This is a genomic window from Pseudarthrobacter sp. SSS035 (genome assembly GCF_023273875.1).
Taxonomy (GTDB): domain Bacteria; phylum Actinomycetota; class Actinomycetes; order Actinomycetales; family Micrococcaceae; genus Arthrobacter.
Genome location: NZ_CP096882.1, coordinates 1,884,293 through 1,999,635, shown reverse-complemented (window position 1 = coordinate 1,999,635; position 115,343 = coordinate 1,884,293). Strand labels below are relative to the sequence as shown.

The following is a 115,343-nucleotide window of genomic DNA, read 5'->3' as shown; positions in this document are numbered from 1 at the left end:
AACCTTGGCGTCACCCAGCGGGGCCGGATCGAAGCCGCGCTGCACGGAGTCCTCCTGAACACTGACGCGATCGACAACTCGGCCGGCGTCGACTGTTCCGACCACGAGGTCAACATCAAGATCTTCGTCGACGCGATGATCGCGGCAGGACTGATGCGCCGGGAGGAGCGGGCCGGGTTCCTGCATTCGCTCACCGATGAGGTGGCCAGGCTCGTCCTGAAGGACAACACCGAGCAAAACGCGCTCCTCGTGGCCGAGAGGCAGCTCGTGCTGAACTGGAGCCCCGGGTTCGAGCGGACCATGGACTGGCTGGAAACCACGGCCGACCTGGACCGGAACCTCGAAGGGCTGCCGAGCACGGCGGCCCTGCACGCCCGCCTGGAGCACGGGGAAGGTCTGACCTCCCCCGAACTGTCCGTGCTGGCCGCCTACGCCAAGATCGAACTGGCCCGGGAACTGAATGCCAGCGACCTCGCCGACGACCCCTGGTTCCACCAGGCCCTGCGCAGCTATTTCCCCCGCCAGATCGTGGAACGCTTCGGCGCCGAACTGGACAGGCATCCGCTGCGCCGTGAGATCGTGGGAACCGTCATGGCCAACGACATCGTCAATATCGGCGGAATTACTTTCGCGTTCCGCGCCATCGAGGAAACCACGGCCAGCGCCGCCGCCGTTGCCAGGGCCTTCGTGGTCCTGCGGGAGGCTTACGATCTGGATTCAATAGTCGCGGCCCTGGCCGCACTTCCCCCGGAATTCCCCAGCAAGGAAAGCGCCGGGGTGGCCCTGCACATGCGCAGGCTTTTGGACCGCGCCACCCGCTGGTATGTGACCCATGACCACAGGGACCAGCCGATCTCCGAAGCCCTGGCCCGCATCAAGCCGACGCTCGACATCCTTCGAACCAAGACCTCGCACTACTTGCGCGGGTCCGATCTTGATCTTGTGGAGGACCGCCTGGCGCACTGGGACAGCGTCGGTCTGCCCGCGGAGCTCGGCAAGCGGGCGTCTGATTTGCTGGAAAGCTTCGGCCTCCTTGACATCTCGCTCATCTCGGAACAAGTCCGGGAGCCCGTCACCGCGATCATCGACGTCCACTACGCAATCTTCGAGCGCATTGGCGTGGTCAGGTTGTTGCTTCGCATAACGGACCTCCCGAGGGCGAACCGCTGGGAAGCCCTTGCCCGGGCGGCCCTGCGTGACGATGCCTATTCGGCCGCCGCCGACATGACCACGTCCGTCATGAAGTCCACTCCGCCACAAGCTGCAGGAGTCGATGCCATGGAACGGATCGTGGCCTGGGAGCGCGGGTACCAGGAGCAGCTGGCCCGGATCAAGGACACGTTTGCTGAAGTGACGAAACCAGGGGACGTGGACATCGCCTCGATCTCCGTCGCCCTGAAGCTGCTGCGAACCCTGGTCCGCCGGTAGCCGGTAGTTCTCCGGACGCTTACGCCAAGGAAACACCACGGTAACCGCGGCTTCGTAGGCTTGATGTGCATAACCCCTCCGGCGAAAGAGGCTCGCGATGCAGACCAACCCACGGCTCAACATCAGGCAGGTCACCTGGGCCAACCCTGTGGGTGCCGATCTGCGCAGGGCCCAGCAGGCGGAACTGGACGCCCGCTTCGGTACCCCTGACCACGAACCGGGGACCCCGCCGTCGGGCGCTGACTGTGCCGTGTTCCTGGTGGCGTACGACAAAGGCTCGGGACAGCCCGTGGGCTGCGGCGGACTCAGGCTGCTGGACCGCGCCACGGCCGAAATCAAGCGGCTCTACGTGCTCCCGTATACGCGCGGCTCCGGCGTGGCCAGCTCCATCCTGGCTGCCCTCGAAGCCGAGGCGCACAAGCAGGGCATCACCCGCATCAAGGCCGAAGCAGGCTCGGCCCAGCCGGACGGCCGGAACTTCTACGAGAACTCCGGCTTCGATTCCGTCCCCAACTTTGGCGCTTACGTGGGCGTGGAGCACTCGTACTGCTACGCCAAGTCGATTGACTCGCACAGCGCCGCCCACACTGCCATGGCCTGAGCCAAATCCGGGCGGCGGTCCGTTACACAACAACTGCCACCACGTAACCTGCGCCGCGGCACGCTAACCTCGCCATATGGAATCCACCGACATCACCTTCCGCACCCGCAAATGGATCCGGCCGGAGGACCTGAACGCCAACGGGACCCTTTTCGGCGGAAGCCTGCTGAAGTGGATCGATGAGGAGGCCGCGATCTACGCCATCCTCCAGCTGGGCAACGGCCGCGCCGTCACCAAGTACATCTCCGAAATCAACTTCGTCAGCTCTGCCGTGCAGGGAGACCTGGTGGAAATGGGCCTGACGGCGACGCGCTTCGGACGGACGTCATTGACTATGCGCGCCGAAGTCCGCAACATGATCACGCGCCAAAGCATCCTCACCATCGAAGAGATCGTCTTTGTGAACCTCAGCCCGGCCGGCAAGCCCGAGCCCCACGGCTACACCGAAATCACTTATGAGCGGGACCGGATTCCCACGCATCACCTGACGGAAACCCTCATTCAGGACTGAGCAGGACGTGTCAGTCATCCGTCACTGACACGTCAGGAGCAGGTCCCTCAACGTTCACGGCCAGTTAATGAACCGTGCGCTGGATGTTCCCTTGACCGGACAAGACTAATCAGCCGGGCTGTTTATCAAATCGATAGCATTTATCGCCCTTATCTGCACAGTCCGCCTATAGGCTTGCCGGAATATGCTCCGGTTCGTTCCAGTGAAGAAATGAGTCCTGATCGTGCGTAAAGTCCAAACCCTGGCCGCCGCCGTCCTCGCCATCACCCTGCTTGCCGGTTGCGGCGGAGGAGCAGCCACCCCTGCAGCCTCTGGTGGTTCCTCGTCCGCGCCGGCCGGTGGTTCCGGCGAAACCCTCGTGATCTATACGAACTCCAATGGGGAAGGCCGTGGTGAATGGCTGACTACGGAGGCCGCGAAAGCGGGTTACAAAGTCGAAGTTGTGGGTGCCGGCGGAGCGGACGCCACCAACAAGCTGATCGCCGAAAAGAACAACCCGATTGCTGACGTGGCCTTTGGACTGAACAACATGTACTTCGCCCAGATCAAGGCCGCGGACGCCCTTGAGGCCTACAAGCCGGCGTGGGCAGGAGAAATTGACCCAGCCCTGGGAGACGGCGAAGCCTATTGGCCGCTGGTGAAGCAGGCCATCCTGCTGGGCTACAACTCGGATAAGGTCACCGCCGACGCCGCTCCCAAAGACTGGACGGACCTCTGGACCAAGGACGAATTCAAGGACCGCTATGAGCGCGTCACCGGCATGGGAACTGCCACGGCACAGCTGGTGTTCGCCGGCATCCTCACCCGTTATAAGGACGACTCCGGTGACCTCGGCATCTCCGACGAAGGCTGGAAGCAGGCTGAGCAGTACTTCCAGCACGGCAGCCCCGCAGTACCCAAGACGGATCTTTTTGCCCGCATAGCCAGCGGCGAAGCGGACATGGGCCAGATGCCGTCCTCGATCATCGCCGAACGCGAGAAGACCTTCAAGGTCAACGTGGAGTCCGTCAAGCCATCGGTCGGCGTTCCCCTCGCTGTGGAGCAGGTGGCCCTCGTTAAGGGGACAGACAAAAAGGAAGAAGCGCAGAAGTTCATCGACTGGTTCGGCAGCGCGGATGTGCAGGGTGCCTGGGCCAAGCAGTTCAATTCGATGCCGGTGAACAAGAGTGCCGCAGCGAAGGCTAACCCTGACGTGGTGGACTTCTTCGCGGACCTCAAGCAGCAGGACATCGACTGGGAATTCGTCCAGGAAAACATGGGCTCGTGGGTGGAGAAAATCGAACTGGAATACATGCAGTAGTCGTCCGTCCCCTTCCAGCCCCACCAGACAGGTTTCACCATGATCCGCTTGGACAACATCGAAGTCACGTTCGGCGATTTCACTGCCATCCCCAACCTTGACCTCCATGTCAGGCCGGGAGAATTCTTCACCCTGCTGGGTCCATCCGGCTGCGGCAAAACAACGGCGCTCCGGACACTGGCGGGCTTCATTGAACCTTCCAAGGGAAGCGTGCATGTGGACGGGAAGAACGTCACGAAGCTGCCCAGCGACAAGCGCCAAGTGGGCATGGTGTTCCAGAACTATGCGCTGTTCCCCAGCATGAGCGTGTGGGAAAACATCGCCTTCGGCCTCCGGGTACGGAAAGAGAAATCAGCCGAAAGCGACAGCCTTGTGCGCGACATCGCGCACCGGGTGGAACTCAGCGATGAACAGCTGCACAAGAACGTGGCCGAGCTTTCGGGCGGCCAGCAGCAACGCGTGGCAGTTGCCCGCGCCCTGGTGCTCAAGCCCAAGATCCTGCTCCTGGACGAGCCGCTGTCCAACCTGGACGCGAAGCTCAGGCACCAGTTGCGCCAGCAACTCAAGGACCTGCAGAGCGAGTTCGGGATCACCACTGTCTACGTGACACACGACCAGGACGAGGCCCTGGCCATGAGCGACCGGGTGGCCGTCTTCAACAGGGGCGTGGTGGAGCAGGTGGGCACACCCCAGAGCATCTACGACCAGGCAGCCACCGAATTTGTCTGCAACTTCATCGGCGACAGTTCCGCCCTCACTGCCGATTTCATGGCCGAAGTGAACCGGATCTCCGGCGCCGGACTCAGCCTCGCAGCGAACTCCTACCTCCGCGTGGAAAAGGCGTCCCTGACCCCGCCCGCGGACGGAGGCGCCGCCGTCGGCCTGTCCGGGAAGGTGGTGTCGCGCACCTACCACGGCCTCCACAGCCGCTACGTTGTACGCAGCCACGGCGCGGAGATCCGGCTGCTGGTCAGGGAAGACGGCGGCGTGCACCCGGAAGCCGGCACCGCGATCACCCTTTACGTCGAGCCCGGACACATCCTGCAGTACCACGCGGACAGCGGCAAGGCGCTGGACAGACTGGACCCGGCAGTGTCCCTGCCATGAGCGCCGCGTCCGCCAAGGGCATGGTGCGCTCCCCGTTCGTCCTGACCGTGGGCGTAATCCTGACCTGGTTTATTGCGGCGTTCCTGGTGTGGCCCAACCTCAACGTCCTCATTGCCACGTTCTTCCCGGACGGCAGCTTCTCCGGCCGCGCCGCCGAAAAGCTGTTCTCCTCGCAGCGGGCCATGAAGTCCCTGGGTAACAGCTTCCTCCTGGCCGTGGCGCTGTCTGTCACGGTCAACGTGGTGGGAATTTTCATTGTCTTGGTCACGCAGTACTTCAGGATCCGCGGATCCAGGATTTTGTTCCTTGGGTATGCCTCTACGTTCATCTATGGCGGCATCGTGCTGGCGGCCGGATACAAGTTCATCTACGGGGACAAGGGCATCGTCACGTCCCTGCTGCTGAAAGTCTTCCCCGGCATGGACTCAGCGTGGTTCTCCGGCTTCTTTGCAGTCCTGGTAGTGATGACGTTCGCCACCACCACCAACCACATGCTGTTTGTGGCCAACGCGCTTAAGGGTGTGGATTTCCAGACCATCGAGGCCGCCAAGAACCTCGGCGCGTCCGACTGGACCATTCTGCGCCGGGTTGTCCTCCCGATGCTCAAGCCCACGCTGTTCGCCGTCACCATTCTGTCCTTCCTCACCGGCCTGGGTGCCCTCAGCGCCCCCCAGGTGCTCGGTGGCAGGGATTTCCAAACCATCACTCCCATGATCCTGACCTTCACCAACAGCCCCACATCGCGGGACCTGGCGGCCCTGCTGGCCGTCATCCTGGGTGTGGCCACCATCCTGATGCTGGCCGTGATGACCCGGATGGAGAAGGGCGGCACCTACTTCTCGGTGTCCAAGGTTTCGTCCGCCCTGCAGAAACAGCAGATCACCGACCCGTTGGCCAACGCCGTCGTCCACACCGTCGCCTACCTGCTGTTCGCTGTGTACACCCTGCCGGTACTGCTGATTGTGCTCTATTCCTTCGCCGACGGGGCGGCCATCCAGACCGGGCAGCTCTCGCTGGGCAGCCTGACACTGGACAACTACGTCCGCGTCCTGACCCAGGAATCCGGCCTGCGGCCCTTCATCGTCAGCGTCATCTACAGCGCCCTCGCCGCCATCATCGCGGTGGGCGGGCTGCTGTTTGTGGCCCGGCTGCTGCAAAAGTACAGGAACTGGGCCACCACGGTTTTCGAGTACTTGCTCCACATCCCGTGGATCCTGCCGTCGGCGCTCCTCGCCCTGGGACTGATCATCAGCTACGACCACCCGAATCCGCTGGTGGGCGGTGCGGTGCTGACGGGCACCACTGTGATCCTGCTGATCGCGTTCGTGACCGTCAAGATCCCGTTTACCCTCCGCATGCTTAAGGCCTCATTCGCCTCGGTGAACTCGTCACTGGAGGAAGCGGCGGCCATTATGGGCGCCAAGACCCTCTACGTGTTCCGCCGCATCCTGCTGCCCCTGGTGCTTCCCGCCGCCGCAGCGATCGCAGCCCTGAACTTCAACAGCCTGCTGGATGACTACGACACCGCGATCTTCCTGGCTCACCCGCTGGTCCAGCCGCTGGGCCTGGTCATCAAGGCCAACACCGATGGCGCTGAAGGCGTGGCCGGCGTGGCCAACACGTTCGTGTACACAGTGCTGCTGATGGTCATCACCGGATTGACGATGTACTTGGTCTACGGCCGAACCAGCAGACGTCAAAAAGCGCAGAAGCGCCCCCGCGGCATCCCGGGGACCGCGCAGATGCCGGGTTCGTCGTCGGTGGACGTTTCTGGCGACAAGGAACCAGCCGCACCCATGCGCTGACCGGCCGACGGAACATGCCCGACGGCGGCGGGCAAGGTCCGCAGGACAGGCTGCAGCCGTGTCCCTGGGGCGTACGGCATAAGATCGATAGCCGGACCCATTGAAAGGACCCCCTTGGCCAAGCTCTACTTCCGCTACGGCGCCATGAACTCGGGAAAGTCCACCGGGCTCCTGCAGGCCGCCTTCAACTACGAGGAGCGGGGCCAGCGTGTCCTTCTCGCCAAGCCCGATGTGGATACCAAAGGCGATACCGACATTGTGTCCCGGCTGGGCATGACCCGGTCCGTGGACTTCCTGATCTCCGCCACCACGCCTGTGCGTGAGCTCTTCGCCGCCCATGCCGCCGGCGATGACCCCGACGCCCTGCTGGAGCACGTGGACCAGAAACCGGTGGCCTGCCTGCTGGTGGACGAGGCCCAGTTCCTCACCCCGGACCAGGTGGATGACCTGTTCCGCGTCGCCGTCCTGGACAACGTGCCCGTCCTCGCCTACGGCATCAGGACAGACTTCCTGACGCATGCCTTCCCGGGATCACGCCGGCTGATGGAGGTCGCCCACACGCTGGAAGAGCTCAAGACCATTTGCCGGTGCGGGCGCAAGGCCATCTTCAACACCCGGCGCGTTGGCAACGAGGTGGTGTTCGACGGCGACCAGGTGGCCATCGACGGCCAGGACGTCTGGTACGAATCCTTGTGCGGCTCCTGCTATCTGGAGGAGTCCGGCGGCCGCCTGGGCTCGTGAGCTGATCCCCGGCGAACCCGCGCCCGCCACACCCGCCGCCAAAGGACAGGCGCCAGCACCACCGCAATGCCGACGGCGGCACCGATCACCGTCTCGACGATCCGGTCGCGGAGCAGGCTGGTAGGCGAGGCCGGCGCCACCAGCAGCGTGGAGATCAGGGCCAGCGGCGTCACGAAGACCTGCGCCAGCAAGTACTGGCGGGCAATGAACAACTCGGCGCCGAACTGGCACAGGGCCATAACCAGCACGGTCTGCCAGGGTTGCAGGCCCAGCAGGAGGATCCCGGCCAGCACCACGAGCCCCAGGACCGTGCCGATGATCCTCTGCACGCCGCGGCGGACCCGGTGCACGGTGGTGTGCCCCACGAGCGGGACCACTGCGGCCACCATGGCCCAGTAGTTATGGCCAAAACCCAGGCTTTGGCCGGCCAGGGTGGCCAACGAACCGGCCAGCCCGGCGGCCACGAAATAGCCCAGGCCTTCCAGCCAGGCCGCCCGCCGCTCATCCGGAGTGCGGCGGAGCGGGCGCGGCCAGACCCAGGGTGTGCGGTGGCTGGGCAGCACCCGCGAAGAGAAGCCGATCAGCAGGCAGAAGGCGGTGGTCAGGACGGCCACCAGCATGCCCTCCCAGAGCGGCGGCTGGTTGGGGATCGAGGCAATGGCCGCGAAAGCAAAGATGTGGAACAGCGACCCGGCAGGCCGCAGCCGAAGCCACGAGATGGCCACGGAGCAGCCGCCGGCCACCAGGGTAGTGGCCAGGACCAGAAGCCACGTGGTGTTGTCCCCGTCCACCCCCCAGACCCCGCCGGCGCGGGCCGCGAGCGCGGCCAGCAGAATGATCAGCAGCATCAGCAGGCCCGCGCGGAGCTGAAGGAAGAAGCGCGATCCGTGCGGCTCGCCACGGCCGTAGATTCCCGTGAATGCGCCGAAAGACGCGAAGATCGCGAGGTCCAGCCGGCCCAGCAGCACCAGGGCAAGGAGCGGAACAAACACCCCCACGGCGCAGCGGAGCGCCGGGTGGTGGTCCTTGTTGGCGGGAGCGATGCTGAACATCTCAGCGAGGATCTTCACGTGCTGATGGCGCCTTCCTGCGGTACAACGGGTACATCACTGGCGGGCGGCCGCGCTGACGTCCCCATCGATCCTACGCCGCAGCCTGTTCCCACAATCGGAACGGCAGGGCAACGCGGCCGAAACACCCCGCTGTGATCCTTGAGGCATGAAGCCCACTGCAAGGAACCCTGCCGCGGCTGATTTGAGCTGTGAAGTCTGCGGCCTGATGCCGGAACCCACCAAAACCCGCCTGACCGTGGCCAACGTGGCCGTTATGCTCCCGATCGAACTGTTGGTCCACGCCCTCGTAGTGGGAACGCACCTGCCGTATCTTGCCAAGGTGCTGGTCCTCACGCTCACGGCCACCGTGCTGGTGATCTGGGTGGCGGAGCCCTCCGCCGCCCGCATGCTCCGCGGCTGGCTGCACGCGCCGGCGCTCCGGCACCACAGGAAGCTGGGCAGCGCACCGGCGTTGTGGCGGGCGCGCACGGTGCTCCAGGACCACCCGGGTTCGCTGCAGAAAATCACCCGGGCGCTGGCCCGCCTGGACACCAACATCCTCAGCATCCACGTCCACCCCGTTGCCGGCGGCGTGCTGGACGAGTTTGTGCTCTCGGCGCCGGGGAACCTCAGTGAACGGCACCTGCTGGAGGCACTGCACGACGCCGGCGGCTCGAGTTCGCGGGTCTGGCCCACCACCGCGCTGGCCATGGCGGACGGCCAGACGAAGGCGCTGAGCCTGGCGGCACGAATCGCCGACGCCCCGGACGAGCTGCCGCTGGCAGTCGCCGAGCTGCTTCGTGCCCGCATCCTCACCCCCGCGGAGGCAATCCTGGAAGCGGACGACGCCGGCACCCGCCTGAAGATCCCCACCGCCTGGCACGGACCCATCACCTTCGCCCGTCCCGGCGAACCGTTCACACCCGCCGAGTCAGCCCGCGCGCACCGGCTCGCCGAGCTCGCCGAAATCCTGGCCCACCGGCCGGAGCCCTCCCAAGTGACTGGCATTTAATGTCGTCATTCCCGCGTTTGACGACGTTAGGTGCGAGCTAGTTGGGGTTACATCCGGATGGTCAGCGCGCCTGGCTCAATGGTCATCAGGACGTGCTTGCCGTCGCCCTCGTGGTCGCCGTCGAGCTGGTAGTCATCGTTGTGCTCGAGGGTGACCTCCACGGATTTCCCCTGGTAGTACTCGACGGACGTGTCTTTACCGCGGCCCTTGCCGATCATGCCGGCCACCACGGAGAACCACCCGAATTTCCCCCTCGGTGCCAGCACGGCCACGTCCAGCAGGCCGTCATCCATCTTGGCGTCCGGGAAGATCTCCAGTCTGCCCTGGACCTTGCCGCAGTTGCCCACCATCACGCTGCGGACCCCGCGGTGTACTACTGTCTTGCCGTCGAGGACGATGGTTGCCTTCACCGGTTTGCCGGGCAGGTTCCGGATGCCGGCGTCCACGTAGGCCAGCCAGCCCACCTTGTCCTTGAGGTCCTCGTTGGTGTCGGCCATGATGGTGGCGTCGTAGCCCACTCCGGCCATGACGAGGAAGACCTGCTCCTTGTCCGGATCATTGCGGGCGGCCCGGACCACGTCGATCTTCCGCTCCGTGCCTGCCAGGGCCCCGGCCATGGCCCCGTCAAAATCGGTGACGTCCATGCCCAGGTTCCGGGCCAGGAGGTTTCCCGTGCCGAACGGAAGCAACCCCATGGGCACGTCCCCGCCGGAAAGGACCTCGGCCACACACCGCACGGTACCGTCGCCGCCGGCGGCAATAACGACGTCGGCCCCTTGCTTGAGTGCCTCCTTCGCCTGGCCGACGCCGGGGTCCTCCTTGGTGGTCTCGAGCCAGATGGGCTCGCCCCAGCCGTTCGCCGAGCAATGCTTCGCCGCCAGGGCACGCACGTCGATGTCCACCGGCTTGGCAGGATTGATGATGATGGCCGGGCGCTTGAGGGACGTGGAGCTGTTGGCTGGCATGGTTTCCTTCGCTGACATGGGAATGGGGCCTTTGGGACAGCGTACTTCGCTACAGCGCCTTCACCGCGCCCAGCACCTTGGCCAGGGAATCCTTGGCGTCGCCGAAGAGCAGCGAGGTCTGCGGCTCGTACAGGAGCTCGTTCTCGATGCCCGCGAATCCTGGCCGCATGGAGCGTTTCAGGAAGATCACCTGGCGGGCGTCGGCCACTTCCAGGATGGGCATGCCGTAGATCGGCGAGCCGGAGGACGTCTTCGCTGCCGGGTTCACCACATCGTTGGCGCCCACCACCAACGCGACGTCGGCCATCCGGAATTCGGAGTTGATTTCGCCCATCTCCTTGAGCGATTCGTACGGCACGTTCGCCTCGGCCAGGAGCACGTTCATGTGCCCCGGCATGCGGCCCGCCACGGGATGGATGGCGAAGTCCACCTCGATCCCGCGCGCCTCAAGGGCCAGGGCCAGCTCGGCCGCTGTGTGCTGGCCCTGCGCCACCGCCAGGCCATAGCCGGGCACGATGATCACGCGCTGCGCGTAGCCCAGGAGCACCGCCACGTCCTCCGCAGTGGAGGACCTGACGGGACGTTCGCTCACGGCGGTGGATCCCGCCGTCGAACCTCCCTTGAAGGCGCCGAACAGGATGCCGGCCACGCTGCGGCCCATCGCGGCGGCCATGGCCCGGGTGAGGATAGTACCGGAGGCGCCCACCAGCGTGCCGGCCACCACCAGCAGCACGTTGCCCAGCACCACACCGGACGCCGCCACGGCCAGGCCGGTGAACGCGTTCAGCAGCGAAATGACGATGGGCACGTCAGCACCGCCCACCGGCAGCACCAGCAGGACGCCGGCGGCCAAACCCAGCACCATCAACAGCACCGCGAGCGCCAGGGAACCGGTCAGGACGACGGCGACGGCGGTACCCACGGCGGCGAGCAGCACCGCTGCCATCACCACGGGGAGGCCCGGAAAAACGATGGGCCGGGTGGTCATCAGCTCCTGGAGTTTGGCGAAGGTGACCCCGGAGCCGGCGAAGGACACGGCCCCCACCAGGAGCGTGAAGACGATGGCCAGCCGGACCCAGGGGTCGGCGGTGTGGCTGAGTTCCAGCAGCGCCACCAGGGCTGCGGCGCCGCCGCCCACCCCGTTGAACAGCGCCACGAGCTGCGGCATCTGGGTCATCTGCACGCGCCGGGCCACCGGTGCGGCCACGGCGGACCCCACCGCGATGGCACCGATGATCCAGGGGATGTTGTCCAGCCGGGCGGAAAGGAAGACCGTGACGACGGCGAGGAGCGCACCGAAGGCGCCGATCAGGTTGCCGCGGCGAGCAGTCCGGGGCGAGCTGAGGCCACGAAGGGCAAGGATGAAGAACACCGCGGCGGCGAGGTAAAGGAGCGAGGTCCAGACCGGGTCGAGGAGGGTCACTTTGCGTCCTCCCTGCCGGTGGCTTCCTTAGCCGGGGCTTCCTGGCGGACCACGTCTTTCCGGGCACGGAACATATGCAGCATCCGGTCCGTCACCACAAAGCCGCCCACCAGGTTGGCGGTGGCCAGCACCACGGCGAGCAGCGCCACGGCCAGGATCCAAGGGTCCGCGGCCTGGCCCGCCACGATGATGGCGCCCACCAGGATGATGCCGTGGATGGCGTTCGCGCCGGACATCAACGGCGTGTGCAGGGTGCTGGAGACCTTGGAAACCACTTCGAAGCCCACAAACACCGCCAGCACGGTGACCGTCAGCAGACTCATGCCGTCCATCAGATTCCCCCCTCGTTCTGGACCTTGTCGTGCTGGAGCCGCTCGATCCGGATCCCGTCGTTCCGGACCAGATCGTCGTGGACCCGGGGCGCATGGTCGGGCAGGGCGGGGTCAAGTGCCGCCAGGGCCTCGGCCGTGGGCAGGTGCCGCACCGCGCCGTCGTGCGTGAGGCACGCGCAGGCGATCACGTCGTCGTCGAAATCGGGGGCAACGGTGCCGTCCCGGACCATCAGGGCGAGCAGGTTGGCCACGTTCTTGGCATACAGTCGGGACGCGTCCTGCGCCATCGCGGACGGTGCGTCCTTCAGCCCCACCAGGGTGACGTAGCCCTGCCCGTCGGCGGTCGGGACCAGGATGTCCTCGCCGGGAACAGCGCCCTCAACGTTGCCGCCGGATTCCGCGGCGAGGTCGACGACGACGGAGCCGGGGCGCATGCCCTGCACCATTTGGCGGCTCACGAGGAGCGGTGCGCGCCTGCCCGGGACGGCCGCCGTCGTAATCAGGACATCCGCCACGGCGACGTGCGGGGCGAGGAGTTCTCGCTGGAGGGCGCCGCGGTCGGCACTGAGTTCGCGGGCGTAGCCACCCGATGCCTCCGCCGTTTCCAGATCCAGCCTGATGAACGTGCCGCCCATCGACGCGACCTCGTCAGCGGAGGCGGGCCGGATGTCGTTGGCGGAGACCCGGGCCCCCAGCCGTTTTGCGGTGCCGATGGCCTGCAGCCCGGCAACCCCGGCGCCCAGCACCAGCACCCGGGCGGGCGGGACAGTGCCGGCGGCAGTCATGTACAGCGGGAAAAAGCGCGGGAGCCGGATGGCGGCTTCGAGCACGCAGCGGTAGCCGGCCACCAGGGCCTGGGAGCTGAGCGCATCCATGGACTGTGCGCGCGAGATGCGGGGCACCAGTTCCAGGGCGAAGGCGGTGACGCCGGCCTCCACGAGCGCCTGTACGGTGGCGAGTTCGGACGACGGCGAGGCCAGGCCAACCGTGACGGCGCCCCTCTTCAGGGCTGCCGCCGTCGGGGGTTCCAGCGGGCGGACGTGGACCAGGACGTTCAGTTCGCCGGGATCCAGGTCCTCGACGATGCGGGCGCCGGCGTCCGCGTAATCGTGGTCCGAGTGGCCGGCGGCGGCCCCTGCTCCTGCCTCGATCAGGATGTCCAGGCCAAGCCCCGCCAGCTGCTTGACCGTTTCCGGCGTGGCGGCCACACGCCGCTCACCCTCATGACGTTCCCGCGGTATGCCCAGTTTCAAACCGCCAACTCCCTTACGGACGTAGTTGGCTCGAGTCTATGACCCCTTGCGCGAACTGGCAGCTAATTCCCTCAGATTCGCGTTTTGGGGGCATTTGCTGCCTTTTCGCGCGACTGCCTGCCGCGGCCAGCACCGGGCGTTCAGCGCCGTGCGGTCAGGTCCGCCGAGACGAGCTTCGCGGTAGCCACGATTTCCCGGGTCACGGCGGCCAGATACGCTTCCGGGTCCGGCTGGGCCGCCACCGATTGGGCCTGGAGGGACACGTTCACCGCGGCCACCACTTTGGTTGGCCCGTCGTACACGGGAGCGGCAACGGACATCAGCCCGATCTCAAGCTCCTGGTCCAGCAGGCACCAGCCTTGGGCCCGGACCGTGTCCAGCACCGCCAACAGCTCGGGGACTGTGCCCAGCGCGTGCGGCGTCAGCGGTTTGATCTCGGCCGCAGCCAGGTAGTCCTTGAGTCCGGCGGGCGGCAGGGCCGCGAGCAGCACCCTGCCCATGGACGTAGCGTAAGCCGGGAAGCGGGTGCCCACGGTGATGCCGACGTTCATGATGCGGCGCGTGGTCACCCTTGCGATGTAGGCGATGTCCGTACCGTCCAGCACCGCCGCCGACGTGGATTCGCCCAGCTTGAGGGACAGTTCCTCCAGGTGGGGCTGGGCCAGCTGCGGCAGGGACAGACCGCTGAGGTAGGCGTAGCCGAGCTGCAGGACCTTGGCCGTCAGCGCAAACGTCTTGCCGTCGGTCCGTACGTAGTCCAGCTCCACGAGGGTGTGCAGGAAGCGCCTGGCTGTGGCTCTTGTCAGGTCCGTCCGTGCCGCCACCTCGGTGAGGGTCATGACCGGGTGGTCGGTATCAAAGGCGCGGATCACGGCCAGCCCGCGCGCCAGCGACTGCACGTAGTGGTCACTCGCATGCGGGGCGGCCCGTGAGTCTGCAGGTGCGTTGGTCATGGTTACCAATCCTATTCGGCGCGAACTGGCAGATAATCCCCTCAAATCACGGGTTTGAGGGGATTATCTGCCTGTTCGCGCCGTGGGTGGGGGGTTAGTTTCGACAGGCTCAACCAACGACGGCGGCGGCTGACTTGAGCGGGACGGCTACCAGGTCCTGGAGTTCCTCGAAGGTACAGCCGAACGTCTCACGGACAGTGACGCCGTCGGGCCCGGTGAGGAAGACGGCCTTGTCCGTGTACACGCGCGTCACGCAGCCGACGCCGGTGAGCGGGTACGTGCACGCCTCCACGATCTTCGACGCACCCTCGCGGGTCAGGAGCGTCATCATCACAAACACGTCCTTGGCGCCGGTGGCGAGGTCCATCGCGCCGCCCACAGCGGGGATGGCGTCAGGGGCGCCGGTGTGCCAGTTGGCGAGGTCGCCGGTTGCCGAGACCTGGAACGCGCCGAGCACGCAGATGTCCAGGTGGCCGCCGCGCATGATCGCGAACGAGTCCGCGTGGTGGAAGTAGGAGGCCCCCGGCAGCTCCGTGACCGGGATCTTGCCGGCGTTGATGAGGTCGCCGTCGATGTCGTCCCCTTCAGCCGCTGGGCCCATGCCCAGCATGCCGTTCTCCGTGTGGAGCGTGATGTTCTGCTCCGGCTTGAGGTAGTTGGAGACCAGGGTGGGCTGGCCGATGCCGAGGTTCACGAACGAGCCGGGCGCGATGTCGCGGGCCACGAGTTCGGCGAGCTGGTCGCGGCCCAGGGGCCTCTCGGACGTCTGAATACTGGCCTGGCTGTTGGTCTGTGCGCTCATGTTCAGGCCACCTTCACGATGCTGTTGACGTAGATGCCGGGGGTCACGACGTTTTCGGGATCGAGCCCGCCGGTGGGGACAATCTCGGACACCTGGACCACCGTGTGCTGCGCGGCAGCAGCCATAATGGGGCCGAAGTTCCGCGCGGTCTTGCGGTAAACAAGGTTCCCCACGCCGTCGGCCTTCAGCGCCTTGATCAGCGCCACGTCTGCGTGGATGGGGGTTTCAAAAACCTGGCCGCGGCCGTCGATGATGCGGGTTTCCTTGCCCTCGGCCAGCATGGTGCCGTAGCCGGTGGGCGTGAAGAAGCCGCCGATGCCGGCACCGGCGGCGCGGATCCGCTCGGCCAGGTTGCCCTGCGGCACGAGCTCCAGCTCGATCTCGCCAGCGTGGTATTTGGCGTCGAAGTGCCAGGAATCGGACTGCCGCGGGAAGGAGCAGATCATCTTCTTCACCCGGCCTTCCTTGATCAGCAGCGCCAGGCCCTGGTCGCCCTGGCCGGCGTTGTTGTTCACCACGGTCAGGTCCTTGGCGCCGCAGTCCATCAGCGCGTCGATGAGTTCGAACGGTTGGCCGGCGTTGCCGAACCCGCCGATCATCACGGTGGAGCCGTCCTTGATGCCGGACACGGCCTCGTTTACGGAATCAACAAATGTCAGCATTTCCTATGCCTTTCCTGTGCTGGTGCCGGTCCCGGCCGTTACGTTTTCGAGCACTACGGCGAGGCCCTGGCCCACTCCGATGCAGATGGCGGCGACGCCCCAGCGCTCACCGGAAGCCTGCAGGGACCGGGCAAGGGTGCCCAGGATCCGGGTGCCGGACGCGCCCAGGGGGTGCCCCATGGCGAGCGCGCCGCCGTGGCGGTTCACGATCGAAGGATCGATGCCCCAGGCGTTGACGCACGCCAGGGACTGTGCGGCGAATGCTTCGTTGAGTTCGACGGCGCCTACCTGGTCCCAGCCGATGCCTGCCTTCGCGAGGGCCTTGTTCGCGGCCTCCACCGGGGCGTAGCCGAAGAACTGCGGATCGTTGCCGTGCGCGCCGCGGCCGGCGATGCGGGCCAGCGGTTCCAGTCCGAGCAGCCCGGCGGCCGCTTCACTGCCGATCCAGGCCGCGGAGGCGCCGTCGGACAGCGGGGACGCGTTCCCGGCGGTGACGGTGCCGTTCTCGGTGCGGAAAACGGTCTTCAGCCCCGCGAGCTTCTGGGCTGAGGAGCCGGCGCGGATGCCTTCGTCACGGACCAGGTCGGTGCCCGGCACCGGGGCCACGAGGTTGTCGTAGAAACCCTCATCCCAGGCAGCGGCGGAGAGGTTGTGGGAGTTCGCGGCGAACTCGTCCTGGGCCTCGCGGGTCACGCCGTACTTCTCGCGGAGCCGCTCGGTGGCCTCGCCCAGGGAGATGGTCCACTCCTGGGGCATGGCCGTGTTCACCAGGCGCCAGCCCAGCGTGGTGGACGCCAGGGTCATGTCCCCGGCGGGGTAGGGCTTCTCGGTTTTGGGCAGGACCCAGGGAGCCCGGGACATGGACTCGGCGCCGCCCACCAGCATGAGCTCGGCGTCGCCGGCGTTGATCTGGCGGGAGGCGATGATCGCGGCGTCGAGGGAAGAGCCGCAGAGCCGGTTCACCGTGGTGCCCGGGATCGACACCGGCAGCCCGGCCAGCAGTGTGCCCATCCGGGCGATGTTGCGGTTCTCCTCGCCGGCGCCGTTGGCGTTGCCGAAGACAACCTCGTCGATCCGCTCGGGATCGAGGCCCGGAGCCCGCTTCACGGACTCGGTGATCACGTGCGCGGCAAGGTCATCCGGGCGGACCGCCGCGAGCCCCGAGCCGAACTTACCGAAAGGCGTGCGAACGGCGTCGTACACAAAAGCCTGGTTCATGAGTTGGTGTCCATTTCCTTAAAAACTTGCTGTGCGGTCTTGAAAGCTGTGTTCGCGGAGGGAACGCCGCAGTAGATCGCGGTCTGCAGCAGGATTTCCTTGATTTCGTCCCTGCTCAGGCCGTTGGTGAGGGCCGCGCGGATATGCATGGCCAGCTCGTCCCAGTGCCCGTGCGCCACCATCGCGGTGATGGTCACGGCCGAGCGCATCTGCCGTGAGATGCCCGGCCGGGTCCAGATGCCACCCCACGCGATCCGCGTGATCATGTCCTGGAAATCCTCGGTGAACCCGTCCTTGTTGGCGTTGGCCCGGTCCACATGCGCGGCGCCCAGCACCTCGCGGCGGACCACCATGCCGCCGTCGTAAATCTCCTGGCTGGTGGCATCGGGCTGGACGACGCCGTTCCGTTCTCCCCCGTTCGGGGCTGCGCCGCTCACTTGGCTGCCCTGCGGGATTCGCTCCAGGTGATGAGGGTCCGCAGCAGTTCGGCGACGTGGGCGGGGGCCTCGGCGGGGGCCAGGTGCGCCACTCCCTCGAGCGTCACAGCATTCGCCGTACCGCCGCCGGCGGTAATCCCGTCAACGGTTTCCTGGGCCATCGACGGCGGCGCAACAGTGTCCGCCGCGCCGGCCACCGCCTGGGTGGGGACGCTGATGCTGCCGAGTTCGGCACGGACGTCGAAGCCTGCCAGGGCTTCGCAGCAGAAGGCGTAGCTGAAGCGGTCGGTGTCGCGAAGGGAGTGCAGGAGCCTGCTGCTCCGCTCGGGCTCACGGTCCATAAATCCCGGCGCGAACCAGCGCTGCGCGGAACCCTGGATCATCACGGGAGTGCCCTGGGTGCGCACGGTTTCGGCGCGTTCCAACCAGGCTTCGGGGGTGCCGATCTTGGCGCCGGTGCACTGGATGGACAGGCTCTTGAGGCGATCGCCGTGCTTGATGCCCAGCTGGAGGCCGGTGGCGCCGCCCAGCGAAACCCCGGCGTAGTGGAAGCCGGCGCCGGGGGCGATGGTGTCCACCAGGTCCACCACGGCGTCCGCGAGGTCGGCCACGTCAAAGCTTTCGGTGGCTGCCGGTGAGACGCCGTGGCCGGGCAGGTCCCAGGCCACCACGTCGTAGTCGGTGCCGAGCAGTGTTGCCGCCTCGGTCCACAGGAGGGTGGACGTGCCCAGGGACGGTCCGGCGACGAGCAGGGGCCTGTCCCCCAGTGGGCGCTGGGGCGAAAGCAGCACTGCCTTCAGGGTCGGTTTAGCCACGGTTGGCTCCGTTCGCGTCGTTGTGTGCTGAATTAGTGACTGCTGAAGAATCCGATGCGACAAGCGCAAAGTCCGGAAACGCGGCGAGGATGCGCCGGGAGATCTCGGCGGCCTGGCCCAGGTAGCCGGCCGGGTCCAGGAGTTCCGCCAGCTGCCCATCGGAAAGCGTCTCCGCCGGGACGGCCTCGCGGAGCAGCCGCCGGTAGGTGGCGCCCTGATCGGCGGTGGGCGTCTGGAGCGTCCCGTCCACCACGGCCTGCAGCTGCTCCTTGCCATTGCGGCCATCCTGTTCGGCCAGCAGCGGGGCCACTGCGGCGCCCACCCCTTCGGCCAGGAGCAGCGGCCCGGCAACGTCCAGGTTGCGGCGCATGGCGTCGGGGAAAACCTGCAGGCCTTCGGCAAGCTCCCGGAGCTGTCCGGCCACGCCGAGTGCCAGGCGGAGAAGCTGGCGCAGGGCCGGCCATTCCGTGTGCCAGGCGGCGTCCGGGCGTTCGTCGTTGAAGTTGGCCGCGGCCAGGTGCAGCTGGGCCACCAGCTGCGGTGACTGGAGGGCGGCGCTGCGGATGAGGACCGACAATACCGGGTTCTGCTTCTGCGGCATGGCCGAGGAGACGCCCCGGCCGGCGGCGCGCGGTTCGGCGAGTTCGGCCACTTCAGGCCGGCTCAGGAACAGGACGTCCGCGGCGATTTTGCCCGCTGCGTCCAGCACCGAGGCCAGCGAATTGCCGAGCGCCGTGACGGCCAACCGGTTGGTGTGCCAGGGTGCCGGTGCTGCGGCCAGGCCCAGTTGCCGGGCCAGTGAGTCGGCCAGGTCAAAGGGGCTGGTGGCCGAGCCTGCGGTCAGCACGGTCCCGGCGGCCAACGTTCCGGCCGCCCCGCCGAACTGCACCGGGAACTGCACGTTGCCCAGCTGCCGGCCTGCGGCGGCCAACCCGTGGAACCACTGCGCTGCCCGCAGCCCAAACGTAAAAGGCAGGGAATGCTGGGTCAGGCTCCTACCCACGCCCAGCGTGTCCGCATGCTGTTCCGCCAACGTGGCGAGCGCCGCCGTCGTGCATTTCAGATCCGCCAGCACCGCCTCAACGGTGTTGCGCGCGAGCAGCATCAGGGCCGTGTCCAGCACGTCCTGGCTGGTCAGCGTGGTGTGGACCGCCTTCAAGGCACCCACACGGCCGGCATCGAGCGCGGTGACATGCTTGCGCAGGTCTGCCAGCAGCGGAATGACGGGGTTGCCGCCGCCCTGGGCCCGGAGCGCGATGTCTGCTGCGTCGAAGCGTCCCGCCTCGGCGGCGGAGGCCACGACGGCGGCGGAACCGGCAGGCGCCAGGCCCGCCTTCTCCAGCACGGCGGCCCAGCCGGACTCAACAGCGAGGATCGCCGCCAGCACGGCGCGGTCACCGGTCAGCGCCGTCACCAGGGGCGACGCCGAGACAGGACTCAGCAGGCCGACGTCACCGTCGGCCGCGCTTCCGAAGTGGCCGGTACCGTCCATGCCGGCAGCGTCCGTCACTGGAAGTCCAGGAAGACTGTTTCGCCCTCGCCCTGCAGGCGGATGTCCCAGGTGAGTCCGCCGTCGGGATCGCGGCGGGCAATGAGCGTCTGGCGGCGCTCCGGGTCCAGGGAGCTCAGCAGCGGGTCCTTGGCGAGGGCTTCCCCGTTCTCCGGCAGGTACACGCGGGTGAAAAGTCGGTTCATCAGGCCGCGGGCAAACACGGCCACTGAAATAAACGGCGCGGCCACTGGTTTTCCGGGGACCTGCTCGGTGGGGCCCGGGTTCACGGTGGTGAAAGTGTAGACGCCGGAGTGGCCCACGGAAGCGCGGCCCCAGCCGGTGAAGGTGTAGCCGTCGCGGACCAGGGAACCGGTCTGCTGCACGATCCTGCCGTCGGCGTCGGGCTGCCAGATCTCCAGGATGGCGTCCGGGATGGTTTCCCCGGCGCCGTCATACACGGTGCCCTGAAGGCGGATGGAGCCGGGCGATCCGGGCGCCAGGAGTTCGTTGTCCTTCACGAACGGCAGGGCGTAGCCATAGAACGGGCCGACGGTCTGGCCGGGGGTGGGAACAAGCTGGGTGGGTGTGTTCACGTTATTCCTCGTCTCCTGCTGCGCCGAGCGCCTCGTTTTCGGTCCAGGTCCGCTTCGAGCCGGTCAGGACAATGTCCCAGTTGTAGCCCAGCGCCCACTCCGGCTCAGTGAGATTGTGGTCGTAGCTGGCCACGAGCCGGTCGCGGGCGTCCTGGTCCACGATGGACTGGTAGATGGGGTCCAGCGGGAACAGTTGGTCGCCGGGGAAGTACATCTGCGTGACGATCCGCTGGGTGAACTCGGTGCCGAACATGGAGAAGTGGATGTGGGCCGGCCGCCAGGCGTTGACGTGGTTCTTCCACGGGTAGGCGCCGGGCTTGATGGTGGTGAACCGGTACGAGCCGTCGGGGCCGGTGATGCAGCGGCCCACGCCGGTGAAGTTGGGGTCCAGCGGCGCCGGGTGCTGGTCACGCTTGTGGATGTAGCGGCCGGACGCGTTGGCCTGCCAGATCTCCACGAGCTGCCCGGCCACCGGGCGGCCGTCGCCGTCCAGGACCTTGCCGGCCACGATGATCCGCTCGCCCTGGGGTTCGCCGTTGTGCTGGATGGTCAGGTCAGCTTCCAGGGCGTGCACGTCCTGGTGGCCGAACGCCGGCGAGTACAGCTCGATGGTTTCCGGGTCCGCGTGGTGCAGGCTTTTGGTGGGGTGCCGCAGGATGCTGCTGCGGTAGGGCGCGTAGTCCAGCCGGGGCTGCGTTTCGGCCGGGGCGCCGTCCTTGAGCGCCCGCGCGTAGGCATCGCCCATGGCGTTGATCTCTGCACTGAGATCCTGCTGTGTCTCCACTGCGGCCTCCTTTTCTCTGGTTGTTGCTGCTAGGTGGTTGTTGCTGCTGAGTGGTTGTCTTACCGGTGCTGCAGGTGGTCGTACTGGACGGCGTGCCGCACAGGGGCGTTGGGGGCGCCGTAGCCGTCGTAGGCGCCGCGGCGTTCCACCATTTCGAAGAACACACTGCCCACGGTGGCCGTGTAGAAGTGGAGGAATTCGCCGTCGGCGTCCCGGTCGTACAGCAGGTTCAGCTCCTGCAGCGTGGCCAGGAAGTCCGGTGCCAGCCCGAAGCGTGCGTCCAGGTCCACGTAGTAGTTCGCCGGGATCTGCAGGAACTCCAGGCCGCGGGCCCTGCAGTCCCTGGCGGTGGCTACCAGGTCATCCACCGCGAAGGCGATGTGTTCCTGGTAGGTCTTGCGCTGCTGGTTCAGCGGCGCCAGGTTCAGCACCAGCCGCACGGCGCGGTCCCCGGTGGCCATGACCTGCGAACGGACCAGGCCGGTGGGGCTGGGCACCTCAGCGAACGGCTGGGGCTCCAACGCCAGGGCGCTCGTGTAGAAGAGGACGGCCTCGTCGAAATGCTGCCACGGCTGCGCCAGGTTGACGTGGTCGATCACAGCGGTGGGGCCGGCGGTGGGATTTTCCAGTCCCTCTCCGAATTCACCGGTCCACGCTGCGGTGCCGTCGGAAGTGCCCTGGCACAGGAAGATCTCGGTGGAGTCCGGGGCGGCGAAGCCCTGGAACACCTCCTCGTTGGCCTGGCTCTTGCGCGGGACCGCGGGGGCCCTCAGCTGCTGGGCGCGGGCGGCGGCAATCACCGGGGAGGCGACGTCGAACCCCAGTGCGGCGATGGCGGGCGACGCATCCCCCGCTGCGCCGTCCCCGTCTGCCGGTGCGGCCTCGTTGATGATCACCCGGGCGTGGCCCATGCTCCAGAGCTGCACGTCCTTGGTGCGGTGTCGGCCGTTGAACTCGAAGCCCAGCTGGCCCAGGACCGTTTCCAGCCCCTGGGTGTCCGCGGCCCTGACCTCGGCGAAGTTGTAGCCCGCCGGTTCGGCCACCTGCGGGAGCGTGGCCAGTTCCATGGGATAACGACGGCGGCCAGGGGCCTGGGTGCCAGCAGCGCCGGTGCCCGTCCCGGCGTCGGAAGCAGCGTCCAGCCATTTGGCGCTCTGTTCCTCCAGCCAGATGAGCGAGCGCATGGCGTCGACGGCGGTGCGTTCCACGTCCGACTGGCGGAAGACGTCGTTGAAGATCTCCAGCGACACCGGACCGCTGTACCCGGCCCGGACCACGTGGCCCATGAACTTGGCGAGCTCGAACTGGCCCTCGCCCGGGAAGACCCGGTAGTGCCGGCTCCAGGAGAGGACATCCATGGAGAGCTTGGGGGCGTCCGCCACCTGGACGAAGAAAATCTTGTCCGGGTTGAAGGCCTCGATGGGGGCGGTGTCCCAGTTGCGGGACAGGATGTGGAAGGAATCCAGGCAGGTGCCCAGGTTGGGGTGGTCCACGGCTTCCACCAGCTTGTGGGCGTGCTCGTAGTCGCTGACGTACTTGCCCCAGGCCAGGGCCTCGTAGGCAACCCTGACGCCGTGGTCCCCCGCCAGGGCGGCCAGCTGGCCGAGCTGTTCCACCCGGAGGTCGTCGCTGTCGATGCTGGCGGTGGCCACGTTGGAGCAGAGCAGGATGGTGTCCATGCCCAGCCGCGCCATGAGTTTGAATTTGGCTTCGGCGCGCCGGAGGTTAGCGGCCAGGAGGTCGTCGGACACGCTGTCGAAGTCGCGGAACGGCTGGTAAAGATCCAGCGTGAGGCCAAGGTCGGCCGCCATCTTACGGACGTCCTCGGGCGTGAGCGGCGACGTGACCAGGTCCGGTTCGAAGATTTCAATGCCGTCAAAGCCCGCGATGGCGCAGGCCTGCATCTTTTCCTTCAGGGTGCCGGAGAGGCATACCGTGGCGATTCCGGTGCGCATCAGGCTGCCACCCCTTCCTTGGCCACGAGCGCCAGGAAATGGCTGCGCATGCGCTCCGCGTTGGCTTCCAGTCCCGTGAAAATCCGGAACGAGTCAGCCGCCTGGCCCACGGCCATGCGGCCGCCATCCAGGACCTCGCAGCCCTTGGCGCGGGCACCCAGGACCAGTTCCGTTTCGATGGGCCGGTAGACGATGTCCGCCACCCAGTGCCGGGATTCCAGCAGGTCCAGGTCCAGCGGGACGCCCGGGTGGGCGGCCATGCCGACGGGCGTGCAGTGCACCAGACCGTCGGCCAGGGGCATCAGCTGCGGCAGCTCCGCCGTCGTACGCGCCGTGACGGTGCTGCCCGGGAAGAAGCCGGCCAGCTCTGCGGCGCGTGCCGCGCAGCGGGCGGGGTCCACGTCCACCAGGTCCAGCGCCTTCACGCCGGCAGTGAGCAGGGCATAGGCGACGGCGGAACCGGCACCTCCTGCACCCAGCTGGACGACGCGGTCCAGCCGGGCACCCGGGAGGCCGGAGGCGAGCGCGGCGGCGAAGCCGGAGAAGTCGGTGTTGTGCCCGATGAAACGGCCGTCCTCGATGACCACCGTGTTGACGGCGCCGAGCCTGAGGGCATCCGGCGAGACCTCGTCCAGGTGCGCCAGGACAAGCTGCTTGCACGGATGGGTGATATTCAGGCCATTGAAGCCCAAGCTGCGGGCGCTCTTGAGCAGGTCCCCCACGGCTTCGCCGGAGAGTCCGAGCTCCAGCAGGTCGATGGGGCGGTAGAGGTAGCGCAGGCCCTGCATATCGCCTTCGCGTTCGTGCATGGGGGGAGTGAGTGACGGCATAACGCCGTCGCCGACCAGTCCCACAAGGTAGGACTCAGTTCGATTGCTCATCCGGGCAGCTCCTTTGATACGGAACCCGGCGGGCGGTGGCGCTCAAGGCGTCCGCGGCGGGTCGGGTGATAGGGATTACAGTACAACACTTGTTCACTTCTCGCACGCTTGTTCTACATACGAACATTTCAAGGCTTTTTACCGTTGTGGCAAGCGCGCAGCCAGTTCTGCCGCGGCTTCCTGCAGCAGGGGCACATGGGCCAGCAGGGCTTCCATGCTGAGGCGGAACACGGGAACGGCGGTGGCCAGGGAGGCGAACGCGTGGCCCTGTGAATTAAGCAGCGGCACAGCCACGGCGCGCATGCCGTTCTCGTTCTCCTCGTCCATCACGGCATATCCCTGCCGGTGGACCTTCTCGATCTCCGCACGGAACGCGGCCCGGTCTGTGATGGTGCGTTCGGTGAGGGGTTCCAGTTCGAGCTCTTCAAGCAGCGCCGCACGCTCCGAATCCTCGGCAAAAGCCACCAGCGCCTTGCCCACGGCCGTCGCGTGCAGGGCGCCCAGATGCCCGGGATCGCTGGTGACCCGGAAGGTCTGCGGGCCGTCCACCTTGTTGACCGTGAGGTGGTGGTGGCCGTCGCGGACACTGAGGATGGTGGCCTCCCCCGTCCGCTCGGTCACGCGGCGCAGGACCGGCAGCGCCGTGCCGGCAAATCCGTGATGGTTGGAGACGCGCTGGCCGAGCTGGAAGATTCGAAGGCCCAGGTGGTAGCGGCGGCCGTCCGGCTCATAGTCCACAAACCCGTCCCGCGTCAGGGATCCCAGCAGGCGGTAGGTGGTGCTGAAGGGGAGGTCGGCGCGCCGCGAGATCTCCGCGGCGCTGGCGCCGCGCGGCTCGTCGCCCAGGAGGACCAGCAGGCCCAGGGCCTTGCCCACCATGTCCGTACGGTCAGCTTTGGGCGCCCTGGGCTCAGCGGCAAGGTCGTCGGGCACTGTGGTTTGATTCACACTCATACGTCGATGTTGCCACATCGTGGGAACTATTTCTAGATGGTGATTATTTTCTTGACAAGTGACTGTGCTCACAGCCATCATTGCTGTATCGCACAAGTAGCTCCCACCATGTGGCTACTAGTCCGGGTCTTTCAACGGACTCCAGCCGCACCGCACCAGGCCTCCACACAGGCAGCTGCGGCTGCGACCCTCCAGATCCATCCGCGACAACGTCGTCACATCTAAGGAACTCCATGAGCCAGACACTTCCGTCCGCGGGGCCGGGCACCGTTGCCCCGGCCGGGACGCCAAAGAAGGCAGCCCTCGCCAGCTTCCTGGGCAGCGCCGTCGAATACTACGACTTCTTCATCTTCGGTTCCGCCGCCGCCCTGATCTTCCCCACGGTGTTCTTCCCGGACGCCGGGGCCAACGCGGCCGTTATGTCCTTCGCCACCTTCGGCTTTGCCTATGTGGCACGGCCGGTGGGCGCCGTCATCCTGGGCCACTTCGGTGACCGGGTTGGCCGACGGAAGGTCCTGATGTTCACGCTGCTGCTGATGGGCGCCTCAACGTTCCTGATCGGCTGCCTCCCGGACTTCAACACCGTGGGCTGGTGGGCTCCGGCCCTGCTGGTGCTGGCGCGGCTTTGCCAGGGCCTCTCCGCCGCAGGCGAGCAGGCCGGCGCCTCATCCATGACGCTTGAGCACGCACCGGACAACCGCCGCTCCTTCTTCACCTCGTGGACCCTCACCGGAACCCAGGGCGGCCAGATCCTCGCCGCCCTCGTCTTCATCCCCGTCCTCGCCCTCCCGGACGAGATCAAGTTCGGCATCGGCTGGCGCATCCCGTTCTGGCTCAGCGCCGTCGTCGTCCTTGTTGCGTTCTTCATCCGGCGCACGCTGCACGAACCGCCCGCCTTCGAGGAAGCCCAGAAAACCGCCCAGATCTCCAAGCTGCCGGTCGCCGATCTCCTCAAGGACCACTGGCGCGACGTGCTCCGCGTAGTCTGCTGTGCCTTCATCGCCGCCGTCTCCACCGTGTTCGGCACCCTTGCCATCAGCTACGCCAAGACCGTCGCCGGCGTTGACGGCACCACCACACTCTGGCTGGTCGTCGGAGCCAACCTGGTCGCTTTGGGCACCCAGCCGCTCTTCGGCATGCTCGCAGACAAGATCGGACGCAAACCCGTCTTCATCTACGGTGCCGTGGCCAGCGCCATCCTGACCCCGGTGTTCCTGCTCAGCCTGGAATCCGGCAGCGTCCCGCTGATGTTCCTCGCGGCCATCGGCTTCTTCTCCTGTGGCTACGCGGCCTCCAACGCGGTCTGGCCGTCCTTCTACGCCGAAATGTTCAGCACCAAGGTCCGTTTCTCCGGCCTGGCGATCGGCACCCAGCTGGGCTTCCTGATGGCAGGGTTCGCCCCGGCCGTTGTGGCAGCGATGGGCGGCATCAAGCCCGGCGGCTGGGTCCAGATCAGCATCTTCACCGCCGTCATCTGCGGCATCTCGGCCATCTCCGCCCTGACGGCCAAGGAGACGTTCAACGTCCCCACCAAGCAGCTCGGCCTGAAGTAACGCACTAGCCCAATTTTGAGACCGGAAAGCCCGCCATCCCCCCAAATGGCGGGCTTTCCCCGTTGAAAAGTGGTCTATTCCGCCAGCAAAAAGTACGACGGCGGGTGGCCGGGGCTGCTAGGGCCGCCCGGTCTCCAGCACCGACGCCAGGTCAAAGTTCACCGGCTCCTCCAGCTGGGCGTAAGTGCAGGATTCGGGGTCCCGGTCCGGCCGCCAGCGGTTGAACTGGGCGGTGTGGCGGAAGCGCTCACCTTCCATGTGGTCGTACCTGACCTCGACCACCAGTTCGGGCCGGAGGGGCACAAAGGACAGGTCCTTGCCGGCGCTCCAGCGGCTGCCTTCCGCGTTGCGCGGGGTCCGTTCGCCGTCCGCCTGCTTGGCCCACGCCCACGGGTGCCCGTCGAAGTCCGTGACCAAAGTCTGGAGTTCCTCGAACAGCTCCTGCCGGCGCTTCATGGGGAAGGCCCCAATCACACCCACGCTGGCCAGGCCGCCGTCGTCCTTGTACAGGCCCAGCAGCAACGAGCCGATCGCGTCCGGTCCGCTCTTGTGCACGCGGTAGCCGGCCACCACACAATCGGCCGTACGTTCGTGTTTGATCTTGAACATCACGCGTTTGTCCGGCTGGTAGCTCCCCTCCAGCGGCTTGGCCACAATCCCGTCCAGGCCTGCACCTTCGAACTGCTGGAACCATTGCTCGGCGGTGGCCTTGTCCTGGGTTGCCGCCGTGAGGTGGACGGGAGCCTTGCTGCCTGCGAGTGCCTTTTCCAGCGCTGCCCGCCGCTCGGCGAAGGGCCGGCCGGTGTAGTCGTCGTCGCCCAGGGCCAGCAGGTCAAAGGCCACAAACATGGCGGGGGTCTGTTCGGCGAGGAGCTTGACGCGGCTGGCGGCGGGATGGATCCGCTGCTGCAGCGCATCGAAATCCAGCCGGTCACCGGATGCCCCCACCAGGACAATCTCGCCGTCCAGCACACAGCGGGGCGGCAGGTTTTCCTTCAGGGCTTCCACGAGCTCAGGAAAATACCTGGTCATGGGCTTTTCGTTGCGGCTGCCGATCTCCAGCTCATCGCCGTCGCGGAAAATGATGGACCGGAACCCGTCCCATTTGGGCTCATAGCTGAGGGCCCCGTCGGGCATTCCGCTGACGGCCTTGGCGAGCATGGGCGGGACGGGAGGCATCACGGGAAGTTGCATAGTGCCCATTCTTGCCCGGGAGGCCCGCCGGCGGTAGGCCTGAGCTGGCACGATGCCCAACTGAAGGCCGCAGCGGGGTTTGACGTGTGGGATTCGCCGAAGCCTGTGGTCCCGGCGGAAACGTACCGATCGCGGAGAACTAACCCGCCCCTAACGTTGAGGAAACCAGGGCGCAACATTGCCCCGCCACACTGGAAGTGCCGGCAAGCGCAGGCACCAGCTCCAGCCAGGAGGCCCCCATGTTGAAGGAAGCCAAAGCCCATGTAACAAGAGTCCGCGCCCTGGACCAGCTCCACCGCGGCGATGAAATCGAGGCCCGCCTCTCCGTAGGCCCCAGCTACGACGACGTGGTCATCCGCCGTGGCCGGGTCCAGGAGACAGCACCGGGAATCGGCGTTGTCTGGATCATGGACCATCACACCGGCTCGCGGAAAGCGATCAATACGGACGAATGCACCGTCTGGCGGATTGCTTGACCGCGTGTTGGGCCGCTGGCGCAGCACCACTTGCGAAATTTTGCACCCTTGAATCTTGTACTCCGGAGTCTTGCACGACGACGACGGCGGGCGCAGTCAGTCAGGACTGCCCGCCGGACCGCCCGAGAGATACTTCGGCCCTAACCTCCGGCCACCGACTGGATAACCAGTACCTCCTGGCCGGGCGACACCTCGGTTTCCAGGCCCTGGAGCCGGCGCACCTCGTCACCGGCAACGTAAATATTCACGTACCGGCGAAGCGCCCCGGTTTCGTCCCGCAGCCGCCTGGCCAGCACCGGGTAATCCCCGGTCACCGAATCCAGCAGGCTTCCCACCGTCACCGTCCCGTCGGCGGGCGCAGTCAGGATGGACTGGCCGCCGGCCAGCGGCTGGAGGATGCTGGGTAGTACCACGCTGATGTCAGGCACCGCGGGCCGCTGCCGTTTCCGGAACCGGCAATCCAGCCGTAGAGACTACGGCGGCGCGGACACACAGGACGTCGGGGAGATGGCTGACAACCTCAGCAAATGTCTCCCCTTCATCCGCGCTGGCGTACACCGTGCCGCCGCGTGTTCCGAAGTAGACGCCGGCCGGCTCGGATGAATCCACGCCCGCGGCGTCGCGGAGGACGCTGTTGTACTCCCCCTTGGGCAGGCCCGTATCCAGGCGCTTCCAGCTGGCCCCGGCATCGTCCGTTCGGTGCACGGCAAGCTTCCCGTCGGGCGGGATCCGCTCGCCGTCGGCCTTGAGCGGCACAACCCAGGCGGTTCCTTCCCGGCGAGGGTGCGTCAGCATCACAAAACCGAAATCGGCCGGAAGTCCCTCGGCGATGGAGTTCCAGTTTTCGCCGTTGTCATCCGTGCGGTAGACGCCGTGATGGTTCTGCGCGTACAGCCGTCCTTCCACGGCGGCATCCGCCGCGATCTTGTGGACGCACTGGCCGAACTCAGGATTGGGGTCCGGCATGAAGTAGGCCGAAATACCCTTGTTGCGGGGCTCCCAGGACTCACCGCCGTCGAGCGAGCGGTACACACCGCCGGTGCTCATGGCGACGTGGACGTTGTCCCCGGCCGGATTCACCACGATGGAGTGGGCGGCGGCGCCGCCGTAGCCCGCACCCCAGTCGCTGCGGTGAGGGTGGTCCCATAGCCCGCGGTTGAGTTCGAAATGCTCGCCGCCATCGGTGGATTTCCAGACCGAAATCGGTTCGGCACCGGCCCAGACCACCCCTGGCCGCGACTCTGCGTCCGGGTAGATCTGCCAGATGCGCTCCACGGCCGCGCCGGTGTCTTCGGGGAACGTGATGGCGCCCTGTTCAGGTTCGGTCCAGGTGGCGCCGAGGTCATCGGAATGGGCCACAGTAGGGCCCCAGTGCTCGGACCTGACGCCCACCATGATCCGGGTACGGCCGTCCCGTGTGTCGATCCCGATGCTGGGGATTTCGCTCATCAGGAAATGCGGGCCGGAGAAGGACCATTGCTTCCGGTCCTGGCTGGTGGCCAGCCAGAGGCCTTTTTTGGTCCCGATCGCTAAGACAAAGTTCTCTGCGGTTGCCATGCACCCATGCAACCACCCCCGGCCGGAGGGCCGCAACGCTTTTCTTCGCTATGTGGACTGGTCCGAGGGGACTGCTCCGGGTGAACTGGTCCGGCGTTGCCGTGCAGGCGGCGCCAGGGGCGTCCGGTCAGTCGACGAATTCGGACTGCGTCTCGATGAAATCCCAGTCGGCTTCGGTGAGGACAGCCACCGGGGTACCCGGATGCGGCCCGCCGGCTTCGGCGATGCCCTGTAGCACCGGCAGCGGCAGTTCCGCCGCACGGAGGTTTTCCCTCAGCCATTCCTTGGTTTGCAGGTCCAGATCCAGCCACCACATGTAGATTTCCATGCCGGTCACGCACCTTTCGTATGCTCCAACGTTAGGCTCCGCCCTGTCCGCGTTCAAGGGGGCAACACTTCAGTAGTGGGCTCCCGTTTCCGCGTAGGGGCAGGTATCGCCGCAGGTCAAAGGCGGAAAAAGACGAGTACCCGCTACTCGCGACCGCACCCGCCCGCCGCCCCTAGCCTGAAGCCACAAGCAAAGCTGATCATGCTGCTGGGGGCATTCAGAACCGCCGCCTCTCCCTCGCCGCCATGGTCCTTTCGGAACAGTCTGGGGAGACGAAAACCATGAAACGAACATTCGCAACTTTGGGAGTAGTGGGGCTGGCAATGCTCAGCGTCACGGCCCCGGCCAGCGCGGCAGACAACTTCACTCTTTGCCACAACGGACACACCATCAGCATCGACCTCAACGGGGTGAACGGCCTGGCGGGACATGGCGGGCACGACGATGACATCATCCCGCCGAACCCTCTTCTGCCTGCCGGATTGAACTGGTGGCCCGTGGGTGGTGACCCTACCCAGGCTTGCGTTGTACCGCCCCCGGTCGACCCACCTGTTGATCCCCCGGTCGACCCACCTGTTGATCCCCCGGTCGACCCACCTGTTGATCCGCCGGTTGACCCGCCGGTCGACCCGCCCGTTGACCCCCCGGTCGACCCGCCCGTTGACCCCCCGGTCGACCCGCCTGTCGATCCCCCCGTGGACCCGCCGGTCGATCCGCCCGTGGACCCGACCACCGAGGTCGCCCTGGCCGCCGGCGCGGTCACACCGGCGACGCAGACGCCCGCACCGAAGGCAGCCGCAGCCAAGGCGCCCGCCGCAGCAGCAGCCGCTGTCAGCCAGGGCACCAACCAGGGCTTCAACGCACAAACCGCCATCGGCGGATCAGATGAAAATACTACCTGGCTGGCCGGGCTGGGCGTCCTGCTAGGTGCGGGCACTGTGGTTGCAGTGCGCCGCAAGTCCCGGACGGAATCGCCGACGGCGGGCTGACGCCCGCCAGAGCCTCCGGGGACTGTTACCGAGGGCGTCCCGCCAAAACCCGGCGGGACGCCCTCGGCGCAGTTTCCAAGCGGGCGCACCCTTCACCTGCTGAACGCAAGGCGTCTGAAAGCAAAGGAACATCATGTCCAAGCACTCCGGCACTCGCGTCGTCCGCCGTGGCGTCCTGCGTGTCCTGGAAGTCCTGCGCGTCCGCGGATGGAACCGTGGAGATCTGGCAATCCTGCTGTGCGGAGTCCTGGGTTTCCTGTCCCTCACCTTCGGTGCACCCCTGCTCAAACACGGGGAAGTCGCCGTCCCCACAGCGGAACTGTCGGCACCATTCCGGGCCACGCCGTCGCCCGCTCCCTGGCCGCTGTCCGGCACGGGCGAAGCTCCGGGGGCAGCTCCAACGACGGCAACAGCCCCGGCCGCAGACGCCACCACCCCCGGCCCGGCCTTGCCGGAAGCCTCCGCACCCGTGCGTATCCTCTATCCCGCTGCGGCAATCGACACGGCAGTCCATCCCCTTGAACCGGACACCTCGGCCGTCGCCACCCGTACTGTGGAGCCGCCCACCACCATGGACGGGTATTGGCTGACACCGTTCGGGACTCCCGGCAACGGGTCGGGCAACACCACGTACATCATCGGACACAGCTGGGAGGGCCGGGACGCCCCGTTCAACCACCTCAGCTCCGCTGCCGTCATCGGCGACACCTTCGACGTCGTCACCGCGACCGGCACCATCCCTTACAGGGTGGACAGCGTCACCACGTACCTCAAGGACACCCTCAAGGACAGCCCCATCTGGGACATGGTGCCCAGCCGTGTGGTCCTGATCAGCTGCTACACGGAAGACCCGTGGGGCAAGAACGTGGTTGTCTCGGCGTCCCCCGCTGCCGCCTGATACGTCCACGCGGCGTCGGCCCTGTTCAAGTGGCTCCGCGCAGGCACAGAATGGTCCTATGAGTCCCGAACGATTCAGTGGTCCGCCTCCGTTGCTGGTGGGCGTGTTGCCCCATCAGCACCCGGAAGTGCTGAAGACCGCCACCTCCCTGGCGGCCAAACTGGCCGTGCCGTTGCTGTGTGCCTATGTTGACGAGGCCAGCTACCTGGTGGAATGGGATCCCACCAGATCCGCACACCGGCTGTCGCTGCACCCGGACAAGGACGACGACGACATCCGCTCGGTCACCACGGAACTCAGGGGGGTGATCGCGGAAGCCGTGGCCGACGCCGCGGCGCCGGCCACCCCTGTGGACTGGACGCTGCGGACCCTGGCGGGGGATCCGGCCCGCGCCCTCGCCCGGCTCGCCGCGGAAAGCAACTCCCCCATGATCATTGTGGGAACGTCGGAGCGCGGCCTGACCCACCGGATCTCCGAGATGCTCAACGGATCAGTGGGACTCTGGCTGACGCACCATCAAAGCCGGCCGGTGCTGGTGGTTCCCTACCGGCGGCCGGCGCATCAGGACGATGCCTGAGCCGTTACCTGAGCCGGCTGCCTCGCCCCACTCGGGCGGTTTTCGGGTGACCGAAATAATAAAGCGAAAGTAGTTATTCGAGGTGGTAGCGGACGGCTGTACTGGCAAGTAAGCTAATTCAAGCAGAAGGATCCGGCCGGAGTGGCCGGGTGAATCTGCCCAAATGCTGCTCCGGAGTGCGTATCCCCCAATAACGCACTCCGGAGCTTTTTTGTGCCCGCCCAGAGCCGCACCCACCCAACCTCGTGGCGCGCCCATCTCCGCATTGGATACCCCCAGGGGGTACTTGCCATATACCCCTGCGGGGTATATGTTTGGCTGCATGGAACCTTCGCAGGAAACTTTGACCACACACGCCGGCGCTGACCCGGCGCCTCCGCATGGCTACACCGCCAACAAGGAGGCATACCTGCGCAGGCTCAAGCGCATCGAGGGCCAGGTCCGCGGGATCGCCCGGATGGTGGATGAGGACAAATACTGCATCGACATCCTGACCCAGGTCGCCGCGGCCACCAAGGCCCTGCACGCCGTGAGCCTGGGACTTGTGGAAGAGCACATCGGCCACTGCGTGGTGGGCGCCGCCGGGGAACCCGATCCGGCCCTGCGCACTGAGGCCATAGACGCCAAAGTCCGGGAAGCCACAGCGGCCATCGGCCGCCTCCTGCGCTGACCAACCACCGCTAACCACCTGCCACCCATTCACGGCCGGCCACCGCCGGACCCTTAAAGGAGCCAGCCATGAGCACCACCTCCACCACCGTCAACGTGTCCGGCATGACCTGCGGCCATTGCGTTTCGTCCGTCAGCGAGGAACTTGAATCGCTCGCCGGGGTTGAAACGGTCGACGTCGAACTCAACGCCGGCGGCATTTCCACCGTCACCATCACCTCAAGCCAGGAACTGTCGCCGTCCGAGATCGGCGAGGCAGTAGCCGAAGCCGGCTATCTGGTTGTTGCCAACGACGCGTAACGCTGTCCGATCGGGGGATCCCACATGAGTACAGACCATCTCCAGCACCAGCCCCAAAGCCGGGTGGTTGAACTGGACATTGAGGGCATGACCTGCGCCTCCTGCGTGAACCGCGTGGAAAAGAAGCTGGGCAAGCTCGACGGCGTCGAAGCCTCCGTCAACCTGCCGCTGGAATCCGCCCACGTCACGGTCCCGGCCGGCATCACGGACCAGCAAATAGTAGACACAGTCAACGCCACCGGCTACAAAGCAACGGTCCGCCCCACGCGCTACCCGAGCCAAAGCACCGGCGACGATCACAACCAGAGTCAGCGCGGCGGTCCGGAAGCCGGGCACAGCGCCGACTCCGGAGACTTGCGGCAGCATGCGTCTAAGCGAGGAACGAGCGAGCATGCCGAGCAAGTCGCCGGTGGCGGCGCGCAAGGTGACCACGCGACCCACGAAGGCGGCGCGCAACATGACCACATACAACACGGCGGAACCTCGGCCCAGCTACGCCCGCGCCTGATCGTGGCCGCGATATTGACCGTCCCGGTCCTCGCGATTTCGATGGTCCCGGCCCTGCAGTTTCCCAACTGGGGCTGGGTGGCAGGGGCTTTGGCACTTCCGGTGGTGAGCTGGGCGGCCTGGCCCTTCCACCGCGCGGCGGCCATCAATGCGCGCCATCTGGCGTCCACCATGGACACCCTGGTGTCGATCGGCGTCGCAGCCGCCTACCTGTTCAGCGTGTGGCAGCTCGCTGTGGACCCCGCCATGACTGAACATCCGGCCATGGCCGGGATGGAGTCCGCGGGCCTCTACTTCGAAGTGGCCGCCGTGGTCACCACTTTCCTGCTCCTGGGCCGGTTCCTCGAGGCCAACGCCAAGCAGAAAGCCGGCGACGCCCTCAAAGCATTGCTGAACCTCGGCGCCAAGGACGCCACCATTCTGCACCACGGATCCGAACATAAAGTCCCCGCTGATCAGCTCCGCGTGGGAGACGTCGTGGTGGTCCGCCCCGGCGAAAAAATCGCCACGGACGGTGAGGTGATCGACGGCGTTTCAGCCGTGGACGCGTCCCTGCTGACCGGCGAATCCGTTCCGGTGGAGGTGGAGCCCGGGAGCAAAGTCACCGGCGCCACCATCAACACTTCCGGCCGGCTGCTGGTCCGGGCCACCCGCGTGGGCGCCGAAACCACGCTGGCCCAGATGGCCCGGCTGGTCTCGCAGGCGCAGACCGGCAAAGCCCCCATCGCCCGCCTCGCCGACCGGATCAGCGCGGTGTTTGTCCCGATTGTGCTGGCCATCGCTGTCGTCACGTTTGGGCTGTGGCTCGCGTTCAGCGGCCCGGTGATTGAACCTGCCGAACTCAGGGCCGCCTTTACCGCCGCGGTCACCGTCCTGGTCATCGCGTGCCCGTGCGCCCTGGGCCTCGCCACTCCGGTGGGACTGCTCACCGGAACCGGCCGGGGCGCCCAGCTGGGCATCCTGATCAAGGGCCCGCAGGTCCTCGAAGACACCCGCACAGTGGACACCATCCTGCTCGACAAGACCGGCACCGTCACCACCGGAAAGCTTGCCGTGGGCAATACTCTCGCATTTGAGGGTTTCCCAGGCACCGACGTGCTGCGGTTCGCCGGCGCCGTGGAGGCGGCATCGGAGCACCCGATCGCCCACGCCATCGCGGCCGCGGCGGTTGAGGCGCAAACCGGGAACGACGACGGCGGGCGGCTTCCCGCCGTCGAACACTTCCGTTCGGCACCCGGCGGCGGAGTGGTGGGAACCGTTGAAGGACGCGTGATCCTGGCGGGCCGGACCGGCTGGCTCACGGAGAACGGCGTCCGCCCTTCCGGCACGCAGCTGGAGGCGCTGGCCGCCGCGGAAGCCACCGGGGCCACGGCCATCTGGGTGACGGTGGACGGCACCCCTGCCGGCATCATCAGCCTCCGTGACACCATCAAGCCGGGATCCGCGGAAGCTGTGGCAAAGCTGAAGAGGCTCGGGCTGCGCCCCATCCTGCTGACAGGGGACAACGCCGCGGTGGCCGCGCAGGTCGCTGCCGCCGTCGGCATTTCCCCTGACGATGTTTATGCAGGTGTCCTGCCTGCCGGCAAGGTGGACGCCGTCCGTCGGCTCCAGGCGGGAGGGGCCATTGTGGCCATGGCCGGCGACGGCGTGAATGACGCCGCCGCGCTGGCGCAGGCTGACCTGGGCATCGCCATGGGATCCGGTACGGATGTGGCCATCGAGGCGGCGGACCTCACCGTCATGGGAAACGATCTGGGACAGGTGGCACAGGCCATCGAATTGTCCCGGCGGACGCTGGCCACCATCAAGACCAACCTGTTCTGGGCATTCTTCTATAACGCCGTCGGCATTCCCGTGGCCGCCCTGGGCCTCTTGAACCCGATGATTGCCGGTGCCGCGATGGCGGCGAGTTCCGTCCTGGTGGTGGCAAACTCGCTCCGGCTGCGCAGCTTCGGCAAGTAGGCAGCGCCCACCGCAACCAGGTCGCGCTAACGCTCAAAACGACTGTTGGCGCTACTTACTTTGAGGGGACGCGCGGCTCAGGCGGTGCCGAAGCGCACGGCCGCGCGGGCCCTGGCTTTGGCGGCCTCTTCGTCCCGGTGTTTGGCGGGAGCGTGGGTGACCAGCGAATCCAGCAGGTGTTGGGTGATGTGGGCGATCTCGTGCACCGCCGCTTCGAAGGCGTCCTCGTTGGCCTTGGACGGCTTGGTGCTGCCGCTGACCTTGCGCACATACTGCAGCGCGGCGGCATGCACTTCCTCAGAGGTGGCATGGGGTTCGAAATTGTGGAGGGTTCGGATGTTCCGGCACATATGCCCATGCTAGGCTCTGGAACGCCTCGGATCGACCCCCAGCCCACCGGTGATCGAGCTTGTCGAGATTCAACCACCGGGCGCTGTGGCCCATGGGGAGCGGTGCATGGGCAGCGGTGCCCATCGACAGTGATTTGGGGCCGGGATAGGTTCTAGGTAATGGATCTTCCGGATGAGCCGGGGGCCGCTGGGGATGCCGATCTGGATCGGATCCAAGACTAACGAGGAGAAAACTGATGGCTATGTGGGGCGCAGATGTAGAACAGCTCAGGACTCTTGGCAGCAAGCTGCAGGCCGGTGCCGGCGAGATCGAGCAGCAGAGGTCCAACCTGACCCGCGTGCTGGACAGCACCAACTGGAAGGGCCCGGACGCCGACCACTTCCGCGGCGAATGGTCCGGCACGCACACGGCGGCGCTGAACCAGGTCATCCAGGCGCTGAAGGACGCGGGCCAGAAGGCCACCAAGAACGCCAGCGAGCAGGACCAGGCTTCACGCTAACCGCAGAAGCCCTATTGCGAGGGCCCGGACACTGCACAGTGTCCGGGCCCCGTGGCATTTAACGGCCGGGACACAAACGAAAACGGAGGCACAACGGCGGGGCGGCGGCGGTGCCCCGAGCTCTGGCACCTGCCCTTTAGGGCAAGTCCTTCAGGGCAAGGCAGCCGGCACTCAGGGCACAGGTTCGACGTCGTTCGCGTGGTCCAACGGGGCTGGCGCACCGACAGTTGCAGCGGCCGTGCCGAAGCGCAGCTCGTCCAGCCGGACCAGAACCACCCCGCCGACAATGAGAGCGCCGCCCAGGAGTTGGATGGCACCGGGCAGCTCACCCAGAAGCAGCCAGGCCCAGGTCACGGCGAACAGCACCTCGGTCAGCGAGACGAAGGATGCAACCTTGGAGCCAAGGGCGCGGGCAGCGACAATGCCGGAAACGTACGCCAGGACTGTTGCCAGGATGACCAGGCCACCGAGGGAAACCCACCAGGGTGTGATCCAGGGCCCGAGCCTGGTATCCGCGGTGCTGAAGGCCATGGGAAGCAGTCCCGTGGCCGCCGCAAGCCACATAACGGCCGCCCCCACCAGCAGCCCGGCGGACGCCAGGACGATGGGCGGCAGGGAATCATTCTCCTTGGCCGTGATGAAGAAGTAGATGGCAAGGCATACGGCAGCGGCCACCCCCCACAGGACCCCGATGATGTCGATCTTGACCGTTCCGGTGAGGTCCAGCACGAGGACCAGGCCGCCGAGCGACAGCATGGTTCCGCCGAACGTCAACGCACGTGGCCGCTTCTTGCTGGTTCCCCAAAGCCAAAGCACGATGAGGACGGGAGCCAGGTATTCAAGCAACAGCGCTACGCCCACGGAAAGGCGGGCTACCGCGTTGAAGTAGAACAGCTGGCACGCGGCCACGCCGATCAGGCCGAATAGACCGATGGTGACCCAGTTGTCGCGCAGCTGGTACCACCGTCCGCGCAAAGCCAGAACGGCAGGAACAGCGAGAATCAGCGCGGCACCGGTCAGGCGGGCCGTTACGGCAGCGCCCGGGGACCATCCGGTTTCCAGGAGCGCTTTGGCGAAGGAGCCGGAGAGCCCGAAGACGGCAGAAGAGAACAACGCGATTCCAAGGCCGGAGCCAAGGAATCCGCCCGCGGCTGCGGGGTTAGGGGCGGCAGTCACCGACGCCTCCTGTCAGGAGTAAAGTGGGGTAATGGTCCTGACATTACGCCCGATCTCAGTAAGGAGTCAAGATGGTCTTTGCCCCTGACACCGAAATAGCCCTGCGCGCCGTCGTCAATCTGATCAACACCGCCGCCAACGGACGCGAATCGCTTGCCACAGTGGCGGACCTGGATCATTTCCTTCAGTCCGAGGGGTTCAGTGGAGCCCGCGCGGGCGATGCGGCGGAGCTGTCGAGTGTCCACGAACTGCGCGGGCGGCTCGCCGCCCTCTGGACTGCAGACGAAGACTCTGCTGTGGCGGGCGTCAACCGCCTGTTGCGCGAGGCCAACGCGCTCCCCCAGCTGATGAAGCACGATGAGTGGGACTGGCATCTGCACGCCACTGCCAGGGACGCGCCGCTGGCAGAGCGCATGGGCACCGAAGCCGCCATGGCCCTGGCGGACGTGATCCGGAGCAAGGAGATGGACCGCATGCTCGTGTGCGAGGCCGAGGACTGCGACGCCGTGGTCCTGGACCTCAGCCGCAACCGGTCAAAACGGTATTGCGATACCGGGAACTGCGCCAACCGCGCGCACGTGGCAGCGTACCGCGCGCGGCAGGCTACCGTTCGCTAGGAGTGGCTGGAGCCGGTACCGTCAGCGTCCGGGGTCTCAGGGGCGCCGCCGGCCTGGCTGGGGCCGTGTCCCCCGAATCCGTGCGACGGTTTCCGGGCTGAACTCAGGTTGACGCCGGATCCCTTGCCCAGGTGTTCGGAGTTCTCCTTGTGGCTCATGGCCAGCATGGCCGCGATCACCAGCGTGACGATGAACGCGATGCCGGCGCCCGTGAAGGCGAGGTCGAACCGCGGGGTCTTCGAGCTGCCGCCGGAGGCGAAGATCAGCACCGTAACGAAGGCGAGGACGGCCCAGAACGCAGAGAACATCAGCGGCCCCTTCACCGAGGTCCGCAGCTTGCGCGGTTTTCCTGGTTTCTGGTCTGCCAAGGTAGTTCCTCTCCTACAGCCATGCCGAAGGGCGTGCTGGTTCGAATGTGTGTGGGGTTGTTCCGGGCGCGTTTTCTACGCCGGGTAGAACCTTTCGCTTCTAGTTTACGGCTTCGCGGAGGCGGGCCGGGAATCGTGCCTTAGAGTCAACCCCGACAGGACCCAGAGCACACCGGAGATGATGGCTCCGCCGCCGGCGACGCCCAGCAGGGCATGGGCTCCGAGGCTGATGAAGAAGGGCAGGATCGCCGCGGTACCGAGCCCGATGATGCCCGAGGCCAGCCAGTCGCGGGCCAGCACGTGCCGGCCGCGATACTTGAGGCCGCAGTACAGCTCCACGGCTCCGGCCAGGCCAAGTCCCACTGCCGCGACGACGCCGAAGACGCGGTCCCCGTGAAGCAACGCCAAGGCAACACCGGCGCCTGCCAGGGCGGCCCCGGCAGCGGAGAGGATTTTGCCGGGCATGCCGTCCCGCGCGTAGCCGGTCTTCGGGATGGCCCAGAGCAGCAGCAGGCCCGTGACCAGCAGATACAGCCCGCCCGCCCAGCCCATGACCTGGACCGATGGTCCGGCCCAGAAAATGGTCACGGCGCCGAACACCAGTGCGGCCACGGCCCGGAGCAGCACCGGCTTCCACAGGTCTGCCTGCTGGGCGGTGCCGGCGGGAGCATCTGTGGGTGTCAGTGGTTGGTTCACCGGTCCAGTTTAGTGGCCGCCGGCCCTATGGCGAACCCAGCACCATCCAGCGGTCCGACCGGGCGCGCAGGCCCAGCGTCAGCGCCCGGGCGGCCATATACCCCAGCGCAAACGCGGCCCACAACCACACGAGGCCTGCAGCGGCGGACATGCCGGAGGCAGCAACGGCCACGAGCATGGGGACGTAGACAGCGAGGTTGACCACGCCCGCCACCGCCAGGTACTTGGCGTCTCCGGCGCCGATCAGCACGCCGTCCAGGACAAAAACATAACCGGCAAGAGGCTGACCGGCGGCGAGGATCCACAGGGCGTAGGTCAGCACGGACTGGACGCCGGCGTCGGAAGTGAACAGAGCCCCTGCCCAGGGCGCCGCGACGGCCAGCAGGGCTCCCGTGACCACGCCGAATCCGATGCCCCAGCGGATCATGGTCCGGGTCAGGTGCCGCGCCCTGACGGCGTTGGAGGCGCCCAGTTCCTTGCCGATCAGGGCCTGGGCGGCGATGGCAAGGGCATCGAGGGCAAAGGCGAGGAACGAGAAGATGGTCATGGCCAGCTGGTGTGCCGCCAGGTTGACGGCACCTTGCCCCGTGACCACAAATACCGTGGCCAGGATGGCGATGCGCAGGCTCAGCGTGCGGAGCATAAGCCACGAACCGACCCGGGTCATTGCGCGGATGCCGCTCCAGTCGGGCCACAGGCTGATGCCGTGCCGGGCGGCATTGCGCTGGACCATCACCAGATAGACGGCCGCCATGGCCCATTGCGCCACACTGGTGCCCGCCGCCGAGCCCGCAACGGACCAGTCCAGCCCGTAGACCAGCCACAGGTTGAGGGCAATATTCAAGGCAAAGCCTGCCGTGGCCACGAGCAGCGGCGTCCTGGTGTCCTGCAATCCGCGCAGGACGCCGGTGCCCGCGAAGATGAGCAGCATGGCCACCAGGCCGGGCATGGACCAGCGGAGATAGTCCACAGCGAACGAACGGACTTCACCTTCCGCCCCCATAGCGGCCACCAGCGGTTCAGCGGCCCAGAAGCCGGCCACGGCCAGGACCACGCCGAGCAGAAGTGCCAGCCAGACGCCGTCGCGCCCTGCGGCGAGTGCCTTGCCCAGCTGGCCGTGTCCCATCGCGCGGGCCACCGCCGGGGTGGTGGAGTAGGCGAGGAAAACCATCAGGCCGACAGCGGTGTGCAGCACAGCGGAGGCGAGCCCCACCCCGGCCAGCTGGGCCACGCCGAGATGGCCCACAATGGCCGAATCCGCGAGCAGGAACAGCGGTTCGGCGATCAGTGCGCCGAACGCCGGCACGGCGAGCCGCAGGATTTCCCGCGCATGGCTGGCAGGACGCTGGACGGCAGCGGGGGCGGACTGGTTGGGCACGGTTTCAGCCTAACGGCCGGCGCCGCCCACCTGGCTGCTCCGCTTCCGTGACGCCGGAAGTCATGACAAAGGACACAATGCCTGACCATTAGTTGACACTTCAACTAATTGTCAGAGAGACTCGACTTATGAATCAGTCACGCCTCACCACCGCTGCCATCACCGTCCTGCGCGTCGCCCTCGGCTTCCTCTTCGCCGCCCACGGCTGGCAGAAGTTCAACGAATGGACCATCGCCGGCACCCAGGCCGCGTTCACCCAGATGGGCGTTCCGGCAGCCAACGTGTCAGCGCCCTTCGTCGCAGGCCTCGAACTGGCTGGCGGCATTGCCCTCATCCTGGGCGTCCTCACCCGCGTGGTGGCCGCACTGCTGGCCGTCAACATGATCGGCGCCTTCTTCCTGGTGCATGCCCCGGCAGGAGTTTTCGCTGACAAGGGCGGGTACGAACTGGTGCTGCTCCTGGGCGCTGCCGCCCTCGCACTTGCGCTCACCGGAGCCGGCCGCGTGTCCGTGGACCGCGCCGTGTTCGGCCGCATGAACAACAAGCTGGCAGTCCTCGCCTAAGCGGACTCCTCTTCAACGAGCAACGCCCGACGGCGGACAGGCACCCAGGTGCCGGTCCGCCGTCGGGCCTTAACGTCTTTGCCGTGGCAGAAACGTCAGCCGGTCACCCCAGTCAGTTCGTTGGGCACGTGGTCCAGGTCCGCGCTTTTGATGATTTTCCCGAATTTGAGATCCACGGCGTGGATCCTGGAAGCCGCGGGCTCGGTGATGAAGGCGGTTGAGCCCTGGACAAACAGGGTCGGGCGGGGATCCTGCCAGGCATCCGGCTCCGTCCAGGCGCCAACCACGGGAATGGCAGCGGTCTCCTCGCCCGTCGTCGGATCAATCACGTGAAGCGCCCCGTCCGTGCCCAGCACCAGAGCCTCCCCGCCCGGACCGCGGCCCAGGGAACGGAAGGAATAGCTGGCGCCCAGGTCCACCAGCTGCAAGGTCCCGGTGTCGGTGTTGACCAGCGAGATCCGGGTAGGCCGCTCCAGGTCGGCGTCCCTGTCCACCTTGTAATCGCCGAGGATCACCGGAGATTCGTGGCTTCCGGCCTGGTTGCCCATGCGGCCGTACGGGTCAGGGCTTGCAACCTTGGTGAAGGCGCCGTTGCGGTAGACCAGCATGCCGTCCTCACAGCCCACCACCACGGTTTCATGGCCCGCCACTGCCTCACCATGCACGCCGGGGCACTCCTCGTTGCGGAGCAGTTCACCGCGTCCCTGCCCGCCGCCATTTCCCGGCGCACTCAGCAGCGCCAGGCCAGTGCGGCCCTCCTCGTTCCCGAGGGTGACCAGCAGCTTCCCATCCTCCAACGCGATGGCGACGCCGTGGTGGGCTTCGGGTGCGGTGTAGGTGCTGGTCTCGGGCAGGCCGGCCTTGAGTGCATCAGTCAGCGCGGCCGGGTCAAAGACCTCCACCTTCCCTGAACCGTCATTGAACAGCACTGTCTTCCCGGCGTGGTTGACCACGTGGCCGGCCTTGCTGGCGCCGAAGGCCCGGTCCGTCAGCCGAGGCGCGGCGGCATAGGAGTGCCCATGGTCGCCGTGCGCCTCGGTCCACACACCGGCATCGAAGACGCGGAAGGAATCTCCGGTGGCCACCAGGACGTGGCGGCCGTCGCCCGCCGGGCTGAGGCGGTTGAAGCCTTCCAGCGGCACTTCCTCCACGGGCTTCAGCGTCTTCGCGTCAAGAACCGTGATGCCAGCGTCGTGGGTCAGGACCAGCCGAGGGGTGGGTGCCTGGCCTTCCTTCGCCTGCCCTGCTGTGGCAGAAGCGGAGGTGCCGGCCGAGTCAGGGCCTGCGGCCTGCGACGGTCCGGAGCCCGCGCCCGGAGCAGCCCCGCACGCAGTGAGGAGCAGTGCCGAAACCGCGAGAACTGCCGGGAGAGCCTGCGGATAAATGCGCATATGGCCGGGATGTAAGTGGGTTTTTATCATATCGCTAACGATAGTCATTATCAATAGTGATGCAAATTGGATGACCTCGGCCGCGTCATGGCGGGACGCTCAAGGCATCGCATTTTCACCCAAAACACCACCTGACATCAAAAACTCCCAGAAACCACCAGGAAACCCTTGACCTAAACAAACGTTGTACTGATAAACGCTGTGAGCGATAGTCCACAGACAGAACTGCCCTGCCCGCCCCCAAAGGGCGGGCGGGGCAGTTCCCGTTGCGGGTATGTGTCGGCCCCGACCCTCCGGTAACACCGCGCCTCAGTAAGATCGCAGCATGACTGAGACCGCGGCCAATTCCGTAACCCTCCGCTTCCTGGCTGCCCCCACGGATGTGGGCCACAGCGGCTCGGTGGATGCGGGGACCGTCCTCGAATGGGTGGACAAGGCTGCGTACGCTGCTGCCGTGGGCTGGGCGAAGTCCTACTGCGTCACCGCCTACGTGGGCAACATCCACTTCGCGGACCCCGTGAACAGCGGCGACATGGTGGAGGTGGAGGCCACCATCGTCTACACGGGACGCTCCTCCATGCACATCCGGACCGTCGTCTCGTCAAGCGACCCCAAGGGCGGGCCTGCCACGATGCGCAGCCAGTGCATGGTGATCTTTGTGGCGGTCGGCGACAACGGCAAGCCGATCCCCGTCAAACAGTTCGAACCGGTCACGGCCGCGGAGATCGAACAGCGGGACCATGCCCTGGCGCGGATCAAGGTCCGTGAACGGATCGTCGAAGCCATGAACGCCCAGGTATATACGGACGCCGGGACCGCCGAACGCGTCACGCTGCGGTTCATGGCCGCCCCCACGGACGTGAACTGGGGCGGGAAAGTGCACGGCGGCATCGTGATGAAGTGGATCGACGAAGCCGCCTACGTCTGCGCGTCCCGCTACTGCGGCATGGACACCGTGGCGGTATTCTCCGGTGGCGTGCGCTTCTACCGGCCCCTGCTGATCGGCCATGTGGTGGAGGTCGAGGCCAGGCTGGTCTACACCGGGACCAAAGGCATGCACATCGCCGTACATGTGCGCTCCGGAGATCCGAGGGGCAAGGAACTGAACCTCACCACGTATTGCCTCACAGTGATGGTGGCACGAGACGCCGACGGCAACTCGGTGCCCGTCCCCGGCTGGGTGCCGGTATCGGCGGAAGATACGCGGCTGCATGCACACGCCCGCGAACTGCTCGAAATCCGTGGGACCGCCCCGGGGAACCCCCTGCCCAACCACCTGCTGGGGCAGGGCTAAGACAAAGGGATCCACCTGCTGGGGCAGGGCTCAGCCAGCCGGTCGAGAACGACCCTAGAAGCCGCTGCCTCCGGCGTCGGCCGCCATGTTGGCGAACCGCGAGTAGTGACCCTGGAATGCCACCACAATGTCCTTGGTGGGGCCGTTACGGTGCTTGGCGATCAGGATGTCCGCCTCGCCCGCGCGCGGGGATTCCTTGTCATAGACGTCCTCACGGTGCAGCAGGATGACCATGTCCGCATCCTGCTCGATGGAGCCGGATTCGCGGAGGTCAGAGACCATGGGCCGCTTGTCCTGGCGCTGCTCGGAGCCACGGTTGAGCTGCGACAGGGCGATGACCGGAACCTGGAGTTCCTTGGCCAGCAGCTTCAGCGCACGGGAGAACTCGGAGACTTCCTGCTGGCGTGACTCCACTTTCTTGCCGGAGCTCATGAGCTGCAGGTAATCCAGGATCACGAGCTTCAGGTCATGCTGCTGCTTGAGGCGGCGGCACTTGGCCCTGATTTCCATCAGCGACATGTTCGGGCTGTCATCGATGAAGAGCGGGGCATCATTCATCCGGCCCATGGTGGTGGCGATCTTGGACCATTGCTCGTCCTTGATGGTGCCCTTGCGAAGGTCCTGCAGGCCGATGGTTGCCTCGGCGGACAACAGGCGCATGGCGATTTCGTTCCGGCCCATTTCGAGAGAGAACATGACCGTGGCGAGGTTGTTCTTGATGGCCGCAGAGCGGGCGAAGTCCAGGGCAAACGTGGACTTACCCACTGCCGGACGGGCGGCAATAACGATCATCTGCCCCGGGTGCAGTCCATGGGTGAGTTCATCGAGTTCGTAGAACCCCGTTGGCACACCGGTCATGCCTTCCCCGCGGTGTCCGGACGCTTCGATCTCGTCCACAGTGGCTTCCATGACGTCCTTGAGGACCACGTAGTCCTCTGCTGTGCGCCGCTCCGCCACGGCGTAAACCTCGGCCTGTGCCTGGTTGACCAGGTCCTCCACCTCACCGTCGGAACCGTATCCCAGCTGGACGATTTTGGTGCCTGCGTTGACGAGCCGGCGCAGAATGGCGCGCTCCGCCACGATTTCGGCGTAGTAGCCGGCATTGGCGGCCGTGGGGACAGTCTGGATGAGCTCGTGCAGGTAGGCGGGTCCGCCGATCCGGTTGATCTCTGCGCGCTTGGTCAGTTCGTCCGAGACGGTAACCGCATCCGCGGGCTCGCCGCGGCCGTAGAGGTCGATGATCGCCTCGTAGATGGTCTCGTGCGCAGGCCGGTAGAAGTCCTGGCCGCGGAGGATTTCCACAACGTCCGCGATGGCGTCCTTGGACAGCATCATGCCGCCGAGGACGGACTGCTCGGCGGGAATGTCCTGTGGTGGCTTACGGCTGCCTTCTGATCCGCGGGTACCCTCGATCGAGTCCAGGTGCGTTACTGACAAAGCTGCCGTCCTCCATAGTGTGCCGCGACTTGATGCGGCGAGTAAGTCATTTACCTGCCGGGGTGCCCTCCTGCGGGACCTCCACGGGACGGCATACGTTCAGGTCTATCAGCGGCCTCCGACAATGAAGCCCGGCGGGCCAGATTGAAGCCTCCGCAACGTTGAGTCTGCGCAACGCGTGTGGGAGTTATCCCCATGTTCCGCAAGTTATCCACAGAAAGCGCCGCAGCGGCCGGACCGAAGTCCTCCACTGCTGCGACAGCACATGTCCGCGACGGCGTCATAGCGCCCCAAAAGCAGGTATCCCGCAACGGTAGCCGCCACCGCCCCAGCGTCCAAGCCCACCAACCCGGAGGGCTGTGGATAACCTGTGCACTAAGGGGCATAGCTTGTGCACAGCCTGTGGGTGAACCTGTGGAAACAAAAAAACTTTTGCCGTATATAGGCCTCTGACCTGCGAAAACGTTCGTCGAGGATGTGGACTAAATTCTTTTTTTCCTAACCTTCATCCACAGCTTGCGGCGCGGCGCTGTTGAAAGATCCGGCTTTCCGGGCGCCTCCACCGGCGATTCATACCCGTTTAGTGATGCATCGCACACCTGCCGGCATCTTTTGACGCCGCAACGAATCGGCTGTATGCAACGGCAGGAATGTGCTGTGGATAACGGGCATCTGGCATAAGCTCTGACTATGGGCGATGTACTGATGGTGTTTCTGCCGGCCGGCGTGTTGGCGGCAATAATCTGGGCATTTACGACGGCCCTCAGACCCCGTAATTCCGGGACCTCCGACGCCGAGAAGTACCAGCAGGACCTGGCGAGGCGCTCTGCGGAGCACTATGCCGAGCAGGTACGCGTGGCAACAGCCGTGCGTGCCCGCCTGGAAGCCAACACCCGGCCCAGCCAGAACGAACAGCAGCAATCGCAGCAGGAAGACCATGCCCGGGCAGCACGGCGCGGGCAGTCAGGAGCGGGTGCCGGCCAGTATGGCTATGCGGCGCTCCCCGGCGGGATTCTGGACCCTCAGCTGGCCATGCAGTTGCAGACAATGGCGCACGACGGGCACAAGATCCAGGCCATCAAACTCCTCCGCCAGGCAACCCAAACGGACCTGGCGACAGCCAAAAAGTATGTAGATCGGCTTTAGAAATGGAATCGCTCGTGATCCCCGTTATCATCCTCGCGGTCGTGGCCGCCGGTGTCGCACTGGCTGCCCGGGCCCTCAGCAGGCGGCAGGCGGCCGTCAAGCAGTCCGGCACGGCCCCTGCGCTGGATCCGATTGAGGCGGCCCGCCGGGCCGCCGCCAAGCTCTCCGAGGACCAGCACCGCAGGTTGTACGCGCTGATTGCCCAGGGACAGGCGATGGCGGCCATCAAGCTGTACTACGAGGCCACAGGAGAAGGACTGCGGGCATCCCGGGACGCGGTGGGGGCGTTGGCCGCCCACCCGCAGGCCTACCGCAGCCCTGCCGCTGAAGCGGCGGAGGCAGAGCCCGACGACGACGACACGCCCCAGCGGTTCCCCTACCGCTACCGCGCCATTGCCAGCAAGGGCGATGTGACGCGTGAGGTCAGCAGCAATATGCTCAACGACGAGATCTACGGCCGCATCCGCACGCTGGCGCGCAGTGGCGACACCGAAGGCGCCGCCACTGCCCTGACCAAGCACTCGGACATCTCCATGAAGCAGGCACGCGAGTTCATCGCGCTCCTGGACGACTAGGGCTCCTGGGCGACTACGCTCCTGGACCCCAGGGCTCTCAGCCGCGGCACAGTGCGCCGTCCGGCTGTCAGAAGTCGAAGATGTCTCCCAGCCAGCCTTCCTTCTTTTTGGGCCGCCGGCGGTCGTGGTCGCGGTCATACCCCGGCTTGTCGTACTTCCGGTCGTCGTAGCGCGGCTGGTCGTAACGGGGCTGCTCGTACCGCGGCTGCTCGCGGCGGGGTTCAAAGTTCGGATACAGCGGGGGCGGAACCGGAGCAGCGACAGAGGCCGCGGCCGCCGGGCGCGCCGGCGTAGGAGCGCGGCCGTTCATAGCGTCGTTGGCGCGGTCGATGATCTTGTCCAGCTCACCGCGGTCCAGCCAGACGCCGCGGCACTGCGGGCAGTAGTCGATCTCGACACCGCTGCGTTCGCTCATGATCAGGTCAATTGAATCCACAGGACATTTCATGTTCCGGTCAACGACCGGGGAGACCGGATAGTTCAGCACCCGGGATCCCGGGGCTGACGGGAGAGCTTTGCCGACGGGCGCGGACTTTGCGGACCCGGCGCGCCTTAGCGTCCGCCGGAAATGCCTGCCAGGAGCTGCGCGAACGGCAGGGACTCCAGTGCCGCCGGCTTGCGGCCGGGCTGATCCTCCGCGAGGAGGGCGGCAAACTCAGCCGCCGCACGGTCGATCCGCGACGAGAGGGGCGAGCCGCCGTCGTCCGTGTTTCCCCAGTCCTGGGGGCCGGCGAAAACAGCCGTAGCGGCCATCCTGGTGCGCAGGTAGCTGAACAGCGGGCGCATCGCGTACTCGAGGACCATCTGGTGGCGGTCCGTGCCGCCCGTGGCACCCAGGAGGACAGCCTTCCCGTCCAGGGACTTGGGATCCAGGACGTCAATGAAGGACTTGAACAGGCCGCTGTAGGAGGCGCTGAACACCGGGCTAACAGCAATGATGCCGTCGGTTGCCTCCACGCCGGCAATGACATCCGCCAGGCGAGGGGCCGCATAGCCGGTGACAAAGTTGTTGGCGATGTCCACCGCGAGATCCCGGAGCTCAACGACCTCAACCTTCACCTCGAAACCCGCATCGGCGAGGCGGTGCTCTGCTGCAGCGGCCAGCTGGTCGGCGAGCAGCCTGCTCGAGGACGGCACGCCCAGGCCGGCGGACAGTACGGTGATGCGGCGGGTTTCCACTTGGACTCCTGAGGTTCGGTACAGCCAATGCTACATGCATTTGCATGTATCGAGATAACCGATGCCTGTCCGCGTTTATTCCAGCGGTGCCAGGTCACCGGCGGTTGCACTCCGGGCGGCATGACGCGAGCATCTCCGTTTTCCGGGATGCGCGGGACGGGCACCCCTGCTACCTAAAGCGCCTACGGGATAAGTCCCCGATGCACCTAACAGATCACTCGGCGTCGCCCCTCCACACCTAGCTCTGGCGGGAGCACGAAATTCCCTATGTAGGACGCGATACAAAAAGCGAGTACTCAGTACTGGTGTTTACCTGGCCGGGCTGGTCATATGCTCAATTTACGGGCAGGGTCACTCGGCCGGGGGTTTCGAATTCCTCTAGAGGCACTGGCTGGATTAGTCGCCGGGGCCGAGACACCATCCGACCGAGACCACCCAGACAGGAGACGACCATGCGCACCTTGCAGAGCAAGGCACTGCACTTCGACATCCACGGCCGCATCACGATCCGCGTCGACGCACAGGCGCCGTCAGCGACCCAGCTCCAGAGCATGTTGGCGTGTTTCGCCACCGACACCGAACGGCCGGCCGACATCGTCGTCGACGCCGGGCCGGAGCCTATGCCGGATGCGGGTCTGCTCGAGCACGAGCTCGCGTACACGGGGAACAGCGTGCGCTTCCAAGCCGATCGGGTCCAGATCGTGAGAGACGCAGAGCAGTGGCGCATCCACGGGCCGGGCGAGCTGTTGACCTCCGTGGTCCCTGTTCTCGATGTCGCCATGGTCGGTCGAGGAGCCGGCATGATCCACGCGGCAACGATGGCGTACCGGGGTCACGCGATTGCTCTTCCCGCCGCCGGAGGGACCGGTAAGACGAGCACCGCCGCCAAGCTGATGCGGCGCGAGGGGTGGTCGTTCATGGGTGACGACTGGGCCTTCCTCGCCGAGGACGCCACGCTGCTCGGCTACGCGAAGCCGATGTTCATCAAGCCGCACCACCGGGACATCTACCCGCACCTGTTCGAAGGTGTCCGGAAGCCCCTCGTCCCGTCACGGCTCTCGGGGAGCGTCGGCCGTCTCACTACGGTGGTGCATCCGTACGTCATCCGTTATCCGCGCCTCGCGGACTTCTCCCGGCGATGGTCACCGGAGCACCGCATGGTCGAAGCGGGGACCGCGTTCCCGGGACGAGAAGTGACGACCTCGGCTCCGCTCGCGGCCGCCATCTACATCGAGCGCTTCGAGGGCGACCGGTCTCGGATCGTCGAGCGGACGACCGAGTGGATGGTCGACCGCATGATCGGCAATTTCCACATCGAGATGGCGGGCTTCTCGCAGCGGGTAGTGACTGGCCTGGCGGCCACGTCTGTCCTCCCGTGGCGCGAGCACTTCGCGGCGAAGGGGGTTGTGCTGAGCAAGGCACTCGACGGACGTCCGTGCCACCTGCTGCAGGTGCCCGCCGCGTACACGGCGGACGAAGCGTCGGACGACATCGTCCGGTATCTCGAGGAGCTGCTACCGTCGGTCCTTGACCAGGAGGCCTGAGGTGCGGGACACAGAGGGTCACAGCCCTGCCGACGTCACCGCGGTCGTTCCGGCCCGCAACGCCGAGCACCTGCTCCCGCGCTGTCTGGGGGCCCTGCGTCAGTCAGGTGTAGCCGAGATCATCGTGGTGGACGGATGCTCCACCGACCGCACCGTCGACCTCGCCCTCGCGGCCGGTGCCCGGGTCCTGAGTGACGAGGGGCGCGGCCTGCCATGGGCTCGAACGCTCGGTGTGCAGAGCAGCAGCACCCGTTGGGTCCTGCTCGTCGACGCCGACGTCGTGTTCGGGCCCACGGGGGTTGCCGACCTGCTCACGGAGCTCGTCGAGGGCGGCTACGACGCCCTCCAGGCCGGTCTGGAGAGTGTTGCTGGACCGGGCTACTGGGGGCAGGCGCTGGCACATCACCATCGCACCGGCCGCAGCCGCAACTGGTTCGGGCTCGTGGCGACGGTCGTGGACCGGGACCTGATGCTCGGCGTGGGTTTCGACGACTCGTTCAAGTCGGGAGAGGACATCGAGCTGCGTTGGCGGATGCGGGAGTCAGGGCTGCGAACGGCAGTGTCACGCCGGGTCGTCGTCGAACATCGTTTCGCCGCAGACGACTTCGACTTCGCGCTCGACCAGTTCCTCATGGACGGAACGGGACTGGGACGGATGGTCCGCAAGCACGGCTGGCGCGGTGCGAGATTGGCGCTGCTGCCCTTCGCCGCGGCAGTCCGGGGCAGCGCTTTGAGCCTCGCCGCGGGCCAGCCTCGGTGGCTGCGCTACTACTTCGCCTTCTGCTGGTACAACTACGCCGGCCTGGCGAAGGGGTTGCGTCGTGAGCGCTGAGCGGGGGACCACTGTTAGGGCAGGCTCGACCGTCCGGCACTCCGCCTTGCGCAGCTCGCTCGGCCTCATCGTGGGCAAGGCCGCCCAGACGGGCGCGGGTTTCGCCTTCTGGGTCGTGGCCGCGCGCGCGACGTCCGACCGTGAGGTCGGGCTCACCATGGCCGCCGTCGCGGCCGTGATGATCTGCACGCAGCTCGCGGTGCTGGGCGCCGGGTCGGCCGTGATCGTCGCGGTGGGGCGAGGGGAGCCGCCCGCGCGGGTGCTGGACGCCGCGTTCGCCATCGTGGGGGTCGCCGGCACCGTGCTGGCCCTCGGCTACCTCGTGCTGCAGTCGGCCGTGACGCCGGACACGGCCTCGCTATCGGTTCTCTTCTGGCTCACGTTCCTCGTGGCTGCCGTCACCGGCACCCTGGTCATCGTGCTGGACCAGGCGCTCGTTGCGTTGGGACGCGGTTCCAGCGCGACCTTGAGGTACGCGTTGGGCGGCGGGGTCTCACTCGGGGCTGCAGCACTCGTGTACTGGGGGGCGCATGGCGCCTCCGCCGACGTGCTGATGGCCTGCTGGACCCTCGGGACGACCGTGGCGTGCGTCGTCGGTGCAGTCCAGCTGCGAAGACTGGTCGGCTACCGGCCGCGATTGTCCTTGCGCCCGGCGCGCGGCCGTCCACTGCTGGCGGTGGGCCTTCCGTACCAGCTCCTCACCCTCACCGAGCGCGCTCCGGGGCTGGTGCTGCCGCTCCTGCTCGCGCACATGGTGGCGCCGGAGGCAGCTGCCTACTGGTATCCCGCATGGATGATGGCCTGGGCCGCCTACTCCGCTCCGATGCTGATGGGCATCGTCCAGTTCTCCGAGGGTGTCCGCGACCCGGCCCGCCTGGTGTCGACCACCTGGGCGAGTCTCCGTTGGTCACTCGTCGTAGGAGGTCTGGCTGCCGCCGTCCTCGTCCTCCTCGCCCACCCGCTGCTCAGCCTGCTGGGGGAGCGGTACGCCGACGCGTCCGCCGGAGCTCTGCGGTGGTTGGCGGCCGGACTGGTGCCGTACGCGGTGCTGCAGGCCTACAACGCCATGTGCCGGGCCCTCGGTCGCTACACGGAGGCCATCGTGGTCGGCGTGATGCTCGGAGTCGCCCTCTGCGCTGCAGCGCTATGGACCGCCGACAGGGGCCCCAGCGCCATGGCCCTTGCGTGGCTGGTGGTGCTCTCCATCGGTGCCGCGGCGGTCGGCCTCCGGCTGGTCGCCCTCCTCCGACGCGTAAGGAAGGACGCACGATGAGACACACGATGACCGGCACGCTCGATGAGACCAGCCGCACGGAGGGACGCTGGAAGCCCCGTGACGTGTGGTGCGCGCTGGCGGGAGTCGTGTCGCTGGCGCTTGCCGTGGGGGCCGCCTCCACGGTGACCGTGCCCGTGAACAGCGATCTGGGGCTCGTCGCCGTGCTGCCCTACCCGTTCTGGGCGGGGGTCCTGCTTCTGAACGTCGCCTTCGTCGTGGCCCTGCGGGGGGATACCGCGGGCCCGGCGCGACGCCCGGTCATGATATGGCTCGTCGTGGTGCTCGTGCTTGTGCTCTTCGGGACCGCAGCCTTCGTGACGGACGTACCGCGGGGTGAGGTCGCGTTCCGTCACCTCGGCGTCGCCGACGCCCTCTCGCGCACCCAGGGGATCGACCCGGACATCGACGGGTACTTCAACTGGCCGGGTTTCTTCGCGCTCCTGGCGACGCTGCTCCGGGCGACCGGTCTTGACCCGGTGGCCGTTGCCCTGTGGGCACCGGTGCTCAACATGGGTCTGTGGCTCGCTGCCCTGGGCGTGCTGACCGGCTACCTGACGCGCGATCCGCGACGGCGCTGGCTCGTGCTCTGGGTCTTCTGCCTCGGCAGCTGGCAGGACCAGGACTACCTGTCTCCCCAGGCGTTCGGCTTCTTCCTGTACCTCGTCGTGGTCGCGCTGCTCGTCGGCCCGTTGGCCGCGCGGGCTCCCGAGATCCGCGGCTACCGACGCGCCGACCTGGTGGCGTGGTGGCAAGGGCGGTCACCCGCCGAGCCCCGGTCGGGGCACCGGGTGAGTGCGCTCGTGGTGACCCTACTGCTCGTCACGGTCATCTGCGCGAGCCATCAGCTGACGCCGTTCATGGTGCTTATCGCCATCACCGCGCTCACCCTGAGCGGACGTGTCTGGCCCAGCCGGCTGCCCCTGATCGCCGTAGTCGTGCTGACGCTGTGGCTCGCCTACCCCGCGAGTGCATACCTCATCGGGAACCCACCCCTGGCGGAAGCAGGACTGCAGGCCGCGACCGAGGCGAACGTCATCGACCGCCTCGACGGGACCGCTGGGCACGTGCTGGTGGTGCAGGTCCGGATCGTTCTCACCCTCGTGCTGTGGGCGCTTGCCGCGGCGGGGGCGGTGCGCGACTGGCGCAGAGGACGTCTCGACATCCGGGTGGTCCTCCTGGCCACCACCCCACTGCTGCTCTTCCCCGCGCAGTTGTACGGCGGGGAGATGCTCATCCGCGTCTCGCTGTTCGCGCTGCCCTTCATCGCCATGCAGGCGTGCTCGGTCCTGCTTCCCACGGAGGGCAGCACACGCCCCTCCTCCCGCGCCGCGGGGGGGCTTGCGCTCACCTGCTTCCTGCTGGCCGTGCTGACCGTGACGGGCCGGTTCGGGAACGCCCAGTATGACGTCTTCACCGATGATGAGATCGCCGCCGTCGCCGCCGTGCAGCGTCTCGCGCCCCCCGGCTCAACGATCATCTCGGCTGCCCACCCGACGCCGTGGCGCAGCGAGGCCTACCTCGAACACCGGGCCCGAACGATCGACGACATGTGCCGGTCCGACTTGTCGACGGCGACGTGCGGCCCACTTGTTTACGACTACGCCCGACACAGCCCTGGCGGTGCCGTCGTGTTGCTCACGCGCTCGTCGGAGGCGAGTCTCGTGGTGCAGGGCGCCAGCAGCGCGGGCGGCTTCGCCGAGCTGGAGAAGTGGCTGAGCGTGCAGGACGGCGTGGAGCTCGCGTTCAGCAACGTCGACGCACGCGTGTACCGGGTGACGCCATGAGCGGCGGGGGCGTCAGCCGGCTCACCGTGGCGCTCGGTCTCGCGGCCGTCGCGCTGTCGGTGGTGACACTCGTCGGGCTGCCGACACCGCTGCAGACGGTCGCCGCGATAGCGGTCCTGGTCCTGCTCCCGGGGCAGGCACTGGCCCGACTCATGCAGGTGACCGACCTCGCGCTCGGCGTGCTGCTCGTCCTGGCGCTCGGCCTCGCCACGCTCACGGCGGTGTCCACGGCGATGTTCTACCTCGCTGTGTGGTCCTGGCAGGCGTGCGTCGTCACGATGGGCGTTATCACCATCCTCGCGTGCATGGCACGCGCACGACAGGAGGCGGCGTCATGATCGACGTCATGATTGACCTGGCGGGACTGCTCGCGGCTGCCGCCCTGCTCATCACCCTCATCGCGCTCGAGGTCCGACGCGCCGCCGGACCAGACACCGGGCAGCCCACACGCCCGGGGCTCCTCGGCCTAACTGTGAGCCACTGGGTCGTCGCCGTCATGTGGACGATGTACCTGCTCCTCTTCCTTCCACGAGTGCTGGGACTACTCGTGTGAGCCACGCTGCGCGGTGGTGGCTCCTTAGCGACCTCCACCTGGGCGTGTCGGACGACGACCCCCGGTGCCCCGGCAGAGTGCTGCCCGAGTTCCTGCACCGCGAAGTGCTGGCAGCCTCAGGTCCGCAGCAGCATGTCGCCTTCGTCGGTGACACGTTCGAGCTGGTCGGGTTCGCCGAGGACGAGAGCCTGGCCCGGCTCGAGTCCATCCTCGCCCGCCACCTCGACACTTTCCGGGCGCTGAAGGCGTGTGCGGCGCGCGGCGTGCAGCTGCACTTCGTGTGCGGCAACCACGACGTGGAGTTGGCCCGGCCCTCGGTTGCCGCCCGCCTGTCGGCGCTGCTGTCACCCGCCGAGCCCACGCGGGTCCGGGTGCACCCGTGGTTCCTGCACGTGCCCCACGTGCTCGTGGCCGAGCACGGGCACCAGCACCACGCGCTGCACCGGATGCCCGAGTTGCTCCGCGCGGCGGTCAACGGCACCGACGAGCTGAACCTACCCCCGCTCGCCGCCTGGAACGCCCAACCGTCGAGGTCGCACCTGAGCCGTGCCGGGGCCGTTGCCCGGGCCTGCCTGGCGTCCGAGCGGGCGGAACGCCGCGTCCGGGAGCTCGCTTACGACGAGCTGTTGCAGACCGAGTCACTGCGGCTCGTGCTCGACGGCGTGGCCGTTCGGGACCTGGCGCGCCTGTCCCGGTTCCGGACGGTGTCGGCGCTCCCGGTCGCCGCGACTCGCATGGTGCTCTCGGCCACCGGGCGCAGAGTCACCGGCGAGAAGGCTCCTGCTGCAGCGGGCCGGTTCGCACGTACCCTCGAGGCGCACGGTTCCGGAGTGGCCTGGTACGTCTCGGGCCACACCCACCGGGCCCTCGAGGCGGCGCTCGAGGCGTGCCCCACCCGGTACGTCAATACCGGCACGTGGTGTTCGGACGTCCGCGGTCGCGGACCTGACCAGTCGGACCGGCGGGCGTTCCCGTACGCCGTGGTCGACGTCGCCCGCGACGGCACCACCAGCGGCGGGCTGCGGTACTGGCGTCCGGACGGTGGCTGAGCCGTACCGGTGTCAGCGCACGAGGGAGTATTCTGGCTCACCGCCGCTGGCTACCACCCGGACCGGCGCGGCTGACAAGTGACCTGGGCTCTGCGAGACTTCCGTCATGGCTGAAAACAAGACCCAGGCAACCGGCGCCTCAGTGGACGAATTCCTGGCCGCAGTCGAGGACCCTGTCAGGCACCGTGATGGCCTGCGGCTGCTGGCGCTCATGAGGGAGATCACCGGCAAAGAGCCCGAGATGTGGGGGGCCGACCATCGTGGGCTTTGGGCGGTATCACTACAAATACGAGAGCGGCAGGGAAGGGGATGCGGCGGCGGTGGGCTTTTCACCCCGGAAGGCAAGCCTCTCGCTCTACGGGCTGATGTACGGGCCCGAGGCTGCGGAACTGCTGCCCCGGCTCGGGAAGCACAAGACCGGCGCGGGGTGCCTGTACGTGAACAGGCTCGAGGACGTGGACCAGGCAGTGTTGGCCGAGCTGATCAAGGCGGGCTACAGGCACGTGACCACGGCCCTTCACAGCCCCTGACTGACGCGCGAGATGGCACGTAACCGCAGTCCCGGGCAGCGACACTGCCGCCAAGTGCCATGTCGGCGCAGCGCAGGGCACAAAAAACCCCGCCGCCGGTGACGGCAACGGGGGTTTTTGTGCAGTTTGAGGCTGCGTAACCGGAAAAGGCTACTTGCCTGCGACTACGTTGAGTTCGATCACAGCGGCAACGTCAGCGTGAAGGCGGACGTTGGCCTGGTAGGAACCAACCGACTTGATGTGTGCCGGCAGTTCAACCTTGCGCTTGTCGATTTTGCCAAGGCCAGCGGCCTCAACAGCGTCGGCTACGTCGGCCTGCTTGACGGTGCCGAACAGGCGTCCGGTCTCGCCAGCCTTGACGACGAGCTTGACCGGCTTGGCGGAGAGTGCAGCGGCCTGCTTCTGAGCGTCTTCCAGGGAAGCGTGCTCGCGGGCGGCGCGGGCAGTCTTGATGGACTCAACCTGCTTCTCGCCACCCTTCGACCAGGTCAGGGCGAAGTTGCGGGGCAGCAGGTAGTTACGTGCGTAACCGTCCTTGACCTCGACAACGTCGCCAGCGGCACCGAGACCGGTTACTTCGTGGGTCAGAATGAGCTTTGCCATGTTAGTCAGTCCCTTCCTTAGCCGCGGCCAGCGCCGGAGTAGGGCAGCAGTGCAACTTCGCGGGCGTTCTTGATTGCCTGGGCGATCTTGCGCTGTTCCTGCACCGTGACGCCAGTGACGCGACGGGCGCGGATCTTTCCGCGGTCGGAGATGAACTTGCGCAGCAATGCTACGTCCTTGTAGTCGATGACAGTGATGTCAGCGGCCTTCAAGGGGTTGGACTTTGGTTTGGGCTTACGGAGTTCAGCCTTAGCCATCGTGGAGCTCCTATTCTATGGAGCCCGTGGATGTTGATCCACGGGATGGTGGTGGTCCGACGGCGGCAGCCACGTCAGGTGCCTTGCGGCACTTTCGGCGGTCCCGGCGTCGGGCCTAAATGATTGGTTTAGAAGGGAGGTTCGGAATCGGGGCCGTTGCCCCAGCCACCACCTGCATTGGAGACACCGGGCGTCGCCCAGGGATCCTCCTGTGCAGCCGGCTGGTTGCCGCCACCGAAGCTTCCACCGGAGTTGCCGCCCTGGTTTCCACCAGTGTTGCCGCCTCCGAAGCCACCGCCGCTGTTGCCGCCGCCGAAGCCGCCCTGACCACCCTGACCGCCTGAGCGCTGGGTGCGGTTGACCTTGGCATTGGCGTAACGCAGGCTCGGGCCGATTTCGTCGACTTCGAGCTCGATAACGGTGCGCTTTTCGCCTTCTTTTGTTTCGTAGGAACGGCTCTTCAAACGGCCGGAAACGATCACGCGCATGCCCTTGGTGAGGGACTCGGCGACGTTCTCGGCTGCTTCACGCCAAACCGCTGCGCGGAGGAACAGGGTTTCCCCGTCCTTCCACTCATTGGACTGGCGGTCAAAGGTGCGCGGGGTGGAAGCGATGGTGAAGTTCGCGACTGCCGAACCTGACGGTGTGAACCGCAATTCCGGGTCACTGGTGAGATTACCGATGACCGTAATAGTGGTTTCGCCTGCCATCTACTGCCTCCTTGTTCGATCCTGGGTGAAGAATTCGATCCTGCGGGGTAAAGAATGAAAATGGGAGCTGAAATTACTCAGCAACAACCTTCTGCTCTTCGGGGCGGGTGATCTTGGTGCGCATGATGGTCTCGTTAAGAGACAGCTGGCGGTCAAGTTCCTTGGCGGTGTCCGGCTTGGCGGTGAAGTTCACCACGGCGTAGATACCTTCGGACTTCTTCTTGATTTCGTAAGCCAGTCGACGACGGCCCCAGATGTCAACCTTTTCGATGGTTCCACCATCGTTGGTGATGACGTTCAGGAACTTCTGAAGCGACGGCTCAACGGTACGCTCTTCGACCTCGGGGTCGATGATTACCATCAATTCGTAAGGACGCATATGTGAACCCACCTCCTTTGGGCTAAGCGGTTACGGCATTTCCGTAACAGGAGGTTCATTTGCGATGCCGTGCGATGCCCGACCAACAGAACGGAGGCAGGGCGCAGCACAGACTTCAATATCTTAGTGCATTTGGACCGGATAGGCGATTCGCGCTTGACTCAAGGCTACGCGCAGCGCGCGCGCCGCCGGAAGCGTCCGGCGGGCTATGTGGATAACCCGGGAAACAGGCTCCGCGCTTGAGGAAAAAGTCTCTCTGGTGCCCGCCGCGGAACAGGGCTATATTTGCAAGAACGGCTGGGTACCGTGCTGGACGCAATGACGCGGCCAGGAAAGCCGGTCCGCGTGTCGCGCAAGCGGCTGGATGGACCCAGGATTTTGCATAGAGCAAGCAGTTCGGTCTCCTTCTTCGATGGATGGGGACCACATGTCGTTAATAGGCAGAAGCAGGGAATTGGACCGGATACTCTCCGTAATCCGGGGTCCTAAAGATTCAGCACTCAAGGTGGTGGGCCGGCGTGGGATGGGCAAATCCGCCCTCCTGTCCGAGATTCCCCGCCTTTCCGACTTTCGGACCGTTTTTCTCACCGCGAGCGTGTCCGAGTCCGACTGGCCGCTCTCCGGCCTTACCGCGCTCCTCACCGGCATCGACGACCCCGTCCTTAATCGTTTCGCCGATGAACTGCTGCGCGATTCCAGCGGCGCCATGAACGTCCCCACTGTCTCCACCATGCTGCTCAACGGGCTGCACCAGCGCTCGTCATCCCGGACGGTCATCGTCATCGATGATGCCGACCAGCTGGACCCCAGCAGCCAGGCCGTGATCGGCTACCTGGCACGCCGGCTGACCGGGACGGACATGGCACTGTTTATGAGCGTGCGGGAAGAGACTGCCGAAAGTCCCTTCGCCTCCCTGCCCGCCCTCCAGCTGGCGCCGCTGAGCTACAACGACACGGTCCGCATGTTGGAGTCCATTCCGGCTCGGCAGACCGCGACAGCGGCGGTCCACGCAGTTGCCGCGGCCACCCAGGGGAACCCGCTCGCCGCCGTCGAGCTTTTTGGGCTGCTGCTGGAACGCCAGGCCGAGGGAAAATACGCACTCCCCGTCCCGCTCCCCGGCAAAGGCAGCTTCGAGGCCGAGTTCGCCGCCACCGTGGGCGGGCTCTCGCCAGGTGCGAGGCAGGTCCTGGACCTCCTCTCGCTGTCCTGCCGCAGCGATATCGCCACCTTGGAACGGGCATACGACCAACTGTGGGGCGGGATCGACGAACTGCTGGCAAATGGCATGGTCAACAGGTCCGGACCACACCTGAGGATCCAGGACCAGCTGCTCCGGGGCTATGTTTATGCTGCCATGACACCGGCAACGCGGACCGCCAGCCACCGTGCCATGGCGGCCGCGGCGGAGCCCGCGGATCCCTATGCCCACCGCTGGCATCTGAGTTTTACCGCTTTGGAGCGGCAGACTCCGTTTGGCCTGCTCCGGTTTGCCGTTGACCTGATCCGAAGCGGCGAGGTGCCCTTCGCCGTCGAGTACATTGAACGGGCCCTGACCATCAACCCCTGGGAAGCGGAGACCACCGCCAGGCTCACCACGGTGGCCGAACTGCTGTTGAACAGGGGTGAGTTCGTCTACGCCAAGCGCTACCTGGACTGGGCCCAGCGGGTGACGCGGAACCCTGCCTTGGTCCTTCGACTGACGGGCCTCGCCTTCGAGATCCAGTTCATCCAGGGCGGCGCCGTGCGCTCCAGCATGGTGCTCCGGCTGGTGAAGGAACTCGGACAGCATGATCCGGCATTTGCAGCCCGCCTGCTCGTGGCCGGTGCGCTGTACTACGCGGACCGTTGGGAGCTTGAGGATGCCACCGGCCTGGTGCAGTACGCCGAGAAGTACCTGGACCATGCCTCCCCCGACTGCCTGGCGCTGGCGGAGAGCGCCCGGCGACTCATCGAGGTGATCAGCGGGAAGTCCGGACAGTTCAGCCGCAAGCCCGACGGCGGGAACGAAACGGTGGCGGCTCTTCTGGTACAGGGCCGCGCGCTGGCCTATGCCGAACACCATGCTGCCGCCCAGGAGGCCTTTGCCCGGGTGCGGAACGTTCTGGAGGCCAATACGGTCAATTGGCGGGAAACCGCCAATTTCTTTGCTGTGGACAACGAAATCCGTGCCGGCAACGTCCGGAAAGCCGTGAAACTGATCGAGGACCTTGAACTGGCTGAACCGGAAACCAAATACCACCGTGGAATGCGGCACGTCTTCCGGGTCTGGCGGGCCAATGCGCTCGGAAACGAGGAACTCGCCCACGCCTACGCAACAGACGCACAGCACTTCTCCGGGGCGGAAAGCCACCCGGCCATCACGGCGCAACTGGCCGCGTGCCAGGGGCATTTTGCCCTCATGCGCGGAAATCTCGCCGAGTCCTTCGCGCAGCTGTCCCGGGCAGCGGAGATCGGCCAGGCCTTCAGCAACCCGACTCTGCTGCGCTGTGAGGCCGATCTGGTGGAAGTCCTGGTCAGGCTGGGCAGGCACAGGGAAGCCGCCCAGGCGCTGTGGCACTTGGAAAGCCGGGCGGTGGGCCTGCGTTCGCCCTGGCTCATGATGGCGGTTGCCCGGAGCCGGGCGATGCTGGCTGACGGCGAGCAGTCCCTCCAGATGTTCAATGATGCACTTGCAAACAGGAACGCCCAAGAGTCCCTGCTGGAACGCGCCAGGACACTGCTCTGCTACTCCGAACGCCTCAACGCCTTCGGCCGCATTCGGAGCGCCCGGGACGGTCTGCTTCGTGCCAAGGTGATGTTCGACGAAGCGGGTGCCCATGCCTGGGCCCAGCACGTGGACTCGCTGCTGCTCGACGAGCGGGTGGAACCAGCCGGCACGTCCGACAATCCGGCGATGCTGATGCTTGCAGACCACGAACGCGTGCTGGCCCGAATGGTGGCCCGCGGGATGCGGAACAAGGAAATCGCGGCCACCCTCTATGTGTCCGTCCGTACCGTGGAGGTGCGCCTGACTGCGATTTACAGGAAGCTCGGAGTCGAATCACGAGCCCAGCTGACGGCCCTTGCGGCCGGCAAGGAAGCCGCCCTGGCTAAGGAGCCGTTCGTCCTTCCTGCCGTCTAGGACAGTAGCCGGGCGGCGCGCTTCCGGCTGGGGTGCGCCCCGCCGCCGGGCCCCGGCTCAGGCGCTGGCGTTGCAGGTACCCGCAGTTCCCGCACTGTTCCCGGTCGGCGCCCGCAGTACCGCCTCCGTTCCGCACCGGAACGGGACGGAACGGACTAATTTTGCAATAGGCAATGCACATCCCGGAGCTACACGTGGGAAAGGACTCGGACATGAGAACGGCCACCAGGAAGGCCGGTGCACGGTGACTGCGGAAACCGTCCTTGCCCGCATCAACGTCATGGAACCCTGGCTCGGCGACAAAGAAGCCCGAGCCGTGGCGGACGTCCTGGCCTCCGGTCTGCTCTCGCAAGGGCCCAAGGTCAGGGAGTTCGAGGCGAGGTTCAGCGCCTCTCAAGAAGTGCGCCACGCCGTCGCAACCTCCAGCAGTACCACCGCACTGCACTTGGCGCTGATAGTGGCCGGCATCGGTCCCGGCGATGACGTGGTGGTGCCGTCGCTGGCCTTCATCGCCACGGCGAATGCAGTGACGTATATCGGGGCACGGCCGGTTTTCTGCGACGTGGACCCCGCCACCGGGACTGTGACTGCGGCAACGGTCCGGGCGGCATTGACCCTGGACACGCGAGCGGTGATCGTGGTGGACCAGTCCGGCGTCCCCGTTGACCTGGACCCCGTCCGCGAACTGTGCGACCGTCACGAAATCACTGTGATCGAAGACGCCGGCTGCGCCGTTGGCTCGGAATACAAGGGCAGGCCCGTGGGCACGGGGGCCGACATTTCCGTGTGGTCGTTCCACCAGGACAATGTGCTGACCACTGGTGAGGGCGGGATGCTGACAACCCACCGGGCCGACTGGGCGGCACGGGCTCGGAGCCTCCGCGGCCACTCCCTGAACGTGCCGGCGGCGGACCGTCGCGGACCCCGCATTGCCGCGCCGGAGGTGTACGTCGAGGTCGGCTTCGACTACCAGATGACGGATCTGCAGGCCACCGTCGGCATCGTGCAGCTGGGCCGGCTGGGCGAGATAGTGGCTCGCCGCCGGGAGATCGCCGCGAAGTATGAGGCAGGGCTTTCCGGCCTGGCCGGTCTGCGGTTTGTGGCCGACCCACCATACGGGACGGCCAACTTCCAGTCCTTTTGGGTCGAAGTCCTCCCGAATTTCGCCATTGACCGCGAAGGGCTCCTGGCCCGCCTGGCCGATGCCGGAATTTCGGCGCACCGCGGCGCCATGGCGGCTCACCGGCAGCCTGCCTACCGGTGGCGCCAAACTGGCAACGTAGGGCTCCAGAACACCGAACGGCTAACGGACCGGACCCTGGTTCTCCCGATTTTCCACGGTCTAGATAACGTGGGCCTGAACCGGGTCATGAACAGCGTACGGGCGGCCGCCGGTGTACGCCGGTGAGCGAACTCGTGCTGATCGCAGCAAGCGGGCTGGCCCGGGAGGTCCTGACCATGGTCCGCGCCAGCGGGCAGTACGACGTCGTCGGGATGCTCGACGACGACAAGGAAATGGCAGGCGTCACCGTGGACGGCGCGCCGGTGCTGGGGACCATTGACGACGCCTCCAAGTTCACGCACGCACTGGTGCTGGTATGCCTGGCCTCGGGAAAATCCCGGGAAGCCGTGGTGGAACGGCTGGCGGCCCAGGGCGTGCGCGATGCCCGGTACGCCACTGCGATCGACCCCTCCGTGGAGTGCCCCGAGGGTTGCCGGATCGGCCGGGGCAGCATCATGCTGCGGAATGTGACGCTGACGGCTTCGGTCACGCTTGGGGCGCATGTTGTGGCCATGCCGTCCGTGACTTTCACGCACGACGACGACGTGGCGGACTTCGCGACGTTCGCGGCCGGTGTGTCGCTGGGCGGCGGAGTCCGGATCGGCCGGGCGGCCTACCTGGGACTGAATTCCAGCGTACGTGCACGGACTTCAGTGGGGTCCTACGCGACCGTTGGAAATGGGGCGGCAGTGTTGAGCAACGTACCCGACGGCGAAACTTGGGTCGGCGTCCCAGCCCACCCTATCGATCAGGAATGAGGCAGGGAGTTCGTCGACGCGTTCGCTCACTGGACCTCCCTCCATGGTGTGCCTACGAGCGCTGTCCCGGCCGATGCGCGGCCCTCGATATGCGCGATCCGGCGCCCTCGCAGATAGCCAGCGGCAGTGCACGCCAGAACGGCCATCACCGCACCCGCGCGACCCAAGCCCTGGGGGTCTGATCCCCGGCCCCAATCACGAATCCCGGAAAAAACGGCCCGTGGCAGTACGCTGCGCACGTATCGCCGCTCAGGGCCGAGTGCCCGCTTGTGGCCAACCATCTGGCTGACCTGGGCTTTGGAGATACCTTCGGACCAGGAACGCGACAACATGTAGGGGATGGTTCCCCTGTCGGCAGGGACGTGGTGACGAACCAGAGCGGCCGGCTCGTAGACGATCCGTGACCCAGGCGCGCCCATCTTGGAGCGGATGCAAATTTCGGTCTCCTCGCACCCGAGCGGTTTCGTGCCCTGCCGGCCGAGGGAGACGTTGAAGCCGCCAACCTGCCGCAGGACTTCGAGCCTGAAGGACATGTTTGCGCCGATGACGTTCCGGACCTCGGAGGCCACCTTGGGCATTCCGCGGTGGCTGCATCCTACGATCCAGTCGAGCTCTTCACCGAAGTAGCCCGGACGGCCCGTTTCCCACACCGGTTCCACGCGGCCGCCGACGGCCAGGACATCAGGATCGTCATAAAGGGCAAGCAGCCGCTCCAGCCAGTCCGGCGCGGCTTCGGCGTCGTCGTCCAAGAAAGCCACGACGTCGGAATCTGCCAGGCCCACCCCGGTATTTCGTGCGCCTGAGAGCCCCGGGGGGCCGGAGCTCTCCACTACCGTCACGTTGTCCACGATCTCGATGAGCCGCTCATACAGAGCCTCGTTGTGGTCAATGACCACCAGGACCTCCTGGGGCGCGACCGTTTGGGCCCGGACGGACTCGATGACATCCAGTAGCAGGTCCCAACGCTTCGCGGTGAAGGTACAAATGACAATAGAGGCCGTCGGCGGCGGGTTAAGGCTAAACATGCTGGCCACCCCGAGCCGCGGAGAGGACCGTTTGGGGGTCCATAGGCGTCCGCGGGACGCTGACATTTGCGTAGGTATATTTCACCCGGCGGAGGGCTTCAGGTCTGGCCCCTGCGGTGGGCGCCTCCCACATGGTGCATTCGCGCGCCAGCGTTCCCAGTACCCGCCAGCCGTCACGGAACGTCTGCAGGTTCGACGCGCCGGAGATCCGGTCCAGCTCCAGGCTGGGAACTTCGGCAATGCGCAGACCGGCCTTTGCCGCCCGGACAATCAGCTCGGTCTCAATTTCGAAGCCGTCCGATTCCAGCTGAAGGATCTCCAGGCATTCCCTCCGAAACGCAATATATCCATAGCAAAGGTCAGAGTAGTTGCTATGCAGGACCGCATTGGCCAATCCGGTCAGGGCGCGGTTGCCGGCCTTCCTCAGCCGGGTCAGGTCTTCGGATCCTCCGCCCGTGACATGGCGCGAGCCCTTAACGAAGTCGAAATCGTGCTGAAGCGGGGCAACGAACCAGCCGATCTCCTGCGGATCCATGCTGCCATCCGCATCCAGCATGACAATGATGTCCCCTGAGGCTGCGGCAAAACCCGAACGGAGGGCCACGCCCTTACCCTTGCGCTGCTCATCGACGATGACAAGGTTGTCACGGATAGCGCGGGCTACTCCCACCGTGTTGTCCGTGGAACGGCCGTCCACGATGACAACCTCGTCCACATACGAGGGAATCCGGCGAAGAACCCACGGGATATTCCTCGCCTCGTTCAGGGTGGGAATGACGACACTGACTGACGCCCTCGGAGCTTCGAAGGCCAGCATCGGGAATGTTATTGGGAGCTGGGTTGAAATAGACAAATGCCTCACCACTTCATGACGCTTGCGGATTTAGTCAACTCCGCGCTCGGCTCGGAAGTCGGGCGCGGCACTAGCGCTTCATCCGGTCATGGGTCTGGTCTCTGGCCCAGCTCTCATTCATTGCCATTGACTCTGGCCGTGAAAAGAGCCTACGTTGCGCTCCAGGAGCTATCACGAGTAGTCAGTACTCGCTTTTAAGAGCGCTCCCGCTGACTGTTCGTAAGTACAGGGATTTACCATGGGGTGAATTCTTTAGGTATGGGGTATTGAGAACACAGTAATTATTAGGTACAGGGCTGTCATTGTGCGGCCTCATTGGGCGCTCCTACGCTTGGTGCCTAGGGCTTCTGCCGTCGTTTCTGTCGACGCATATACGGAGCTCAGGCGTGACATCCAAGAACCCAGGAGATCAGCCATGAAGATAAATAGGCCCGTCAAGTGGCTAAGCCAGGCACTCGCCCTTAGCACCCTAGGCGTAAGGCGGGGAGGTGGTCGCTCGGCTGGTCTTCGTCCACGCGGGTCGCGGAATCTGCGGCTCCATGCACTGCTGACAGCGCTGCTGCTTGCGCTGGGTGGTGTTCTGGTGGTGCCGGTTGCAGCGTCGGCTGCTGAGGGTGATGTTGGGTTTGAGGGTCCGTCGCATTCGGGGACGGGGACGCCGACGGGCTCGAAGCGGGCGACGAGTGCGTTGTGGTTCAACGACGGGCTCTGGTGGGGGAACCTGTGGGACACTGCCAGCTCGGATTTTCATATCTTCCGGTTCAATGCCGCGTCGAAGTCGTGGGTCGATACGGGTGTGGCGACGGACCCGCGGGCGAACACCCATCATGACGTGTTGTGGGACGGGACGACGTTGTATGTGGCGAGTTATCGGTTCGTCGCCGACGGTGTGCCGGCTGAGGTGAACTTCCCGACGACGATGCGGCGTTACAGTTACAGCTCGAGTACGAAGACGTACTCGCTGCTGGCGCAAAGTCCTACAAACATCAACAACTACCGCGTTGAGGCCCTGACCATCGATAAGGACTCGACGGGTCGGGTGTGGGCCACGTGGCAGCAGGCGAACCGGATTTATCTGAACGCCACCGGCACGGATGGCAAGACCTGGGGGACGCCGTTCCAGCATCCTGCGTCATTGAGCAACGTGTCTTTGGACGACACGTCGGCTCTGATCGCGTTTGGACAACCCGGGAAGATGGGTGTGATGTGGAGCCGGCAGGTCGGTGGCTCCACCGACGGCATGTACTGGAGCTACCGTGCCGACAGTGTCGGCGGAGCCCCGAACACCGGATGGAGCACTCCTGTGGCGGCGGTGTCGGGGCAGGGCAGCAGCGATGACCATATGAACTTGAAGTGGCTGGACTCCTCAGGTGATCGGGTTTTCGCCGCCGTCAAGACGTCGTTCACGTCGGCGCCGCAGCCGCTGATCCAGCTGTTGGCATTGAATGGCACGACCTGGTCGGCGCACACGATCGCGCCTGTGTCGGAGTGCCCGAACCGGGTGATCGTCTTGATTGATGAGAGCAGCCCGAAGAGGCTGCGTACCTTCGCCACCTATCCGAAGCCGAGTGGCACGACGAACGCCGGTGTCTGCACTACCTCGGGGGGGGCGATCTACGAGAAGTCCGCGCCGCTGGACGACCCCGGCAAGCTCGCCACCGCGACGAAGACGGCTAGCATCGTGGACGCCGACCAGTATGTCCACAACGTGACGTCAACGAAGCAGAACCTCAACAGTGGGGCGTGGGGCACGGCCAACAGCGGTCTGCTGTTGCTCGCCGATGTGAACGCCACAAGCCGGTACTGGCACTCCTACGACCCCAGCGGTGGTGGTGATACGACGGCTCCGACCGTGACGGCTACGTCTCCGACTGCTAATGAGACTGGTGTGGCGGTGACGGCGGATGTGACGGGGACGTTCTCGGAGGCGATCGATGCCTCGACCGTCACCGCGACCACGTTCACGTTGACGGGGCCGACGGGGACGGTGCAGGCAGCGTACAGCAGCACGGGCAACGTTGCGACGTTGAACCCGACTGCCAATCTGGCGGCGGGTACGACGGGTACGCCGTACACGGCGACGATCAAGGGCGGCCCCGCTGGGGTAAGGGATCTTGCCGGCAACCCGCTGGCGACGGACAGGACCTGGACCTTCACCACGGCTCCCGCGGGCGGCGGTGATACGACGGCTCCGACCGTGACGGCTACGTCTCCGACTGCTAATGAGACTGGTGTGGCGGTGACGGCGGATGTGACGGGGACGTTCTCGGAGGCGATCGATGCCTCGACCGTCACCGCGACCACGTTCACGTTGACGGGGCCGACGGGGACGGTGCAGGCAGCGTACAGCAGCACGGGCAACGTTGCGACGTTGAACCCGACTGCCAATCTGGCGGCGGGTACGACGGGTACGCCGTACACGGCGACGATCAAGGGCGGCCCCGCTGGGGTAAGGGATCTTGCCGGCAACCCGCTGGCGACGGACAGGACCTGGACCTTCACCACGGCTCCCGCGGGCGGCGGCACGCCGGAAACGGTCACGCTCACGGCCACCGCTGACAGCTATGTCTCAAGCGCGGCGCCGGGGACGAACAATGGCACAAGTACCTTGCTGGGCGTGGACAACAGCCCGGCGGAGGTCACGTACCTGAAGTTCGACCTGTCCGCGTATGCGGGCAGGACCATCCAGAGTGCGACGTTGCAGCTGCGCAGCGCCGGCAGCGGGTCAACGGGCACGCAGAACATCAAGCTCGTCGCCGATGACAACTGGACCGAGACTGGGATCACCTACAGCGGCACCCCCATCCGCCCGACGCTCGGCACCAGCATCGGCACCCTCGGCCCGACAACCACCAACACCACCTACAACATTCCGCTCACGGTCAGCGGACTGACCGGTGAGCTCGGCCAACAGCTCTCCCTGGGAATGGACACCAGCAGCGGTGACGGCCTGGACCTCAACTCCAAGGAGGCCGGCAGCACGCTCGCACCCAAGCTCGTCCTCACCCTGAGCGGCGGTGGTGGTGGTGATACGACGGCTCCGACCGTGACGGCTACGTCTCCGACTGCTAATGAGACTGGTGTGGCGGTGACGGCGGATGTGACGGGGACGTTCTCGGAGGCGATCGATGCCTCGACCGTCACCGCGACCACGTTCACGTTGACGGGGCCGACGGGGACGGTGCAGGCAGCGTACAGCAGCACGGGCAACGTTGCGACGTTGAACCCGACTGCCAATCTGGCGGCGGGTACGACGGGTACGCCGTACACGGCGACGATCAAGGGCGGCCCCGCTGGGGTAAGGGATCTTGCCGGCAACCCGCTGGCGACGGACAGGACCTGGACCTTCACCACGGCTCCCGCGGGCGGCGGTGATACGACGGCTCCGACCGTGACGGCTACGTCTCCGACTGCTAATGAGACTGGTGTGGCGGTGACGGCGGATGTGACGGGGACGTTCTCGGAGGCGATCGATGCCTCGACCGTCACCGCGACCACGTTCACGTTGACGGGGCCGACGGGGACGGTGCAGGCAGCGTACAGCAGCACGGGCAACGTTGCGACGTTGAACCCGACTGCCAATCTGGCGGCGGGTACGACGGGTACGCCGTACACGGCGACGATCAAGGGCGGCCCCGCTGGGGTAAGGGATCTTGCCGGCAACCCGCTGGCGACGGACAGGACCTGGACCTTCACCACGGCTCCCGCGGGCGGCGGCACGCCGGAAACGGTCACGCTCACGGCCACCGCTGACAGCTATGTCTCAAGCGCGGCGCCGGGGACGAACAATGGCACAAGTACCTTGCTGGGCGTGGACAACAGCCCGGCGGAGGTCACGTACCTGAAGTTCGACCTGTCCGCGTATGCGGGCAGGACCATCCAGAGTGCGACGTTGCAGCTGCGCAGCGCCGGCAGCGGGTCAACGGGCACGCAGAACATCAAGCTCGTCGCCGATGACAACTGGACCGAGACTGGGATCACCTACAGCGGCACCCCCATCCGCCCGACGCTCGGCACCAGCATCGGCACCCTCGGCCCGACAACCACCAACACCACCTACAACATTCCGCTCACGGTCAGCGGACTGACCGGTGAGCTCGGCCAACAGCTCTCCCTGGGAATGGACACCAGCAGCGGTGACGGCCTGGACCTCAACTCCAAGGAGGCCGGCAGCACGCTCGCACCCAAGCTCGTCCTCACCCTGAGCTAGGTCAGGCAGGAAGAGGACTAAACATGGCCGGGACCCCATCCTTAAGGATGGGGTCCCGGCCATGTTTAGCCAAGGCGCAGGACGTGAGTTTAACTCCGCGGGTGACCGCAGATTCATTCGTCACCCGTTGAACGTCATTGCGCACATCCGCATGCACATCTCCCTTTTTCAAGCCCGGTTATGCCGATAATTCCAGGCTCCCCACCCCATCTGATACCGACAATGGTGGTCCCACGACAACGCCCACGTGGAGCAGAAAACGGCGACGTAGTCCGCCGGCACGCCTTCCGCTACCGCTACGACACCGCCGCGGAGCTGAAGCTGATCAACGCGCTCTACGCCCTCGTGCGTGTACGGCTGAACCTCTTGATCCTGACCGGGGCCAAAGCCGCCAAACTCGCCGAGCTCATGGAGATCACAGCATCACCAAGATCCAGACTCAGCTGATCGCACTCGCCGCGGCGAGAACACGGGCACTGGAAGCATCATCCTCTTCCTGCCTGACCTAGGAAGCTGCTGAACAACGGGGTTGTGGGGCGGGCGGAACGCCACCAAGTGGCCGTCGGCGTGTTCTGGTCAGCACCCTTGGATGCGACAACGGGGTCGTTCCGCCCGCTTGGATTCATTCTGCCCCAGATCGGGGGCGTCATCCAGTGGTTTTGTTGATGGGCCGGGGTCCGGGCGGTGGATTATCCCAGCGCCCATGATCCCTCGTTCGTGGTCAGTCCGAGCGCGAGCATTCGTCGCAGGTTCAGTCCCGCGATCCGCAGTTGCAGCCAGGCGTTGTTCCGTTGGATGCCGCGGTGCGGAACGCGGCGGTTGCCGCGGGTGAGCCAGGCGATGGACCGCTCGACCATGGGCCGGTGCGTGCGGTAGTCATTTTGGAAGGCCTGGTCCGTGGCGCGGTGGCGGTGTTCGCCCAGCAAGGCGTTGTGTTCGTGGGCGTGTGGGCGGTGCGGGCGAGGGTGGCGAGCATTTCCCCGGAACCGTAGGCCGAGTCGGCCAGGACGTCCACGCTGGTGCCGGCGATCGTGGGATCCATGCCGATCAGCCGGGCACCGACGGCTCCGTCACTGTTTCCCGGTCCAGAGGCCTTGGTCAGCTCCGCGGCGGTGATCAGCCCGGTATCGGGCTCGATCACAATGTGGGCCTTGAATCCGTCCTGCTGCCGGGACCGGGTCTTATGCGCGTGCCGGGTGTCCGGATCCACGGTGGAGATCATCCGGTCCGCGGCGACCTTCCGGGCGATACGCCACCGCCCGTCGGTCACGTCAGAATCCTCGGCCGGTTCCACGTCCTGCCCGGGCGACGAGTACAAGCAGCGAGTACGCATCGGCCGCCTTGCCGTCCAAGGTCTCGGGATTCGACCGCCGCCAGCAGGGGCGCCAGCGCGTCGGTGACGAGCGCCGAAACCAGCCCACCTTGGCATCCTGGTCGTCCCAGGCGATGTCCGGTCTGCCGGTGCGCGTGTAGTCATACCCCGTAGCGTAGGTGCTCACCAGCTCCTGGGCGCCCGGGACATCACGGCCGAAGCGGCGGATCCCCGCGATCAGCTGCGTGATCGAGTCCTGCCTCGCGACCGCGTCATCCAGGACCGTCGAATCCACAGCTCGCCGGCGCTTGCCCTTCAGGATTCCGGTCTCAGCCACGACCTCGGCGATGGCCTCCATGATCCGGCGCGGGTTTCCCGACCCGGCAAGACGCCGTCGCCAATACGTCAGCGTGCTCGGATGGAACGCGGTATCAGTCAACCCGTACCCGCACGCGGCCTTCCAGCGCAGATCGAAGGTCAAAGCCTCGGCGGTTTCCCGGTCAAAGAGGCCCCGCAATGCCTGCAACACCAGCACCGCACCGATCACCGGCGCCGGAACCGACGGCCGGCCCCGCTGCGACGGAAAGAGGTCCTCCATCATTGAATCCGGAAACAGGCGCCCCCGATGTTTGGCCAGAAAAGCGAAGACACTGCCCGGAGCCAACAACTCACCGGCCAGCGCCTCCACATCCAAATGCCCGCGTTGCGCGTCCTCGCGCGTCCCTGCATAAGCCAGTCTTAACCACCAGGCCCACGAGTCCAGCCGACGCGGACACCCTCGACTAATTCAGCAGTCTCCTAGCTCAGGGTGAGGATGAGCTTGGGTGCGAGCGTGCTGCCGGCCTCCCTGGAGTTGAGGTCCAGGCCGTCACCGCTGCTGGTGTCCATTCCCAGTGAGAGCTGTTGGCCGAGCTCACCGGTCAGTCCGCTGATCGTCAGCGGAACGTTGTAGCTGGTGTTTTTCGTTGTCGGGCCGAGGGTGCCGATGCTGGTGCCGAGCGCCGGACGGCTGCTGTACGGGATCGCAACACTCTCGGTCCAGTTGTCATTAGTGACCAGCTTGATGTTCTGCGTGCCCGTTGACCCGCTGCCGGCGCTGCGCAGCTGCAACGTCGCACTCTGGATGGTCCTGCCCGCATACGCGGACAGGTCGAACTTCAGGTACGTGACCTCCGCCGGGCTGTTGTCCACGCCCAGCAAGGTACTTGTGCCATTGTTCGTCCCCGGCGCCGCGCTTGAGACATAGCTGTCAGCGGTGGCCGTGAGCGTGACCGTTTCCGGCGTGCCGCCGCCCGCGGGAGCCGTGGTGAAGGTCCAGGTCCTGTCCGTCGCCAGCGGGTTGCCGGCAAGATCCCTTACCCCAGCGGGGCCGCCCTTGATCGTCGCCGTGTACTTCGTGTTTGCCGTCAGTTCAGCATCCGGGTTCAATGTCGCAACCCTGTCGCTGGTGTAGTTCACGGCGGCCAGCACCGCCGTCGCCGTGGGCTCCGTAGGCGTAGGCTCCGTAGTCAATGTGAACGTGGCCGACGTGACCGTCAACTCATCCATCGCCTCCGAGAACGACCCCGTCACATTCGCCGACACCGCCACACCAGTCGCAACGTCATCCGGAGACGTACCCGTCACCGTCGGAGCCGTCGTATCACCGCCGCCACCGCCACCGCCACCGCCGAGGGTGAGGATGAGCTTGGGTGCGAGCGTGTTGCCGGCTTCCTTGGAGTTGAGGTCCAGGCCGTCACCGCTGCTGGTGTCCATTCCCAGGGAGAGCTGTTGGCCGAGCTCACCGGTCAGTCCGCTGACCGTGAGCGGAATGTTGTAGGTGGTGTTGGTGGTTGTCGGGCCGAGGGTGCCGATGCTGGTGCCGAGCGCCGGACGGCTGCTGTACGGGATCGCAACACTCTCGGTCCAGTTGTCATTAGTGACCAGCTTGATGTTCTGCGTGCCCGTTGACCCGCTGCCGGCGCTGCGCAGCTGCAACGTTGCACTCTGGATGGTCCTGCCCGCATACGCGGACAGGTCGAACTTCAGGTACGTGACCTCCGCCGGGCTGTTGTCCACGCCCAGCAAGGTACTTGTGCCATTGTTCGTCCCCGGCGCCGCGCTTGAGACATAGCTGTCAGCGGTGGCCGTGAGCGTGACCGTTTCCGGCGTGCCGCCGCCCGCGGGAGCCGTGGTGAAGGTCCAGGTCCTGTCCGTCGCCAGCGGGTTGCCGGCAAGATCCCTTACCCCAGCGGGGCCGCCCTTGATCGTCGCCGTGTACGGCGTACCCGTCGTACCCGCCGCCAGATTGGCAGTCGGGTTCAACGTCGCAACGTTGCCCGTGCTGCTGTACGCTGCCTGCACCGTCCCCGTCGGCCCCGTCAACGTGAACGTGGTCGCGGTGACGGTCGAGGCATCGATCGCCTCCGAGAACGACCCCGTCACATCCGCCGACACCGCCACACCAGTCGCAACATCAGCCGGAGACGTACCCGTCACCGTCGGAGCCGTCGTATCGCTAGGGCCGACGCTCCAGGTATGCGTCGCTGCTGTCGCGTCGGTGTTGCCGGCTACGTCGGTGGCCCAGACACCGAAGGTGTGGGATCCGATCGACAACCCGGTGTAGGTCTGGGGAGACGTGCATGCGACGCGCGGCGCACCATCCAGGCTGCACTGGAATGTCGAATTGGCTTCACTCGAGGTGAATGCGAAGGAGGCGGTGGTCGACGTCGATGTCGCAGGTGGTCCCGACGTGATGGTCGTCTCCGGTGGTGTGGTGTCCGCCGGCGGAGGCGCAGTGTCCACGGTCCAGGTATAGCTGGCGGGGGTAGGGTCAACGCCGTTCTGGTCAGAGGCATGAACCCGGAAGGTATGCGCGCCAACGGACAGTCCAGGGTACGACACCGGACTGGTGCAGCTGGCGAACGCCGCAGAGTCGAGCGAGCAGGCGAAGGTCGCGCCGGTCGACGTTGAGGTGAAGCTGAACTGAGCCGATGTGGAGCTCGTCGGATTGGCCGGTTTGCTCGTGATCGTGGTGTCAGGCGGTTCGGGAGTGGGGGTCCCAGCCCCGATTTTGCGCGGGTCGTAGGCCGCATCGACGAGCAAAGCCGGCGTGTAGGCGGCAGCGATGGACTGCCATGGCACCACCTTGAAGTTCTGGTGCCCGTTGTCGTTGCCGTGGTCTTGTGTGACGAAGAAGCCCTGGGGGAAGGGCCCCCCGACGCCGAAGTTGGTGACGTCTATCCCGTCCATGCCGGTGACAGCATCGATCCCGTTCCCGGCCGGGATGGCGAAGGCTCCCAGCGGCCGGTTGTCGTCGCGGGCATAGGCGTGGAATCGGTTGGAGCCCTGGCTCGCGGCCAGCAGGTAACCGGCGCCACCGCTACCGTAGTAGATGCTGATGCCCTTGATGTCCTGGACGATGTCGCCGCCATTCTCGGTCGTGCTGACAACTTTCGTCCCGACGGTCGAGTCCCCGGGCTCGGCGCCGTAGCGCCAGATTCCGCCGATGTCCTCCTGCGCAATGTAGAGCCGCTTCATCTCATCATCGGCCACGAGGCCCTCGGTGTGGGCCGGGCCGCTCACCGTCCAGCTGCGCACGAGCCGGCCGGTAACTGAACCTGTGGAGCCGTCAAGTTCCCACTGCTCGACCTTGCCAATATCGGTGACATAAGCGAAGTACTTACCGGTCTCCGGGGAGTGGTAGAAGGAGAACCCGCGGGGCGTGCCGATGTTGGCAGTGGGCGCGAAGCTGCCGACTTTCGTCAGCGAGCGATCCGACTCGTTGACCTTATAGAAGTCAAGACTCCGTGCTCGGTTCGAGACACCGACCAAGCCGACGCGGCTGCTGCCGAGGGGGAAGTTGTAGCGGACATCAACATTGTTCATCAGCCCGTCGGGGTAGTAGAACAACTCCCGTCCAGACAGGTCGTAGACGACAAGACCGCGCCCATCGGTGCTCTTGTCCGTACCGATGATGGTGCTCTTCGACGGGTCGGTGGGATGTATCCAGATGGCTGGGTCGTCCGCGGCATCCCCTGATCCGTGCACTGGGGCCGTTTCGACCGTTGCGCTCACCTGCACCACGGCCGCACTCGCGACCGGAGCGGCGAGCCCCACAAGTAGTCCAGCCACCGTCAAGGGGGTGAGGATTCTGATGACCATACGCATGGTGACCTCTCTGTCAGCTGCTGCTTACGTGTTGCGGGCAAGCCGTTTCCTAAACAGGCAGGCACCAAGTGGCGACCTGGCCGGTTTGTGTGCCAGGGACGTTTGCTTCCTGGACGGCCTGAGCGAGAGGGATCTCTCGGGGGCGGCCCTTTCCATCACGGGGCGCCGGCGCTCACCCTTGGCAAGCGGGATCAGCGTCGATGTCGCCCGGAAGCTCCTGGGCTCGTGTGACCGACGAAGCAGCGAGGGGCGACGCGACTATGCCATCATGCTCACCCTGCTGCGTCTGGGCCTGCGGGCCGGCACGCTCGCCTCCTGGGGGGAGTTCGTCGACGCGTTCGCTCACTGGACCTCGCTCCACGGTGCGCGCGCAATGACGGTCCCGGACAGCGGGCGGCCCTCCACGTGCGCTATCCGGCGTCCGCGTACGTACCCGGCGGCCGTCCAAGCCAGGACTGCGATGACGGCTCCCGCCCGGCCCAGCCCCTGCGGGTTGTCGCCCCGGCCCCAATCGCGCACTCCCGCAAAAACGGCCCGCGGCAGTACGCTGCGCACGTAGCGCCGTTCCGGGCCGAGTGCCCGTTTTTGGCCTACCACCCGGCTGACCTGGGCTTTGGAGATACCCTCGGACCAGGAACGCGACAGCATGTAGCGCAATGTCCCCCTGTCCGCCGGCACATGGTGACGGACCAAAGCCGCGGGTTCGTAGACGATCCGCGATCCGGGTGAGCCTATCTTCGAACGGATGCAGATCTCGGTCTCCTCGCAGCCAAGGGGCAAAGTGCCCTGGCGCCCCAGCGAAAGGTTGAAGCCGCCAACCTGGCGGAGGACTTCGAGCCTGAAGGACATGTTTGCGCCGATGACGTTCCGGACCTCGGAGGCCACCTTGGGCATTCCGCGGTGGCTGCATCCTACGATCCAGTCGAGCTCTTCACCGAAGTAGCCCGGACGGCCCGTTTCCCACACCGGTTCCACGCGGCCGCCGACGGCCAGGACATCAGGATCGTCATAGAGGGCAAGCAGCCGTTGAAGCCAGTCCGGGGCTGCCTCGGCGTCGTCGTCGAGGAAGGCCACAATGTCCGAATCGGCAAGTTCGACGCCGGTGTTCCGCGCTCCGGACAACCCGCGTGGACCGCTGCTCTCCACCACCGTCACGTCATCCACAATTTCGGTGAGCCGCTCATACAGAGCCTCGTTGTGGTCAATGACCACCAGGACCTCTTGGGGTGCAACTGATTGGGCCCGGACGGACTCTATGACGTCCAGCAACCGGTCCCAACGCCTTTCGGTATAAGCACAAATGACGATCGTTACGCTCGGACGTGCACCACGATCCAGCATGCTACGCTCCCCGAACGAGGGAGAGGACCGTTTGGGGGTCCATAGGCGTCCGCGGGACGCTGACATTTGCGTAGGTATATTTCACCCGGCGGAGGGCTTCAGGTCTGGCCCCTGCGGTGGGCGCCTCCCACATGGTGCATTCGCGCGCCAGCGTTCCCAGTACCCGCCAGCCGTCACGGAACGTCTGCAGGTTCGACGCGCCGGAGATCCGGTCCAGCTCCAGGCTGGGAACTTCGGCAATGCGCAGACCGGCCTTTGCCGCCCGGACAATCAGCTCGGTCTCAATTTCGAAGCCGTCCGATTCCAGCTGAAGGATCTCCAGGCATTCCCTCCGAAACGCAATATATCCATAGCAAAGGTCAGAGTAGTTGCTATGCAGGACCGCATTGGCCAATCCCGTCAGGGCGCGGTTGCCGGCCTTCCTCAGCCGGGTCAGGTCTTCGGATCCTCCGCCCGTGACATGGCGCGAACCCTTAACGAAGTCGAAATCGTGCTGAAGCGGGGCAACGAACCAGCCGATCTCCTGCGGATCCATGCTGCCATCCGCATCCAGCATGACAATGATGTCCCCTGAGGCTGCGGCAAAACCCGAACGGAGGGCCACGCCCTTACCCTTGCGCTGCTCATCGACGATGACAAGGTTGTCACGGATAGCGCGGGCTACTCCCACCGTGTTGTCCGTGGAACGGCCGTCCACGATGACAACCTCGTCCACATACGAGGGAATCCGGCGAAGAACCCACGGAATATTCCTCGCCTCGTTCAGGGTGGGAATGACGACACTGACTGACGCCCTCGGAGCTTCGAAGGCCAGCATCGGGAATGTTATTGGGAGCTGGGTTGAAATAGACAAATGCCTCACCACTTCATGACGCTTGCGGATTTAGTCAACTCCGCACTCGACTCGGAAGTCGGGCGCAGATTTATCGCTTTATCCGGTCATGGGTCTGGTCTCTGGCCCCAGCTCTCATTTAGCCTTCGACTCTGGCCGTAGAGATGAGCCTATGGCTGGCCTGAAGCGCCTGTCACCAGTGGCAGGTACTCACTTTTGAGCGCCGGACATACGTTGCCTACCCAAGTACAGGGGTCTGGCCGCCGGTCCGAATATTAGGTATAGGGGTTCTCATTCCGCCCATACTGTAGGGATTTGACCGCTGTCTCTGGGCTAGCGCGCATAAGGGAGTTCAGGTTGACGATTTCCAAGTGCCCGGGAGCCCCGATGAAAATGGCCCGTAGCGTCAGGTGTCCCGCCTTCAACCTGGAAACCTGCCTACACCGCCGTCCGGAAGAAAAGCTCCGTGACTATTGCCAGCCGGTGCGGGTCATCCACGCCGCAGAGCTCACGGGCGGAGTGCATCGAGAGCAGGGGCACGCCGACGTCGACCGTCCGGATCCCCAGGCGCGTGGCGGTCAGCGGGCCAATGGTGGAGCCGCAGGGCATCACGTTGTTGGACACAAATTCCTGGTACGGCACCTCCGCCTCCCCGCACAGCCTCGCCCAGAAAGCCGCGCCCGGCGCGTCGGTCGCGTACCGCTGGTTGGCGTTGATCTTCAGCAGCGGGCCGCCGTTCAGGACCGGGTGGTTGGCCGGATCGTGCCGCTCCGGGTAGTTGGGGTGGACGGCGTGGCCGGCGTCCGCGGAAACACAGAACGACGCCGCCAGCGCCTGCCGCCGCTGGCTCACCGTGGCGCCGAGGCCGTCGGAGACCCGCACGAGGACGTCTTCGAGGATGGGCCCGCACGCGCCGGAACGGGAGTTGGAGCCGATTTCCTCGTGGTCGAACGCCGCGAGGACCGCGATCGGCCCACCTGCCGCGCCGCCAGACGCAGCTGAAGAATGCGCGATCAGCGCCGCCAGCCCGGCGTGCGTCGCGGAAAGGTTGTCCAATCGCCCGGAGGCAAAGAACTCACTGTTGGCCCCGAAAACCCCAGGTTCCTGCGTGTCTGCAATCACGACGTCGTACCCGCCGATCCTGGCCGGATCAACGGAAGCGCCGGGCACGTGAGACGCCAAAACCGCCAGCAGGTCAAAATCGGCGGGATCCCCCAGGCCCCACACGGGGTTCATGTGCCGCTGCTTGTCCAGGGTCAGGCCGTCGTTCACGGCACGGTCAAGGTGGATGGCCAGCTGCGGGAAGCGGAGCAAGGGCCCTGTGGCGGCGAGGTGCTCTGTGCCGTCCAGCATGACCAGCCGGCCCGCCAGCCGAAGTTCGCGGTCCAGCCAGGAGTTGAGCAGCGGCCCGCCGTAGACCTCCACCCCAGCCTGCAGCCAGCCGAACGCTCCCGTGGTGGGCTTGGGCTTGAGCTTGAAGGACGGGGAGTCCGTGTGCGCGCCAAGGATGTTGAACCCGGTGGTGGGTCCGGCGTCTTCCGGGACCACCCAGGCGATCAGCGCGCCGTCGCGGACCAGGTAGAACGAACCGGCCCCGCGGGCCCAGGGCTCACGCTCGTCCAGGCCGGTGAACCCGGCTTCATCCAGCCGGCGGGCGGCCTCGTGGACGGCGTGGAAGCTCGACGGCGATGCGCTGACGTACGCGCCCAGGTCCTGGATGTGGTCACTGGCACTGGAGGCGGCGGCACTGGAGCGTGAAGGCATGGTTCCGAGTCTAGATGGTCACGTTGAGCCCCGCGGTGTAGCCGGCCGAAGCCGATCCGGTCATGGTTGCCAGCTGGTAGATGCCGCCGTCATTCCTGAAGACGTTGTCCGACTGCAAGGTGGTCCGCTTCATGTTTGCGACGCTGGCCTCGTAGCCGGGCGTGGCGTAGACGTCGTCGCAGGCGGCCTTGGTCAGCGCGATCTGCGATACCGCCAGCACCTGGCCGGCGGCGGTGGCGTTGCTCATGGACTCGAACACCTCGAAGTGGATGTGCGGCCAGCGCCCGGAATAGGCTCCGGGGAAGATGGAGGTGAAGGTGACCTGGCCATTGACGTCCGCCTCCTGGACGCCGCGCAGGTAGTTTTCGTTTGCCAGTACGGAATCGTACATGGAGTACCTGCCGTCCCGGTCGCAGTGCCAGGCGTAAACGGCAGCGCCGGCCAGCGGGACGCAGCCGTTGGCGTTGTCCAGCAGGGTCAGGGTGAACGTCAGCGGCACGCCTTCAGCCGAAGCAGACCCTGTTCCGAAGCTTGAGGTGATGTCCTGCCGCACCACCCCGGAGGCAGCCAGGACGTTGGGGCCGTTCGAGCCGTCACCGGGGTAGGGACCTGCTGTTTCCTCGGGGATCTCCACACCGCACTCCGCGATCGCCCGGGTAAGCGTGGGGCTGGCGGTGGGTGTCGCCGTCGTGGTGGCCGCGCTTGCGGTGGCTGCGGCACTCTCCGTGCCGGCCGACGTCGACGTGCTGGCTGTGGTGCCTGACCCGCCGGGGGTGCACGCTGCCAAAGCCGCTGCCGCGCCGCCGGCGCCGAGGAACATTCCGAGGGAACGGCGGCTGATCATGGTGGACAGATCAAACTCAAGGCCGCGGTCGTGGTTGGGGTGGGGTAGGTGGTTGCTCATGGCTCCATCCAACGCGCCCCGCCTATCCCCTGCATAGGCCCTTCCTGTGCGGAACCTGTGCGTCAGTAATCCGGATTGCTGGGGACCACCAGGCCCGTCTCGTAGGCGTAAACCACTGCCTGGACCCGGTCGCGCAGGTGAAGCTTGGTCAGGATGCGGCGGACGTGGGTCTTCACCGTTGCTTCGGAGAGGAAATACCGGTGCGCGATCTCGGCATTGGAGAGGCCCTCCGCCATGGCTTCGAGCATTTCTGTTTCGCGCGGCGTGAGGTCTTCGAGCAGCGAATCCCGCGGCGCGGCGGACGGTGCCGGCACGGCCGCACCGCGGACATAGGTCTCCAGCAGCCGCTGCGTGACCCTCGGTGCCACCACGGCATCCCCGCTGGCCACCACCCGGACGGCATTGACCAGATCCGACGGCGCCACGTCCTTGAGGAGGAAGGCGGACGCGCCTGCCTGGAGCCCGGCGAACGCGTATTCGTCCACATCGAAGGTGGTGAGGATGATGATCCGGGCGCAGGATCCGGAGGCGGTGATGGCGCGGGTTGCCTCGATACCGTCCAGCACAGGCATCCGGACGTCCATCAGGACCACGTCGGGTTTGAGGTCGCGGACCAGCCGGACCGCCTGGGCACCGTCGGAGGCTTCGCCCACAATATGCAGGTCTTCCTCGCCCTCGAGGATGAGGCGGAAGCCCATCCTCAGCAGCGGCTGGTCATCCACCAGCAGGACGGTTATGGGTTGGGTTTCAGTCACGGGTGCCTTGCAGTCGGGGTGGATGGTTGTGGGTTGCCGCGGGCTCGTCGGCCGGCCAGGTCAGGACGGCACACACGCGCCAGCCGCGGCCGCGCCGCCCGGCCACCACGGTGCCTGCGTAGATGCGCGCCCGTTCGGCCATCCCCGCCAGCCCCTGGCCGGAACCGGGCCCGACGCCGGAGCCCGGGAGTCCTGGACCCGGCCCGCCGCCGTCGGAGGTGCCCGGACCCGGGACTCCCGCGCCGTCGTCGAGCACTTCAATCGTGACCGTGGAGCCGGCCCGGACGATGCCCACGTCCACGCGTCCCAGCGACCGGCCGTACCGGAGCACATTCGTCAGTGACTCCTGCACAATCCTGTAGACCGTCAGCTGGAAGGCCGCGTCGTCGGGCAGCGCCGGACCGGTGTGCGAGTAGTGCAGCGGCAGGCCCGCGGTGCGGAAGCCTTCCAGGAGCTTCGCCAGGCTGTCGCCGGAAGCGAGCGGCTGCCGTGGCGCGGTCCCGCCGGCGTCGTCCCGGAGTACGCCCAGAACGCGCCGCATGTCCGCCAGCGCGGTCCGGCCGGTCCGCGACAGTTCGCCAAGCACCTCACCGGCGCGGTCGGGACTTTTCCGGACCACGACGGCGGCGCCATCGGAGAGGCTGACCATTACCGTCAGTGAGTGCGCCACGACGTCGTGCATTTCGCGGGCGATCCGGTTGCGTTCGTTGACGGAGGCCAGGCTGGCCGTCCGTGCCGCCCACGCGGCGATCTCCTGCTCATGCTCCCGCCGCTGCCGCACCGAGATGCCGATCCCGGTGGCGATGACGTTGGACAGGGCGATGGTGGCGCCGGTGGCGATGCTGGTCAGGAGGTGAAAGTCGCCGGGATTGCCGCCGGCATCGTGGACGAAGGAATTCTCCATGGGGCCGACGGCGGCCAGCAGGTACAGGAGGGCCAGCGGCGCCGTGGCGGCGGCCATGGCCACCAGCGCGAACCGGCGCGTGTGCACCACGGCCACGGCGTAGAGCGAGAACCACAGGCCCGCCGAGACATTGGAGCCCCACGGGTGCAGCAGCGTGACCGCCACTTCCATCACCGCGACGAAGGCAGCCAGCGCCACGGGGTGGGAGCGCCGGAAGAACAGTGCCCCGGCGACCGCGAAGAGGAGCGCCGCCGCCAGCCAGGCGCCGGACGAAATTGCGTCCACCGCTGTCGGCGCCACAAGCAGCGCATAGCTGAACGCCACCACACCGTCCATCACCCGGGGGTGCTGGTAAAGGTAGCGCCGGAGCAGGCCGCGGCGCTTGGCCGTGATTTCGGCAAAGGACGCGTCGGCCTGGCTGGCCGGCGCGTCCCTCACGAGTGCCGCTTCATTCATGCTCTGAGCCTAGTGTCCGCCTAGACGTCGCGTTTCTTGAGCACGATCATGGCCGGTACCAGGAACAGCAGAACGTAGCCCAGGAATATCAGGCCGCCCTGCCAGGGATCGATGACGCCGTCGGTGTGGCCAATGGACAGGAACCGTCCGCCGGCGTCGCTGGGGAGGTACTGGGGCACGTACTTCCAGAAGTCACCGGGGATGAATGTCATAAAGCTCGCCGCAATGGACAGGACGAAGAACAGGCCCACCAGCACGGTGATTCCGCCCGCGGAGTTGCGCAGCAGTGCGCCGAGCGACAGGCCGATCAGGGCTACCCCGGCAACGTAGAGGCCGCCCGTGAAAACGCTGTACAGCACGCCGTCCGTGGACCAGTCCAGGTCCAGGCCCAGCCCCTGGAAGACCGGCATGGCGATCAGGAACGTGGCCACGGCGGCGATGGTGGTGATGACGTAGGAGATTACGGCGAGCAGGATCGCCTTGGCCACAAAGGCCGGTGTGCGGCGCGGGACGGCGTTCATGGTGGAACGGATCATTCCCGTGGCGTACTCGGAGGAGATGAACAGGACAGCCAGCGAGCCCAGCACCAGGATGCCGATCTGCAGGCCTGCATTGGGCAGGTTGTACAGGTCAAAGCCTGATCCTGGTGGGAAGGTCTGCGACATCATTTCCGGCGTCAGGGTCTGGCCCTGGTCCCGGGCCTGCCGTGCCATTTCGTCGAGGAAGGAGAACCGGATCAGGACCGCGAGGGCCCCGACGCCGATAATCGCCACCAAGGTCAGGAGCAGCAGGATGCGGGTGGACATCAGGGAGAACAGCTTGATCCATTCGGACCGCAGCACACCGGCGAAGGTCACGCCCTTGGTACCAGCGGTGGAACGGACCCGGGAAGTTTGGGTTTCAGTCATGGTGGTCATCGTCCTTACTTTCCTGCCGTTGCCGGGGCGGTTTCCGGGGCGAACTCGCCGGCGGGTCCACCGGTCAGGTGTGAGTGGTATTCCACTTCGTCCTTGGTGAGGTCGAAGTAGGCGTCTTCCAGAGACGACTGCTGCGGGGTGAGTTCGTAGACGAGCACCCGGTTGTCCAGTGCCACCTGGGCGATCTGGCGTGCGTCCAGGCCTGTCACTTCCAGGGTTTCGGGCTGGCCCTGGTCCACGGTCACGCCATCGCCGGACAGCAGGGCGGACAGTTGGGTGGCTGCGGACGTGCGGACCAGGGTCTTGACCTGACGGGTGCCCGCAATGATGTCCTGCACGGGGGCGTCCGCGATGATTTTGCCGCGGCCGATCACGATCAGGTGGTCTGCCGTCTGGGCCATTTCGCTCATAAGGTGTGAGGACAGGAAGACGGTCTTGCCCTGCCCGGCGAGATAGCGGACCAGGTTGCGGACCCACAACACACCTTCCGGATCGAGGCCGTTGACCGGCTCGTCCAGGATCAGGGTCTGCGGGTCGCCAAGGAGCGCGTTGGCAATGCCCAGGCGCTGCCCCATACCCAGCGAGAAGCCGCCTGCCTTTTTCCGGGCCACTGCCTCCAGGCCGGTCATTTCGATGACTTCATGCACCCGGGACGTGGGAATGTTGTGCGTCGCCGCCATGGCCCGCAGGTGGTTGTAGGCGCTGCGGCTGGTGTGGACGGCTTTGGCGTCCAGCAGCGCGCCCACCTGGTGCAGGGGGGCCTTGTGATCGGCGTAGTGCAGGCCGTTGACGGTGACCGAGCCCGACGTCGGCCGGTCCAGTCCCATGATCATGCGCATGGTGGTGGATTTGCCGGCACCGTTCGGGCCCAGGAAGCCCGTTACCTGCCCTGCTTTGACGGTGAAGCTGACGCCGTCAACCGCCGTTTTGCTGCCGTAGACCTTTGACAGGCCTGTTGCCTCAATCATGGAAATGTTCCTTAGAACAGCAGCCTGGTGGCTGCGGGATGCGGGGAAGTTTTCGTGTGTACGCTCCACGCTACCGACGGCTCGGCCGGATTTCGCCTGTCTCAGGGATGATTCAGGGTCGAATCAGGGTAGTCCGCACGGATGATCAGGGGTCCCCCCTCAGGGGGCGCAGCAGCCTTAGGTGCGGGGCGAGTAGTAGGTCAGGGCGCGCGGTTCCACCCGGATCCGAACACTGCGCACGCCCGCCAGTGCCTCGCCGTCGACGGCCAGTGCCAGGGGGGAGCCCTCCGACTCAATCCGGACCTCGGTAGCCTCCCGCAGATGGGTGATCCGGGACGTCGCCACCGTACCTGTCAGCACCGACCACAGGAGCCGGAGTCGGGCAAAGGATTCGTCGGCGGTGATCATGCGGACATCCAGGATGCCATCGTCCAGCACGGGCCGCGACAGGGGCGCGTGGTCCCGGGGGTAGTAGCGCCCGCGTCCGATGTACGCGATCCAGAGTTTGTGCCGGACGCCGTCCACGGTCAGGGTGGTGGGTGTTCCCGCGGCGAAGGTCCGGAACATGGCCACCACGCCGGCCAGCGGTTTGCCGAGGGCCGGCTGCAGCTGCTCCCTGCGCCGGACGAGATTGGGGTACAGGCCGATGCTGGCCGTGTTCAGCATGACCAGGTCAGCCGTTTCCGGGTTGCCTGCCAGCCCGCGCTCCACTGTCACAAGGCCGACGTCGGCCCGCGCGGCTTCACCAGCGGCCGCGGCTGCCACAGCGTCCTTGAGGTTGGCAGTTCCTGTGTCCCGCGCGAAGTGGTTGAGCGTTCCGCCCGGGAGCACCAGCAGGGGAAGGGAATGTTCGACGGCGGCCGCGGCCGCGGTGCCAACGGTTCCGTCGCCGCCCCACACGCCCAGGGCACGGGTGTCGGCGTGGGAAGCGGTGGCCTGGATGGCCTCGTCAAGGCTCTCGCCCGGCTCGACCGTTTTTATATACGCCTTGGGGAATACTTCCTGAAGGGCTCCCGCGGTTTGTTCCGTGAAGGAGCCGCCGAGGGTATTCACTACGATGCTGAGACCTTCGCCGCCCGGCAGCTCGGGGGCTTCGGTTGCGGTGCGCGATACTCCGGGAAACGGTGGTCGGACGGGCCACCACTTACGGGTCACCAACGCCGCCCCTGCGCCGATCGCCGAACCGAAGAACACATCCGATGGCCAGTGGGCCCCCGTGTGGACCCGGGAATAGGCCACCCCCAGCGCCGCCGGCGCAAGTGCCGCACCGACAGCCGGCTTGACCAGGCCGGCGCCGAGCGCGAAGGCGATAGCTGAGGCCGAATGCCCCGATGGCATCGATGAACTGGTGGGCTGCGGATGGACGAACCGGAACACCGGCAGATGCTCAGGGAGCGGGCGTGCCCGCGGCAACAGGGTCTTGAACACCACGTTGGTCACCGCCGATGCCACCGCTTGGGCGATCAGCCCGTGCAGGGCAGCCCGGCGGGGCTTGCCGGGGAAGGCGGCCATGATCGCCGCTGCCCCGATCCACAGTTTGCCGTGCGTGGCGGAGGCGGAGAGGCGCCGGAAAAACTCATCGTGGTTTCCACCCGGGAACGACGACACGCCGCGGACAAGGTACCGGTCAAAGCGGCTGATCCAGCCCGGTCCCTTGCGCAACGCTCTATACATCTCCCCACCCTAATACCGGCGGGTTCCCCTACTTGGAGGACCGGGGCGGGGAGGACTGGGGCGCGGAGGGCTGGAGCTTGGAGGGCAGGGGCCTCGCAGCGCCGGCAAGGAGCAGTGCCACCAGGATCGGGGCGAGGATCGCGAGGAGCGCCAGGTGGATTCCCGTGAGGTCGCCCAAGTAGCCCAGCAACGGCGGGCCGGCGAGGAACGAAACATACCCCAAAGTGGATACAACGGAGACCCGCGCCGCTGCATGCTTCGGATCGTCGGCCGCCGCTGACATTCCCATGGGGAAGGCCAGCGCGGAGCCCACGCCCCACAGCGCAGCACCAACCCCGGCCAGCCAGATGTTCCCCGCAAGCACAAACAGGCACAGACCCGCGGTGGCCGCGGCCATGCTGGCCCGTAGGACTACGACGCGGCCGTAGATGTCGATCACGCGGCCGCCAAAGAGCCGCATCGCCGTCATCGCCAGGACAAACAAGGCGAACATCAGGGCACCGGTGGATTCCGAACTGCCCAGGCCGTCAACAGTGGCCTTGGCGATCCAGTCGTTCCCGGCTCCTTCGGTAAGGGTTGCGCCCAGGACAACAACGCCGATCAGCAGGGTGCGGCCGTCACGCCAGGCCGAGGGCCCCTTCACGGCCGTCGGTTCACCCTCGACCGGAGCCGCCTGGGCCGCGTGGGGGAGGAAATAGCGGGGCGCCACGAGGGCTACCACCACCACCACACCGGCGATGACCAGCAGGTGCAACGGCAGGCCAATACCGAGTGTTGACAGTCCCGCACCGATCAGTGCCCCCACAAAGGCCCCGCCGCTGAAGGCCGCATGGAACTGCGGCATGATGGTGCGCCGAAGCTTGTGCTCGACGTCGGCTCCTTCAATATTTTGGGAAACGTCCCAAAGCCCGACGCCAATGCCGAAGAAGAACAGCGAAACGGCAGTGCCCGGGATCGATTCCGCCGACAGGGAAAGGGCAATGCCCACCCCGGCCAGTGCTGACAGCAGACCGCCTGCCCGCACGGCATTGGCGGTGCCGATCTTCCCCACCACAAGTCCCGCCGTCGGAAGGGCGAGCAGGGAACCGACGGCGATGCACAGCAGCAGCGTGCCCATCTGGCCGGAGGTCAGGTGCAGCGTCTCGGTGACGGCGGGGATCCTGGCGGCCCAGCTGGCAAAGACAAAGCCGTTGATCCCGAAGACCACAAAAGTGGCTGCGGCGGCTGCCCTGAGGGACGGTCCGGCCGGCGTGCTGGTGTTGATGCTCATGCTTTGACTACTTCCACCGAGAGCTTGTTGAGGTGTGCGAGTTCGTCCGCACTCAGGTCTTTGTCCGTAACTATCACGTTCACGGCGTCCAAGGGGGCAACCAGGGCCATCGCGGTGGCATTCCATTTGGCGCCGGCGCAGGCAACAATCACCCGCGCCGCGGATTCGAGTCCGGCCCGCTTCACTGCGGCGTCTTCCAGATCATGGGCCAGGAGACCGTCCCTGAGGTTCAGGGCGCAGGGCGTGACCACCGCCGTGTCGAAACGCAGGGACCTGATGTTGGCTTCCGCGAGCGGGCCACGGAAGGAGAGCTCGCCGGGAACCAGGCTTCCGCCCGGGAGCAGCAGGGCAGGACGTTGGCCGGCATGCGGGTCGTCGTCGGTGACCGTCGTCAGGGAGCGCATGGACATGGGCATCAGCGTCAGTTCGCGCCCGCGGAGGACACGGGCAATTTCCGTGGCTGTGGTGCCGCTGTCCAGCCACACGAGTTCGCGATCTCCCAGCAGGCCTGCCACGGCAACGGCGATCCTGGCCTTCACGGCCTGGTCTTCAAGTTCGCGCTGGCCGTAGCCGGGGTTTTCGCCGCCGGCAATGAGGCTCCTGGCACCGCCATGGACCCTGCGCAGCACACCATGCGATGCGAGCAGCTCAAGGTCGCGGCGGATGGTGGCGCCCGATGCGTCGCACGCCTGGGTCAGCTCGTCCACCGAGATCTCGGCCTGGTGGCGAAGCAGCTCCCCGATCAGGCGGTGCCGCTCTTCAGTCTTCATGCTCATATGATAGCAATTTTTGATCATATGCGCATTGCCTATGCTTAGCGGGCGCGCTCAACCCGCTTTTCATCCCATACTGGCTCGGCGGATTCGTAGACGCGGCCGTCGGAACCGAACACCAGGAACCGGTCGAAGGTGCGGGCGAACCAGCGGTCGTGGGTGACTGCCAGGACCGTTCCCTCGAAATGGTCAATGGCTTTTTCCAGTGCCTCGGCCGAATGCAGGTCCAGGTTGTCCGTGGGTTCATCCAGCAGCAGGAGCGTGGCGCCGGAGAGCTGCAGCAGCAGGATCTGGAATCGTGCCTGCTGGCCGCCGGAGAGGGACTCGTACTTCTGCTCCGACTGCGACGCCAGGCCGTAGCCGTCCAATGCGCCGGCGGCTGCCTCGCGGCCCAGGCCGGACCGGTGCTCGTCGCCGCGGTGCAGGATCTCCAGCAGGGTCTTGCCCAGGAGGTCGGGCCGGACGTGGGTCTGGGCGAAGAAGCCTGGCCGGATACGGGCGCCGAGTTTCACAGTCCCCTCGTGCGGCACTTCGGCAATATCGACGTCGGACACGGGGAGGTGCTCCCGTTCCGGGTCCGTCCCGCCAGTGGCCAGCAGGCGCAGGAAGTGGCTCTTGCCGGAGCCGTTGGAGCCGAGCACACCCACGCGGTCCCCGAACCACACCTCGGTGGAGAACGGCTTCATCAGCCCGGTCAGTTCCAGTTTCTCAGCCACAACGGCCCGTTTGGCGGTCCGGCCGCCCTTCAGGCGCATGCGCACGTTCTGTTCGATCGGCAATGCTTCGGGCGGGCCGGCCTCGAGGAACTTGGCCAGGCGCGTCTGGGCGGCCTGGTAGCGGTTGGCCATATCGGAGCGGAATGCCGCCTTGTTCTTGTACATGTTGACGAGTTCCTTGAGCTTCACGTGCTCCTCGTCCCAGCGCTTGCGGAGCTCCTCGAAGCGGGCATTCCGGTCGGCGCGGGCGTCGACGTAGGAGCCGAAGCCGCCGCCGTGCACCCAGGCGCCGGCGCCGTTGATGCCCGGTTCGAGGGTCACGATGCGGCCGGCGGCATTGTTGAGCAGCTCGCGGTCGTGGCTGATGAAGAAGACAGTCTTTTTGGACTCGTTGAGCTTGTCCTCCAGCCAGCGCTTGCCAGGCACATCGAGGTAGTTGTCCGGTTCGTCCAGGAGCAGGAGTTGGTCAGGTCCCGCGAACAGGGCCTCCAGCACAAGCCGCTTCTGCTCGCCGCCGGAAAGGCTCGACGCCGGGCGGTGCTGTGCCCGGTCAAAGGGCAGTCCCAGGGCGGCCATGCAGACCTCGTCCCAGACAGTCTCCACGTCATAACCGCCGGCATCTCCCCAGTCCACGATGGCCTGCGCGTACCGCATCTGGCTGGGCTCGTCGTCGTGCTCCACCATCGCGAGCTCCGCCTCGTCCACCTCCCTGGCCGCGGCGGCCAGGGCCGGCGGAGCGGCGGACACCAGCAGATCTCGGACCGTGGAATCGTCCCGGACCTGGCCCACGAACTGGCGCATGATGCCCATGTTTCCGGAGCGCCCGATCACGCCTTCGTCCGGTACGAGGTCGCCGGAAATGATCCGGAACAGGGTGGTCTTGCCCGTGCCGTTGGGGCCGATCAGGGCGGTTTTGGTACCGTCCGGGACCTTGAAAGTCACGCCGTTGAGCAGCTGGGTGCCATCGGAGAGGAAGTAGTCAATGCCGGAAATGTCTATATGGGCCACGCCAACAATCTTCCCACGCCCGCCCGACCCGGGTTTTTGTCCAGATAATCTGCCTTCGAGGCAGTTCTGCGAGCATTATCTGGACAAAAAGTCGGGGGCGCTAGCCGGCGGCGGTCAGGAACTGCTTGAGCAGCGGCCCGGACGTGGTGGCTCCGAGTCCGCCGTCCTCAACAAACACGGCCACAGCCAGGTCACCGTGGACGGCCACAATCCAGGCGTGCGTCTTGGGCGGGCTCTCCTTGCCGAACTCCGCCGTGCCGGTCTTGGCGCCCACCGGCGCGCCCGGAACTGTCGTCAGGAAGCCCGCGTGGCCGGACGTGACGACCGCCCGCATCATGTCGGACAGTGCCGCGGCCTCCGCGGCAGTAATGGGCTGGCCGGACGCCTTGGCCGGTGCCTCGGGCGTAACGGTCGACGACGGCGACGCGCCCTCCGCCGTCGTCCCGCCGGAGGTGTCTGCCGCGGCAGCCCCGGCGTCGGGGTTCAGGACCAGCTGCGGTGAGACGGGGGATCCCTTGCCCACGGAACCGGCCATGATGGCCGCAGCCAGCGGGGACAGGAGCACCTTGCCCTGGCCGATCATCGAGGCGGCATGTTCGGTGCCCGCAGCCTCGCCCGGAACGGACCCCAGGAACGCCGCGGCGCCCAGCGCGGGGGGCCTCCACCGCCACGCCCATGGCGACGGCGGCAGCCTCCAGCTGGGCCTGCGTGACAGTGTCGCGCGCAGCGATGAACGCCGTGTTGCACGAATGGGCAAAGGCATCGCGGAGTGCCACGGACCCCAGCGACGTTTCCGGGTAACCTTCCGCGTTCTTGAACGTCCGGCCGTCCACGGTAAGGGTGGGTGTGCATTCCACCTTCGAATCGGGCGTCAGGCCGTTGCGGAGCATGGCAAGCGAATCGACGATCTTGAAGGTTGACCCGGGTGCGTACTGGCCCAGCATGGCGGTGTTGTAGCCGTTGCTTCCCGGGCCTGAGGCCGCGGCGAGAACGGCCCCCGTGGAGGGGCGGAGCGCCACGATGGCCGATGCCGGGCCTACCCCGGCAAGGGTGCTCTCGGCAAGTGACTGGAGGTTCGGATCAAGGGTGGTTTTCAGTGGTGTGCCGGGGGTCGGGGCCGCCTGGAACACCACCCTGCGGGGATCCGTTCCTGCGGCCTGGATCTGTTCGCGGGTCAGGTCGGCCCGCTGCGCCCGGATCACCACGGCATCGGTGCCGCGGAGCTGCGCGTCGTACTGCTGCTGGAGCCCGCCGATGCCGGTCACGTCGCCGGCGGTCAAGACGCCGTCGGACGCCTCGATCTGCTCGGCCGTGGCCTCGCCGACGGTGCCAAGGACTGCCCTTGCGAACGTGCGGCTGGGTGCCAGCGGCTGGGCTTCCGGGATGGCGCGGGCACCGGGAATGGCCGTGATCTGCGCGTCCGTGACGGTGCGGCCCTCATCACGGAGAGTGATGGCCCGGACGAACGCCTCGGCACCGGAGGCCGCAACCTGTTGGGCGTAGGCGGCGGGATCCACACCCACCAGTTCGGCCAGTTTGGTGGCTGACGCGGCGGCGTCCGCGGATCCCAGTAGCAGTCTGTCGATCCCCACGTTGACCACGGGACGGTACGTGACCAGCTTCGCGTCATCCGCGCCCAGGATGTCGGCGCGCTGCGGCGACTGGGTGCCCTTGCTCAGGATTTCGTTGTCGGCGAGTCCGGGGACCAGGGCTGCCGGGTTCCAGACCGCCCGCCAGTTATCCCCTGACTTCGTGAACTCTGCGGAGACCGTGTACTTCCACTCGCCGGTGCCGATTTTCCAGGTGTAGTCCAGCGGAACGGTTGCCGTGTCGCCGTCCAGGGTGAGCTCGCCGGCCGACACGGTGGGCTTGTCCGGCTCCAGGGCCTTGAAAACGTCCTGGACCTGTTGTTTGGCCACCCCGGAGTCCTTGCCATCAAACGCGACCGAGCCGACGTCGAGCGTGGAAAGAGCGGACGCAAACTGCTTGGCCGCGCTTTCGGCACCCCCTCTGCCGTCGTCGCAGGCAACCAAGGAGGCGCCGAGGATGAGTCCAGCTATGGCAAGCGATAGTTTCTTTGAGTTCCCCACGGCGCTATTATGCCCCGATTTGGAACGCGCTTGCTGTCACCCATTCCGCGCGAACGGACAGTTGACGCCCCAATGATTTGCGCGAAAGGACACTTGAGGACCGCTGCCAGGGGCTTAAGTGTCCGTTCGCGCCGGCATAGAGGCGGGGTTCAGAGGCCGAGCGAAGGGACCCCAAGACCAAACATGTCTTTCAGGGCATGTTTCGCGGCGAAGAACCCTGGCATGCCCGTTACGCCGGGGCCGGGCGGCGTAGAGGAGGAACAGAGATACACGCCGGGCACGGGCGTCCGCCATGGAACGCGGGAGATCACGGGGCGCTGGATAAGTCCGCGCACATCCATGATGCCGGCACTGAAGTCCCCGCCCACGTAGTTCCGGTTGTAGCGGGCCAGTTCCGCCGCAGTGGTCACCCGGGTCTGCATCACCACATCCCGGAACCCGGGCGCGAAGCGCTCCAGCTGCGCGGTGACGGCCTCGCCCATGTCACGGGTTGATCCGGCAGGCACATGGCAGTATGCCCACAGGATCTGCCGGCCGGCCGGCGCCCGGCCCGTGTCGAACCGTGATGGCTGGGCCACCAGGACGTAAGGGTGTTCCGGGTGTTTCCCGGCGGATACTTCGTTCTCGGCACGGGCCAGTTCAGCACGCGTGCCGCCGACGTGCACCGTTCCGGCGTCCCCCAGTTCCTTTGCTGCCCACGGAACGGGTCCGGACAGGATGAAGTCCACTTTGCAGGAACCATTCCCATAGCGGAACGCCTCCAGGGCTTGCCGGTACCTGGCCGGGAGGCTGTCGCCCGCAATGTTCAGGAGGCCCCGTGGGGCCACGTCCAGCAGAGTGGCCCGCACGCCGCGGAGTTGTTGGAGGCTCTCGATCGTTGCCCCCGTATGGATCACGCCGCCGTGGGCACGGATGTCGGCCTCCAGCGCGGCCGCAATGGAGGCCGATCCACCCAGCGGAATCGGCCAGCCTTGGGCGTGGGCCAGTGCGGTGAGCATGAGCCCGGCGCCTGCAGAGGCCAGCGAGGGCAGCTGCGACACCGCATGGGCGGCCACGCCGCTGAGCAGTGCAGGCGCAAGGTCCTCGTGGAACCGCGCGTTCCACAGCCGCGATCCCTGCTCCAGCGTCCGCAGCCCGAAAAGCGCCGCCGCCAGGGGATCCCGGGGGATCCTCAGCAGCTGGTGCTGCGTCAGATCCATCACGCCGTCAATGCGGTCAACCAGCGGGCCAAGAAGCCTGCGGTAGGCGTCGCCGTCCCGGCCCAGGCCTTGGACCGTCCGTTCGAGGCTGTGATATCCGAGGGCCGCCCGTCCGCCGTCGAGCGGTGATCCGAACGAAAGCTCCGGGACCACCAGGTCTATCCGGCGTGCCAACTCGAAGTCGCGGAAGAAGGGTGATGCCAGCGCCATGGGGTGCACGGCCGAGCAGATGTCATGGAGGTACCCCGGCTGCATCAGTTCGGCGGTGCGGGTGCCGCCTCCGATGGTGTCCGCCGCCTCGTGGACTTCGACGGAGAGGCCGGCGCGCGCCATCACGGCGGCTGCAGCCAGCCCGTTGGGTCCGGACCCGACGACGGCGACGTCAGGCATGGTGTTTCGCCCGCCAAGGGAGCACCGCGTGCGAGGGATGGCGGGGGCTGAACCGCAACCAGTCCGGGAGTCCGTCGAACGGCCCTCCCTGTGGATCATCGAGGTGATGGCGGCGGACAGGATCGTAGTCCGGATCGTGGATGTCCCATACAACCCGGAACATCAAATATGCCGTTACAAGCATATGTGCTGCCACGGCCAGGACGTAGTAGGGCATGTCAATATTGTGCTGGGTCGGGCCCTGGCTGGCCACCTGGCCCAGGTACATCCAGACGGCTGCCCAGTGCAGGCCTTCAACGCCCTGCCAAAGAAGAAAATCCCGCCACCGCGGCCGGGCCAGCGCCAACAGCGGAATGAGCCACAGGACGTGCTGCGGCGAATAGACCTTGCTGGTCAGGACAAAAGCACCCACGATGAGGAACGCCAACTGGGCCAGCCGCGGCCGGCGTGCTGCTGTCAGCGCCATCGCGGCAATCATGGTGCAGGCCAGCAGGAACACGGCCAGCGCCAGCCAGTTGATGGTTGCGGGATCCAGCACCGGCCAGCGCAGCCGCCGGGCCACGAGGTTGTAGGCGAACCATAGGGACCCGTAGCCGGCTTCCCTCGTCTCGGTGAACCTGAAGAAGTACGCCCAGCCGGACGGATTTGCCACCGCAACAGGCACGTTAATGGCCAGCCAGGCCGCTGCGCTGGCGCCTGCAGTGACCAGGAAACCCCGGATCCGCCCGGTCCGCAGGGCCAGCAGGAGCACGGCTCCGAGAACCAGGGCGGCATAGGGCTTCGTCGCTGTGGCGAGGCCAATCAGGGTGCCGGCGAGGACCAGCCTTTCCCGCGAAAAACACAGCATACCCAGCGCCAACAACGCCACGGCCCACATGTCCCAGTTGATAGTTCCGGCCAGCACGATGCCAGGTGCCAGCGCCACCATGGCCGCATCCCAGGGGCGCCGCTGTGACATCCGGGCCGTAGCCAGCACGGTGACAATCCATACGGCTGCACCCAGAGTGGCATTAACGTCGAAGTAGCCAAGAATCCGCGCGTCGCTGATGCCCTGGCCCGGGACCATCCAGGCAGTCACCCCGGCAATGAGTCCCATCAGGACGGGGTCTTCAAAGAGGGATCCCGGGCTCAGGACCGGGAACGTGCCGTCCCCCAGGCCGCGGTTGCGGAAGAATTCCGGGAAGTCGGAATAGCACGTGGAATAGAACTGGCCGGGGCTCGACCAGCCGTTGGCCCGGCAGTAGCCCTTGATGGCGAGGCCGGCCAGCGCCGCCACGACGGTCAAGATGATCAGGACACGTTCCACGGTAAAAACGCCGGGGGAGACGAGGCCGGGCGCCGACCGGGCACCCATCGGCCCGCCGATCAGTTCCGTGAAGTTCTTCAGCAGCAGGTCGCTGCGGCTCGGAACAACCAAGCGGGCGCGCCGTGGGTGCGCCGGTGGCTTCGTCTCCTGCATGTCTGAGAGCTTACCCGGGACGCCCTGCCGGACGTTGGACTTCATTCCTGGCCCCCGCCTCAGTTCATGCCGCCCATCTGCTGGTGCAACAGGACGAAAACGTCTTCGCGTTGCCGTTCCAGCAGCTGCCCGTTGAATTCCCGGCGCGCATCCCGGACAGGCCGGTCATCCCGGACAGGCTTCCGCAGGAAGAACAGTGCATTCTTGATTCGTTTGATCATGGTGGTCACCTCCTTTCGGCGTGTAATTGGGCATGACAAATAAAGCCATTTAATGTCGGAGCAATAACGGCATAATTAGGCAGGGAAATGCCCGGTGGTTATGAATTGTTCGCGAATGCGAAGAAGGACCCTGTTGCAGCGGCAGTGCAGACCCCAACAAAGAAGCTTGAGTTCCGAACTATGGGGATGCTGCGGCGCCGCGCGGACCAGCCCTGAAGCTACGCCGACGGGAGACTTCCAGCAGGCGTCGCCTGAGGCGAGCCACTAGCGCGAGCCATCCGAGAAGGAGGTGGCCTGGATATCCCACATTGCAAGTGACGCCGCCGCGGGGCGGGATCAGTTGCAGGAAGGTTAGGAGGCAGACACTCCGTTAAGACGGCGCGCAAAAGCAGCAGAGGCCGGGTTCGCGGTGATGGTCATCTTCCATCCGCTAGTCAAAGTAATCATTTTCCCAACCTCCTTTTCCGTTATGCCGCTGTCTCGGCTGACTAGCCGGACAACGCGCGCCGCGACCCCGGCAAAGACGCTCTGGGGTCAGGAATAAAATTACCCTACGAATAGAGCAATACGCCACTTAATTCGCAAAGTTTTTCAAGAAAGTTTATGAATGCGCCGTTAGAGTCCCCAGCGGACAATGGCCGGGGTCCGCTTATCCCAGCCGAGTGTGCAGACTTTCGCGGTTCCCAGGATGAAATGGCGGCCTTCGGCGGGCGGCAGTTCCAGCCAGCGCGCGGTGAGGATCCGGGAGAAGTGCCCGTGCGCCACGATCAGCACGTTGTCCAGCCCGGATTCCAGCACGCGGGCCACAATTTTATCGGCGCGGGCAGCCACTTCGTCCAGGGATTCGCCGTTGGGCACACCATGGGTCCAGATCAGGTAGTCCGGGTTGTCCTTGCGGATCAGGTCCGAGCTGATGCCCTCATAGTCGCCGTAGTTCCATTCCACGGCCAGCGGTTCGTGCTGCGCGTCAGGGTAACCTGCCAGTTCGGCTGTGCGCCGGGCGCGGCGCAGCGGGGACGTGAGCACGAGGTCGAAGTCCACCTGGTCCAGCACCTTGCGGGCCTCCACGGCCTGCTGCTCGCCTTCCACGGTCAGGGGCAGGTCGGTGAGCCCGGTGTATTGCCCGCTCTTGGACCACTCGGTCTCACCGTGGCGCAGGATCCAGAGCTGAGGGCGGGGCGCGGTCATCGGGTTGGTCATTTGGACTCCTCGTTCGGGGAAGGTTCGACGGCGGCGGGAGGTTCTTCTGTTTCCGGAACCGGGGGTGCCGCCTCGGGCTGCTCCGCCCACCAGGCGAGCAGCCTCGTTTCGGCGTCGTCCGGTTGCAGCGGTCCGTGTTCCATCCGTTCCTCGAGCAGGTACTTGTAGGCACGGCCCACCACGGGTCCGGGTTTGAGGTTCAGAAGGGCCATGATTTTGGCGCCGTCCAGGTCGGGACGGACCGCGTCCAGGGACTCCTGCTCGCGCAGTACGGCGATCCGGTCTTCCAGGTCGTCGTAGGCGAAGGCGAGCCGTTCAGCCTTCCGCTGGTTCCGGGTGGTGACGTCCGAGCGGGTCAGCCGGTGCAGCCGTTCCAGGAGCGGGCCGGCGTCCGTGACGTAGCGGCGGACGGCGGAGTCGCTCCAGCCGGCATCGCCGTAGCCGTAGAACCGCATGTGCAGCTCCACCAGCCGGGCCACGGCCTTGATGGTGTCGTTGTCGAACCGCAGGGTTTTCATCCGCTTGGCGGTGAGCTTGGACCCCACCATGTCGTGGTGTCGGAAGCTGACCGCGCCGCCCGGTTCGAAACGCCGCGTAGCCGGCTTGCCGACGTCGTGCATCAGCGCTGCGAACCGCAGCACAAAATCGGGAGCCGGCACGGCGCCATCGGCATCCGTTTCCAGGGCGGCGGCCTGTTCCAGGACCTGAAGGGAGTGCTGGTAGACGTCCTTGTGGCGGTGGTGCTCGTCGGATTCCAGCCGGAGCGCGGACACCTCAGGCAGCACAAACTCGGCGAGGCCGGTGTCCACCAGCAGGTCCACACCGACCCGGGGGTTCGCACCGCAGATGAGCTTGACCAACTCATCACGGACCCGTTCAGCCGAGATGATGTTGATCCGCTCGGCCATCTGGGTCATGGCCAGCCGCACGTCGTCGTGCACGGAAATACCCAGCTGCGATGCGAACCGGGCAGCGCGCATCATGCGGAGGGGGTCATCGGAGAAGGAGGCCTCGGGTGAACCGGGCGTCGCCAGGACAGAGGCGCTGAGGTCCCGGACGCCGCCGAACGGATCAATAAGTTCAAGGGAGGGCAGTCGCAGCGCCATGGCGTTGATGGTGAAGTCGCGGCGCAGGAGATCGTCGGTGAGTGACGTGCCGAATGCCACTACGGGTTTGCGCGACTCCGGATCGTAAGCTTCGGCGCGGTAAGTGGTGATCTCGATCTGGAAGCCGGCTTTCCGCATGCCGATCGTCCCGAACGCGCGGCCGATCTCCCAGAAGTTGTCCGCCCATTTCTTGATCAGGGCAACTGTCTGGTCCGGGCTGGCGTCGGTGGTGAAGTCCAGGTCCGGCGAGGTGCGTCCCAGGAAAAGATCCCGTACCGGACCGCCCACCAGGGAGAGCTCGTGGCCGGCGTCGACAAAGCGCTGCCCGAGCTCCAGGACCACCGGGTCCACCTGGAAATCGACGGTGTTGGAATCAATCTTGTGATGTGCGTGCGCCATAGTTACTTAAGCTTGTCAGAAACCAGCGGCTTGGCAGGCCAAAATCTCCTCAAGATCGCGCCTATTCGCCTACAGCCCCTCAAAGTGCGTCATACGCAGTCCACTTTGATGTCATGTTCAGGTCATCATGATCGGACAAGAGTCGTTAGAGTGGACTCCATGGCCCATCCCGTACCGAGCGCTCCCGGCAGGAGGACAAACGCACCGTTGCCGTCGGCAATTGGTGCCCACGTCGCGCCTGTCTTGCACTCGGCCCCGGCCTCGCTGCCTACGGTGGAGGAAATTTCCGCCGGCGGCGTTGTGGTGGACACGTCCGACGGCGAACTAAGGGTTGCGATCATCGCCCGCCTTAACAGGGGCGGACGGCTGGAGTGGTGCCTGCCCAAGGGCCATCCTGAAGGCAAAGAAGACAACGAGCAGGCAGCAGTCCGCGAAATTGCTGAGGAAACCGGCATCGAGGGCGACATCCTGGCGCCGCTGGGCAGCATCGACTACTGGTTCACTGTCAGCGGGCACCGCGTGCACAAGACCGTGCACCACTATCTGCTGCGCGCCACCGGCGGCGAACTCACCATCGAAAACGATCCGGACCACGAAGCTGTGGACGTCGCATGGGTCCCCATCAAGGAACTCGCACGGAAGCTCTCGTTCCCCAATGAGCGGCGCATCGCGGATCTGGCCCGGGACGTCCTGCCCGAACACCTCTAAGGCTGTCGCCGCCGGAGCCGCGTGTATGCCTGTACGGGCATATAGCCTGTCCGTTGCGGTACAAACAGCGTCCGGGTGAGACTATGAACTCGATGTCAGCTACCAATCCCCCCTCCGATAAGGCAGGCCGCGCCGCCCCGAGCGAAACCGCGAGTGAAACCCGGTCCAGCGCCATCATGGCTGCCGGCACCCTGGTGTCGCGGTTCCTGGGCTTCGGCAAGACCTGGATGCTGGGAGCTGCCCTGGGGCTGAGCTCCACTGTCAACGACACCTTCATTAACGCCAACAACCTGCCCAACCTGATCTTCCTGCTAGTGGCCGGTGGTGTGTTCAATGCCGTGCTGGTTCCGCAGATCATCAAGGCCAGCAAGGCACCGGACAGGGGAGCGGACTACATCAGCCGGCTGCTGACCCTGGCCGTCCTCCTGCTTCTGGGGCTCACCGCCCTTGTGACCCTCGGGGCGCCCCTGATCATCGACCTGACCACGCAGGGGTACTCACCGCCGCAGAAGGCGTTGGCCATTGCGTTCGCGTTCTGGTGCCTGCCGCAGATTTTCTTCTACGGCCTCTATGCACTTCTGACGCAGGTGCTGAACGCCAACGGCGCGTTCGGGCCGGCCATGTGGGCGCCCATCCTGAACAACCTGGTGGCCATTGGCGGCCTGGGCATGTTCATCGTGATCTACGGTGCCAACGAGATCAACCCGCACACCCTGGACAACTGGGGTCCCTCGCAGACGCTCTTTGTGGCGGGCTTCTCCACAATCGGCGTGGTGGCCCAGACGGCCATCCTGCTCATTCCGGTCTTCCGGCTGAAACTGGGCCTCCGTCCCCGGTTCGGCTGGCGCGGCGTGGGACTGGGGCAGGCAGCGAAGCTGAGCGTCTGGACGCTGCTGACGGCTGCCGTCGGGCAGCTTGCCTTCCTCTATGTCATGCGCATCGCCACAATTCCCGGTGCCGAACGCCTCCGCCTGGCGCAGGCGGGCGATCCTGCTGCGGACTTCCTACCTGGCAACGCCGTGCTGGAAGTGGCCAGCCAGCTTTATCTGCTGCCGCACTCCATCATTGCCCTGTCCCTGGCGACGGTCCTGTTCAACCGGATGACCCGTGCCTCGCAGGACGGCAACAAGGCGGAGCTGCGTGACGCCCTGTCCCATGGGCTCCGGACCATGGCCGTGGCCACGGTCTTCGGTGCCCTGGCCCTGTTTGCCCTGGCAGGGCCGCTGGGCATGTTTTTCTCGGGCGGTGATAAGCAGGACGGCGTGATGCTGGCCCAGACGCTCACAATACTCGCGCTCAGCACACCGTTTATGAGTGCCAACTTCATGATGTCCCGGGTGTTCTATGCCAACGAGGACGCCCGGACTCCGTTCTACATCCAGCTGTTGCTGGCTGTGGTCTATGTGGTTGGCGCGTTCGCCATCCAGTTCCTGCCGGTGGGCCAGGTCATTTACGCCATTGCCCTCCTGTACATGGTGGGCAACATCCTCTCGGTGGTGATCAGTGCCTACTTCCTGCGCCGGCTCCTTGGACACCTCGACGGGCCGCGGATCGCCAATTCGTACATCCGGATGGGCTATGCGGCACTCGGATCCGCGATCGCCGGGGCCGGGGCCCTGTGGCTGATGGGGAGCTACAGCCCCGACGGTTTCGCCTGGTCAGACCGACTCGCCGCCCTGGTGACGGTCATCGTGGTGGGACCGATCATGTTGGTTGCCTATGTCTTCCTGCTCAAGATCTTCCACGTCGAGGAACTCCGCGACCTCATGCGCCCGCTGTTGGGACGGCTGGGACGGGGCACCGGACCGGCCGGCGGCGGGGGAACGCCGTCGTCGGCTGCGGGTGCCGACGTTTCCGGAACGGAACGTCCGACGCCGGAACGCGCCACGGTCGCGGTGGACACCGGCCTGATTCCCCGGATTTCAGGCGAATTCGACGCCGCCTCCTTCCGCGCAGGACCCGTACCGGAACGCCAGGCAGCGCCTACGGCGCCAGCTGACGGCGCACATGGGGAAACTGAAGCAGTGGCTAACGGGGGCACTGAAACCGCCGCGGGATACCTTCCCGCAGAGGATGTGCCCGGCACAGCGCGGGGCGGGCTGCTGCGCGACGAGATTCCCCTTCCCGGCCGGCGCACGTTCCAGGGCCAAGCCGGACAGAACCCCCATTTCAGGCCCCGCCGGCCTCGAAAAAAGTGATCTTCTCGCGGTTTTTGGTTGCCTGTCGACCACGGCGGCCATAGCCGATCGGCTAGGATCGACAGTGAACAGGGGTAGTTGCAGGCAAGCGCAGACCGGCTCGCCGGCTGGCTTTTGGCCGGTTTCTGACCGGCGGTGGCATCATCTACGCCGGCATTCCCGGACAGTCAAGGAGGAACACGTGTCCCACCCGATCGACGTTGGATCAGTACTCGGCGGCCGCTACAAGGTCACAGCCACGGTATTGACCTCACACGACCAGGATCTGGTGCTGGACGGGGTGGACCAGGTTCTCAACCGACCGGTCAGCATTCTGGTCGCCGGCCCGGACAACACCGAACAGGTGGCCCAGAGCGCCCGCGAGGTGGCTACCGGTGAGCGCCCGGGCAACGTCCAGGTCTTGGACCTTGGGGTCACTGAGGCCACCACGTACCTCATCACCAACCACACGTCCGCGGCAGACCTTTTGGACCTCGTGGTTGCCTCCGACGTGCCTTACGTCGAGCCGTTCTTCACGGATACCCTGGGCAGCGAAATTTTCGGCCAAGTGCGTTCACACGAACCGGAACCGTACGACGACGAAGAGAACGTCGACGCCGGATATATCAACTACTCGGACAACCACTCCAGCCAGGTTGACCCACGCCGGTCGGCCGCACCGGTTGCTCCGCCGCTTGTACCCCCGGTTGTTCCGGCCCGTCCGCCGCTCCGCCCGGCGGTCCGTCCGGCGTCGGGGCCTGTCAAGGCCGGAGCCGTTGGAGCAGGAGCCGCCGCTGCTGGCGCCACGGCCGCACATCAGCACGTCACTGCCCCGCAACCGGTGCAGGCTGCGGAAAACCGGCCAGTTTCCGGACCGGCCGAGCCCAGGGCAGGTGCGGGATCCGATTCGCCCAAGGTCTCCCTGTGGTCTGAGGACGACTATTCCAACGGCTCCCAGGACGCAGCCTACGACGAACCCGTGGTCTCCCGAGCGCCGGAACGCTCCGATCGCGCAGCGGGCGCCTTCCCGTCGCTTGCCCGGAAAGTGTCTCCGGCGGCCGCAGTACCGCCTTCCGGCGGGACGGATGACTTTTACGATGACGACGAGCCCGAGCGTGAGCCCCGCTCGATGCGCTGGCTGGTGGGCGGACTGCTTGCCGTGGTGCTGATTGCCGGGCTGGTCTTTGCGGTCACCAACCTGGGCAGTCTATTCAAAACGGGCCCTCAGGCCGCCCCATCCCCCACGTCGACGGGCTCCACCCAGCCAAACACCGGGTCGCCTTCATCCAACCCGAGCTCCGCAGCGCCGGCGGCACCGCCTGCCATTGACAGCATCACCCGCCAGGGGGATTTTGACTTCGCAGGCACGTACGACGTGGATCTTGTGAAGGCCTTTGACGGCAACGCAGCCAGCTACTGGTCAGACATGGAATTTGCCACCGAGGGCTGGGGCGGCCTCGCAGCCGATGGCGTGCCTTTGTTCGTCAAGCTGAAGAATCCGGCGAAGGTTTCATCCATCACCCTGACTCAGCTCGGAGCCTCGGGCGGCAATCTCAGTGTCTTCACCAATGACCGTCCGTCACTGGACGGAGCCAAACTAGTGGGGACCAACAGCTTCACGTCAACAGATCTGACCATGCCACTGGCCGAGCCGGTGGAGGCACAGTACGTGATCGTGTCCATCAAGACCCTTCCCAAGCTGGCTGCCCCGAAGACCCGCTATGGCTTTGGCATCCGCCTGGCGGAGATCAAGATCCAGTAGGACCACACCCGGGTCGTTCCCGTTGAGCCGCGGCTGTTCTGCCCGGAGCATTGCTCCGCAGTAACAGACGCGGCTCAGCTGTTTTCAGACGGTAATCTGGTAGGGCGTCCCGTTCAGGTGACGGGGTTAAGGCCGCTGATGGTTCCTCCGTTCGCGCGGCGCCCGGAATATTCACCACCTAGATTCAGTTGTGCCATGTGGCCGGCCGCAAAAAGCCGGCGCATCGACTAAGGAAGAGGTTCACCGTTCAGTGAGCAACGCAGAAAACACCGCGTCCGAAGTACGTGATGTCATCATCGTCGGCTCGGGCCCGGCCGGGTACACGGCCGCTGTCTACACGGCGCGCGCCAACCTGAAGCCTTTGCTTCTGGCCGGATCAGTTACCGCCGGCGGCGAACTGATGAACACCACCGACGTCGAAAACTACCCTGGCTTCCCCGAAGGGATCATGGGGCCGGACCTCATGGAGAACTTCGAGAAGCAGGCAGCCCGGTTCGGAACGGAAATCCAGTTCGAGGACGTCACAGCACTGGACCTCGACGGCGACATCAAGACTGTCACCATCGGTACCGGCGAGACCTTCCGTGCGCGGGCGATCATCCTGTCCACCGGATCCGCTTACCGTGAGATGGGCCTCCCGAACGAAAAGCGCCTCTCCGGTCACGGCGTCAGCTGGTGTGCAACCTGCGATGGTTTCTTTTTCAAGGACCAGGACATTGCGGTCATCGGCGGAGGAGACTCGGCCATGGAAGAAGCCCTCTTCCTGACCAAGTTCGCCAAGTCCGTCACCGTTGTGCACCGCCGCGACACACTCAAAGCTTCCAAGATCATGGCGGACCGTGCCCTGGCCCACGACAAGATTTCGTTCATCTGGAACAGTTCCGTTGACGACGTCATCGGAGCGGACAAAGTCACTGGGCTCAAGATCAAGAACCTGCAGGACGCCACCGTGTCCGACCTCGCCGTCACCGGCGTCTTCGTCGCCATCGGAAACGACCCCCGCACCGACCTGGTCAAGGACTCCCTGGAGATCACTGCGGTCGGTACCATCGCCGTCGAGGGCCGGAGTTCCAAGACCAGCATCCCTGGCGTCTTCGCCGCCGGCGATGTGGTTGATCCCACCTACCGTCAGGCCATCACGGCCTCCGGTTCCGGATGTGTAGCCGCGATCGACGTGGAACACTACCTCGCAGACGTTCACGCGTAACCTCGCGTACCCGCCGTTCGAAGAGAGAGACAAGGTTATGAGCAACGCTAAAGACGTAACAGATGCAAGTTTTGCTGCGGACGTACTGTCCGCCGACAAGCCGGTAATTGTGGACTTCTGGGCTGAATGGTGCGGCCCCTGCCGCAAGCTGGGACCCATCCTCGACGAGATCTCGGTGGAATACAGCGAGAAGGTTAATGTCGTCAAGCTCAACGTCGACGACAACCCCGCCATCGCCGCCGAGTACGGAATCACGTCCATCCCCGCCGTTTACCTCTTCCAGGACGGCCAGGTGAAGAGCACTGTCATCGGTGCAAGGCCGAAGCAGTTCTTCGAAAAGGAATTTGCCGACGTCCTGTCCTAATCAGGTAGGGGACTTCTGTCCCATATGACCAGGGACACCGGCCTGTGGCCACTGCTTCCATGAAGCGGTGGCCACGCGTCTTTAAGACCGAGCCCGTCGAAGCACAACCATATTGCATCAACCTTCATTTGTTTCTTAACTTCAGTGATTGCTCAGAGTCGCTCCTGGAGACCCAGTGCAGGGATGAGCGTGTTACCTATGAGGGCTAGCGGGCTGAAAATTCCAGTCAGACGTCTCCGCCGCCATCCTGGAGTTCGCCTTTCGGATTCGGATTCTTGTTTCACGTGAAACATTGGCGATCGAGATGCAGAGCGTCGTACTTCTGGTCTCGTTCGCGTGAGGAATCGGCGCACGACAATGTGGGACACTTCGCAGGACGTGCGGTCTTCGTTGCTTCGGCCCGCGAGCCGCGGTAAGAAGGCATAAGTTCGCCAACAGTAGACAAAGTGTTTCCAGATTCCAGCACGCTACGGGACTTCTATGGGCCCGACGCGAGCCCGAGTGCACTGTTTCACGTGAAACATTGGCGATCGAGAAACATGGAATCATACGAACATCGACGATTCGCCAAACCAAGCCGCGGACGGTGTGGCCACACTCGCCGGACGGACGAAATTTCTTCGGCGTCAGTGCACGCTGATCCCTGCATCCGAGTGCCCTTGTCGCACGACAATGCCGCAGCGATTCAGTTCGACATACTTGAATTCAGTTGAGTTCAGTTCGGCGCACGACGGTAAATCAATCAACCCAGGCTCCCACTTTCGCGACGGTCATACTCTGCGCTGATGCGAACCCCGCGCTATGTTTCATGTGAAACACTGCCGAAGCTTGTGTAAATCTGTTCCCTCTAGCTCCTACTGGCCTGCCCGACGGCACTTCGAGCCAGTCTTCAAGGATCGGGTTCACGCGATATAGCACGTAATGCGTCCCCTCCATTCGCTGAGAAGAATCTCTGCGGCTGACTCAGTCATTGGATCCAACTCTGAACAGCGCATGACAATTGGATTAGGTGGCCTAGTGGCCTTAGCGCCTCTTTTCACCTCGCGGGGGACAAGATGGAACCGGAGCATCGGACTACCGTAAGCACCTTGACCAGGCTCGCGTCCCAGTCTCGCTGGCCGTCCATGGTCTGAATCAAACGCCGATTCTCGCAGTTGGCGCCTAGAAGATCGGGATTCCAAGGGTTGGTCAGACTCAACGCCGGTGGTCGGGGGAGACGGCGTGCGTCGGGGGATGAGGCGCTGGTCGGAGGAAGCCAAGGGACGCCGGCGACGCCAGGTGACTGCTATAACGCTAGGATCCGAGCAATAGGAATAGATCCCCGACAGCAAATGGCTCTGACCCCTCGTAAATGACTGCAGGGTCAGAAATGCGCCCAAGCCTCATCGCCAACCGCAGCACGTCGTTTACCTGCCGCGACGGTATCCAGTTCAGTGGCAGCCTGACCAGTTGCCACAGTTCAGACTTGTCCACCGCATGTCGACGACACGGTAGCGGGCCGGGCACCCCGCGATTCAGCGACCCGGGAGCAGCCTCACACAGCGCTGGGAACCCTGCCAGCACCGACAAGTTGCCTGTGGATCAATTCGGGACCGTGGGCCGGGAGCCTCACAAAGCCCATCCGCCTATACCTCCAGCCTCGGATGGTAATTCGGGAACCGCAAGGGGGAGGCCCCGCGTGGCGCAGTCGGCCTGTGCTCGCCGCGATGGTGGGCCCATTCGGGCTCATCGTCCTATCCGTGCGAAGTGTCCATTAGAGCCGATAGCTGAAGAGGCAACAAATCCGGAGATTGTCCAAGCCCGATATTCCCCTTGGCCGCACACAACGACGACCTCGATAGACACCTGTTTCGGCCTCACACCCTGACAACGCCGTGCACGTCTCAACTGGGCCATACCAGGAGACGGGACATGCCGGGAGACCTCATGCGCCCCATGAGTGCGGGCCGACAACGACGCCACGAAGACACGGATCTTCTTCCAGGCCGGACTGTTTCACGTGAAACAGTCCGGCCACGGCAACGGTTCGTGGAGGGGCAAGACCTCGGGCGAACTGTTTCACGTGAAACGAACTGACCGAAAGCTCCGTCCAAGCCTTCCCTGAATGGGATGCTAAGGACGCCGGCTTCGCATGTGCCGGATGCTTTCATCTGAGGCCAACAGCCAGATGACCGCAACCCCACGTCAAGCTCGTTGTGCCGCGACCGGTCATACGTACACACCTGGATCATCCGTACGCAGCCCAGGCACACGAGGCATATTCTCCTCACCGCAGGTATTCTCTACACTGCCAGGCCCCCATACTTGCCACAGGGCCCTATGCACGCTTGCGTGACCATTAGGCCCTCGCCCAAGCCCTGGCTGTCTACTGCGCCGGTGGGGGATCGACAGCCTGACGCTGGACTGGAGGAAGGTGATCTCCGTGTATCTGCCCGTGGCCCAACTTGGACTCGTGGCTTTGCCGCCAGGCTCATCTCTGTTGGCAAGATCGCTACGGCTGCCGTCCAGTCAGCGAGGGACGGGACCAGAACACCCTTGCTCAGTCATCACCGAGGGACGGGACCAGAACACCCTTGCTCAGTCATCAGCGAAGGACGGGACCAGAGCTACCTGCTCGGTCATCAACATGTCAGTCCGCAGTGCAGCCCCCGACCGGAGCGACACGCCTCGGCATCTGCCGATATGATCCACGTCTGAGCAAGGCACTGGGCACCCAGCTGCGAACAGATCCTTAGGGCAGGTCATGAATCAACTGGCCAATGCCGGCTTTCCTGTTCGAACGGCGTCGCCCTAGGTGCCCGACCAACTCCACCCCAAGGACCCAGAGCAGGTGATGAATGTCAGCGGACGACGGAATCGTATCCATCCGAAGTGTGACTGTTCGGTTCGACTGGTGGGTTCCATCGCGTTGATGTCCACCGACTTGGAAGTTATCCCCAAATGTTATCCACACCGATATCCACAGGCTTATCCACCGGACTTCAAACCGCGGATGCGGTACCCCTAATGCCGGACTTTAGATCAGCCGACACCCTCAAGCCGGGCTTGCTCCCAGGACAACTACCACGGCCGAAGCGCATGCTCACGTCGGACTGGAAATATCGGCAGAAATCCAACTATTGAAGTCGCTTTCCGTCCCCAAAGAGAGTCTAGATCGGCCTTGGTAGTGTTTCACGTGAAACGTGACTGCAGGCGTTATCCAATATTCGTGCGGACCGCTCGTTGCAGGATCCGCTGGTGTGGGCCAAATCTCTTCGTGATGCCTGCCACCAAGCAATCTATCCACAAAGTTATCCACAGCGATATCCACCGCGATATCCACCGCGCAGTTCACACCTACGGGCCCAAGGCTGTCTTGGCTTCATCTGTTGTTGTGGCAAGTTTGCCGCACACGATGATGAAGAGTGGGCCGAGGAATCATAATCCTTCGGGCATTCTCTTTCCCTTAAACCAGACTCCTGCCCGCCTGGCTAGCTGATTCATCTGCGGCCGGGGCATGATCTGACGTGTTGCAATTGCGGTCGCTTCCCGCTTAGGTCCGGACCTACCGAAAATTCCCTTCTGTCTCAAACTGCCGCACAGCAAGACGATTCGGCTACCACCAATTCCTTCTCCTCCCGGACGCCCCAAGACCGAGCCTATTCTGTGCACCCTGGGGTCACGTCCCAGAGGGGCGAAGCCCAGTCGCGGAGCTGGTCCAGAGACCGCACTACGGCGAGCTACTGAGTGTCATGCTGGGACGTCTTGGAGTGTCGCAGTCCCTACCCAAGGGTGCTTCCGGATGAGGCAGTCGGCGAACCTATTGGCCACGCCAGGGGATCGAGGCGCCCTCCTGAGACTCCTTTGTATCAAGGAGCCCTCCTGTTACTCGCGTGTATCGAGGCACCCTGTAGATTCGATCCCGTCGACCTTCCCATCTCCGCAGAAGACTGTTTGACGAAAGGCCCCGGGGGCGAGGTCGTACATGCCTGCCTGCCTGCCTCAGCCGATGCTACCTATGCGCCGGCGCGCGGCCAGCAGCCCGAACCTAACCCGAACATTCTGAGGTGCCACAGCCTCGGGCATCAACACTGGCTGCCAGATCAAGAGTCCTCGGATGTGCCAAGAAGCTATCCGTTCAGGCTAGGTGCCCGGCGGATGGAACTCAGGCGTCAGGGTTGGGCCACCGCGGACGGGACAAGCTGGACTCATGCCATGGTTCTCCACTGGATACGAACCCTCCGGACGGCTTGCTAAGGTCCCCGAGCCCTCGGCGGGCATGCGCTGGGTTACCAGGATGTCGCCAGTCGAGGGCCGTCACTGCCGGCGGGGGATTGGGGCCGGCATCATCCTCGAGTCGGTAGAGGCCATCGTAGGCTCTAAACCGTCAACTCCAAGCTCCGTCAATTGTCTCTGTTTCCACGGCGATCGAGATGGGAGGGCGCCGGGGCTGCATGTTTACAATCCGAGTCGCAGCCCGCTTGCCGGCGGCGTAAGGGCGTCGGGTGTCGGGCCATGGGGAGATGCCGGGCACAGTGCGCTGCACTCGTCACGATGTTTCACGTGAAACCATGTGGAGGAGGGCGCAGGCCGCGCCTGCCCAGCAATCCCGTTACCCTCACGAAGCTTGATGGACTGCCTCTGTTGGAGTGTTTCTGGCCGGCTTTGGCTGCGTGAGTATTTGAAGCCCTGAGCGCCACCCATTCGTGCGGTTGAGCGCCGGGGATCGTGCCAGAGAGCGCCAGCAGTCGCGTGGCTTGGCGCCGCTGACGCTCTCTGTCACAGGATTAGGCGCTCACGAGTGCTGCGTGTTCGCGCATGTTGTAGTTGCCGGTCTCGACCCAGATCGTGTTGTGGATGATCCGGTCCATGATCGCGTCCGCATGGACGCCGGAGCCGAGCCGCTGGTGCCAGTCCTTCTGCAAATACTGAGTGCAGAACACTGTTGAGGTCTCGCCGTAGCGGCGCTCCATCAGTTCCAGCAGCATGCCTCGCATCGGTTCCGTGGGTCGATCCAGGAGCCACTCGTCGATGACCAGCAGCGTGAATGCCGCATACTTTCGCAGGAATTTACCGGAACCGCCGGGCCTGTCTTGCGCGGCGACCCATTCTTCCTCGAGGTCTGGCATACGGACGTAATGTGCGCGGATTCGGTGCTCGCAGGCGCGTTTGGCGACCGCGCATCCCAGATACGACTTCCCCGACCCAGTGAACCCCTGCAAGACGACGTTCTGCTGCCTGCCCACGAACGAGCAGGTGCCCAGCTGGGTCAGCAGCTGCCGGTCAAGACCGCGCTCGTCGAGAAGATCGATGCGACGCAAATCCGCGTTCGGATAACGCAGTCCTGCCCGCCGGATCAAGCCGGCCACCTTGGAATGCGTAAACGACGAATAGGCGTCATCGACGACCAGCCGGACACGATCCTCGAACGGCAAGCTGATACTCAGCCTCTCGTCTTGGGTATCGATGGCCTCCAGCAACTCGCCCGCGTTCATCTCGCGCAGCTTGCGTTTGGTCTCCGCATCCAGGCGGCTCATCGAGCCCCTCCGGCGTAGTAGGCGCCGCCCCGCACGTATCCGCCATCGTCTCCCTCCGGCTCATCAGGGACGATCCCGGTTTTGTCCTGCCCGGTATCCAGGATCGGCCGCAGGTGGGCGTAGCGGGGCGATCGTATCGACCCCCGCAGCGCGAGCTGGCTGGCCGCTTCCACCCGGGCCGGGGAGAACCGGCGGGACAGGCGCAGCACCGCCAGCGCGGGGTCGTAGCCGGCCTCCTCGACCCGCACGGACTCGAAGATCTTGCTGATCACCGTCACGGTTGCCGGGCCCATCCGCAACGCCCATTCATCGATCCGGGCCCGGTCCCACGCCTGCCAGCTGCGACCCTCCGGAAGGTCCGCCTCGTTCGTCTGATGCTGGTTCGCCGTCGTCGCTGGCAGCAGCAGGTGGCTGGTGAGGCGCTCATCGCTGCGATAGATCTCCAGCATGGTCTCCGTGACACGAAGATCAACATTCGAGCCGATGTGCGCGAACGGCACGGAGTAAAAGTTCTTCGCCCAGACCACGTGGCCGTTGCGCCCAACTTTGCGCCCATAGGTCCAGGTGCTGATCTCGAACGCCACCGCCGGCAGCGGTTGCAACACCGGCTTCTCCTCGGCGGTGAACACGCTCAGCCGGGAGCCCTCCCGCTTCTGGAACGGCTGCCTGTTATAGGCATCGATCTGCTCCCGAATCCGTCTCCGCAACTGCGCCAGGCTCGTGAACACCTCTTTCCTCAACCCGGCAATCACCCAGGTGGCGACGTGCGAGACAGTGTTTTCCACGCTCGCCTTGTCCTTCGGGTGCCTCACTCGGCCCGGTAGTACCGCCGCTGAATAATGCGCCGCCATCTCCCGATACGCGTCATTGAGCACGACCTCGCCCTCGCGCGGATGAGAGATCACCCCGGTCTTGAGATTGTCGGGCACGAGCCGCGGGACCGTGCCGCCGAAGAACGCGAACATCTCCGCATGCGCGCGCAGCCACGAATCCTGCCGCATATCCAGGCACGCCTCCACGAACGCATACCTGCTGAACGGCAGACACGCGACGAACAAATACACCTTCGAGACCTCTCCCGTTGCCGGATCGACCAGCTGCATCGTCGGCCCAGACCAGTCGACCTCGATGCTGCGGCCAGCCTTGTGGCCGACCCGGGACGAGGCGCCAGTGACCATCGCGTGATCGCCATAAAGCCTGCAGAACCGGTCATAACTCATCGACGCTTGCCCCGCCCGACCGGATGCGTCGACGTACTCCTGGTGCAGCAGCTTCAACGTCACCCCAACCCTGGCCAGCTCCCGGTGCACCTGGCCCCAATCCGGCTGCATAAACACGCTCTCGCGCACCCCGCGGCCGGGAAATAGCGCCAGATAAACCTCACCATCAGACAAATCAGCAACGTCATCCCAGCCGAGCCCTGCCCGATCAGCAGCCTCGATCACCGCCTGAACGCTGTGCCGAGACATGCCCTGAGCAGACGAGATAGCCCTGCCCGATAGGCCTTGATTGCGAAACTGCAAAACCAGTTTCGCCTTGATCTTCCGTACCATTGCCGGTAATCCTTCCGCCACGTGGCCCTCACGTGGTGGAAGGAGCCTTACAGATGGCGCTCACCCACACCGACACTGGCGCTCACCCACGCCAATCGGGATTCCGACCACGGCGCTCACCCGCACCACCTCTGGACCCCCTGAAGGCCAATATTCATGCGGGCGAAGCCACCCCGGATGCTGCAAAGCCGAATTCACTTAACCGCAGCCGCAGCCGCAGATCAGATGACGCGCTGGCGACATCATACGCCGAGAGCTTTAGACCATACCAACTTCATGTTTGTTCTCGATGGCGCCGCCGCCTAGATCCGGCACCTACCCTGTTGATGTTCCACGTGAAACATTACCGGGAGGCGCCTTCCCCTCTGAACCTGACGCTGCCGAAACCGGATGCTGCCGAACCAGCTTGAAGGTCAGAATACTATCTCATGACAGGTCCGGGGGAAACGTCCACCCTGGCGCATCCCCGTAGTCAATGAGCCAGCCGGAGGCTGAGGCCAACAGCTGCACGGGTGCGTACGCTGCACACCAGCTCTCTGGAAGTGAACGGGGCAAGAGCATCGAACACAGTAATCCCGCCGCTTGGCAGGTTGGGCGCCGCAACGACTGATTGGAAATTGTGCGAATCGACGCATTCTTCACTGCTTCGGAGCAACGGAACCCATCGGATGCCCAGCATCACGAGTCGCATCGCAGTGTCCAGCGATCCTTCGAATCCTCCACTCCTGCCTGATCGCCGTTCGAGAGTTCGCGGCTCCGCCATCTCCATCGCCCTCAGTGCCCACCTCCAGTGCGTCAGCAAACCCGAAACCACAGAATTCCACCGCTGCCGCGGGAACACAAGCAAAGATGCCAGACGCTGGGAGAGTCCAGTCTTTAGAGGAGTCCAAGGCAGCAGCAGTGCCAAACTCGCGTCCCACACCGGAACCATTTCATCGGGCCCAGAATGCTACGCCATGCGAACCGCGGGCTCGATCCCGGGGCGCGACACAACCACGATGGCCACGCCAGTATCAGCTCGGGAGTGCAAAGATGGCGTCGATACAGACGAAAGAAGGGCCTGTTTCACGTGAAACAGGCCCTTCTTTGAATAGAGAACGCTAGTTTTCAGATCCTGGCGCAAGAACTTCCATGATGCGATTCAGGTCTTCAACACTGGCGAATTCAATGCTGACACGTCCCTTGCGGACACCCAGGGAAATCTTGACATTAGTGTCCAAGCGGTCTGACAACGAGGATGCCAGATAGTCCAGGCGCTCATGGCGGGCTCCCGGACGAGGGATGTTGTTCTTGGCAGGCTTCGCAGGATCCTGATAGAGAGTGACGGCCTCTTCGGTTGCCCGAACAGACATGCCTTCAGCCACGATCTTCTGGGCGAGGCGTTCCATGGCTGCTGCATCCGGCAGGGCGAGCAGGGCGCGCGCGTGGCCAGCGGAAATAACGCTGGCCGCCACTCGACGCTGAACCAGGGGCGGAAGTTTGAGGAGACGCAGCGTGTTCGAAACCTGGGGACGCGATCGGCCAATGCGGTCCGCGAGCTGCTCGTGAGTGGTTCCGAAGTCTTCAAGCAGTTGCTGGTAGGCCGCTGCCTCTTCGAGCGGGTTCAACTGGCTGCGATGCAGGTTCTCCAGCAGTGCATCCCTGAGGAGGTCGTCATCAGTGGTGTCCCGGACGATGGCAGGGATGGTCGCCATCCCGGCCGCCTGCACTGCCCTCCAGCGACGCTCACCCATCACCAGCTCGTACGGTTCTCCACCTTCTTCGGTGGAAGTACGAACCACAATTGGCTGGAGGACGCCGATTTCGCGCACGGAGTGGATGAGCTCCGCCATGTCATCGTCATCGAAGACTGAGCGGGGCTGTTTACGGTTCGGATGGATGTCGGTGACCGGAATCTCGGCAAAACGCACGCCGGGGACTTCCACGAGGTCAACACCGTTATCCGGCGCACTGCTCTGGGACTCAGACACCTCGGACACAGACTCGCCAGCTGCGTCTTCAACTGGCCTGGGCGAGCCGTCCACCGTCGATGTAGCTGCACCGCCCTTTACAGGAGCTTTCGCAGGAGCCTTGGCGGGAGCTTTTGCGGCCGGCAGCGTCTCTGCTGCCTTGGCCGGCGGATTCGCGGGGGAGGCAGTTCTCGGCGCAGCTGCCTGCTTCGTTACGGATGCGCCGTTGGCCTGAGCCGGCGCAACCGACTCGGAAGCAACCGACTCGGAAGATGAAGCATCTGAAGCTGCCCCACCATTCCCTGAAGCGTCGTCAGGGGACGCGACTTTCTTACGGCCTTCAGGGAAGAAGAGATCCACAGGCCGCGACACAGCACCGCCGTTGCCCGACGCACTACCGGCGGAACTTGGAATGAGTGCGCCAAGACCGCGGCCTAGGCCACGTCGCTTTTCGCTCATGGATAAATCCCTCCGATGGAAGAGTCAGACCTTGCCGGACTCCGGTTGTTGCAGTTCTTGAAGATTCTAGCGTTCAGCGATTTCGGCTGCGGCTTCCAGGTAAGACAAGGCTCCACTGGAGGAAGGATCGTACGTCATGACGGTTTGCTGGTAGCTCGGAGCTTCTGAAATCCGGACGGAGCGGGGGACTACAGCACCCAGGACCTGCTCAGGGAAGTGGAGGCGAACTTCCGCTGCCACCTGGGCTGCAAGATTGGTCCGTCCGTCATACATCGTGAGGAGAATAGTGGAGACCACCAGATCCGCATTCAGGTGCTTCTGGATCATCTCAATGTTTTTGAGGAGCTGGCTGAGGCCTTCAAGTGCGTAGTACTCACACTGGATGGGGATAAGGACCTCACCGGCAGCACAGAAGGCATTAACCGTGAGCAACCCGAGGCTGGGCGGGCAGTCAATGAAGATGTAGTCGAGGCGTTCTTCGCCGTTCTTTGCCCGGGTCTTGGCATAGACATCGATCGCCCGGCGGAGCCGCTGTTCACGGGCAACAAGCGAAACAAGCTCAATCTCCGCGCCGGCCAGGTGAATGGTGGCAGGGGCGCAAATCAGGTTGCTGATGTCCGGGCAGGGGGCCACGACGTCGGCGAGAGGGAAATCGTTGATGAGGACGTCGTAGATGCTGTCCACATCGGCATGGTGCTCGACGCCGAGGGCGGTGGAGGCGTTGCCTTGGGGATCGATGTCAATGACCAGGACGTTCAGGCCGGCTGCGGCCAGGGCAGCAGCGATGTTCACGGTGGTGGTGGTCTTGCCCACGCCGCCCTTTTGGTTGGACACCGTGAAGACACGGGTCTTCTCCGGCTTGGGAAGTTTCCGGCCAACCAGCCGTTCGCGGCGCCTGGTCTCGTGGGCGAGTTCCCGGGCGATAGGGCTGGAATCGTCCATGGTGTCCATGACGTTGATCCTGCCACCCGTTGTTGTTTCACGTGAAACAGAGGCAAGAATTGCCATTTCCGCAACCGGATTAGGGTGACTTTCCCCTCGTCCGGGCGCGGAACCCATTCCCATGCCAGCAACTGATCGTGCTGACCCCAAAGACACAAACGGGGGTATCCGTTGTGTGGAGGCTTCGCTACTGGTCACTGGGACACACTCACTCTCGTTCGGCTTTTGCTGCCGTTGTCTAGCCTAACCGCTTCGCCCTGCAGACCAAGGCTACCGGGCCAGGACTAGGAGATCTTTCGGGACTTGTTAACGACGATCCGTACCACCGTGGTGGGTTCCTCCAGGAGGTTTTCACCGACAGTCACTACAGAGGTCTGGACGCCACCGAGTTTCCGGATGACCTTCGCTGCTTTTTCGATTTCCTCGCCTGCGCTGCGTCCCTTAATGGCCACAACTTCGCCCTTGCCGGCGAGCAAGGGGATGGTCAGGCCGGCGAGGTTGCTCAGCGCGGAAACAGCCCGGGCAGTCACAACATCAGCGTCCACCATGCCAACCGCAAGCTCCGCGCGGGTCCGCATCACCGTGACGTTTGTCAGGCCGAGATCGTCCACCACTTCCTGGAGCCAGATCACCCGGCGTTCCAGTGGCTCGATCAGTGTCAGCTGGAGGTCCGGACGCGCGATGGCGAGGCAAAGTCCGGGAAGTCCGGCTCCGCTTCCGACGTCGGCAACATGGCTGCCGTGCGCGATCTCGCTTTCGATAACGGCACAGTTAAGGACGTGCCGGCTCCACAACCGTGGGATCTCACGCGGCCCGATCAGCCCGCGTTCGGTTCCGGACGTGGCCAGGTGCTCCACGTAGCGTTTGGCCAGGTCCAGGCGATCACCGAAAATCTTCTCGGCCGCCAGCAATTCTGCTGCCGTGATGTCAACCATGATTAGCGGTTCAGCATTCTCTAGTCTGCGGATACTACGATGTGACGCCCGGCGCCTTCGCCCTCGGACTCGCTGACGAGTCCCAGGTCAGCGACGGCGTCATGAACGATTTTGCGTTCGTAGGCACTCATCGGCTCCAGTGCCACGGCTTTGCCGGACTCCTTGACCGAAGCTGCCGCGTCCTCGGCGATCTTCTGCAGGTGGACGCCGCGCTGCTGACGGTAGCCGTTGATGTCCAGGACCAGGCGTGAGCGGTTCTCCGTTGCGGAGAGAACAGAGAGCCGGGTCAGTTCCTGAAGGGCTTCGAGGACTTCGCCGTCTTCGCCTACGAGGCTGTCGAGACCATCAGTTTCTTCCTCGGCAACGATGGAAATGTATGTGCGGCCGTTCCGGACTTCAATGTCAATGTCGCCGTCGATGTCAGCGATATCAAGGAGTTCCT

Annotated in this window: 99 protein-coding genes and 3 pseudogenes (2 of these 102 running past the window's edge); 40 read left to right on the top strand and 62 right to left on the bottom strand. The window is 65.4% G+C overall.

The window, feature by feature from the left end; all coding sequences use genetic code 11:
• The 7 genes from MUN23_RS09190 to MUN23_RS09160 form a co-directional block, all read left to right on the top strand.
• Positions 1-1,428, top strand: the 3' end of a protein-coding gene (locus MUN23_RS09190) for an NAD-glutamate dehydrogenase (RefSeq protein WP_248763507.1). Its footprint begins 3,462 nt before the window's first position; the window shows 1,428 of its 4,890 coding nt (coding positions 3,463-4,890); its start codon lies beyond the left edge, outside the window; the stop codon is at positions 1,426-1,428.
• Positions 1,429-1,525: 97 nt separating this feature from the next.
• The gene (locus MUN23_RS09185; protein ID WP_248763506.1) at positions 1,526-2,029 is read left to right on the top strand and encodes a GNAT family N-acetyltransferase; all 504 of its coding nucleotides are present in this window, start codon (positions 1,526-1,528) and stop codon (positions 2,027-2,029) included.
• A gap of 76 nt (positions 2,030-2,105) precedes the next feature.
• Complete coding sequence (locus tag MUN23_RS09180; RefSeq protein WP_082575848.1) at positions 2,106-2,540, top strand: acyl-CoA thioesterase; 435 nt, start codon at positions 2,106-2,108, stop codon at positions 2,538-2,540.
• Positions 2,541-2,763: 223 nt separating this feature from the next.
• Positions 2,764-3,840, top strand: coding sequence for an extracellular solute-binding protein (locus tag MUN23_RS09175; protein WP_248763505.1), 1,077 nt, complete (start codon positions 2,764-2,766; stop codon positions 3,838-3,840).
• A gap of 39 nt (positions 3,841-3,879) precedes the next feature.
• The gene (locus tag MUN23_RS09170) at positions 3,880-4,947 is read left to right on the top strand and encodes an ABC transporter ATP-binding protein (RefSeq protein ID WP_248763504.1); all 1,068 of its coding nucleotides are present in this window, start codon (positions 3,880-3,882) and stop codon (positions 4,945-4,947) included.
• Positions 4,944-6,752, top strand: a complete 1,809-nt coding sequence (locus tag MUN23_RS09165) for an iron ABC transporter permease (protein WP_248763503.1) — start codon at positions 4,944-4,946, stop codon at positions 6,750-6,752. Before MUN23_RS09170 ends, MUN23_RS09165 begins: the two co-directional genes overlap by 4 nt.
• 114 nt (positions 6,753-6,866) lie before the next feature.
• Positions 6,867-7,493, top strand: coding sequence for a thymidine kinase (locus tag MUN23_RS09160; RefSeq protein WP_248763502.1), 627 nt, complete (start codon positions 6,867-6,869; stop codon positions 7,491-7,493).
• Here MUN23_RS09160 and MUN23_RS09155 read toward each other — a convergent pair.
• On the bottom strand, positions 7,457-8,563 hold the full coding sequence (locus MUN23_RS09155) for an FUSC family protein (RefSeq protein ID WP_248763501.1): 1,107 nt from the start codon (positions 8,561-8,563) through the stop codon (positions 7,457-7,459). The two genes, MUN23_RS09160 and MUN23_RS09155, sit on opposite strands and share 37 nt — an antisense overlap.
• A gap of 148 nt (positions 8,564-8,711) precedes the next feature.
• Here MUN23_RS09155 and MUN23_RS09150 point away from each other — a divergent pair, with 148 nt between their 5' ends.
• The gene (locus tag MUN23_RS09150; RefSeq protein ID WP_248763500.1) at positions 8,712-9,557 is read left to right on the top strand and encodes an ACT domain-containing protein; all 846 of its coding nucleotides are present in this window, start codon (positions 8,712-8,714) and stop codon (positions 9,555-9,557) included.
• Positions 9,558-9,604: 47 nt separating this feature from the next.
• On the opposite strand, the gene MUN23_RS09145 is transcribed toward MUN23_RS09150, so the two are convergent.
• The 16 genes from MUN23_RS09145 to MUN23_RS09070 form a co-directional block, all read right to left on the bottom strand.
• Entirely contained in the window at positions 9,605-10,522 is a 918-nt protein-coding gene (locus MUN23_RS09145) for a diacylglycerol kinase family protein (protein ID WP_248763499.1), read from the bottom strand.
• A 49-nt stretch (positions 10,523-10,571) separates the two neighbouring features.
• Complete coding sequence (locus tag MUN23_RS09140; RefSeq protein ID WP_248763498.1) at positions 10,572-11,945, bottom strand: NAD(P)(+) transhydrogenase (Re/Si-specific) subunit beta; 1,374 nt, start codon at positions 11,943-11,945, stop codon at positions 10,572-10,574.
• Positions 11,942-12,277 (bottom strand): NAD(P) transhydrogenase subunit alpha, encoded by a 336-nt coding sequence (locus MUN23_RS09135; RefSeq protein ID WP_248763497.1) that lies wholly within the window; start codon positions 12,275-12,277, stop codon positions 11,942-11,944. The genes MUN23_RS09140 and MUN23_RS09135 overlap by 4 nt, the downstream gene beginning before the upstream one ends.
• Positions 12,277-13,530: a Re/Si-specific NAD(P)(+) transhydrogenase subunit alpha gene (locus MUN23_RS09130; RefSeq protein ID WP_248763496.1), complete on the bottom strand. Its 1,254-nt coding sequence runs from the start codon at positions 13,528-13,530 to the stop codon at positions 12,277-12,279. Before MUN23_RS09130 ends, MUN23_RS09135 begins: the two co-directional genes overlap by 1 nt.
• 140 nt (positions 13,531-13,670) lie before the next feature.
• Complete coding sequence (locus tag MUN23_RS09125; protein ID WP_248763495.1) at positions 13,671-14,483, bottom strand: IclR family transcriptional regulator C-terminal domain-containing protein; 813 nt, start codon at positions 14,481-14,483, stop codon at positions 13,671-13,673.
• Between the two features lie 109 nt (positions 14,484-14,592).
• On the bottom strand, positions 14,593-15,285 hold the full coding sequence (locus MUN23_RS09120; protein ID WP_248763494.1) for a 3-oxoacid CoA-transferase subunit B: 693 nt from the start codon (positions 15,283-15,285) through the stop codon (positions 14,593-14,595).
• Between the two features lie 2 nt (positions 15,286-15,287).
• Positions 15,288-15,947, bottom strand: a complete 660-nt coding sequence (locus MUN23_RS09115; RefSeq protein WP_248763493.1) for a 3-oxoacid CoA-transferase subunit A — start codon at positions 15,945-15,947, stop codon at positions 15,288-15,290.
• 3 nt (positions 15,948-15,950) lie between these two features.
• On the bottom strand, positions 15,951-17,165 hold the full coding sequence (locus MUN23_RS09110) for a thiolase family protein (protein ID WP_248763492.1): 1,215 nt from the start codon (positions 17,163-17,165) through the stop codon (positions 15,951-15,953).
• Positions 17,162-17,602, bottom strand: a complete 441-nt coding sequence (gene pcaC, locus MUN23_RS09105) for a 4-carboxymuconolactone decarboxylase (RefSeq protein WP_248763491.1) — start codon at positions 17,600-17,602, stop codon at positions 17,162-17,164. The genes MUN23_RS09110 and pcaC overlap by 4 nt, the downstream gene beginning before the upstream one ends.
• Positions 17,599-18,417 (bottom strand): alpha/beta fold hydrolase, encoded by an 819-nt coding sequence (locus MUN23_RS09100; protein ID WP_248763490.1) that lies wholly within the window; start codon positions 18,415-18,417, stop codon positions 17,599-17,601. The genes pcaC and MUN23_RS09100 overlap by 4 nt, the downstream gene beginning before the upstream one ends.
• Positions 18,410-19,909, bottom strand: coding sequence for a lyase family protein (locus MUN23_RS09095; protein ID WP_248764037.1), 1,500 nt, complete (start codon positions 19,907-19,909; stop codon positions 18,410-18,412). Before MUN23_RS09095 ends, MUN23_RS09100 begins: the two co-directional genes overlap by 8 nt.
• 14 nt (positions 19,910-19,923) lie before the next feature.
• Positions 19,924-20,502 (bottom strand): protocatechuate 3,4-dioxygenase subunit alpha, encoded by a 579-nt coding sequence (pcaG, locus tag MUN23_RS09090; RefSeq protein ID WP_248763489.1) that lies wholly within the window; start codon positions 20,500-20,502, stop codon positions 19,924-19,926.
• A 1-nt stretch (position 20,503) separates the two neighbouring features.
• Positions 20,504-21,286, bottom strand: a complete 783-nt coding sequence (pcaH, locus tag MUN23_RS09085; protein WP_248763488.1) for a protocatechuate 3,4-dioxygenase subunit beta — start codon at positions 21,284-21,286, stop codon at positions 20,504-20,506.
• Between the two features lie 59 nt (positions 21,287-21,345).
• Positions 21,346-23,241 (bottom strand): sugar phosphate isomerase/epimerase and 4-hydroxyphenylpyruvate domain-containing protein, encoded by a 1,896-nt coding sequence (locus tag MUN23_RS09080; RefSeq protein WP_248763487.1) that lies wholly within the window; start codon positions 23,239-23,241, stop codon positions 21,346-21,348.
• Positions 23,241-24,122 carry a shikimate dehydrogenase gene (locus MUN23_RS09075; protein ID WP_248763486.1) on the bottom strand — a complete coding sequence of 294 codons (882 nt, stop codon included), beginning with the start codon at positions 24,120-24,122 and terminating at the stop codon, positions 23,241-23,243. The genes MUN23_RS09080 and MUN23_RS09075 overlap by 1 nt, the downstream gene beginning before the upstream one ends.
• Before the next feature lie 138 nt (positions 24,123-24,260).
• Positions 24,261-25,076, bottom strand: a complete 816-nt coding sequence (locus MUN23_RS09070) for an IclR family transcriptional regulator (RefSeq protein ID WP_248763485.1) — start codon at positions 25,074-25,076, stop codon at positions 24,261-24,263.
• Between the two features lie 233 nt (positions 25,077-25,309).
• Between MUN23_RS09070 and MUN23_RS09065 the strand changes: the two genes are divergently transcribed.
• Entirely contained in the window at positions 25,310-26,629 is a 1,320-nt protein-coding gene (locus MUN23_RS09065) for an MFS transporter (RefSeq protein ID WP_248763484.1), read from the top strand.
• 117 nt (positions 26,630-26,746) lie between these two features.
• Here the strand turns inward: MUN23_RS09065 and MUN23_RS09060 are convergent, their stop codons facing one another.
• Complete coding sequence (locus MUN23_RS09060) at positions 26,747-27,823, bottom strand: ATP-dependent DNA ligase (protein ID WP_248763483.1); 1,077 nt, start codon at positions 27,821-27,823, stop codon at positions 26,747-26,749.
• A 239-nt stretch (positions 27,824-28,062) separates the two neighbouring features.
• On the opposite strand from MUN23_RS09060, the gene MUN23_RS09055 reads away from it, so the two are divergent.
• On the top strand, positions 28,063-28,299 hold the full coding sequence (locus tag MUN23_RS09055) for a hypothetical protein (RefSeq protein WP_248763482.1): 237 nt from the start codon (positions 28,063-28,065) through the stop codon (positions 28,297-28,299).
• A gap of 140 nt (positions 28,300-28,439) precedes the next feature.
• On the opposite strand, the gene MUN23_RS09050 is transcribed toward MUN23_RS09055, so the two are convergent.
• The 3 genes from MUN23_RS09050 to MUN23_RS09040 all read right to left on the bottom strand — a co-directional run bounded on the left by MUN23_RS09050 (position 28,440) and on the right by MUN23_RS09040 (position 30,184).
• On the bottom strand, positions 28,440-28,727 hold the full coding sequence (locus tag MUN23_RS09050) for a MoaD/ThiS family protein (RefSeq protein WP_058930693.1): 288 nt from the start codon (positions 28,725-28,727) through the stop codon (positions 28,440-28,442).
• Positions 28,720-29,856, bottom strand: a complete 1,137-nt coding sequence (locus MUN23_RS09045; protein ID WP_248763481.1) for a sialidase family protein — start codon at positions 29,854-29,856, stop codon at positions 28,720-28,722. The genes MUN23_RS09050 and MUN23_RS09045 overlap by 8 nt, the downstream gene beginning before the upstream one ends.
• Before the next feature lie 127 nt (positions 29,857-29,983).
• The gene (locus MUN23_RS09040) at positions 29,984-30,184 is read right to left on the bottom strand and encodes a hypothetical protein (RefSeq protein WP_058932884.1); all 201 of its coding nucleotides are present in this window, start codon (positions 30,182-30,184) and stop codon (positions 29,984-29,986) included.
• Between the two features lie 281 nt (positions 30,185-30,465).
• On the opposite strand from MUN23_RS09040, the gene MUN23_RS09035 reads away from it, so the two are divergent.
• The 6 genes from MUN23_RS09035 (at position 30,466) to MUN23_RS09010 (ending at position 36,086) form a co-directional block, all read left to right on the top strand.
• Complete coding sequence (locus MUN23_RS09035; protein WP_248763480.1) at positions 30,466-31,173, top strand: hypothetical protein; 708 nt, start codon at positions 30,466-30,468, stop codon at positions 31,171-31,173.
• Between the two features lie 133 nt (positions 31,174-31,306).
• Entirely contained in the window at positions 31,307-32,071 is a 765-nt protein-coding gene (locus MUN23_RS09030) for a class F sortase (protein ID WP_248763479.1), read from the top strand.
• Between the two features lie 58 nt (positions 32,072-32,129).
• The gene (locus tag MUN23_RS09025) at positions 32,130-32,648 is read left to right on the top strand and encodes a universal stress protein (RefSeq protein ID WP_248763478.1); all 519 of its coding nucleotides are present in this window, start codon (positions 32,130-32,132) and stop codon (positions 32,646-32,648) included.
• Between the two features lie 322 nt (positions 32,649-32,970).
• Positions 32,971-33,318: a metal-sensitive transcriptional regulator gene (locus MUN23_RS09020; RefSeq protein WP_248763477.1), complete on the top strand. Its 348-nt coding sequence runs from the start codon at positions 32,971-32,973 to the stop codon at positions 33,316-33,318.
• 68 nt (positions 33,319-33,386) lie between these two features.
• Positions 33,387-33,617, top strand: a complete 231-nt coding sequence (locus MUN23_RS09015) for a heavy-metal-associated domain-containing protein (RefSeq protein WP_058930688.1) — start codon at positions 33,387-33,389, stop codon at positions 33,615-33,617.
• Positions 33,618-33,641: 24 nt separating this feature from the next.
• Entirely contained in the window at positions 33,642-36,086 is a 2,445-nt protein-coding gene (locus MUN23_RS09010; RefSeq protein WP_248763476.1) for a cation-translocating P-type ATPase, read from the top strand.
• A gap of 77 nt (positions 36,087-36,163) precedes the next feature.
• On the opposite strand, the gene MUN23_RS09005 is transcribed toward MUN23_RS09010, so the two are convergent.
• Positions 36,164-36,436 (bottom strand): DUF2277 domain-containing protein, encoded by a 273-nt coding sequence (locus MUN23_RS09005; RefSeq protein ID WP_104062916.1) that lies wholly within the window; start codon positions 36,434-36,436, stop codon positions 36,164-36,166.
• A gap of 236 nt (positions 36,437-36,672) precedes the next feature.
• On the opposite strand from MUN23_RS09005, the gene MUN23_RS09000 reads away from it, so the two are divergent.
• Positions 36,673-36,936 carry a WXG100 family type VII secretion target gene (locus tag MUN23_RS09000; protein ID WP_104062917.1) on the top strand — a complete coding sequence of 88 codons (264 nt, stop codon included), beginning with the start codon at positions 36,673-36,675 and terminating at the stop codon, positions 36,934-36,936.
• 171 nt (positions 36,937-37,107) lie between these two features.
• Here the strand turns inward: MUN23_RS09000 and MUN23_RS08995 are convergent, their stop codons facing one another.
• Positions 37,108-38,112 carry a DMT family transporter gene (locus tag MUN23_RS08995; RefSeq protein ID WP_248763475.1) on the bottom strand — a complete coding sequence of 335 codons (1,005 nt, stop codon included), beginning with the start codon at positions 38,110-38,112 and terminating at the stop codon, positions 37,108-37,110.
• Between the two features lie 71 nt (positions 38,113-38,183).
• Between MUN23_RS08995 and MUN23_RS08990 the strand changes: the two genes are divergently transcribed.
• Positions 38,184-38,729, top strand: a complete 546-nt coding sequence (locus MUN23_RS08990; RefSeq protein WP_248763474.1) for a CGNR zinc finger domain-containing protein — start codon at positions 38,184-38,186, stop codon at positions 38,727-38,729.
• Here MUN23_RS08990 and MUN23_RS08985 read toward each other — a convergent pair.
• The 3 genes from MUN23_RS08985 to MUN23_RS08975 form a co-directional block, all read right to left on the bottom strand.
• Positions 38,726-39,097: a hypothetical protein gene (locus MUN23_RS08985; protein WP_058930682.1), complete on the bottom strand. Its 372-nt coding sequence runs from the start codon at positions 39,095-39,097 to the stop codon at positions 38,726-38,728. The genes MUN23_RS08990 and MUN23_RS08985 overlap by 4 nt on opposite strands.
• Positions 39,098-39,202: 105 nt before the next feature.
• Positions 39,203-39,793: a hypothetical protein gene (locus tag MUN23_RS08980; RefSeq protein ID WP_248763473.1), complete on the bottom strand. Its 591-nt coding sequence runs from the start codon at positions 39,791-39,793 to the stop codon at positions 39,203-39,205.
• A gap of 25 nt (positions 39,794-39,818) precedes the next feature.
• Positions 39,819-41,171, bottom strand: a complete 1,353-nt coding sequence (locus MUN23_RS08975) for an MATE family efflux transporter (RefSeq protein ID WP_248763472.1) — start codon at positions 41,169-41,171, stop codon at positions 39,819-39,821.
• A gap of 128 nt (positions 41,172-41,299) precedes the next feature.
• Between MUN23_RS08975 and MUN23_RS08970 the strand changes: the two genes are divergently transcribed.
• Positions 41,300-41,734, top strand: a complete 435-nt coding sequence (locus tag MUN23_RS08970) for a DoxX family protein (RefSeq protein WP_248763471.1) — start codon at positions 41,300-41,302, stop codon at positions 41,732-41,734.
• A gap of 95 nt (positions 41,735-41,829) precedes the next feature.
• On the opposite strand, the gene aztD is transcribed toward MUN23_RS08970, so the two are convergent.
• Positions 41,830-43,125 (bottom strand): zinc metallochaperone AztD, encoded by a 1,296-nt coding sequence (aztD, locus tag MUN23_RS08965; RefSeq protein WP_248763470.1) that lies wholly within the window; start codon positions 43,123-43,125, stop codon positions 41,830-41,832.
• A gap of 325 nt (positions 43,126-43,450) precedes the next feature.
• On the opposite strand from aztD, the gene MUN23_RS08960 reads away from it, so the two are divergent.
• Complete coding sequence (locus MUN23_RS08960; RefSeq protein ID WP_248763469.1) at positions 43,451-44,419, top strand: acyl-CoA thioesterase; 969 nt, start codon at positions 43,451-43,453, stop codon at positions 44,417-44,419.
• 54 nt (positions 44,420-44,473) lie between these two features.
• On the opposite strand, the gene dnaB is transcribed toward MUN23_RS08960, so the two are convergent.
• Positions 44,474-45,856 (bottom strand): replicative DNA helicase, encoded by a 1,383-nt coding sequence (gene dnaB, locus MUN23_RS08955; RefSeq protein WP_058930676.1) that lies wholly within the window; start codon positions 45,854-45,856, stop codon positions 44,474-44,476.
• 690 nt (positions 45,857-46,546) lie between these two features.
• Here dnaB and MUN23_RS08950 point away from each other — a divergent pair.
• On the top strand, positions 46,547-47,002 hold the full coding sequence (locus MUN23_RS08950; RefSeq protein WP_056341733.1) for a hypothetical protein: 456 nt from the start codon (positions 46,547-46,549) through the stop codon (positions 47,000-47,002).
• 2 nt (positions 47,003-47,004) lie between these two features.
• Complete coding sequence (locus MUN23_RS08945; protein ID WP_248763468.1) at positions 47,005-47,577, top strand: hypothetical protein; 573 nt, start codon at positions 47,005-47,007, stop codon at positions 47,575-47,577.
• A gap of 67 nt (positions 47,578-47,644) precedes the next feature.
• On the opposite strand, the gene MUN23_RS08940 is transcribed toward MUN23_RS08945, so the two are convergent.
• Positions 47,645-48,025, bottom strand: coding sequence for a zf-TFIIB domain-containing protein (locus MUN23_RS08940; RefSeq protein ID WP_248764036.1), 381 nt, complete (start codon positions 48,023-48,025; stop codon positions 47,645-47,647).
• A 104-nt stretch (positions 48,026-48,129) separates the two neighbouring features.
• The gene (locus MUN23_RS08935; protein ID WP_056341725.1) at positions 48,130-48,756 is read right to left on the bottom strand and encodes a CE1759 family FMN reductase; all 627 of its coding nucleotides are present in this window, start codon (positions 48,754-48,756) and stop codon (positions 48,130-48,132) included.
• Between the two features lie 452 nt (positions 48,757-49,208).
• Here MUN23_RS08935 and MUN23_RS08930 point away from each other — a divergent pair, with 452 nt between their 5' ends.
• The 8 genes and pseudogenes from MUN23_RS08930 to MUN23_RS08895 all read left to right on the top strand — a co-directional run bounded on the left by MUN23_RS08930 (position 49,209) and on the right by MUN23_RS08895 (position 56,324).
• On the top strand, positions 49,209-50,300 hold the full coding sequence (locus tag MUN23_RS08930; protein ID WP_248763467.1) for a hypothetical protein: 1,092 nt from the start codon (positions 49,209-49,211) through the stop codon (positions 50,298-50,300).
• Between the two features lies 1 nt (position 50,301).
• Positions 50,302-51,132, top strand: coding sequence for a glycosyltransferase (locus MUN23_RS08925; RefSeq protein WP_248763466.1), 831 nt, complete (start codon positions 50,302-50,304; stop codon positions 51,130-51,132).
• Complete coding sequence (locus tag MUN23_RS08920; protein ID WP_248763465.1) at positions 51,122-52,405, top strand: lipopolysaccharide biosynthesis protein; 1,284 nt, start codon at positions 51,122-51,124, stop codon at positions 52,403-52,405. Before MUN23_RS08925 ends, MUN23_RS08920 begins: the two co-directional genes overlap by 11 nt.
• Before the next feature lie 8 nt (positions 52,406-52,413).
• Entirely contained in the window at positions 52,414-54,192 is a 1,779-nt protein-coding gene (locus MUN23_RS08915) for a glycosyltransferase (protein ID WP_248763464.1), read from the top strand.
• Positions 54,189-54,530, top strand: coding sequence for a hypothetical protein (locus MUN23_RS08910; RefSeq protein WP_248763463.1), 342 nt, complete (start codon positions 54,189-54,191; stop codon positions 54,528-54,530). The genes MUN23_RS08915 and MUN23_RS08910 overlap by 4 nt, the downstream gene beginning before the upstream one ends.
• Positions 54,527-54,745, top strand: a complete 219-nt coding sequence (locus MUN23_RS08905; RefSeq protein ID WP_248763462.1) for a hypothetical protein — start codon at positions 54,527-54,529, stop codon at positions 54,743-54,745. The genes MUN23_RS08910 and MUN23_RS08905 overlap by 4 nt, the downstream gene beginning before the upstream one ends.
• Positions 54,742-55,794 carry a hypothetical protein gene (locus tag MUN23_RS08900; protein ID WP_248763461.1) on the top strand — a complete coding sequence of 351 codons (1,053 nt, stop codon included), beginning with the start codon at positions 54,742-54,744 and terminating at the stop codon, positions 55,792-55,794. The genes MUN23_RS08905 and MUN23_RS08900 overlap by 4 nt, the downstream gene beginning before the upstream one ends.
• Before the next feature lie 106 nt (positions 55,795-55,900).
• Positions 55,901-56,324 (top strand): annotated as a pseudogene (locus tag MUN23_RS08895) (DUF1801 domain-containing protein).
• Positions 56,325-56,474: 150 nt separating this feature from the next.
• On the opposite strand, the gene rplI reads toward MUN23_RS08895, so the two are convergent.
• The 4 genes from rplI to rpsF form a co-directional block, all read right to left on the bottom strand.
• Positions 56,475-56,927: a 50S ribosomal protein L9 gene (gene rplI, locus MUN23_RS08890; protein WP_056341694.1), complete on the bottom strand. Its 453-nt coding sequence runs from the start codon at positions 56,925-56,927 to the stop codon at positions 56,475-56,477.
• 17 nt (positions 56,928-56,944) lie between these two features.
• Positions 56,945-57,184, bottom strand: a complete 240-nt coding sequence (gene rpsR / locus MUN23_RS08885; RefSeq protein WP_003800144.1) for a 30S ribosomal protein S18 — start codon at positions 57,182-57,184, stop codon at positions 56,945-56,947.
• Between the two features lie 128 nt (positions 57,185-57,312).
• Complete coding sequence (locus MUN23_RS08880; RefSeq protein WP_056341689.1) at positions 57,313-57,894, bottom strand: single-stranded DNA-binding protein; 582 nt, start codon at positions 57,892-57,894, stop codon at positions 57,313-57,315.
• Between the two features lie 73 nt (positions 57,895-57,967).
• Complete coding sequence (gene rpsF / locus MUN23_RS08875; RefSeq protein ID WP_011693941.1) at positions 57,968-58,273, bottom strand: 30S ribosomal protein S6; 306 nt, start codon at positions 58,271-58,273, stop codon at positions 57,968-57,970.
• 364 nt (positions 58,274-58,637) lie between these two features.
• On the opposite strand from rpsF, the gene MUN23_RS08870 reads away from it, so the two are divergent.
• The 3 genes from MUN23_RS08870 (at position 58,638) to MUN23_RS08860 (ending at position 63,434) form a co-directional block, all read left to right on the top strand.
• Complete coding sequence (locus MUN23_RS08870) at positions 58,638-61,394, top strand: AAA family ATPase (protein WP_371876003.1); 2,757 nt, start codon at positions 58,638-58,640, stop codon at positions 61,392-61,394.
• Between the two features lie 244 nt (positions 61,395-61,638).
• Positions 61,639-62,802: a DegT/DnrJ/EryC1/StrS aminotransferase family protein gene (locus MUN23_RS08865; RefSeq protein WP_248763459.1), complete on the top strand. Its 1,164-nt coding sequence runs from the start codon at positions 61,639-61,641 to the stop codon at positions 62,800-62,802.
• On the top strand, positions 62,799-63,434 hold the full coding sequence (locus MUN23_RS08860; protein ID WP_248763458.1) for a NeuD/PglB/VioB family sugar acetyltransferase: 636 nt from the start codon (positions 62,799-62,801) through the stop codon (positions 63,432-63,434). The genes MUN23_RS08865 and MUN23_RS08860 overlap by 4 nt, the downstream gene beginning before the upstream one ends.
• 26 nt (positions 63,435-63,460) lie before the next feature.
• Here the strand turns inward: MUN23_RS08860 and MUN23_RS08855 are convergent, their stop codons facing one another.
• Positions 63,461-64,459, bottom strand: coding sequence for a glycosyltransferase (locus MUN23_RS08855; RefSeq protein ID WP_248763457.1), 999 nt, complete (start codon positions 64,457-64,459; stop codon positions 63,461-63,463).
• Positions 64,452-65,276, bottom strand: coding sequence for a glycosyltransferase family 2 protein (locus MUN23_RS08850; protein ID WP_058930661.1), 825 nt, complete (start codon positions 65,274-65,276; stop codon positions 64,452-64,454). Before MUN23_RS08850 ends, MUN23_RS08855 begins: the two co-directional genes overlap by 8 nt.
• Before the next feature lie 451 nt (positions 65,277-65,727).
• On the opposite strand from MUN23_RS08850, the gene MUN23_RS08845 reads away from it, so the two are divergent.
• Together MUN23_RS08845 and MUN23_RS08840 are read left to right on the top strand one after the other, a co-directional pair.
• Positions 65,728-69,522 carry an Ig-like domain-containing protein gene (locus MUN23_RS08845; protein ID WP_248763456.1) on the top strand — a complete coding sequence of 1,265 codons (3,795 nt, stop codon included), beginning with the start codon at positions 65,728-65,730 and terminating at the stop codon, positions 69,520-69,522.
• Positions 69,523-69,744: 222 nt separating this feature from the next.
• Complete coding sequence (locus tag MUN23_RS08840; protein WP_248763455.1) at positions 69,745-69,969, top strand: hypothetical protein; 225 nt, start codon at positions 69,745-69,747, stop codon at positions 69,967-69,969.
• A gap of 242 nt (positions 69,970-70,211) precedes the next feature.
• Here the strand turns inward: MUN23_RS08840 and MUN23_RS08835 are convergent.
• The 20 genes and pseudogenes from MUN23_RS08835 to MUN23_RS08740 all read right to left on the bottom strand — a co-directional run bounded on the left by MUN23_RS08835 (position 70,212) and on the right by MUN23_RS08740 (position 97,329).
• Positions 70,212-71,563 (bottom strand): annotated as a pseudogene (locus tag MUN23_RS08835) (transposase).
• A 69-nt stretch (positions 71,564-71,632) separates the two neighbouring features.
• On the bottom strand, positions 71,633-74,983 hold the full coding sequence (locus MUN23_RS08830) for a phytase (RefSeq protein WP_248763454.1): 3,351 nt from the start codon (positions 74,981-74,983) through the stop codon (positions 71,633-71,635).
• Between the two features lie 342 nt (positions 74,984-75,325).
• Entirely contained in the window at positions 75,326-76,324 is a 999-nt protein-coding gene (locus MUN23_RS08825) for a glycosyltransferase family 2 protein (RefSeq protein ID WP_256468721.1), read from the bottom strand.
• A 1-nt stretch (position 76,325) separates the two neighbouring features.
• Positions 76,326-77,141 (bottom strand): glycosyltransferase family 2 protein, encoded by an 816-nt coding sequence (locus MUN23_RS08820; RefSeq protein ID WP_058930659.1) that lies wholly within the window; start codon positions 77,139-77,141, stop codon positions 76,326-76,328.
• 453 nt (positions 77,142-77,594) lie between these two features.
• Positions 77,595-78,920, bottom strand: a complete 1,326-nt coding sequence (locus MUN23_RS08815) for a M18 family aminopeptidase (RefSeq protein WP_248763452.1) — start codon at positions 78,918-78,920, stop codon at positions 77,595-77,597.
• 10 nt (positions 78,921-78,930) lie between these two features.
• The gene (locus MUN23_RS08810) at positions 78,931-79,824 is read right to left on the bottom strand and encodes an intradiol ring-cleavage dioxygenase (protein WP_248763451.1); all 894 of its coding nucleotides are present in this window, start codon (positions 79,822-79,824) and stop codon (positions 78,931-78,933) included.
• Positions 79,825-79,886: 62 nt separating this feature from the next.
• Positions 79,887-80,522, bottom strand: a complete 636-nt coding sequence (locus tag MUN23_RS08805; protein ID WP_371876036.1) for a response regulator — start codon at positions 80,520-80,522, stop codon at positions 79,887-79,889.
• Between the two features lie 49 nt (positions 80,523-80,571).
• Entirely contained in the window at positions 80,572-81,939 is a 1,368-nt protein-coding gene (locus MUN23_RS08800) for a sensor histidine kinase (protein ID WP_248763449.1), read from the bottom strand.
• A 20-nt stretch (positions 81,940-81,959) separates the two neighbouring features.
• Positions 81,960-82,847 (bottom strand): ABC transporter permease, encoded by an 888-nt coding sequence (locus tag MUN23_RS08795; protein ID WP_248763448.1) that lies wholly within the window; start codon positions 82,845-82,847, stop codon positions 81,960-81,962.
• Positions 82,848-82,861: 14 nt separating this feature from the next.
• On the bottom strand, positions 82,862-83,824 hold the full coding sequence (locus tag MUN23_RS08790; protein WP_248763447.1) for an ABC transporter ATP-binding protein: 963 nt from the start codon (positions 83,822-83,824) through the stop codon (positions 82,862-82,864).
• Between the two features lie 177 nt (positions 83,825-84,001).
• Positions 84,002-85,498, bottom strand: coding sequence for a bifunctional phosphatase PAP2/diacylglycerol kinase family protein (locus tag MUN23_RS08785; RefSeq protein ID WP_248763446.1), 1,497 nt, complete (start codon positions 85,496-85,498; stop codon positions 84,002-84,004).
• 28 nt (positions 85,499-85,526) lie between these two features.
• Positions 85,527-86,768 carry an MFS transporter gene (locus MUN23_RS08780; RefSeq protein WP_248763445.1) on the bottom strand — a complete coding sequence of 414 codons (1,242 nt, stop codon included), beginning with the start codon at positions 86,766-86,768 and terminating at the stop codon, positions 85,527-85,529.
• Complete coding sequence (locus tag MUN23_RS08775) at positions 86,765-87,538, bottom strand: DeoR/GlpR family DNA-binding transcription regulator (protein ID WP_248763444.1); 774 nt, start codon at positions 87,536-87,538, stop codon at positions 86,765-86,767. The genes MUN23_RS08780 and MUN23_RS08775 overlap by 4 nt, the downstream gene beginning before the upstream one ends.
• A gap of 44 nt (positions 87,539-87,582) precedes the next feature.
• A complete protein-coding gene (locus MUN23_RS08770; RefSeq protein WP_248763443.1) occupies positions 87,583-89,265 on the bottom strand; it encodes an ABC-F family ATP-binding cassette domain-containing protein in 1,683 nt (560 codons plus the stop codon).
• A 100-nt stretch (positions 89,266-89,365) separates the two neighbouring features.
• A pseudogene (locus MUN23_RS08765) lies at positions 89,366-91,355 on the bottom strand (penicillin-binding transpeptidase domain-containing protein).
• Positions 91,356-91,504: 149 nt separating this feature from the next.
• A complete protein-coding gene (locus MUN23_RS08760) occupies positions 91,505-92,944 on the bottom strand; it encodes an NAD(P)/FAD-dependent oxidoreductase (protein ID WP_248763442.1) in 1,440 nt (479 codons plus the stop codon).
• The gene (locus MUN23_RS08755) at positions 92,937-94,403 is read right to left on the bottom strand and encodes a glycosyltransferase family 87 protein (RefSeq protein WP_248764035.1); all 1,467 of its coding nucleotides are present in this window, start codon (positions 94,401-94,403) and stop codon (positions 92,937-92,939) included. Before MUN23_RS08755 ends, MUN23_RS08760 begins: the two co-directional genes overlap by 8 nt.
• Positions 94,404-94,462: 59 nt before the next feature.
• Positions 94,463-94,624, bottom strand: a complete 162-nt coding sequence (locus tag MUN23_RS08750; protein ID WP_167349827.1) for a hypothetical protein — start codon at positions 94,622-94,624, stop codon at positions 94,463-94,465.
• A gap of 615 nt (positions 94,625-95,239) precedes the next feature.
• The gene (locus tag MUN23_RS08745) at positions 95,240-95,824 is read right to left on the bottom strand and encodes a histidine phosphatase family protein (protein ID WP_248763441.1); all 585 of its coding nucleotides are present in this window, start codon (positions 95,822-95,824) and stop codon (positions 95,240-95,242) included.
• Complete coding sequence (locus tag MUN23_RS08740) at positions 95,821-97,329, bottom strand: CCA tRNA nucleotidyltransferase (protein ID WP_248763440.1); 1,509 nt, start codon at positions 97,327-97,329, stop codon at positions 95,821-95,823. The genes MUN23_RS08745 and MUN23_RS08740 overlap by 4 nt, the downstream gene beginning before the upstream one ends.
• Before the next feature lie 207 nt (positions 97,330-97,536).
• On the opposite strand from MUN23_RS08740, the gene MUN23_RS08735 reads away from it, so the two are divergent.
• The 5 genes from MUN23_RS08735 (at position 97,537) to trxA (ending at position 103,547) form a co-directional block, all read left to right on the top strand.
• Complete coding sequence (locus tag MUN23_RS08735; RefSeq protein ID WP_058930646.1) at positions 97,537-98,037, top strand: NUDIX hydrolase; 501 nt, start codon at positions 97,537-97,539, stop codon at positions 98,035-98,037.
• 92 nt (positions 98,038-98,129) lie between these two features.
• Positions 98,130-100,235 (top strand): murein biosynthesis integral membrane protein MurJ, encoded by a 2,106-nt coding sequence (murJ, locus tag MUN23_RS08730; RefSeq protein ID WP_248763439.1) that lies wholly within the window; start codon positions 98,130-98,132, stop codon positions 100,233-100,235.
• 181 nt (positions 100,236-100,416) lie between these two features.
• Positions 100,417-101,976 carry an ABC transporter substrate-binding protein gene (locus MUN23_RS08725; protein WP_248763438.1) on the top strand — a complete coding sequence of 520 codons (1,560 nt, stop codon included), beginning with the start codon at positions 100,417-100,419 and terminating at the stop codon, positions 101,974-101,976.
• A 250-nt stretch (positions 101,977-102,226) separates the two neighbouring features.
• Positions 102,227-103,183, top strand: coding sequence for a thioredoxin-disulfide reductase (gene trxB / locus MUN23_RS08720; protein ID WP_248763437.1), 957 nt, complete (start codon positions 102,227-102,229; stop codon positions 103,181-103,183).
• 37 nt (positions 103,184-103,220) lie between these two features.
• On the top strand, positions 103,221-103,547 hold the full coding sequence (trxA, locus tag MUN23_RS08715) for a thioredoxin (RefSeq protein ID WP_058930642.1): 327 nt from the start codon (positions 103,221-103,223) through the stop codon (positions 103,545-103,547).
• Positions 103,548-108,313: 4,766 nt separating this feature from the next.
• Here trxA and MUN23_RS08710 read toward each other — a convergent pair.
• The 6 genes from MUN23_RS08710 to MUN23_RS08685 form a co-directional block, all read right to left on the bottom strand.
• Positions 108,314-109,063, bottom strand: coding sequence for an ATP-binding protein (locus MUN23_RS08710; protein WP_248761053.1), 750 nt, complete (start codon positions 109,061-109,063; stop codon positions 108,314-108,316).
• The gene (gene istA / locus MUN23_RS08705; protein ID WP_248761051.1) at positions 109,060-110,616 is read right to left on the bottom strand and encodes an IS21 family transposase; all 1,557 of its coding nucleotides are present in this window, start codon (positions 110,614-110,616) and stop codon (positions 109,060-109,062) included. The genes MUN23_RS08710 and istA overlap by 4 nt, the downstream gene beginning before the upstream one ends.
• A 1,100-nt stretch (positions 110,617-111,716) precedes the next feature.
• Positions 111,717-113,024 (bottom strand): ParB/RepB/Spo0J family partition protein, encoded by a 1,308-nt coding sequence (locus MUN23_RS08700; RefSeq protein ID WP_248763436.1) that lies wholly within the window; start codon positions 113,022-113,024, stop codon positions 111,717-111,719.
• Positions 113,025-113,090: 66 nt separating this feature from the next.
• Entirely contained in the window at positions 113,091-114,164 is a 1,074-nt protein-coding gene (locus MUN23_RS08695) for a ParA family protein (protein WP_305886584.1), read from the bottom strand.
• Between the two features lie 86 nt (positions 114,165-114,250).
• Positions 114,251-114,901, bottom strand: coding sequence for a 16S rRNA (guanine(527)-N(7))-methyltransferase RsmG (gene rsmG / locus MUN23_RS08690; protein ID WP_104060348.1), 651 nt, complete (start codon positions 114,899-114,901; stop codon positions 114,251-114,253).
• A gap of 20 nt (positions 114,902-114,921) precedes the next feature.
• A protein-coding gene (locus MUN23_RS08685) for a R3H domain-containing nucleic acid-binding protein (RefSeq protein ID WP_248763434.1) crosses the window boundary here: on the bottom strand, positions 114,922-115,343 show its 3' portion. 145 nt of this gene lie beyond the right edge of the window; only the last 422 of its 567 coding nucleotides appear in the window; the start codon falls outside the window, past its right edge; its stop codon occupies positions 114,922-114,924.

What these genes read in the sequence shown, in the direction of transcription:
- MUN23_RS08790 (WP_248763447.1), bottom strand. Translation starts at nt 83,824, where the DNA reads ATGATTGAGGCAACAGGCCTGTCAAAGGTCTACGGCAGCAAAACGGCG.
- MUN23_RS08950 (WP_056341733.1), top strand. Translation starts at nt 46,547, where the DNA reads ATGGGCGATGTACTGATGGTGTTTCTGCCGGCCGGCGTGTTGGCGGCA.
- MUN23_RS08830 (WP_248763454.1), bottom strand. Translation starts at nt 74,983, where the DNA reads ATGCGTATGGTCATCAGAATCCTCACCCCCTTGACGGTGGCTGGACTA.
- MUN23_RS08880 (WP_056341689.1), bottom strand. Translation starts at nt 57,894, where the DNA reads ATGGCAGGCGAAACCACTATTACGGTCATCGGTAATCTCACCAGTGAC.
- MUN23_RS08905 (WP_248763462.1), top strand. Translation starts at nt 54,527, where the DNA reads ATGATCGACGTCATGATTGACCTGGCGGGACTGCTCGCGGCTGCCGCC.
- MUN23_RS09135 (WP_248763497.1), bottom strand. Translation starts at nt 12,277, where the DNA reads ATGGACGGCATGAGTCTGCTGACGGTCACCGTGCTGGCGGTGTTTGTG.
- MUN23_RS08760 (WP_248763442.1), bottom strand. Translation starts at nt 92,944, where the DNA reads ATGCCTGACGTCGCCGTCGTCGGGTCCGGACCCAACGGGCTGGCTGCA.
- MUN23_RS08800 (WP_248763449.1), bottom strand. Translation starts at nt 81,939, where the DNA reads ATGAATGAAGCGGCACTCGTGAGGGACGCGCCGGCCAGCCAGGCCGAC.
- MUN23_RS08870 (WP_371876003.1), top strand. Translation starts at nt 58,638, where the DNA reads ATGGACCCAGGATTTTGCATAGAGCAAGCAGTTCGGTCTCCTTCTTCG.
- MUN23_RS08740 (WP_248763440.1), bottom strand. Translation starts at nt 97,329, where the DNA reads ATGGCGCACGCACATCACAAGATTGATTCCAACACCGTCGATTTCCAG.
- MUN23_RS09165 (WP_248763503.1), top strand. Translation starts at nt 4,944, where the DNA reads ATGAGCGCCGCGTCCGCCAAGGGCATGGTGCGCTCCCCGTTCGTCCTG.
- MUN23_RS08930 (WP_248763467.1), top strand. Translation starts at nt 49,209, where the DNA reads ATGCGCACCTTGCAGAGCAAGGCACTGCACTTCGACATCCACGGCCGC.
- MUN23_RS09045 (WP_248763481.1), bottom strand. Translation starts at nt 29,856, where the DNA reads ATGGCAACCGCAGAGAACTTTGTCTTAGCGATCGGGACCAAAAAAGGC.
- MUN23_RS09095 (WP_248764037.1), bottom strand. Translation starts at nt 19,909, where the DNA reads ATGGACGGTACCGGCCACTTCGGAAGCGCGGCCGACGGTGACGTCGGC.
- rpsR (WP_003800144.1), bottom strand. Translation starts at nt 57,184, where the DNA reads ATGGCTAAGGCTGAACTCCGTAAGCCCAAACCAAAGTCCAACCCCTTG.
- MUN23_RS08940 (WP_248764036.1), bottom strand. Translation starts at nt 48,025, where the DNA reads ATGAAATGTCCTGTGGATTCAATTGACCTGATCATGAGCGAACGCAGC.
- MUN23_RS09065 (WP_248763484.1), top strand. Translation starts at nt 25,310, where the DNA reads ATGAGCCAGACACTTCCGTCCGCGGGGCCGGGCACCGTTGCCCCGGCC.
- rsmG (WP_104060348.1), bottom strand. Translation starts at nt 114,901, where the DNA reads ATGGTTGACATCACGGCAGCAGAATTGCTGGCGGCCGAGAAGATTTTC.
- MUN23_RS08710 (WP_248761053.1), bottom strand. Translation starts at nt 109,063, where the DNA reads ATGAGCCGCCTGGATGCGGAGACCAAACGCAAGCTGCGCGAGATGAAC.
- MUN23_RS08910 (WP_248763463.1), top strand. Translation starts at nt 54,189, where the DNA reads ATGAGCGGCGGGGGCGTCAGCCGGCTCACCGTGGCGCTCGGTCTCGCG.
- MUN23_RS09170 (WP_248763504.1), top strand. Translation starts at nt 3,880, where the DNA reads ATGATCCGCTTGGACAACATCGAAGTCACGTTCGGCGATTTCACTGCC.
- MUN23_RS08775 (WP_248763444.1), bottom strand. Translation starts at nt 87,538, where the DNA reads ATGAAGACTGAAGAGCGGCACCGCCTGATCGGGGAGCTGCTTCGCCAC.
- MUN23_RS09180 (WP_082575848.1), top strand. Translation starts at nt 2,106, where the DNA reads ATGGAATCCACCGACATCACCTTCCGCACCCGCAAATGGATCCGGCCG.
- MUN23_RS09040 (WP_058932884.1), bottom strand. Translation starts at nt 30,184, where the DNA reads ATGGAAATCTACATGTGGTGGCTGGATCTGGACCTGCAAACCAAGGAA.
- MUN23_RS09025 (WP_248763478.1), top strand. Translation starts at nt 32,130, where the DNA reads ATGAGTCCCGAACGATTCAGTGGTCCGCCTCCGTTGCTGGTGGGCGTG.
- MUN23_RS09125 (WP_248763495.1), bottom strand. Translation starts at nt 14,483, where the DNA reads ATGACCAACGCACCTGCAGACTCACGGGCCGCCCCGCATGCGAGTGAC.
- aztD (WP_248763470.1), bottom strand. Translation starts at nt 43,125, where the DNA reads ATGCGCATTTATCCGCAGGCTCTCCCGGCAGTTCTCGCGGTTTCGGCA.
- MUN23_RS09030 (WP_248763479.1), top strand. Translation starts at nt 31,307, where the DNA reads ATGTCCAAGCACTCCGGCACTCGCGTCGTCCGCCGTGGCGTCCTGCGT.
- MUN23_RS09055 (WP_248763482.1), top strand. Translation starts at nt 28,063, where the DNA reads ATGTTGAAGGAAGCCAAAGCCCATGTAACAAGAGTCCGCGCCCTGGAC.
- MUN23_RS08795 (WP_248763448.1), bottom strand. Translation starts at nt 82,847, where the DNA reads ATGACTGAAACCCAAACTTCCCGGGTCCGTTCCACCGCTGGTACCAAG.
- MUN23_RS09020 (WP_248763477.1), top strand. Translation starts at nt 32,971, where the DNA reads ATGGAACCTTCGCAGGAAACTTTGACCACACACGCCGGCGCTGACCCG.
- MUN23_RS08745 (WP_248763441.1), bottom strand. Translation starts at nt 95,824, where the DNA reads ATGACCAACCCGATGACCGCGCCCCGCCCTCAGCTCTGGATCCTGCGC.
- MUN23_RS08850 (WP_058930661.1), bottom strand. Translation starts at nt 65,276, where the DNA reads ATGCTGGCCTTCGAAGCTCCGAGGGCGTCAGTCAGTGTCGTCATTCCC.
- MUN23_RS09150 (WP_248763500.1), top strand. Translation starts at nt 8,712, where the DNA reads ATGAAGCCCACTGCAAGGAACCCTGCCGCGGCTGATTTGAGCTGTGAA.
- MUN23_RS09000 (WP_104062917.1), top strand. Translation starts at nt 36,673, where the DNA reads ATGGCTATGTGGGGCGCAGATGTAGAACAGCTCAGGACTCTTGGCAGC.
- istA (WP_248761051.1), bottom strand. Translation starts at nt 110,616, where the DNA reads ATGGTACGGAAGATCAAGGCGAAACTGGTTTTGCAGTTTCGCAATCAA.
- MUN23_RS08960 (WP_248763469.1), top strand. Translation starts at nt 43,451, where the DNA reads ATGACTGAGACCGCGGCCAATTCCGTAACCCTCCGCTTCCTGGCTGCC.
- MUN23_RS08820 (WP_058930659.1), bottom strand. Translation starts at nt 77,141, where the DNA reads ATGCTGGCCTTCGAAGCTCCGAGGGCGTCAGTCAGTGTCGTCATTCCC.
- MUN23_RS08780 (WP_248763445.1), bottom strand. Translation starts at nt 86,768, where the DNA reads ATGAGCATCAACACCAGCACGCCGGCCGGACCGTCCCTCAGGGCAGCC.
- murJ (WP_248763439.1), top strand. Translation starts at nt 98,130, where the DNA reads ATGTCAGCTACCAATCCCCCCTCCGATAAGGCAGGCCGCGCCGCCCCG.
- MUN23_RS09115 (WP_248763493.1), bottom strand. Translation starts at nt 15,947, where the DNA reads ATGCTGACATTTGTTGATTCCGTAAACGAGGCCGTGTCCGGCATCAAG.
- MUN23_RS08755 (WP_248764035.1), bottom strand. Translation starts at nt 94,403, where the DNA reads ATGCAGGAGACGAAGCCACCGGCGCACCCACGGCGCGCCCGCTTGGTT.
- MUN23_RS08970 (WP_248763471.1), top strand. Translation starts at nt 41,300, where the DNA reads ATGAATCAGTCACGCCTCACCACCGCTGCCATCACCGTCCTGCGCGTC.
- MUN23_RS08805 (WP_371876036.1), bottom strand. Translation starts at nt 80,522, where the DNA reads ATGGGCTTCCGCCTCATCCTCGAGGGCGAGGAAGACCTGCATATTGTG.
- MUN23_RS08915 (WP_248763464.1), top strand. Translation starts at nt 52,414, where the DNA reads ATGACCGGCACGCTCGATGAGACCAGCCGCACGGAGGGACGCTGGAAG.
- MUN23_RS09035 (WP_248763480.1), top strand. Translation starts at nt 30,466, where the DNA reads ATGAAACGAACATTCGCAACTTTGGGAGTAGTGGGGCTGGCAATGCTC.
- MUN23_RS08825 (WP_256468721.1), bottom strand. Translation starts at nt 76,324, where the DNA reads ATGCTGGATCGTGGTGCACGTCCGAGCGTAACGATCGTCATTTGTGCT.
- MUN23_RS08700 (WP_248763436.1), bottom strand. Translation starts at nt 113,024, where the DNA reads ATGAGCGAAAAGCGACGTGGCCTAGGCCGCGGTCTTGGCGCACTCATT.
- MUN23_RS09145 (WP_248763499.1), bottom strand. Translation starts at nt 10,522, where the DNA reads ATGCCAGCCAACAGCTCCACGTCCCTCAAGCGCCCGGCCATCATCATC.
- MUN23_RS09015 (WP_058930688.1), top strand. Translation starts at nt 33,387, where the DNA reads ATGAGCACCACCTCCACCACCGTCAACGTGTCCGGCATGACCTGCGGC.
- MUN23_RS08785 (WP_248763446.1), bottom strand. Translation starts at nt 85,498, where the DNA reads ATGTATAGAGCGTTGCGCAAGGGACCGGGCTGGATCAGCCGCTTTGAC.
- MUN23_RS08810 (WP_248763451.1), bottom strand. Translation starts at nt 79,824, where the DNA reads ATGAGCAACCACCTACCCCACCCCAACCACGACCGCGGCCTTGAGTTT.
- MUN23_RS08855 (WP_248763457.1), bottom strand. Translation starts at nt 64,459, where the DNA reads ATGTTTAGCCTTAACCCGCCGCCGACGGCCTCTATTGTCATTTGTACC.
- MUN23_RS08845 (WP_248763456.1), top strand. Translation starts at nt 65,728, where the DNA reads ATGAAGATAAATAGGCCCGTCAAGTGGCTAAGCCAGGCACTCGCCCTT.
- MUN23_RS09070 (WP_248763485.1), bottom strand. Translation starts at nt 25,076, where the DNA reads ATGAGTGTGAATCAAACCACAGTGCCCGACGACCTTGCCGCTGAGCCC.
- rplI (WP_056341694.1), bottom strand. Translation starts at nt 56,927, where the DNA reads ATGGCAAAGCTCATTCTGACCCACGAAGTAACCGGTCTCGGTGCCGCT.
- MUN23_RS09060 (WP_248763483.1), bottom strand. Translation starts at nt 27,823, where the DNA reads ATGCAACTTCCCGTGATGCCTCCCGTCCCGCCCATGCTCGCCAAGGCC.
- MUN23_RS09120 (WP_248763494.1), bottom strand. Translation starts at nt 15,285, where the DNA reads ATGAGCGCACAGACCAACAGCCAGGCCAGTATTCAGACGTCCGAGAGG.
- MUN23_RS09185 (WP_248763506.1), top strand. Translation starts at nt 1,526, where the DNA reads ATGCAGACCAACCCACGGCTCAACATCAGGCAGGTCACCTGGGCCAAC.
- MUN23_RS08840 (WP_248763455.1), top strand. Translation starts at nt 69,745, where the DNA reads ATGGTGGTCCCACGACAACGCCCACGTGGAGCAGAAAACGGCGACGTA.
- rpsF (WP_011693941.1), bottom strand. Translation starts at nt 58,273, where the DNA reads ATGCGTCCTTACGAATTGATGGTAATCATCGACCCCGAGGTCGAAGAG.
- MUN23_RS08990 (WP_248763474.1), top strand. Translation starts at nt 38,184, where the DNA reads ATGGTCTTTGCCCCTGACACCGAAATAGCCCTGCGCGCCGTCGTCAAT.
- MUN23_RS09110 (WP_248763492.1), bottom strand. Translation starts at nt 17,165, where the DNA reads ATGAACCAGGCTTTTGTGTACGACGCCGTTCGCACGCCTTTCGGTAAG.
- MUN23_RS08750 (WP_167349827.1), bottom strand. Translation starts at nt 94,624, where the DNA reads ATGATCAAACGAATCAAGAATGCACTGTTCTTCCTGCGGAAGCCTGTC.
- MUN23_RS09075 (WP_248763486.1), bottom strand. Translation starts at nt 24,122, where the DNA reads ATGAGCAATCGAACTGAGTCCTACCTTGTGGGACTGGTCGGCGACGGC.
- MUN23_RS08815 (WP_248763452.1), bottom strand. Translation starts at nt 78,920, where the DNA reads ATGCCTTCACGCTCCAGTGCCGCCGCCTCCAGTGCCAGTGACCACATC.
- MUN23_RS09010 (WP_248763476.1), top strand. Translation starts at nt 33,642, where the DNA reads ATGAGTACAGACCATCTCCAGCACCAGCCCCAAAGCCGGGTGGTTGAA.
- MUN23_RS09005 (WP_104062916.1), bottom strand. Translation starts at nt 36,436, where the DNA reads ATGTGCCGGAACATCCGAACCCTCCACAATTTCGAACCCCATGCCACC.
- MUN23_RS09080 (WP_248763487.1), bottom strand. Translation starts at nt 23,241, where the DNA reads ATGCGCACCGGAATCGCCACGGTATGCCTCTCCGGCACCCTGAAGGAA.
- MUN23_RS08945 (WP_248763468.1), top strand. Translation starts at nt 47,005, where the DNA reads ATGGAATCGCTCGTGATCCCCGTTATCATCCTCGCGGTCGTGGCCGCC.
- trxA (WP_058930642.1), top strand. Translation starts at nt 103,221, where the DNA reads ATGAGCAACGCTAAAGACGTAACAGATGCAAGTTTTGCTGCGGACGTA.